This window comes from Flavobacterium sp. LK-23 (genome assembly GCF_058135255.1).
This window is the reverse complement of sequence record NZ_JBYUVT010000005.1, coordinates 115344-230686: the sequence shown is the minus strand read 5'-3', so window position 1 is coordinate 230686 and position 115343 is coordinate 115344. Positions and strand designations below refer to the sequence as shown.

105 protein-coding genes (1 of these 105 only partly in view) are annotated in these 115343 nt (G+C 33.4%); 63 read left to right on the top strand and 42 right to left on the bottom strand.

What is annotated here, in order from left to right:
- The first annotated feature begins 3 nt into the window (after positions 1-3).
- A complete protein-coding gene (locus AC3Y25_RS10340; RefSeq protein ID WP_320493987.1) occupies positions 4-384 on the top strand; it encodes a DUF1573 domain-containing protein in 381 nt (126 codons plus the stop codon).
- A gap of 342 nt (positions 385-726) precedes the next feature.
- On the opposite strand, the gene AC3Y25_RS10335 is transcribed toward AC3Y25_RS10340, so the two are convergent.
- The 5 genes from AC3Y25_RS10335 to AC3Y25_RS10315 all read right to left on the bottom strand — a co-directional run bounded on the left by AC3Y25_RS10335 (position 727) and on the right by AC3Y25_RS10315 (position 8561).
- The gene (locus tag AC3Y25_RS10335) at positions 727-1212 is read right to left on the bottom strand and encodes a hypothetical protein (protein ID WP_489902685.1); all 486 of its coding nucleotides are present in this window, start codon (positions 1210-1212) and stop codon (positions 727-729) included.
- Between the two features lie 137 nt (positions 1213-1349).
- Entirely contained in the window at positions 1350-3479 is a 2130-nt protein-coding gene (locus AC3Y25_RS10330) for an OmpA family protein (protein ID WP_489902684.1), read from the bottom strand.
- Between the two features lie 10 nt (positions 3480-3489).
- Complete coding sequence (locus AC3Y25_RS10325) at positions 3490-4416, bottom strand: PorP/SprF family type IX secretion system membrane protein (RefSeq protein WP_427872653.1); 927 nt, start codon at positions 4414-4416, stop codon at positions 3490-3492.
- Between the two features lie 30 nt (positions 4417-4446).
- Entirely contained in the window at positions 4447-7083 is a 2637-nt protein-coding gene (locus AC3Y25_RS10320; RefSeq protein WP_489902683.1) for a T9SS type B sorting domain-containing protein, read from the bottom strand.
- 152 nt (positions 7084-7235) lie between these two features.
- Complete coding sequence (locus AC3Y25_RS10315; RefSeq protein ID WP_427872650.1) at positions 7236-8561, bottom strand: PDZ domain-containing protein; 1326 nt, start codon at positions 8559-8561, stop codon at positions 7236-7238.
- A 123-nt stretch (positions 8562-8684) separates the two neighbouring features.
- Between AC3Y25_RS10315 and AC3Y25_RS10310 the strand changes: the two genes are divergently transcribed.
- The 6 genes from AC3Y25_RS10310 to lgt all read left to right on the top strand — a co-directional run bounded on the left by AC3Y25_RS10310 (position 8685) and on the right by lgt (position 14098).
- A complete protein-coding gene (locus AC3Y25_RS10310; protein ID WP_320493979.1) occupies positions 8685-9881 on the top strand; it encodes a pyridoxal phosphate-dependent aminotransferase in 1197 nt (398 codons plus the stop codon).
- 201 nt (positions 9882-10082) lie between these two features.
- Positions 10083-10754 carry a GTP cyclohydrolase I FolE gene (folE, locus tag AC3Y25_RS10305; RefSeq protein WP_095929803.1) on the top strand — a complete coding sequence of 224 codons (672 nt, stop codon included), beginning with the start codon at positions 10083-10085 and terminating at the stop codon, positions 10752-10754.
- Between the two features lie 88 nt (positions 10755-10842).
- On the top strand, positions 10843-11208 hold the full coding sequence (locus AC3Y25_RS10300) for a four helix bundle protein (protein WP_320493978.1): 366 nt from the start codon (positions 10843-10845) through the stop codon (positions 11206-11208).
- Between the two features lie 53 nt (positions 11209-11261).
- Positions 11262-12743 carry a cysteine--tRNA ligase gene (gene cysS, locus AC3Y25_RS10295; RefSeq protein ID WP_489902682.1) on the top strand — a complete coding sequence of 494 codons (1482 nt, stop codon included), beginning with the start codon at positions 11262-11264 and terminating at the stop codon, positions 12741-12743.
- 109 nt (positions 12744-12852) lie between these two features.
- Positions 12853-13101 (top strand): membrane protein insertion efficiency factor YidD, encoded by a 249-nt coding sequence (gene yidD, locus AC3Y25_RS10290; RefSeq protein WP_095929800.1) that lies wholly within the window; start codon positions 12853-12855, stop codon positions 13099-13101.
- Between the two features lie 64 nt (positions 13102-13165).
- Entirely contained in the window at positions 13166-14098 is a 933-nt protein-coding gene (gene lgt / locus AC3Y25_RS10285) for a prolipoprotein diacylglyceryl transferase (protein WP_489902681.1), read from the top strand.
- A gap of 55 nt (positions 14099-14153) precedes the next feature.
- Here lgt and AC3Y25_RS10280 read toward each other — a convergent pair whose 3' ends face one another.
- The 10 genes from AC3Y25_RS10280 to AC3Y25_RS10235 form a co-directional block, all read right to left on the bottom strand.
- Positions 14154-14765: an acyloxyacyl hydrolase gene (locus tag AC3Y25_RS10280; RefSeq protein WP_489902680.1), complete on the bottom strand. Its 612-nt coding sequence runs from the start codon at positions 14763-14765 to the stop codon at positions 14154-14156.
- A gap of 85 nt (positions 14766-14850) precedes the next feature.
- Complete coding sequence (gene secDF, locus AC3Y25_RS10275) at positions 14851-17841, bottom strand: protein translocase subunit SecDF (RefSeq protein ID WP_489902679.1); 2991 nt, start codon at positions 17839-17841, stop codon at positions 14851-14853.
- Between the two features lie 225 nt (positions 17842-18066).
- On the bottom strand, positions 18067-19002 hold the full coding sequence (mdh, locus tag AC3Y25_RS10270; RefSeq protein ID WP_250835262.1) for a malate dehydrogenase: 936 nt from the start codon (positions 19000-19002) through the stop codon (positions 18067-18069).
- 110 nt (positions 19003-19112) lie between these two features.
- A complete protein-coding gene (gyrB, locus tag AC3Y25_RS10265) occupies positions 19113-21053 on the bottom strand; it encodes a DNA topoisomerase (ATP-hydrolyzing) subunit B (RefSeq protein ID WP_427872647.1) in 1941 nt (646 codons plus the stop codon).
- A 377-nt stretch (positions 21054-21430) separates the two neighbouring features.
- Complete coding sequence (asnB, locus tag AC3Y25_RS10260; RefSeq protein WP_489902678.1) at positions 21431-23047, bottom strand: asparagine synthase B; 1617 nt, start codon at positions 23045-23047, stop codon at positions 21431-21433.
- A 315-nt stretch (positions 23048-23362) separates the two neighbouring features.
- Positions 23363-25039, bottom strand: a complete 1677-nt coding sequence (asnB, locus tag AC3Y25_RS10255) for an asparagine synthase B (RefSeq protein WP_489902677.1) — start codon at positions 25037-25039, stop codon at positions 23363-23365.
- A gap of 571 nt (positions 25040-25610) precedes the next feature.
- Positions 25611-26060: a hypothetical protein gene (locus tag AC3Y25_RS10250; RefSeq protein ID WP_489902676.1), complete on the bottom strand. Its 450-nt coding sequence runs from the start codon at positions 26058-26060 to the stop codon at positions 25611-25613.
- Positions 26061-26237: 177 nt separating this feature from the next.
- Positions 26238-27989, bottom strand: a complete 1752-nt coding sequence (locus tag AC3Y25_RS10245) for a TonB-dependent receptor (protein ID WP_489902675.1) — start codon at positions 27987-27989, stop codon at positions 26238-26240.
- A 139-nt stretch (positions 27990-28128) separates the two neighbouring features.
- Positions 28129-28992, bottom strand: coding sequence for a PhzF family phenazine biosynthesis protein (locus tag AC3Y25_RS10240; RefSeq protein WP_489902674.1), 864 nt, complete (start codon positions 28990-28992; stop codon positions 28129-28131).
- A gap of 104 nt (positions 28993-29096) precedes the next feature.
- Positions 29097-32111, bottom strand: a complete 3015-nt coding sequence (locus AC3Y25_RS10235; RefSeq protein WP_489902673.1) for a tetratricopeptide repeat protein — start codon at positions 32109-32111, stop codon at positions 29097-29099.
- 309 nt (positions 32112-32420) lie between these two features.
- Between AC3Y25_RS10235 and AC3Y25_RS10230 the strand changes: the two genes are divergently transcribed.
- The 3 genes from AC3Y25_RS10230 to AC3Y25_RS10220 are packed head-to-tail and all read left to right on the top strand — an operon-like array spanning position 32421 to position 34930.
- Positions 32421-33104: a cell division ATP-binding protein FtsE gene (locus tag AC3Y25_RS10230; protein ID WP_248725983.1), complete on the top strand. Its 684-nt coding sequence runs from the start codon at positions 32421-32423 to the stop codon at positions 33102-33104.
- Positions 33104-33988 (top strand): glycosyltransferase family 2 protein, encoded by an 885-nt coding sequence (locus AC3Y25_RS10225; RefSeq protein WP_489902672.1) that lies wholly within the window; start codon positions 33104-33106, stop codon positions 33986-33988. The genes AC3Y25_RS10230 and AC3Y25_RS10225 overlap by 1 nt, the downstream gene beginning before the upstream one ends.
- Before the next feature lie 6 nt (positions 33989-33994).
- The gene (locus AC3Y25_RS10220; RefSeq protein WP_489902671.1) at positions 33995-34930 is read left to right on the top strand and encodes a glycosyltransferase family 2 protein; all 936 of its coding nucleotides are present in this window, start codon (positions 33995-33997) and stop codon (positions 34928-34930) included.
- On the opposite strand, the gene AC3Y25_RS10215 is transcribed toward AC3Y25_RS10220, so the two are convergent.
- Entirely contained in the window at positions 34917-35321 is a 405-nt protein-coding gene (locus tag AC3Y25_RS10215; RefSeq protein WP_427872638.1) for a sugar 3,4-ketoisomerase, read from the bottom strand. The two genes, AC3Y25_RS10220 and AC3Y25_RS10215, sit on opposite strands and share 14 nt — an antisense overlap.
- A gap of 11 nt (positions 35322-35332) precedes the next feature.
- Positions 35333-36151, bottom strand: a complete 819-nt coding sequence (locus AC3Y25_RS10210) for a glycosyltransferase family 2 protein (RefSeq protein ID WP_489902670.1) — start codon at positions 36149-36151, stop codon at positions 35333-35335.
- A 141-nt stretch (positions 36152-36292) separates the two neighbouring features.
- Between AC3Y25_RS10210 and AC3Y25_RS10205 the strand changes: the two genes are divergently transcribed.
- The gene (locus tag AC3Y25_RS10205) at positions 36293-37180 is read left to right on the top strand and encodes a glycosyltransferase family 2 protein (protein WP_489902669.1); all 888 of its coding nucleotides are present in this window, start codon (positions 36293-36295) and stop codon (positions 37178-37180) included.
- Here the strand turns inward: AC3Y25_RS10205 and AC3Y25_RS10200 are convergent.
- The 8 genes from AC3Y25_RS10200 to AC3Y25_RS10165 form a co-directional block, all read right to left on the bottom strand.
- Entirely contained in the window at positions 37160-38098 is a 939-nt protein-coding gene (locus AC3Y25_RS10200) for a hypothetical protein (protein WP_489902668.1), read from the bottom strand. The genes AC3Y25_RS10205 and AC3Y25_RS10200 overlap by 21 nt on opposite strands.
- Positions 38099-39538, bottom strand: a complete 1440-nt coding sequence (locus AC3Y25_RS10195) for an MBOAT family O-acyltransferase (RefSeq protein WP_489902667.1) — start codon at positions 39536-39538, stop codon at positions 38099-38101. It lies immediately after the preceding gene.
- A gap of 6 nt (positions 39539-39544) precedes the next feature.
- The gene (locus AC3Y25_RS10190) at positions 39545-40822 is read right to left on the bottom strand and encodes an O-antigen translocase (protein ID WP_489902666.1); all 1278 of its coding nucleotides are present in this window, start codon (positions 40820-40822) and stop codon (positions 39545-39547) included.
- A gap of 1 nt (position 40823) precedes the next feature.
- On the bottom strand, positions 40824-41924 hold the full coding sequence (locus AC3Y25_RS10185) for a DegT/DnrJ/EryC1/StrS family aminotransferase (RefSeq protein WP_489902665.1): 1101 nt from the start codon (positions 41922-41924) through the stop codon (positions 40824-40826).
- 12 nt (positions 41925-41936) lie between these two features.
- Entirely contained in the window at positions 41937-42914 is a 978-nt protein-coding gene (locus AC3Y25_RS10180) for a GNAT family protein (RefSeq protein ID WP_489902664.1), read from the bottom strand.
- A gap of 6 nt (positions 42915-42920) precedes the next feature.
- Positions 42921-43523, bottom strand: coding sequence for a trimeric intracellular cation channel family protein (locus AC3Y25_RS10175; protein ID WP_379797585.1), 603 nt, complete (start codon positions 43521-43523; stop codon positions 42921-42923).
- Between the two features lie 176 nt (positions 43524-43699).
- Positions 43700-44557 (bottom strand): hypothetical protein, encoded by an 858-nt coding sequence (locus AC3Y25_RS10170; RefSeq protein WP_427872631.1) that lies wholly within the window; start codon positions 44555-44557, stop codon positions 43700-43702.
- A gap of 107 nt (positions 44558-44664) precedes the next feature.
- Complete coding sequence (locus tag AC3Y25_RS10165) at positions 44665-45408, bottom strand: RDD family protein (RefSeq protein WP_427872630.1); 744 nt, start codon at positions 45406-45408, stop codon at positions 44665-44667.
- Between the two features lie 20 nt (positions 45409-45428).
- Between AC3Y25_RS10165 and AC3Y25_RS10160 the strand changes: the two genes are divergently transcribed.
- The 20 genes from AC3Y25_RS10160 (at position 45429) to AC3Y25_RS10065 (ending at position 66699) form a co-directional block, all read left to right on the top strand.
- Positions 45429-46409 (top strand): stage II sporulation protein M, encoded by a 981-nt coding sequence (locus AC3Y25_RS10160; RefSeq protein WP_250835245.1) that lies wholly within the window; start codon positions 45429-45431, stop codon positions 46407-46409.
- 9 nt (positions 46410-46418) lie between these two features.
- Positions 46419-47195: a DUF4129 domain-containing protein gene (locus AC3Y25_RS10155; protein ID WP_427872629.1), complete on the top strand. Its 777-nt coding sequence runs from the start codon at positions 46419-46421 to the stop codon at positions 47193-47195.
- Positions 47188-48390 carry a DUF4350 family protein gene (locus AC3Y25_RS10150; RefSeq protein WP_427872628.1) on the top strand — a complete coding sequence of 401 codons (1203 nt, stop codon included), beginning with the start codon at positions 47188-47190 and terminating at the stop codon, positions 48388-48390. The genes AC3Y25_RS10155 and AC3Y25_RS10150 overlap by 8 nt, the downstream gene beginning before the upstream one ends.
- Before the next feature lie 98 nt (positions 48391-48488).
- Complete coding sequence (locus AC3Y25_RS10145; RefSeq protein WP_489902663.1) at positions 48489-49502, top strand: AAA family ATPase; 1014 nt, start codon at positions 48489-48491, stop codon at positions 49500-49502.
- Positions 49503-49628: 126 nt separating this feature from the next.
- A complete protein-coding gene (locus AC3Y25_RS10140; RefSeq protein ID WP_489902662.1) occupies positions 49629-50960 on the top strand; it encodes a DUF58 domain-containing protein in 1332 nt (443 codons plus the stop codon).
- Positions 50961-51076: 116 nt separating this feature from the next.
- Positions 51077-52162, top strand: a complete 1086-nt coding sequence (locus AC3Y25_RS10135; RefSeq protein ID WP_489902661.1) for a phosphoglyceromutase — start codon at positions 51077-51079, stop codon at positions 52160-52162.
- Positions 52163-52419: 257 nt separating this feature from the next.
- Positions 52420-53208 (top strand): TrmH family RNA methyltransferase, encoded by a 789-nt coding sequence (locus AC3Y25_RS10130; RefSeq protein WP_427872624.1) that lies wholly within the window; start codon positions 52420-52422, stop codon positions 53206-53208.
- 300 nt (positions 53209-53508) lie between these two features.
- Positions 53509-55728 (top strand): RelA/SpoT family protein, encoded by a 2220-nt coding sequence (locus AC3Y25_RS10125; RefSeq protein WP_248725963.1) that lies wholly within the window; start codon positions 53509-53511, stop codon positions 55726-55728.
- A 21-nt stretch (positions 55729-55749) separates the two neighbouring features.
- Positions 55750-56292, top strand: coding sequence for a hypothetical protein (locus AC3Y25_RS10120; RefSeq protein ID WP_250835239.1), 543 nt, complete (start codon positions 55750-55752; stop codon positions 56290-56292).
- Positions 56293-56475: 183 nt separating this feature from the next.
- Entirely contained in the window at positions 56476-56940 is a 465-nt protein-coding gene (locus AC3Y25_RS10115) for a Fur family transcriptional regulator (RefSeq protein ID WP_008462215.1), read from the top strand.
- Between the two features lie 99 nt (positions 56941-57039).
- On the top strand, positions 57040-58311 hold the full coding sequence (locus tag AC3Y25_RS10110) for an adenylosuccinate synthase (RefSeq protein WP_379797567.1): 1272 nt from the start codon (positions 57040-57042) through the stop codon (positions 58309-58311).
- 55 nt (positions 58312-58366) lie between these two features.
- A complete protein-coding gene (locus tag AC3Y25_RS10105; RefSeq protein ID WP_489902660.1) occupies positions 58367-58951 on the top strand; it encodes an NUDIX domain-containing protein in 585 nt (194 codons plus the stop codon).
- Positions 58952-58989: 38 nt separating this feature from the next.
- The gene (locus AC3Y25_RS10100; protein ID WP_489902659.1) at positions 58990-60483 is read left to right on the top strand and encodes a S41 family peptidase; all 1494 of its coding nucleotides are present in this window, start codon (positions 58990-58992) and stop codon (positions 60481-60483) included.
- A 20-nt stretch (positions 60484-60503) separates the two neighbouring features.
- Positions 60504-61292, top strand: coding sequence for a DUF4261 domain-containing protein (locus tag AC3Y25_RS10095; protein ID WP_489902658.1), 789 nt, complete (start codon positions 60504-60506; stop codon positions 61290-61292).
- Between the two features lie 180 nt (positions 61293-61472).
- On the top strand, positions 61473-62411 hold the full coding sequence (locus tag AC3Y25_RS10090) for an alpha/beta hydrolase (protein WP_489902657.1): 939 nt from the start codon (positions 61473-61475) through the stop codon (positions 62409-62411).
- 87 nt (positions 62412-62498) lie between these two features.
- The gene (locus AC3Y25_RS10085; RefSeq protein WP_489902656.1) at positions 62499-63383 is read left to right on the top strand and encodes a L,D-transpeptidase; all 885 of its coding nucleotides are present in this window, start codon (positions 62499-62501) and stop codon (positions 63381-63383) included.
- A 299-nt stretch (positions 63384-63682) separates the two neighbouring features.
- Positions 63683-64273, top strand: a complete 591-nt coding sequence (locus AC3Y25_RS10080; RefSeq protein WP_489902655.1) for a TetR/AcrR family transcriptional regulator — start codon at positions 63683-63685, stop codon at positions 64271-64273.
- Positions 64274-64335: 62 nt separating this feature from the next.
- Positions 64336-65478, top strand: coding sequence for an FAD-dependent oxidoreductase (locus AC3Y25_RS10075; RefSeq protein WP_489902654.1), 1143 nt, complete (start codon positions 64336-64338; stop codon positions 65476-65478).
- Positions 65479-65500: 22 nt separating this feature from the next.
- A complete protein-coding gene (locus AC3Y25_RS10070) occupies positions 65501-65806 on the top strand; it encodes an RNA polymerase alpha subunit C-terminal domain-containing protein (RefSeq protein ID WP_489902653.1) in 306 nt (101 codons plus the stop codon).
- A 59-nt stretch (positions 65807-65865) separates the two neighbouring features.
- A complete protein-coding gene (locus AC3Y25_RS10065; protein WP_489902652.1) occupies positions 65866-66699 on the top strand; it encodes a hypothetical protein in 834 nt (277 codons plus the stop codon).
- Positions 66700-66754: 55 nt separating this feature from the next.
- On the opposite strand, the gene guaB is transcribed toward AC3Y25_RS10065, so the two are convergent.
- From guaB to AC3Y25_RS10045, 4 genes are all read right to left on the bottom strand, one after another.
- Positions 66755-68227: an IMP dehydrogenase gene (gene guaB, locus AC3Y25_RS10060; protein ID WP_489902651.1), complete on the bottom strand. Its 1473-nt coding sequence runs from the start codon at positions 68225-68227 to the stop codon at positions 66755-66757.
- A gap of 266 nt (positions 68228-68493) precedes the next feature.
- Positions 68494-69828 carry a DUF5723 family protein gene (locus AC3Y25_RS10055; protein WP_489902650.1) on the bottom strand — a complete coding sequence of 445 codons (1335 nt, stop codon included), beginning with the start codon at positions 69826-69828 and terminating at the stop codon, positions 68494-68496.
- A 59-nt stretch (positions 69829-69887) separates the two neighbouring features.
- Positions 69888-70439, bottom strand: a complete 552-nt coding sequence (locus AC3Y25_RS10050; protein WP_489902649.1) for a hypothetical protein — start codon at positions 70437-70439, stop codon at positions 69888-69890.
- Positions 70440-70516: 77 nt separating this feature from the next.
- Positions 70517-71383 carry a hydroxymethylglutaryl-CoA lyase gene (locus AC3Y25_RS10045; protein ID WP_095931395.1) on the bottom strand — a complete coding sequence of 289 codons (867 nt, stop codon included), beginning with the start codon at positions 71381-71383 and terminating at the stop codon, positions 70517-70519.
- A gap of 210 nt (positions 71384-71593) precedes the next feature.
- Here AC3Y25_RS10045 and AC3Y25_RS10040 point away from each other — a divergent pair, with 210 nt between their 5' ends.
- Entirely contained in the window at positions 71594-72208 is a 615-nt protein-coding gene (locus AC3Y25_RS10040) for a hypothetical protein (RefSeq protein WP_489902648.1), read from the top strand.
- Entirely contained in the window at positions 72205-72921 is a 717-nt protein-coding gene (locus tag AC3Y25_RS10035) for a DUF3307 domain-containing protein (RefSeq protein ID WP_489902647.1), read from the top strand. Before AC3Y25_RS10040 ends, AC3Y25_RS10035 begins: the two co-directional genes overlap by 4 nt.
- Here AC3Y25_RS10035 and AC3Y25_RS10030 read toward each other — a convergent pair.
- Positions 72907-73941, bottom strand: coding sequence for a quinone-dependent dihydroorotate dehydrogenase (locus tag AC3Y25_RS10030; RefSeq protein WP_320493944.1), 1035 nt, complete (start codon positions 73939-73941; stop codon positions 72907-72909). The two genes, AC3Y25_RS10035 and AC3Y25_RS10030, sit on opposite strands and share 15 nt — an antisense overlap.
- Before the next feature lie 380 nt (positions 73942-74321).
- Here AC3Y25_RS10030 and AC3Y25_RS10025 point away from each other — a divergent pair, with 380 nt between their 5' ends.
- The 7 genes from AC3Y25_RS10025 to AC3Y25_RS09995 all read left to right on the top strand — a co-directional run bounded on the left by AC3Y25_RS10025 (position 74322) and on the right by AC3Y25_RS09995 (position 82980).
- On the top strand, positions 74322-76760 hold the full coding sequence (locus AC3Y25_RS10025; RefSeq protein ID WP_489902646.1) for an arylsulfatase: 2439 nt from the start codon (positions 74322-74324) through the stop codon (positions 76758-76760).
- A gap of 114 nt (positions 76761-76874) precedes the next feature.
- Positions 76875-77465: a hypothetical protein gene (locus AC3Y25_RS10020; RefSeq protein ID WP_489902645.1), complete on the top strand. Its 591-nt coding sequence runs from the start codon at positions 76875-76877 to the stop codon at positions 77463-77465.
- Between the two features lie 21 nt (positions 77466-77486).
- Positions 77487-78707 carry an OprO/OprP family phosphate-selective porin gene (locus AC3Y25_RS10015; protein ID WP_489902644.1) on the top strand — a complete coding sequence of 407 codons (1221 nt, stop codon included), beginning with the start codon at positions 77487-77489 and terminating at the stop codon, positions 78705-78707.
- Between the two features lie 73 nt (positions 78708-78780).
- Positions 78781-79767 carry a DUF6515 family protein gene (locus AC3Y25_RS10010; RefSeq protein WP_489902643.1) on the top strand — a complete coding sequence of 329 codons (987 nt, stop codon included), beginning with the start codon at positions 78781-78783 and terminating at the stop codon, positions 79765-79767.
- A gap of 98 nt (positions 79768-79865) precedes the next feature.
- Complete coding sequence (locus AC3Y25_RS10005; protein ID WP_489902642.1) at positions 79866-80996, top strand: formylglycine-generating enzyme family protein; 1131 nt, start codon at positions 79866-79868, stop codon at positions 80994-80996.
- A gap of 117 nt (positions 80997-81113) precedes the next feature.
- Positions 81114-82391, top strand: a complete 1278-nt coding sequence (gene pepT, locus AC3Y25_RS10000) for a peptidase T (protein WP_489902641.1) — start codon at positions 81114-81116, stop codon at positions 82389-82391.
- Between the two features lies 1 nt (position 82392).
- A complete protein-coding gene (locus tag AC3Y25_RS09995) occupies positions 82393-82980 on the top strand; it encodes a YdeI/OmpD-associated family protein (RefSeq protein ID WP_489902640.1) in 588 nt (195 codons plus the stop codon).
- Positions 82981-83312: 332 nt separating this feature from the next.
- Here the strand turns inward: AC3Y25_RS09995 and yajC are convergent, their stop codons facing one another.
- The 3 genes from yajC to AC3Y25_RS09980 all read right to left on the bottom strand — a co-directional run bounded on the left by yajC (position 83313) and on the right by AC3Y25_RS09980 (position 85975).
- A complete protein-coding gene (gene yajC, locus AC3Y25_RS09990) occupies positions 83313-83588 on the bottom strand; it encodes a preprotein translocase subunit YajC (RefSeq protein ID WP_053471036.1) in 276 nt (91 codons plus the stop codon).
- Positions 83589-83690: 102 nt separating this feature from the next.
- A complete protein-coding gene (gene nusB, locus AC3Y25_RS09985) occupies positions 83691-84602 on the bottom strand; it encodes a transcription antitermination factor NusB (RefSeq protein WP_489902639.1) in 912 nt (303 codons plus the stop codon).
- Positions 84603-84868: 266 nt separating this feature from the next.
- Complete coding sequence (locus AC3Y25_RS09980; protein WP_379797529.1) at positions 84869-85975, bottom strand: Glu/Leu/Phe/Val family dehydrogenase; 1107 nt, start codon at positions 85973-85975, stop codon at positions 84869-84871.
- 203 nt (positions 85976-86178) lie between these two features.
- Between AC3Y25_RS09980 and AC3Y25_RS09975 the strand changes: the two genes are divergently transcribed.
- The 4 genes from AC3Y25_RS09975 (at position 86179) to AC3Y25_RS09960 (ending at position 89940) form a co-directional block, all read left to right on the top strand.
- On the top strand, positions 86179-87957 hold the full coding sequence (locus AC3Y25_RS09975) for an ABC transporter ATP-binding protein (protein WP_489902638.1): 1779 nt from the start codon (positions 86179-86181) through the stop codon (positions 87955-87957).
- Between the two features lie 68 nt (positions 87958-88025).
- Positions 88026-88394, top strand: coding sequence for a PUR family DNA/RNA-binding protein (locus tag AC3Y25_RS09970; RefSeq protein ID WP_095931384.1), 369 nt, complete (start codon positions 88026-88028; stop codon positions 88392-88394).
- A gap of 152 nt (positions 88395-88546) precedes the next feature.
- Positions 88547-89371, top strand: coding sequence for an alpha/beta hydrolase (locus tag AC3Y25_RS09965; protein WP_489902637.1), 825 nt, complete (start codon positions 88547-88549; stop codon positions 89369-89371).
- A 23-nt stretch (positions 89372-89394) separates the two neighbouring features.
- A complete protein-coding gene (locus AC3Y25_RS09960; protein ID WP_489902636.1) occupies positions 89395-89940 on the top strand; it encodes an RBBP9/YdeN family alpha/beta hydrolase in 546 nt (181 codons plus the stop codon).
- 226 nt (positions 89941-90166) lie between these two features.
- Here the strand turns inward: AC3Y25_RS09960 and AC3Y25_RS09955 are convergent, their stop codons facing one another.
- Complete coding sequence (locus tag AC3Y25_RS09955; RefSeq protein WP_202000200.1) at positions 90167-90502, bottom strand: tRNA-binding protein; 336 nt, start codon at positions 90500-90502, stop codon at positions 90167-90169.
- 130 nt (positions 90503-90632) lie between these two features.
- On the opposite strand from AC3Y25_RS09955, the gene AC3Y25_RS09950 reads away from it, so the two are divergent.
- The 3 genes from AC3Y25_RS09950 (at position 90633) to AC3Y25_RS09940 (ending at position 92976) form a co-directional block, all read left to right on the top strand.
- Positions 90633-91526, top strand: a complete 894-nt coding sequence (locus tag AC3Y25_RS09950; RefSeq protein ID WP_489902635.1) for an alpha/beta fold hydrolase — start codon at positions 90633-90635, stop codon at positions 91524-91526.
- A gap of 127 nt (positions 91527-91653) precedes the next feature.
- Positions 91654-92208, top strand: coding sequence for a thioredoxin family protein (locus AC3Y25_RS09945; protein ID WP_489902634.1), 555 nt, complete (start codon positions 91654-91656; stop codon positions 92206-92208).
- 372 nt (positions 92209-92580) lie between these two features.
- Entirely contained in the window at positions 92581-92976 is a 396-nt protein-coding gene (locus AC3Y25_RS09940; RefSeq protein ID WP_095931379.1) for a GreA/GreB family elongation factor, read from the top strand.
- A gap of 105 nt (positions 92977-93081) precedes the next feature.
- On the opposite strand, the gene AC3Y25_RS09935 is transcribed toward AC3Y25_RS09940, so the two are convergent.
- The 8 genes from AC3Y25_RS09935 to AC3Y25_RS09900 all read right to left on the bottom strand — a co-directional run bounded on the left by AC3Y25_RS09935 (position 93082) and on the right by AC3Y25_RS09900 (position 98893).
- Complete coding sequence (locus AC3Y25_RS09935) at positions 93082-93405, bottom strand: c-type cytochrome (RefSeq protein WP_379797516.1); 324 nt, start codon at positions 93403-93405, stop codon at positions 93082-93084.
- Between the two features lie 90 nt (positions 93406-93495).
- Positions 93496-94428, bottom strand: a complete 933-nt coding sequence (locus tag AC3Y25_RS09930) for a peptidylprolyl isomerase (protein ID WP_250835211.1) — start codon at positions 94426-94428, stop codon at positions 93496-93498.
- A gap of 42 nt (positions 94429-94470) precedes the next feature.
- Complete coding sequence (locus AC3Y25_RS09925; RefSeq protein ID WP_489902633.1) at positions 94471-95625, bottom strand: MFS transporter; 1155 nt, start codon at positions 95623-95625, stop codon at positions 94471-94473.
- A gap of 142 nt (positions 95626-95767) precedes the next feature.
- The gene (locus AC3Y25_RS09920) at positions 95768-96118 is read right to left on the bottom strand and encodes a cupin domain-containing protein (RefSeq protein WP_379797646.1); all 351 of its coding nucleotides are present in this window, start codon (positions 96116-96118) and stop codon (positions 95768-95770) included.
- 10 nt (positions 96119-96128) lie between these two features.
- The gene (locus AC3Y25_RS09915; protein WP_489902632.1) at positions 96129-97034 is read right to left on the bottom strand and encodes an archaemetzincin family Zn-dependent metalloprotease; all 906 of its coding nucleotides are present in this window, start codon (positions 97032-97034) and stop codon (positions 96129-96131) included.
- 11 nt (positions 97035-97045) lie between these two features.
- The gene (locus tag AC3Y25_RS09910) at positions 97046-97918 is read right to left on the bottom strand and encodes a sugar phosphate isomerase/epimerase family protein (RefSeq protein WP_489902631.1); all 873 of its coding nucleotides are present in this window, start codon (positions 97916-97918) and stop codon (positions 97046-97048) included.
- 31 nt (positions 97919-97949) lie between these two features.
- The gene (locus AC3Y25_RS09905; RefSeq protein ID WP_427872588.1) at positions 97950-98486 is read right to left on the bottom strand and encodes an NADPH-dependent FMN reductase; all 537 of its coding nucleotides are present in this window, start codon (positions 98484-98486) and stop codon (positions 97950-97952) included.
- A 68-nt stretch (positions 98487-98554) separates the two neighbouring features.
- Entirely contained in the window at positions 98555-98893 is a 339-nt protein-coding gene (locus tag AC3Y25_RS09900) for a hypothetical protein (protein ID WP_489902630.1), read from the bottom strand.
- Between the two features lie 196 nt (positions 98894-99089).
- Here AC3Y25_RS09900 and trmD point away from each other — a divergent pair, with 196 nt between their 5' ends.
- From trmD to AC3Y25_RS09820, 16 genes are all read left to right on the top strand, one after another.
- Entirely contained in the window at positions 99090-99764 is a 675-nt protein-coding gene (trmD, locus tag AC3Y25_RS09895; protein WP_427872586.1) for a tRNA (guanosine(37)-N1)-methyltransferase TrmD, read from the top strand.
- Between the two features lie 174 nt (positions 99765-99938).
- Positions 99939-100289: a 50S ribosomal protein L19 gene (gene rplS / locus AC3Y25_RS09890; RefSeq protein ID WP_144214894.1), complete on the top strand. Its 351-nt coding sequence runs from the start codon at positions 99939-99941 to the stop codon at positions 100287-100289.
- A gap of 268 nt (positions 100290-100557) precedes the next feature.
- Positions 100558-101265 carry a hypothetical protein gene (locus tag AC3Y25_RS09885; RefSeq protein WP_489902629.1) on the top strand — a complete coding sequence of 236 codons (708 nt, stop codon included), beginning with the start codon at positions 100558-100560 and terminating at the stop codon, positions 101263-101265.
- 299 nt (positions 101266-101564) lie between these two features.
- Positions 101565-103784: an NADP-dependent isocitrate dehydrogenase gene (locus AC3Y25_RS09880; RefSeq protein ID WP_489902628.1), complete on the top strand. Its 2220-nt coding sequence runs from the start codon at positions 101565-101567 to the stop codon at positions 103782-103784.
- Between the two features lie 143 nt (positions 103785-103927).
- Complete coding sequence (locus tag AC3Y25_RS09875; RefSeq protein WP_489902627.1) at positions 103928-106309, top strand: TonB-dependent receptor; 2382 nt, start codon at positions 103928-103930, stop codon at positions 106307-106309.
- A 31-nt stretch (positions 106310-106340) separates the two neighbouring features.
- Positions 106341-107162 carry a DUF4249 domain-containing protein gene (locus tag AC3Y25_RS09870; RefSeq protein WP_489902626.1) on the top strand — a complete coding sequence of 274 codons (822 nt, stop codon included), beginning with the start codon at positions 106341-106343 and terminating at the stop codon, positions 107160-107162.
- Between the two features lie 2 nt (positions 107163-107164).
- Entirely contained in the window at positions 107165-107647 is a 483-nt protein-coding gene (locus AC3Y25_RS09865; RefSeq protein WP_489902625.1) for a GyrI-like domain-containing protein, read from the top strand.
- 1 nt (position 107648) lies between these two features.
- The gene (locus AC3Y25_RS09860; RefSeq protein WP_379797497.1) at positions 107649-108095 is read left to right on the top strand and encodes a DinB family protein; all 447 of its coding nucleotides are present in this window, start codon (positions 107649-107651) and stop codon (positions 108093-108095) included.
- Between the two features lie 109 nt (positions 108096-108204).
- Positions 108205-108867: a thiamine diphosphokinase gene (locus AC3Y25_RS09855; protein ID WP_427872582.1), complete on the top strand. Its 663-nt coding sequence runs from the start codon at positions 108205-108207 to the stop codon at positions 108865-108867.
- A gap of 145 nt (positions 108868-109012) precedes the next feature.
- Positions 109013-109963, top strand: a complete 951-nt coding sequence (gene rlmF, locus AC3Y25_RS09850) for a 23S rRNA (adenine(1618)-N(6))-methyltransferase RlmF (protein WP_489902624.1) — start codon at positions 109013-109015, stop codon at positions 109961-109963.
- A 57-nt stretch (positions 109964-110020) separates the two neighbouring features.
- On the top strand, positions 110021-110248 hold the full coding sequence (locus AC3Y25_RS09845) for a hypothetical protein (RefSeq protein WP_489902623.1): 228 nt from the start codon (positions 110021-110023) through the stop codon (positions 110246-110248).
- Positions 110233-110535, top strand: a complete 303-nt coding sequence (locus AC3Y25_RS09840; RefSeq protein ID WP_489902622.1) for a type II toxin-antitoxin system RelE/ParE family toxin — start codon at positions 110233-110235, stop codon at positions 110533-110535. Before AC3Y25_RS09845 ends, AC3Y25_RS09840 begins: the two co-directional genes overlap by 16 nt.
- A gap of 96 nt (positions 110536-110631) precedes the next feature.
- On the top strand, positions 110632-110868 hold the full coding sequence (locus AC3Y25_RS09835) for a uroporphyrinogen decarboxylase (protein WP_111365373.1): 237 nt from the start codon (positions 110632-110634) through the stop codon (positions 110866-110868).
- 82 nt (positions 110869-110950) lie between these two features.
- On the top strand, positions 110951-111892 hold the full coding sequence (locus AC3Y25_RS09830; protein ID WP_489902621.1) for an alpha/beta fold hydrolase: 942 nt from the start codon (positions 110951-110953) through the stop codon (positions 111890-111892).
- A 158-nt stretch (positions 111893-112050) separates the two neighbouring features.
- Positions 112051-114042 (top strand): excinuclease ABC subunit UvrB, encoded by a 1992-nt coding sequence (gene uvrB / locus AC3Y25_RS09825; RefSeq protein ID WP_250835195.1) that lies wholly within the window; start codon positions 112051-112053, stop codon positions 114040-114042.
- Positions 114043-114155: 113 nt separating this feature from the next.
- On the top strand, positions 114156-115343 hold the 5' portion of the coding sequence (locus tag AC3Y25_RS09820) for a hypothetical protein (protein WP_489902620.1). 42 nt of this gene lie beyond the right edge of the window; the window shows 1188 of its 1230 coding nt (coding positions 1-1188); it begins with the start codon at positions 114156-114158; its stop codon lies beyond the right edge, outside the window.

The following is a 115343-nucleotide window of genomic DNA, read 5'->3' as shown; positions in this document are numbered from 1 at the left end:
CATATGAAAAATGCAGCCTCTTTTATTGCAGTCTTATTGTTTAGCGCAGTAAGTTATGCACAAAACGGCCCAAAAATTGAATTTGCAGCCCCAGACAATACAATTGATTATGGAAAAATTTCTAAAGGAGACAATGGACTTCGTTCCTTTGAATTTACAAACACTGGTGATGCTCCTTTATTAATTACAGGCGCAGAATCTACGCTAAGTTCAATCGTTGTTACCAAACCTGCAGCAGCAATTATGCCGGGCAAAAAAGGGAAAATCGATGTAAAATATAACATGGTAGCAGGACCTATTCGTAAAACAATTACTGTTGAAACAAACGCAGTAAACTATCCTGACGGAAGAGTAGCTCTTAAAATTAAGGGTGAAGTTCAATAAGAATTTAAACTTCTAAAAATAACAAAAATAGCTGTCTCAAATGGACGGCTATTTTTTTTAAAAGCTTCAGAGAAGCAAAATATTTATAGAAAAAGAATAAATGATTACAACATAAAGCTCCAGAGGAGCGTCATATATTAAGTCTACAGAAAAAATATGTCGCTCCTCTGGAGCTTTATCCATTTTTGATATTACCACTTCTATAAATATTCCACCCCGCTGGGGTTTTTACAGATCAAAAAAATGTTATAAATATTTGTGTCCAATAAAAAAACTGTCCTTTTGAGACAGCTTCGTTTTATTTTTGAAGAGAAACATCTTGACTCTCAAATCTTTCTTCTTTTATTTCTTCTCAGCGCATTCAACAGAATCAAATTTATATTTTACGCTTTCAAAATCAATTGGCTTATCTTTTACCAAATAAGTAACACCCATTGTAGTTTGCATAACACCATTTCCTAAAATAAGCTGATTGTTACGTTTCAAAAGCGCCATCGGGTTCTTAAACGTTTTATCTCCATTTACATTATCTTTAAAAGTGTAATCTACAAACAAAGTATCGCCATGAAACTCACCTGCAACTTCTCCTGTTCTAACAGTTGAAGGTGCCACCCTCATAATCATGTCTCCGGATAATTTTCCGTTTTTTAAAGTATTCAATTTTAAATCTATTGTATCCTTTTCATAAATTGCTTTATAGCATGCAGTGCTTACCACCGCTTCACCTTCTGCTTTTGCAGCTTCAGTAGCTTTTTGTTTTTCTTCATTTTTACAGCTTTGCAATCCAATAAAGGATAAAAGCAAACAAGACAAGGTTAGATTTCTCATATTTTTTTTTATTTCGTTGATATCACTATAAAATTAAAGAAAAAAGATTTCCGTAAAAAGGTTTCGGCAAAGTTTTTCTGTAAAAATGAAACCCGACAGGTTTTTAAAATCTGTCGGGTTTACTATGTTAAAAAAAATTACAAACTTTTGATTACAAATTCAGATCTTCTGTTCAATTCATGCTCTTCTTCTGAGCAAGATTCGTCTGTTTTACATTTAATAATGGGCACCGATTCTCCATACCCTTTTGCCATAACTCGTTTTGCATCAATACCAGACTGAATTATAAATTCTCTTGTCGAATTGGCTCTCTTTTGAGACAAATCTTCATTAAATTTTGCATTTCCTCTAGAATCGGTATGCGAACCAATTTCGATTTTCATATCTGGATATTTCTTCATCAGCTCTACTACCCTGCCCAAAACTACTTTTGATTCTTTTCGGATATACCACATATTGTAATCAAAGTAAATTGGATCTGTTTTTATGATTAAACGATCTTTATCTTTAACAACATCTTTTTCCTTTGCCAATATCTCTTTTACTTTTTCCTGCTTTTTAACTTCAGCTGCAACGATTGCCGCTTCTTTGGCTTTTTTCTCTTTTTCTTTCAATTCAATTGCCACCAAAGCTTCTTTTTTCTTGTTTTCTTCTTCAATAATAATTTCTTGCTTTCTCTTATTTTCAGCAATTAATTTTTCTTCCTGTTTAATAACTTCCAATGATTTTAAAGCTAAAGAACCGTCATTAACTTTATCTCTTGTTTTGTCTAATGTCAGTATTTTTGAAGCATTTGTATAGTTTTCTTTGGAAGCTGAAATTTTATACGAAGCCTCGCAAGGAACCGTAAAACTGAATTTTCCATCAGCAGAAGTTGTAATGGTATTTAAAGTTTTACTTTCAGAATCTTGTAATAATACCGTTGCATTTTCTAGAGCCAATTGCGTATCAATATCTGTAATTGTTCCCGCGATTAATTGCTTGCAATCTTCAACAATCAAATCTTTTATTTCTTTGAATTGATAAATATCATCGCTCCCTTTTCCTCCTTCTCTATTAGAAGCAAAAAATCCTTCTTTGGTATTAGAATCAATGTTAAAAGCGAAATCATCTAAATTAGAGTTTAACGGAAGTCCTACATTAATAGGTTTTGAATACTCATTTCCGTTAATATCAGAAACAAAAACGTCTAAAGATCCGTAGCCCAAATGTCCGTCAGACGAAAAATAAAGCTTATTATCTGCAGAGGCAAAAGGAAATTGCTCTCTTTTATCTGTATTAATTTCTGGACCCAAATTTTTCGGAGTATCAAATGCTCCTTTATTAATATTAACGGAATAAATATCGAAAGAACCTAGAGATCCTGGCATATCTGAAGCAAAATACAATACTTTTTCATCTGCACTCAAAGCAGGATGCTCCACAGAATAATTCGGACTATTGAATGGAAGCGAAGTAATTTTCGTCCATTTTCCTTCAACCCATTCTGCTTTAAAAATCTGAAGATTAGAGATTTTCTTATCGTCTTTTTTCTTCTTTCCGTTTTTAGAATTGTTTCGGGTAAAATACATCGTTTTGCCATCTTTTGTGAAAACAGCATTCGATTCATGCATTCCGGTTTTTAATTCTTTAGCAAAATAATGAACTATAGAATCTCTTGAATTAATATTCTTTAAAGGAATTGAAACCAAATTCAAATACGTTTCGTTATCCCATTTAAACTTTTTATCAAATAAACCAGGCTTCAATTTCACACCAGCAAAAACTAGGTCTTCTTTATATTTCACAGCTCCAAATTCAGAATTTGGTGTATTTATCGCAAGGTTTTTAATCTCAAAACGTTTACCAATTGCCGTAACATTTTCTAATGTTTTAAAGTCTTTTTCAAAATTGACAAGATCTTCTGCGTTGGCAGATTTAGCATAATATTCTTTTAAATTGGCGTTTGCATCATCATTACTATTTGTTGCTTTTAAAGTCTGCGCATATCTAAAATAATATTCTCGGTCTAAATTATTGCTGTAATTTGAAATCAAAAGACGGTAATAACGCTGTGCTTTTACTAAGTCGTTAGTATAGAAATAAGAATCGGCTAGATTTTTAATCACTTCTTGAGACGGTTTTTCGTCTGCCAATTTTTGGTATAAAATAATAGCTTCGCTGTAATACGTTTTGTCAAAAAAACGTTTTGCTCTAGCTAGTTCTAGATCTTGTGCATTTATAAACTGTATTGAAAATACGAATATAATAACGAGTAATTTTTTCATATTTTTCATTTTAGAAGAATCTTGGAGATTTATCAAATCCTTTTCCTAACAAGTCCAGATCGAACAACAGCATAATTTCATGTGTTCCAGAATTAAATTGTCCGAAGTTCGTAAGCGTATAATCGTAAGCATACCCCACTCTTAAGGTCGGTGTAACATTAATATTGAAAAGCGCACTTACAGAATCATCTATTCTATAAGAAGCTCCAAATTCGAACTTTTCGTTGTAAAGAACATTGGCTGAAACATCTAAAGTTATTGGCGCACCTTTTACAAATTTGGACATAAATGCGGGTTTCAATTTCAATGCGTTGTTGAGCTGAAAAACATAACCAGCAGTCAAAAAAGTATGAATCTCTTCGGAGCCAAAAGCATTCACTCCTGACTTTTCTTCAATGTATTTTGACTTCAATAAGTTTGGGGCAGACAATCCTACATATAGATTATCTCTAAAATAATACGCTCCAACTCCAATATTAGGTTTTGTTGCATTTATATTTTCCGAAAAAGCAATATCTGTTTGAGGGTCTGTAAAACGAAAACCATTAAAATTGCTTTGCATAGACGAAAATCCAGCTTTTAACCCCAGAGACAATTTATTTTTTCCGCCTAGTTTTAAAACATAAGCAAAATCAGCATAAACATTATTCTCTTTTTTAGCTCCATCTCCTATATCATCTGAAACGAATGAGATACCAGCTTCTATTTTATCATTAATAGCTGTGTGCCCAAAAAAGGTAAATGTTTTTGGAGCGCCATAAGCACCAACCCATTGCGTTCTGTACAATCCGCCAAAATTCATCATGGCAGGAACTCCAGTCGCATAAGCCGGATTGACTACACTCATATTATACATATAATGGGTGTATTCTGGATCTTGCTGAGCAGAAACGGATAAATAGAAAAGGAAATTTATAAGAAGTATTATTTTTTTCATTTGAAAATTATATTAAAATGTAAAAAGGATTTATCGATTTAAATAAAGACGACCTTGCTGTGGCGGTTTATTGTCTTTATTGAAATGCAACACATAAAAATAAACTCCGTTGGGTGCAATACCTCCAGCGATACCGCTTTTTTCGTAGTTTTTGCCATCCCAAGCAGGTTTATTATTATCTCCTTTATACATTCCGTTTCCGTATCTATTATAAATTTCAAGTGTATAATTTGGATATAAAAATTCAATATCTTTTATCACAAACGAATCGTTTACACCGTCTCCGTTTGGCGAAAATCCATCTGGAATAAAGAACTCGTACTGTGCGACCTCGCAGTCCTGCAGTGAGACTTTTACTTCTTTATAGCTTTCTGACAAACAGTGGGTTGTTTCATTTAAATCGTATCCATAATAAATTGCATTATGAACTAATAATGTGGTCGATGCCAGTAAATTTCCATCCACCGCATCATACCAAGCTACCGTTGCCGGAACATTTGTTTTATTAGAAAGATCACTTATTTTTGGATTGGCCAGTCCGCAAAAATCTGCCGTTTCATTCATTTCTGGTGCAGCTGTATCATTTATAATTACCGAAACTTTTGCAGGTTCTGAAACGCAGCCTGTAACAGCAGTTTCTCTAACGAAATAATCTTCTGTTTTTAAGACATAATCGACTGCAAGTGGCGTTGTTGCTGTTGCAGAATTGTACCATTTATATTGAGTTCCTTTTGGCTCTAGATTCGCTATTACAGCTTCATCCACTTTACAAAATTGCTGATCTAAAACAGCTGGTGCTGGAGGAATTGGATTTATTACGAAATCATCTGTAATGTTGATTAAACTTACCTCACAATTGGTAACTGTATTCGTTAGATTCAATAATGTAATTTTTGTCTCGCCTGAATTTAAAAGCAATTCGGCAGGAATAACAAAATCTAATTTACCATTTGTTACTGCTTTAGTAATCGTTTGTACCGCAGATATATTAGCTTCTGACAATGCATAAGAAATAATGACATTGGTTAAAGTTTCTAATCCTGAAACGGCAACGGTAACAGGCGCATTCAAACAATAATCTTTTACTGCTGCTTTTACTGTCAATGTATTTGGCAATGGATTTATATACAGATTTCCTGCAACATTTGCTGTATTGGTACACTGCGGCGAAGGATTCGTAATATTTGTTATGCTGTAAATCGTAATTACTGATAATCCGCTTCTTGTACTCAGGTTTCCCGGAATTGTAAATGATGCTTTTCCGCCAACAGACTGCATTTCTGCGGTTTCGCCCAGAGCTAAATTATCTCCATTAATATTATATGAAATACGGTAAAGTCCATCAAGCAATTGGGGTGCAGCAATTTCAATTGTGGCCATATCATTTTGACAAATTGGAAGCGCTGTTAATGTAGCATTGTTTAAACGTGGCAACGGATAAATCTTTAAAACAGTTGAAAACGGATTAAATATGTTTACACATGTACCTTTGCTTGTTGTAGACTTTATACTTGTAACAGTAATAGTATAATCCCCTACTTGTTTAAAATAAGACGATCGTATGGGGAAATTAAATTCGCCATTTACAAAATTTCCCCTTACGTTTTCAGATGATGACACTCCTGGCCCAACAACACTAAAGTTAACATCGTATGTTCCATTAGGGATATTATCTGGTCCTTGCATAATTTTTGCCGAGTAAGTGGCGGTCGAAATCTCAGATTCGCAAATATCTTTGCTAGCTTCTATTTTTGATCCTGTAAAATCAAGTCTTTTTTCGAGAGTTATATTTACTTTAACGTCTTTATTTTTACATATATTATTACCAGGAACTGCTAAAACAGTATAGGTATAAGAATATACGCCAGGTCCATTCGCGTCAAACAATTCTTGAAGATTAATATTATGATCTGTGGCAGATGTTAAGCCTGTACCTGTCCAGTTACCTCCTCTATCTCCTCCAATTAGCTGATCAAATAAATCTAAATTGGTATAACCTGCCAAATCTGTAGTGCCGCATAACTCCAAATCTACTGGCCTTCCTATTTTTGGAGCTATATAAATAGTTACTTGTACATTGGTAGACTTTGAGTTAGGAGAACACGCAAGCACTGGGGGCACGGTATAAATGAAGTCAAGTGTAGTTTTGGTTGTATATTGCCCGATCTCTATTGTAGATTCTACAGGCTGACCTGTAGTAGTGGTAAATTTTCCGTTTACATGCGGCCCCATTACCTTACTATCAAAAGCCGTAAAAAGATTAAATAAGCCATTCTCGTTACAAACTGTTGCTTGAGATCCGACTCCAACGTATGCACCAATCGTAATTGTGACTACTGCTTTATTATCTGTACAACCCGAAGTGGCCGGAGCTGTGTAAGTATAATGATATTCTCCTCCACTAAGGATAAATTGAGCATTTAAAATACCCGTAGAAGGATTTAGCCCTTTTGAATTATTATCATCTGTCCATGTTCCGCCTGGAACTGGAGAACCGCCTAACAAAGAAAATAAATCTACGGATTGATATATTGGATTGGTGACATCGCAAATTAATTCATTTACATTATCATTACCAGCACATTGAGCACTTAGTTTTGAAGGAAGTACAGTAAAAAAAATAAAAAACAATACAAAATGTAGGTAGCTAATGTAGTTTTTTGCCATAGATTAATTTTTTGTTAAACATAAGAAAATATTTAACTAAAAAACTAATTTTTAACAAACTTATTTTCACAAAAAACATACATTCCTTCAATAAAGCAACATGAAACGCGGTTTAAAAAAATAATCAACCAATTAATATAATGCAAATCTTTTTACAGCTCATCTTCAAGTTTAAATCTAAATTTAAGCACCAAACTATTTCGTTCGACTTCAAGATTAATCCATACATCATCTTCTGATTTTAAAAGATTATTTATTTGCTGAAGAGTATACTTGTAGGGTTGCGCTTTATTAATACTGACAATAATATCTCCTTTAAGCAATCCGCATTTTTCAGCAGCAGAATTTTTGCGTACATTCACTATTTCATAAACAGGCTTAAGAGCAAATTTATATTTAAAATTATTGTCGTTTTTGTCCTTTTCCTGCAGTTCTCCCATTGAAGATGCAACTCGCACGGTTTCTAAATGCACTGTTTCCTGTACCCACTGAAGTCCGTTGTGCTGCACCGTGATTCCGCTCTTATTATAGGTAAAAGGCTCTCCAAATTTACTATTCCTTTTTAAGTACAGTTTTTTTCCTCCATAATCTAAAACCAAGGTAAATCGTTTCAAAACTTCGCCTCCAACAGACCCTATACGTCCTGGAACCATCTTAACGTTACGAATTGAAGCAGAATCTGGAAAAGAAACAATTGGTTTTTTAAAATCAAATTCGTCAATAGAAAATTTATCAATTTTAGCACGATGTCCTTCAATGTCTCCGCTAAATCCTTTTCCTAAAAAGTCCGGAAAATTTTTATTTGGGAGTTTTATTTTATCATTTTCAAAAATCCAGAAAGCATCACTATTTCCAATATCAATTAAAAGCTTTGCTGGAACTTGCTCATTATTAACTGTAGCGGTTGTCATGATATATGGTTTCGCTTTTTCTACAGTTATCGGAACCATTTTAAACTTTTTATCTAGTTTTTCTTGATACCTAGCAGTCTTTGCGTGAACTATTATTTTCTTTTTCTGATAATTAACTTCAACAAAATTATCTCTAAAGAATTTATGCCCGATAATTCCGTTTACAGGAATTCCGATATGAGAAGACAAATTAAAACTTTGATCTAGGATAATAAAAACCATATGATCGCTTGATTTTAGACCATGAGTTTCTAGAATATTTTTTGTCGATTTTAGGCCTTCTATTTCCTCTTCGCTTCCTAAACCACGAAGTTTAATTTTTACAACATTGTTAAAACTAACTTCTTGCTGTTCTTCCATACTAAAGAGAATTGTTTCTTCTACGCCAGAATCCAATAGAAAATTTAATTCTACTCCATTTACTTTTATAGGAATAAAAATAAGATTATTAATCAGTTTAAAAGGTATTGTAGCCTTAGTTGCATTGTTTTCCAATATGAAATCGCCTTGTCCAAAAAGCAAAAAAGGTAAGAATAACCCAAAAAACAATACTATATATTTTTTCATTGACAATATTTTATTATAAAATTAGTAAATATATTTATTATTGTTACATTTTTAGAAGTACCCTTATTATTTACGTTAAATACGAAAAAAATATGCAAATTTGCACTTCAATAATTTATACTCATGCCGACAATTTCACTCAAGGGAAGAAACATGCCCGAATCTCCGATACGCAAGCTGGCTCCTTTTGCTGATTTAGCAAAGAAAAAAGGACACAAGGTGTATCACTTAAACATTGGTCAACCGGATATCAAGACACCGGAAGTGGCCATCGAGGCGGTAAAAAATATTGATTTAACTCTTATAGAATACAGTCCGTCTGCCGGATATGAAAGCTATAGAAAAAAATTAGCAGAATTTTACCAGCGCCAAAATGTAAACGTTAACACAGAAGACATCATTGTAACTACTGGTGGTTCTGAAGCCTTACTTTTTGCACTGGCCACAATTACAGACCCTGGAGATGAAATTATTATTCCAGAACCATTTTATGCTAATTATCACGCTTTTGCATCTTCAACAAGTGCAACTGTAGTTCCATTAGTTTCTACTATCGAAACTGCTTTTGCATTACCAAGCATTGAAGAAGTCGAAAAATTAATTACACCAAAAACAAAGGCCATTCTGATTTGCAACCCTGGAAATCCGACTGGATATTTATATTCTGAAACAGAAATCAAACAATTGGCTAGTTTAATTAAAAAACACGATTTATACTTAATCGCAGATGAAGTGTACCGTGAGTTTTTATATGATGGCGACGATGTGCACTTTTCTGTAATGAATTTAGAAGATGTACAGCAAAATGTAATCATGGTTGATTCTGTTTCTAAACGCTACAGTATGTGCGGAGCAAGAATTGGCTGTTTGGTTACTAAAAATAAAGACGTCTTGGCAACCGTAATGAAATTTGCTCAAGCACGTTTGAGTCCGCCAACAATTGAACAAATTGCCTGCGAAGCTGCCATTGACACACCTCAAAGTTATTTTGATGAAGTAATTGCAGAATATAAAGAACGCCGCAACACGCTGATTGCCGAATTAAACAAAATTGACGGTGTTATTGTAACAAAACCAAAAGGTGCTTTTTATTGCATTGCAGAACTTCCAATAAAAGATTCAGACGATTTTGCACAATGGTTGCTTGAAAGTTACAATTTAAATGGCGAAACGGTAATGATTGCTCCTGCCAAAGGCTTCTACTCGACACCTGGAATGGGACTAAATCAGGTTCGTATTGCTTATGTTCTAAACAAAAAAGATTTGATTACAGCCGTAAACATTCTAAAAGAAGCTTTATTGGTTTACAATAACAGATAATCAATTCATTATAATAGATTTAAAAAGACAATAACGTTTTTCGTTGTTGTCTTTTTTGTTTCTAATAACGGTATTTCTCTCCAAAATTTAAATTATATCCAAAAAGGAGTAATTAAATCCTAAAAACGATAGAAAAGGTTTCCTATTTATTAATTATCTTTACCGCCTTAAAAAGGAATACATATACTAATAGTAGTTTTAATGATAAACAACGAAGAATTTTTAGACGAAATAGGAGATAATCACTTTAGCAGTAATGCAAAAAATCCTCTAAGAGAAGATGCTTTTGATATAACTGACGAAGAAAAAATAGAAAAAATTAAAAAAGATGTTGAAAGCATTCTGCAAACTCTTGGAATGGATTTGACAGATGACAGCATCAAAGGAACTCCAAACCGAGTTGCAAAAATGTTTGTAAAGGAAATTTTTGGTGGTCTTAACCCAGCAAAACAGCCAAAAGCTTCTACTTTTGACAACAACTATAAATATGGCGAAATGCTTGTAGAAAAAAACATTACAGTTTATTCTACTTGCGAACACCATTTACTGCCAATTATTGGACGTGCTCACGTGGCTTATATCTCAAGCGGACGTGTGATTGGTTTATCAAAAATGAATCGTATCGTTGAGTATTATGCTAAAAGACCTCAAGTACAGGAGCGTCTTACAATGCAGATTGTTCAAGAATTACAAAAAGCTTTAGGAACAGAAGATGTTGCTTGCGTTATCGATGCAAAACACCTTTGTGTAAACTCTCGCGGTATTAAAGATATCGAAAGTAGCACTGTTACTTCTGAGTTCGGCGGAAAATTCAAAGATCCTCAAACGAAAAGAGAATTCTTAGACTATATTAAACTAGACACTCAGTTCTAAATATTTGGGTTAATCGTTTATTTGTTTAATCGTTAAACTTAATTTTCGGTTAAACAATTAAACAAACTAAACAATTAAACAAAAAAAAATGTACATTTTTTCTTTTGAGAAGCTTGAAGTGTGGCAAAATGCAAGAATGTTAATTTTGGATATTTATAAATTAACTAGTAAATTTCCGTCAAATGAATTATTCGGAATAACATCTCAAATAAAAAGAAGTGCATCTTCGATTGCAACAAATATTGCTGAAGGAACTTCAAGAAATACAAGCAAGGACAAAGCTCATTTTTTGACGATATCGTATTCATCTGCAATGGAAACTTTAAATCATTTAATTATCTCTAAAGATTTAAATTATGTTTCAGAGTTAGAATATACGACATCAAGGGAAAAAATTGAAAAAATTTGCAATCAAATAAATAATCTAAAAAAATATTATCTTTCACAAGACTAATCCGTTCAGTACGATTAAACAAATAAACGATTAAACGGTTAAACATAAATTTTATGCCATTATATACAACGCAACCGCTCAAAATATACAATTCGCTTTCTGGCGAAAAAGAAGATTTCAAACCCATCCATGATGGAAATGTTGGAATGTATGTTTGTGGACCTACCGTATATAGTAATGTCCATTTAGGAAACGTGAGAACTTTTATGTCTTTTGATGTAATTTTTAGATATTTTCTTCATTTGGATTATAAAGTTCGTTATGTTCGAAATATTACCGATGTTGGACATATCGTAGATGATGTGGATGAAGGTGAAGATAAAATTGCTAAAAAGGCACGTTTAGAGCAATTGGAACCAATGGAAGTTGTACAGCGCTATACTGTAGATTTTCATAACATTCTAAAAGCGTTCAACTTTTTACCGCCAAGCATTGAACCTACAGCGACAGGTCATATTATTGAGCAAATCGAAATTATTAAAAAAATCATAGATAAAGGCATTGGTTATGTTGCCAATGGATCTGTATATTTTGATGTTGTAAAATACAACGAAACCAATAATTACGGTATCTTAAGCGGTAGAAATATCGACGATATGTTGGCAAATACGCGTGATCTTGACGGACAATCTGACAAGAGAAACCCACAAGATTTTGCGTTGTGGAAAAAAGCTGAGCCAGAACATATCATGAGATGGCCTTCTCCTTGGAGCGATGGTTTCCCTGGATGGCATTTGGAATGTACTGCAATGAGCACCAAATATCTTGGCAATCATTTTGACATTCACGGAGGTGGAATGGATTTAAAATTCCCACACCACGAATGTGAAATCGCTCAAAACGAAGCTTGCACTGGTCAGGCTCCAGTAAATTATTGGATGCACGCCAACATGCTTACCTTAAACGGAAAGAAAATGGCAAAATCGACTGGAAACAATATTCTTCCAGGCGAAATTCTTAGCGGAGACAACAACATCTTAAGCAAGCCATTTTCTGCTTCAGTGACGCGTTTTTTCATGCTTCAAGCACACTATAGAAGTATTTTAGATTTTTCTGATGACGCAATTGTGGCTGCCGAAAAAGGATATAAAAGATTAATGGAAGCACTTGATGCTTTACCAAACATTACTGCAGGAAGTTCTAGTTCAATAGATTTCGGCGCATGGAAACAACTTTGCTACGATGCAATGAATGATGATTTCAATACGCCAATTTTAATTGCGCAATTATTTGAAGCTGTTCGTTATATCAATCTATTAAAAGATGGCAAAGAAACGATTTCTAGCGAAGATTTAATTGATTTCAAAACAGCGGTAAACGCTTTCGTATATGACGTTTTAGGACTTAACGATGACAAAGCGGCTGATGCTGATAGCGATAAATTGGAAGGTGTAGTAAATATGCTTATTGGCATGAGAAATCAAGCTAGAGCAGATAAAAACTTTGCGCTTTCTGACCAGATTCGCGATCAATTAATTGCTTTAGGTATTCAGCTTAAAGACGGAAAAGAAGGAACTACTTTTAGTATACAATAAAAAAAGTGGTCAGTGTTCAGTATTTTAGTATTCAGATTCAAACTTTGAACTGACTGTACACTAAAATACTGAACACTGACCACTATAAACTAACTTATACAAAAAAAATATGTTTTCAAAAATTCTAATATATCCATTTGTATTGTTAGTCCGTTTTTATCAGACTGCCATTTCACCATTTACACCTGCATCCTGCAGATTTGAGCCAACTTGTTCGACTTATATGATTCAGGCACTACAAATTCACGGACTGTTTTATGGCGGATATTTAGGCATAAAACGTATCTTGAGTTGTCATCCTTGGGGAAGAACCGGTTACGATCCTGTACCAGAAAAGAAATGCAACCACAAACATTAACTTTTTAGAAAGCGGTACTTTACATTAAATATTTATTTTTACAGCTATATAAAAACATTTATACATGACACACGCCTTAAATTTAGTTTGGAATCCTTCTGAGGGAATCAACTTAGGATTTTTTATGATTCGCTATTACAGCTTAATGTTTGTAATTGCTTTTGGATTAGGATGGTTCTTAATGAAAAAGATTTTCGAGAGAGAAAACGAATCAATTGAAAAACTAGATTCTTTATTTGTTTGGACTGTTCTAGCCACCTTGATTGGAGCACGTTTAGGTCATGTTTTCTTTTATGATTGGGAATATTTCAGAAATCATTTACTTGAAATTTTCCTGCCATTTAAATTCGAACCTGAGTTTCAATTCACAGGTTTCCAAGGATTAGCTAGTCACGGAGCTGCAATTGCAATTATTATTGCAATGTACTACTACAGCAAAAAAATACTAAAACGCTCTTTATTATGGATATTAGACCGTGTAGTAATTCCAGTCGCAAGCGGTGCCATTTTTGTGCGTTTAGGAAATTTCTTTAACTCTGAAATTATTGGTCACGAAACTAATTCTGCATTCGGAATTCGATTTCTTCACGATACATTCAGCAAAGCCGAAGCAGTACAAAAAACGGGAATTGCAGCCCCAAAAGAAGCTTATACCGCAATTGCCACAGATCCAAAGTTTGCAACATTATTAGCAGAAGTCCCTTCAAGACACCCAACCCAATTATACGAAGCCTTCTGTTATATATTCGTATTCGCTATTTTATTCTTTTTATACTGGAGAACAAATGCAAGACTTAAATCTGGTCTTTTATTTGGATTATTTTTAGCGCTATTATTTGCTGTTCGTTTCGTTGTAGAATTTGTAAAAGAAAGCCAAGGAGGTTTTGAAAGCGAATTAGGATTATTTTCAACAGGACAATGGCTAAGCATACCATTTATCATTATCGGACTTTTCTTTATCATAAGAGCTCAGAGAAATCCTTTAGCTGAAGCATAAAATCAATTACTCTAAATAAAGAAGCCCAATATCGTACGTATTGGGCTTTTTCTTTTTATAACTGATACGATATACCAAATTCAATATTCTTTGTATTATAGCCCGCATTACTGCTTCCTAATCCAGCATTAGAAACATGTCTTATACTTGGACGAATATCAAACTGAAATTTATCATAACTTGCAGTAAAACCGACAGCCAAAACATCGGCAAAAGCAAAACCTTTAGAAATTCGCTCTGTTTCTGTATCTGTAATCATAGGACCAATACTGCCCAAAACATAAAAAGAACAAACGTCACCTATAGGTTTGCGAATTAAAAAACCACAATTAAGCACATATTCACGAACATCTTTTAAACGCGTATATTCATCTCTTTTTTGCTGAAAGTTTGGCGTTTCAGGCTTTACAAAATAAAAGTTCAATAATTGATGCTCAGCAAAATTAATCTCCGGCTGAACTAAAATCTGATACTGAAAATGCTTTGTTTCCTTTATTTTGTAATACAGCTGAACTTTATAAAAGTGGTTTGTAAACGTATAGTTTCTATTACTAAATTCACTTCCAAAACCATAATTAAAACCTAAAGAAAAATTTGAAACATCTTTCTGGGCAGTGCTTTTTGCAGCCAGAAGAAACAATAAGACTAAAAGTAATTTTCTTATCATAAATCATTTTAAAATTCTATTTAAATATAGCACAAAAAAAGATCCAACTTTCGCTGGATCTTTTTTTATATAATTAAAACAGTAATTATGCTTTATTATGTTTGTCTTCGATTGTGTGTTTCTCATCACTAGAAATCGTATCAACCAATACAGGAGTAGCGATAAATAATGAAGAGTAAGTACCAACGATAATACCGATTAACATTGCGAAGATAAATCCTCTAATAGACTCTCCACCAAAGATAAACATCGTTAATAATACGATAATCATCATTAATGAAGTATTCAATGTTCTTGATAATGTAGTATTAATAGAAGCGTTTACGATATCTTCGAAACTTCCTTTACGGTTTCCGATGATAAACTCTCTCACCCTGTCAAATACAATTACCGTATCGTTCATAGAGTAACCAATTACAGTCAAGATCGCAGCGATAAAGTGCTGATCCATTTCCATGTGGAATGGCATGAATTTGTAGCATAAAGAGTAAATTCCTAATACAAAGATTACGTCGTGCGCAACAGCTGCAATCGCACCTAATGAATACTGCCATTTACGGAAAGACACCATTAAGTATAAGAAAATAACTGCCATCGCACCAAGAACTGCCCAGTATGAGTTCGTTTTAATATCCTCAGAGATAGAAGCACCAACTTTAGAAGCTTGCAAAACCCCTACTCTTTTACCATCAAATGAGTTGATGAATTTCTCGTAAGAAGTATTTGGGAAATATTTCTGTAGAGAAGCATATAATTTTTGATTCACTTCTTCATCAATAGCTACACCATCTTCTTTAATTTTATATTTAGTAGTGATTTTCAATTGATCATCATCACCTAAAATTTTAGCTTCAACCGGAGTACCGAAAGCTGCAGATAATTCATCTGAAACTGCAGTTGCATCAACTGGTTTTTCAAATTTAACTTGGAAAGTTCTACCTCCAACAAAATCAACACCTTCATCTAAACCATTAATAAAGAAAATAGAAGTTAAACTTACTACTGTTACAATAGAAGAGAAGATATAAGTGAATTTCTTAACTTTAATGAAATCAAAGTGGAAATTAGTAAACCAGTTTTTAGTAATATTTGTAGAGAAAGTTAAATCCCCTTTTCCTGCAATGTTTCTATCAATAAAGATTCTAGCAATAAAGATTGATGTAAACAATGAAGTTACGATACCAATTAATAATGTTAATGCGAAACCTTTAATAGGACCTGTTCCAAAAATAAACAAGATAGCTCCAGTTAAAACGTGAGTAACGTTAGCATCGATAATAGAACGCATTGCACCATGCCATCCGTAAGAAGCCGCAACTGCTTCAGAAAGCGATTTACCTTCACGCAATTCCTCTTTCGCTCTTTCGTAGATAATAATGTTCGCATCTACCGCTGTACCTAATGTAAGCACGATACCTGCAATACCTGGCAATGTCAATACAAAACCAAAACTTGCCATAATTCCGAATAAGAATAGTAAGTTCAATAATAAGGCAAGATTTGCATACCAACCTGCTTTACCATAATAGAATACCATCCAAACACAAACTAATAAGAAACCTAATACAGAAGAGATTGTACCTGCATCAATAGCCGCTTGTCCTAAAGATGGACCAACAACAGTTGACTGGATAATATCTGCAGAAGCTGGTAATTTACCTGCATTTAATACGTTTGCTAAATCTTTAGTTTCAGCTACATCAAATGAACCTGTAATCTCAGATCTTCCTCCAGCAATAGGACCGCTTGTTACACCTGGAGCAGAATATACGATATCATCTAATACAATAGCAATATAGCTTTTTTGAGCAAATGCTCTTCCTGTTAACTCTTCCCAAACTTTAGCACCTTGGCTGTTCATCTGCATAGAAACTGCAGGTTTACCCATTTGGTCAAAAGTATCTTTTGCATCAGTAACAACACCACCGCTCATCGCTGGGTTATTGTCTCTGTTTCCTTTTAAAGCATATAATTCAACAACTTCGATATCAGCTGCGCTTTTTACATCTTTAGCTTTAGGGTCTTTTATAGTTGTTGGCTTGCTCCATACAAATTTTGCATAGTGTTGGTCAGCACCCAATAAAACTCTAATTTCTGGTCTTTTAAAATATTCGTTGATAGTAGCAGTATCTTTAGGAGCAAAGTATCCTAAAACTGGTCCACCACCATTACCAATAATTTTATCAAATAAAGGATTGTTTCCTTTTTTAACGTCTGAAGAATCTTTAGCATCTGTTAATAATGCATTCAAAGAATCTTTAACAACTGTTTTAGTTTCAGTCTTTTTAACTTCAGTTTTCTTTAAAGCCTCGTTAGCAGAAACTAAGAAATTACCAATTTCTTCAATTTTATAAGTTTCCCAGAACTCTAATTGAGCTTTTCCACCTAATAATTTTTTAATTCTATCCACATCCTTAGCACCTGGAAGCTCTACTAGGATTCTTCCTGTTTCTCCTAATTTTTGGATGTTTGGCTGTGTAACACCAAATTTGTCGATACGCTCTCTTAATACTTTAAAAGCACTTTCTACAGACTCATCAACTTTTCTTTTGATAACTTTTTGAACTTGCGCATCAGACATTTGAAAGTCTACTCCACCTTCTCCTTGAAGACTTCTGTTAGCGAAAATATCTGGAGATGCCAATTTTACAGTTCCTTTTGAATTTGCTTCAAAAGCTTCAAAAAACTTATTTAAATACGTTTTATTTCCTTCTAAATTTGCAGATGCATCAGCCAATGATTTATTAAAAACTGGATTTTTAGAATTATTAGCCAAACCTTTTAATACATCTTTAATAGAAATTTGAAGAATCACGTTGATTCCTCCTTCTAAGTCAAGACCTTTATTAAGTTGTTTGTTTTTCACTTCGTTGTAAGTGAAATCAGTAAAACCAAGGTTTAATACTTTTTCTTTACCAATAGAATCTAAATATTTCAGCTCTTTATCAGGATTATCTCCTGCAAAAGCTTTAGCTTCACTTTTGACGCCATTTGCCACAAAAGTGAATGATAGTTGGTAAATACTTACCAATGCAAATAGAATTGCGAAAAATTTAATAAGTCCTTTATTCTGCATTATTACTAAAAATTAATTATGTTTTATTTTTGTTTTTGTTTTAAACTCCCATAAAATAAGCCCTGACATGATTTTTTAAAACAAAAAAACGAGATCACGAATTACCAATTTTTTTTTAAACCGAGCAAATATATAATTAACGAAAATATTAACCAATTTATTTATTAATTAATCTCAAAAAAAAAGCTGCAAAAGTGCAGCTTTTTTTCTTTTTTGCCGTTTTTATTATACTAAAATCGTTTTTAGGGCATCATTCATACTACGAACTGCATCTGCACTTTTAGCAAATAAAGCCTTTTCTTGATCGTTTAAGTTTATATCTAGAATTTCTTCGACACCGTTTTTACCAATTATACACGGTACTCCTATGCATATATCATTTTGACCATATTCTCCTTCTACAAAAACAGAACATGCAATCATTTTTTTCTGATCATTCAAAATACTGTCTACCAAATAAGCTACAGAAGCTCCTGGCGCATACCAAGCTGAAGTTCCTAGAAGACCTGTAAGGGTCGCTCCTCCTACCATTGTATCTGCAGCAACTTTTTGCAACACTTCTTCTGAAAGAAACTCCGACACCGGAATTCCGTTATAAGATGCTAAACGTGTTAACGGAATCATAGTTGTATCTCCATGACCTCCAATTACCATTGCCGAAATATCATTTGCTGGCTTATCTAGAGCTAAAGAAAGATACGTTCTAAAACGAGAACTATCTAAAGCACCTCCCATACCTATAATTCTATTTTTCGGAAGACCTGTAGCTTTTAAAGCCAAATACGTCATCGTATCCATCGGATTGGAAACTACAACAATTATAGTGTTTGGAGAATATTTCAGTACATTCTCAGCAACTGTTTTTACAATGCCTGCATTTATACCTATCAATTCTTCTCTTGTCATTCCTGGTTTTCTCGGAATTCCTGATGTAATTACTACTACATCGCTTCCTGCAGTTTTAGAATAATCGTTGGTAACGCCAGATACTTTAGTATTAAAACCAGTATTTGTCGCACATTGTGTAATATCCAATGCTTTACCTTCGGCAAAACCTTCTTTAATATCCAACAATACTACTTCGCTAGCAATTCCTCTATAAGAAATAACATCTGCACATGTAGCTCCAACATTTCCTGCTCCTACAATGGTAACTTTCATATTTTTTACTTTATCGGTTATTAATTTTGTCTATTCTTTAAAAAGACAATTCGTTTAATTGTCTAGTAAATTTAAACAATTAAACGAATTGGAATTATTAAATTTTCATTTTATGCATCAATATTTGCATAAACTGCATTTTTCTCGATAAATTCTCTACGAGGCGGTACCTCATCCCCCATTAACATAGAGAAAACTTGATCAGCTTCTGCAAGACTATCAATATTTACTTGGCGTAGAGTTCTGAAATTCGGATCCATTGTAGTTTCCCATAATTGCTCCGCGTTCATCTCTCCAAGACCTTTATAACGCTGAATATTGGCACTTCCTCCCATTCTTTCGTTGGCCTGATCACGCTGAACATCATTCCATGCATATTCTTTCTTATTTCCTTTCTTAACTAAGTACAAAGGAGGTGCTGCAATGTAAACGTGACCTTCTTCAATAAGCTCTTTCATGAAACGGAAGAAGAACGTTAATATTAAGGTAGAAATGTGGCTACCATCGACATCGGCATCACACATGATGATTACTTTGTGATATCTTAGTTTTTCAAGATTTAATGCTTTACTGTCTTCTGCAGTTCCCACCGTAACCCCTAAAGCGGTAAAGATATTTCTAATCTCTTCGTTTTCGAATACTTTATGATGCATCGCTTTTTCAACGTTCAAGATTTTACCACGTAATGGCAGAATCGCTTGAAAGTTACGATCGCGTCCTTGTTTTGCTGTTCCACCAGCCGAATCTCCCTCGACAAGATAAACCTCACATCTTGCTGGATCTTGCTCCGAACAGTCAGATAATTTTCCTGGCAATCCGCCGCCGCCCATTACGGTTTTACGCTGCACCATTTCACGCGCTTTTTTCGCTGCGTGACGCGCCTGAGCTGCTAAGATTACTTTTTGGATAATCAATTTTGCATCATTTGGATTTTCTTCCAAATAATTCTCCAACATTTCTCCAACCGCTTGAGAAACCGGAGAAACAACCTCTCTATTTCCAAGCTTAGTTTTCGTCTGTCCTTCAAACTGAGGCTCAGATACTTTTACCGAAATAATAGCCGTTAATCCTTCACGGAAGTCATCTCCAGCAATTTCGAATTTTAATTTATCTAATAAACCAGAAGCATCTGCATATTTTTTAAGCGTTCTTGTCAAACCACTTCTAAAACCTTGTAAATGCGTTCCTCCTTCGTGCGTATTGATATTATTTACGTAAGAGAAAATATTTTCTGTATAACTTGTATTGTAAATTAAGGCAACCTCAACAGGAATTTCGCCTTTATCATTATCCATACTGATAACATGAGAAACAATTGGCTCACGGTTACCATCTAAATAACGAATATATTCTTTAAGCCCTTCATCAGAATGGAATACTTCACTTTTAAATTCGCCTTTTTCATCAACTTCTCTCTTGTCTGTAAAAGTAATTGTGATTCCTTTATTTAAGAAAGAAAGCTCACGCATACGAGCTGAAAGCGTATCGTATGAAAACTCGGTAGTTTGAGTAAAGATGGTATCATCTGGATAAAAAGTCTGGCGTGTACCTCTTTTATCTGTTTCTCCGATTTGTTTTACTGGATATAAAGATTTTCCTCTTTCGTATTCTTGCTCATAAATCTTACCTTCTCTAAATACAGTAGATTTCATGTGAACAGAAAGGGCATTTACAACCGAAACCCCAACCCCGTGTAAACCTCCAGAAACTTTATATGAATCTTTGTCGAATTTACCTCCGGCTCCAATTTTTGTCATTACAACCTCAAGAGCAGAAACTCCTTCTTTTTTATGTAAATCTACTGGAATACCACGTCCGTTATCTTCAACTGTAACAGAACCATCTTCGTTTATTGAGACACTAATAGTATCACAATGCCCTCCCATGGCCTCATCAATAGAGTTATCAACAACCTCATAAACTAAATGATGCAGTCCTCGAACTCCTACATCTCCAATATACATTGATGGACGCATTCTTACGTGCTCCATTCCTTCTAATGCCTGAATACTATCTGCTGAATAATTGTTCTTCTTGATTTCTTCGCTCATATAATTTATTCTAAAATGTATTTATTGTCTAACACGCAAATATATGAAATCGCAAGCTATATACCCATTAAAATACGACTTAAAGCACTTAAGTTATTAACACAATTGTCTGAAAAACCAAAAAATAAATCCAAAAATGAGTTTAAATTCCAAATTTTTGAAAATCCCACAATTTTAAATATCAAATTCCAATTTTGAAAATCCAAATTCCAAATCTCGAACTCCAAATCTCAAATCTGAAATACCGAATCAAATTTTTAAAATCAGTCTAATATGTTAAAATTAAAAAAACCGAAATGACATTAAAATGCATTTCGGTTTTCTTATATCAGTTCCAACTTGGAATTTGGAATTTAAGAAAATTGGAATTTCACTTTTTAAGCAATAACACTCGTTTTCACAGGTTCAAAATTACCATTTAAATGGGCTGCATTTGCTCTTCCACTTGGATCAAGGTTTTCTTGCCATTTTGGAATCCATTTACGAACAGTTTGCGCTGCACTGACCTGTGGATAGAATTTATGAAAAATAGATCTGTACAAGTACGCTTCTTTAGTCGTTGGCGAGTTATATGGAAATTCTGCACTTGCTCCAAATAATTGCTCATCTGTAACCTGCGACGCACAATACTCAATTAATTCATCAACCCAATTGTAGCCTACCCCGTCAGAAAACTGTTCTTTTTGTCTCCATAAAACTTCTGAAGGCAAATAAGGATCTTCTGGAGTATCAAACGCTTTTCTTAAAATATACTTTTCAACGCCATCATATGATTTAGGCTGTTTTTCTTCTGTTTTAATTCGAATAGCAACATCTAAAAATTCTGTATCCAAAAACGGAATTCGAACCTCTAAACCATTTGCCATTGTCGTTTTATCTGCGCGAAGTAAATCGGCCGTAAACAGCTTCTGAACTCTTTCTATTGTTTCATCTTGAAATTCTTCTTCTGAAGGTGCATTTCTAAAATACAAATGTCCTCCAAAAACTTCATCTGCTCCTTCTCCTGACAAGATTACTTTTATGCCTTTTTCAGCAATGGCTTTAGAAAGCAGATACATTGGAACGCCTGAACGCACCGAAATAATATCATACGTTTCAATATGATAGATTACTTTTTCTAAAACTTTAACTCCTTCTTCTACAGAAAAATGTATTTCGTGATGTTCTGTTCCTAAAAATTCCGCTGCCTTTCTAGCCGAAATATTATCTGGCGCATCAGCATCTAACCCAATAGAAAACGAATGCAATTTCTGTCCTTTTTCCTTTAATAATCTTGAAGTAATAGCCGAAATCAAAGAAGTATCCAAACCTCCTGACAGCACAACCCCTAGAGGAACTTCTGCCAATAAGCGTTTGCGTGTTGCTTGAATAAGACTTTCACGAATTAACCCTAAATCTAATGCCTGATTTGCATTTTTATGATCTTCGTATTCTGGATGATAGTATTTTACGAAACCTGTTTTTGCAGTGTAATAATGCCCTGGAGGAAAAGTAGAAAACGATTTGCACTGATCAGCAATAGCTTTCATTTCTGATGAAAAATAGATTCGTCCTCTTTCATCTAAACCATAATATAGCGGTTTTACCCCTATTGGATCACGACCTGCAATATATTTATCGCCATCCACAACCACAAAAGCAAAATCTCCGTCTAGTTTATTACAGAAATCATATCCAAATTCCTCATAAAGATGTACAATCACTTCTGAATCTGATTCTGTTCTAAAAGTATGATGCTGCAAAACTGTATTTTTCAGTTCCTGATAATTATAAATTTCGCCATCATGTACCATCCAAGCTTTATCAGTTCCTTGAATAGGCTGTCTACCCGAATTAAGATCGATAATCGATAAACTCTCATGACAAAGTATACTACCATTTTCCATAATGCGAACATCACTTTCATCAGGACCACGATGTAACATTCTTTCAGAAAGTTCTTTTACAAGTTTCGGGTCTTTTCCTTTACCAATTACGGCCAACAATCCAGACATAATATTCTATTTTTTTATTTTATTTTTCATTATTGCTCAACTGTGAAGCGAACATTAAAAAATCATTAAAATTTTCGACTGAAAGCAAAACTAAATATTAATTTTCGCTTTCCATTATTAAATTCGTTAAAATATCAAGTGTTTAACAATAATACTGCAGACACCAAATATATCAAAAGAAAATCAATTAATAGCTCGCCGCTTTGGAGTCAACGAGAAATTCAGGGCAGTAAATTATTTTAGACAAGAAAAACGCTCTCGACAGAGAACGTTTTTCCTAAAAAATATATACTAATTCTAAAAATTAAACTCGTATTATGCTTTAACGTAGGCATCATCGTGAACGCTTGAAACCGCTCTTCCAGATGGATCGTTCATGTTTTTGAAAGCTTCATCCCATTCCAAAGCAATTTTTGTACTACAAGCCACACTTGCCTCCTGAGGCACACATAATGCCGCTGCATCACTTGGGAAATGTTCTGTAAAAATAGAACGATAGTAATATTCTTCTTTTGAAGTTGGAGTTTGTAACGGAAATTTAAACCTAGCATTTGCTAATTGCTCATCTGAAACTTCTCTGGCCACTACTTCTTTCAAAGTATCAATCCAGCTGTATCCTACTCCATCAGAAAATTGCTCTTTTTGTCTCCATGCCACACTTTCTGGAAGCATGTCTTCAAAAGCTTTACGAACAACCCATTTTTCCATCGGATGTTCTTTGTTGATCATTTTATCTTGTGGGTTGATGCGCATGGCAACATCCATAAATTCTTTATCTAAGAATGGCACACGTCCTTCGATTCCCCAAGCCGCTAAACTTTTGTTGGCACGCAAACAATCGTACATATGAAGTTTTCCTAATTTACGAACGTTTTCTTCGTGAAATTCTCTAGCATTTGGCGCTTTGTGGAAATATAAATATCCTCCAAATAACTCATCTGCCCCTTCACCTGAAAGAACCATTTTGATTCCCATCGATTTGATCACTCTTGCCATTAACCACATTGGAGTTGAAGCTCTAACGGTAGTTACATCATATGTTTCTAAGTTGTAAATTACATCACGAACTGCATCTAAACCTTCTTGAATAGTGAATTTAATTTCGTGGTGAATAGTCCCAATATGATCTGCCACTTTTCTCGCTGCAGCTAAATCTGGCGAACCTTCTAAACCAACTGAGAAAGAGTGCAATTGTGGATACCAAGCATCTGTAGTATCATCTGACTCAATTCTTTTTTGAGCAAATTTCTTAGCTACAGCGGAAGTAATAGAAGAATCCAAACCTCCAGAAAGTAAAACTCCGTAAGGAACGTCACTCATTAATTGTCTGTGAACCGCAGCTTCCAATGCTTTTCTAATTTCTGGAATGCTAGTTTCGTTGTCTTTTACTGCATCATATTCTGTCCAGTCTCTTTTGTACCATTGTACAAATTCTCCGTCTTTACTTGATAAATAATGTCCTGGAGGGAATAATTCGATTTTTGTACAATATCCTTCAAGAGCTTTTAACTCAGAGGCAACATAAAAAGTTCCGTGTTGATCCCAACCAATATACAATGGAATAATTCCCATGTGATCACGAGCTACGAAATACTCGTCTTTATCAACATCATAAATTGCAAAACCGAAGATTCCGTTTAGTTCATCTACAAAGCTTACTCCTTTTTCTTTATATAAAGCTAAAATAACCTCGCAGTCACTTTCTGTTTGAAAGTTATATTTTCCATCAAATTGTTTACGCAAATCTCTGTGGTTGTAAATCTCACCATTTGCAGCTAAAACTAGTTTTTTGTCTTCTGTAAATAAAGGTTGTTTTCCTGAAGCTGGATCTACAATAGCCAAACGCTCGTGAGAAAGAATCGCCTTATCATTGCTGTAAATTCCGCTCCAGTCTGGTCCGCGGTGACGAATGATTTTTGACATTTCTAATACTTGAGGTCTTAACGCTTCGGCTTTTTGTTTAAGATCAAAGGCACATACAATTCCACACATAATTTTATATTTTAATTCTTTAAATTTTAATTTGATAGGGCAAAGATGGAATATTAGTTACAATTGAAAAACACAAACATTGATTTCAGTTACAATTTGTAACCATAATTTTATTTTTACATATAAAATGTAAAATTTAGAAGTAAAAATAAGCTCAAAACTTGAAAATTTTAATTCTGACTAGAAAAACGGTTGAAAATTGAAAGTTTAAATCGTTTTTTGAATTATTTTTTGAGTTATTCTGTTACAGATGAAAGATTCGTAAAGAAGAGAGTAAAAGTTGTTTTGCAATTATAATTTGCACAATATAATTGTATCTCCCAAAAAATATTAGCGACAATTAAACGCACTGTTTGTCATTTCGAGGAACGAGACCCGAGCGATAGCGAATAGGCAAAGCAAATCTCCGCGAGAAGCTCTACAAAGATTGACGATTTACGTTGCGGAGTTACTTGTGGAGATTTCTCGTTCCTCGAAATGACAAACTGTGTGGAGTTACTTTATATCTAATCTTTAGAGAACTTTGTCAAAGTTTGAAACTTTGACAAAGTTGCCCGTAGTCAACTTTAGATTACTCAACGCTTTGAATAGTATAATGCGTCTTATTTATTTCAAACTGAAATCCTACTTTATTTCCCATTAAATGATTTCCTAAAGGAGATTGCGGAGAAAGCGCAATCACATTAATTCCGTCAATTGTTATTTTAGGAAGCGCAACACTCACATACAAATAGATTTCGTTTGCTTTTACCAAACTTCCTACAACTATATTTTCAGTAGTTTTAAGTGGGTCTATTTTGTCTAAAATTGCTTTTTGTTCAATTGCTTCTTTTAGTTTAGTAGTCAATTTTTCCTGTTCGATATGCATCATTGATAAGGCCGTTTCGTGTTTGTCTCCGGCTGAACCTTTAGCATCGTTTTTTGAATCTTCGGTTAGATTTGAAATCATGTCTCTAAAAACATCAATTCGGTCCTGAACCATCTGAGTGTAATGGGAATATATTTTTTCTTTGAAAGTCATTTTTTTTTAGGTACTGAGGTTCTAAGTTACAAAGATGCAAAGGTTTTTCTTTTATTAAAAAAAACAGCCACGAATTCACGAATCTACTCCAAAAAATTCATGAGTTCATGGCTGAAAAAAAAAGGCACATTCATTTAAAATGTTTTTGTGCCTAGGTATCTTTATGGCAAAGATCTCTTAAAAATCAAATTTATAATTTGCACCTCCTAAAATCTGGAATCCTTGTACAGGATAATTCAGCCATTTTTGGTACGCTTGATTTCCAATATTGTTCGCTTTTAAGAAAAACGTTAAACGCTCGCTGAATTTATACCCAACATGAGCATTGGCGTCAAAATAGCTTTTTAAAGTAATCGGTGTAGTATCAATTCCTAAAGAAGTATTTGCCTGCATATCTTTTCTTTCACCCACATAAAACACATTCAATCCTGCATACCACTGCTTAGTAATAGTAACGTCTAAAGTTGAACTTAATTTCATTGTTGGCAAATTCCATGCTTCAACAACGTTATCTGTATTGTAACTATTAAAAGTTCCGTTGATCCCGAAAGTTACATTTTGAGAGAAATCAGCTTTTAATTCTGCATAAAAACGTAACGTTCTAATGTCTTCATAAACCACTCCAAAAGAGTTTCCAAAAGCATAATCTTCATTCGTAATCACTTCTGTATAATCATTAGCTTTAAATAATGCTTTGTCTTTTTCATTTAAGTACGAACCTGTCAAATTATAATTTACGTTGTTTGCCAACTTCCCTTTTAAACCAGCAAAAACATTATATTGTGTACTTGACGGACGCATATTTAAAGTCGGTGATAGAAACGGATTTTCGGTTACAAAATCGGCGTAAGAATTCTGCTTTAAACCTCCATCAACTCCTGTATAGAAAATCATTAAATCTCCAACCAGTTTGTACGAGGCGTTTACCTTTGGATAGAAATAAAATTTATTCCCACTATTTTCTGTATCTCCACTGTAGAAAACTCCTGCTCCTAATTCTAAAGTCCAATCGTTTTCATGAATCACAAAACTTGGCTCGATTCCTACATTCGTAAAACCATATTTTACAGCTTCTGTATTGTTTTGCAAATAATTATTCTTAAAAGAACCGCTTACGTGATCTACAATTACATTTGTTTTAATTTCCTGATCCATTACATCAACTGTAAAAGTTGGCTTTACAAAAAATCTGTTTTCTGATGAAGAATAACTGTCTGAAAAGTGCGTGAATTTTGCAGCAAGATTACTAAAAATGCTTTCTGTAAATTCGGCATTTCCGCCCAACCAAATCGTATTATAAGAATGATCCGGATTGATGCTATTTACTAAATCATAGCGCTGATCTGGAATTGTAGAACCAAAGTCAGCTGGAAGTCCGTACCAATTGTAAATCTGGTTTTGATATCCTAAATCTACATTCCAGTTGTTATCTCTATTATTCTGACCATAACCTACATTAATTGCCGTATCGTAAAATTCATCATTCAATTCTACATCTTTGATGCCTCCTTGAGAAGAATGATGACGAAACATTCCTGCTACATAATCGTTATTTCCTAAATCCTGATTTACAAATAATTCTGCATTTAAAGTGCTGTAATTTCCAACACCTAAAGTTGCGTAGTTATTAAACAATCTTTCTTTTTTAGCTTTCTCAACCCCTTCTGCCTTTCCTTTTGAAGGCGTAAAAGTCGATGCTACAGGAACAGACAGAATACTGTATTTAATAACTTCTTTCGGCTGATTGCCGCTATCGTCAAGCGAAGGCGTTTCTTTTACTTTAAAAGCATCTGAAATAGTTGGCGAATACGGCTTTACAACGTTTACAGTTTCCGTTCCTATACTTTCATTTTTCTTCTGCGCAAACGAAAATTGACCTACAAACAATACGAGTAAAACGATAATTTTATACTGGCAATTTAATTTCATATTTCTTCTTTTTAAGAGTATAGAGAAAAGAGTATAGAAAGTAGACTGACGCCATTTCTTAATTCTTATGCTAAAAACTCTTTGTTCTCTTTCTATATTCTAAAATCTTTTTTCTTTGTTCTATTTTCTATATTCTCACTTAAGCTTCCCAATCACCTTTAGCCACAAACTGAGCTTTACCTCCTATTCTAATATCAAACAAATCTCCACTTAGTTTTCCGTTAAAATAAATTTCAGATGGGCGGCCTATGTAATCTCCCTGATGATTGGTCAATTCCAATTCAGGTTTATGATATTTTAGCAAAAAAGCTTGCAAACAAGTACTGGCACTTCCGGTAGCAGCATCTTCGACCAACTGATTATGCTCTACACACAACATTCGGCTAAACAGTTTTTCTCCTTCTAAATAATAAAAGTATAAACCTCTATGATCTGTTTTGCAGTGCTGTTTCATCCATTCATCAGCTTTATCTTTATCCAGAACCAAATTTTCTAAAGCCCTTTTACTACTTAATCCAACCATAACAAAAGCGCTTCCAGTTGTAACTTCCTGAATTGGAAATTGATTTTCGAAATCACTCACTTGCAGATTACTGAAAAAGGTAAAATCTATTTTAGAAAAAGTATCCCAAAACTTTGGCTGCGCCGCTTTTAACCAGATCAAATCATCTGATTTAGAAATTGCAATTGGCCCGATCGGAACTTCCAGTTTAATTTCATTAGGCAAATTATCAAAAATCTTATTCATCAGAACCCAAGATGTACCAATGATTGGATGTCCTGCAAACTGCATTTCGTGAGCAGGAGTAAAAATTCTAATCTCTGCTTTATTATTTTCTCTATCTAGTTTGGTTACAAATGTGCTTTCCGCAAAATTAATCTCGCGAGCCATCTGCTGCATTTGTGCTGTACTTAAATTTTCTGCATCCATAAAAACCGCCAACTGATTTCCAGCATATTTTTTATCAGCAAAAACATCAACTATGTAAAAAGGTAAACTCATTGTTTTATTTTTTTAGAGAATAGAATAAAGAAAATAGAGAATAGATTTTCTTCTCTTTGCTTTAAATCTTTTTTCTATTTTCTTTATTCTATACTCTTGTATTCTTATTTATTAATCGACGAATTTGTTTTTGATTCTTCCGATTTAATTGCTGCTAATTCTTTTTTAGCTTCTTCAACAACATCTGGATAATCTGTAAAATTGTTGATTACATTATCTAAAATATATGTTGCTTGATAACTATCTTTTAATCCGTAGAAATTTTTCGCCATTAAAACCAAACCTTTTGCTCCGTAATATTTATAGGCAGAATAGCTTTTTGCTAATTTTTGAACAGCAACATTAGAAGCGTCATATTTTCCTTCTTTTGTTTTGAAATACGCATCATAATACAAAGCTTCTGCAGCCAATTCTCCTTTTGATGAAGCTGAAAGTTTCGCGTAAGCCGTTTTAGCTTTATCTTCATTTCCTGTCTGCATTGCTGCACGCGCTACAATAATCTGAGCATCTGCTTTTACACCTGCGTCTGATTTCGGATTTTCTAATACTTTCTCAGCCGCAACTACAGAATGGTCGTAATCTTTTTTATCATAATAACACTTCATCAAGTTCGCTTGAGCAAAAGTTTTATTCTGAGGATAATCGGCTTCGCTTTCTAATCTTGTTAGAACTGGAATCGCCTTATCGCAATCTTTTGCTTTCAAATAAATCTGAGCCAATCTGTTTAAAGCTTGTTCTGTAAACTCGTTTCTAGGCTGATCAATTACAAACTGATAATTTGCAATAGATTTTGTTTCAGAACCTTCTGCATAAGTAAGCTGTCCTAAATAGAAATTAGCTTCCAATGCATGCAATCCGTTTGGAAATTTAGAAATATAACCTGCAAAACCCGTAATAGCTTGCTTAGAATTGTTTTGGCTGTATTGTTTGAAGGCCGCATCGTAAGTATCATTATCCAATTCTGCATCTGTAACCGCTACGAAATCCAATGTACGAACCCAAGTTGCATATTCATCAACTTTTCCAGAGTCTACATAAATTAATCTTGCTGTTGCAACCGCTTCTAAAGCTTCTGGCGTTTTTGGGAATTCAGCAGCTACTTTTTTAAATTTCGTCAAAGCCAGCTGATCACGATCTGAATTGTAATAAATCAAACCTTGTTTTAAAATTGCTTTTGAAGTGAATGATCCATCTTTAAATTCAGAGATCAATTGATCATACGTTTTTATTGCCTGATCGTTTTTCTTTTCTGCAACATAGGTATTTCCTAACTCAAATAAAGCATCATCACGGTAAGATGACTTTTTGTACATCTGAAGAAAATTATTCAGCTCCTCTATTTTCTTAGCATTATTTGACATAAATCCGTAAGAAAGTGCTTTTTGGAATTGAGCATAATCTGCATCTACGCCTTTTGCAGCAATTGCTTTTGCATAAGCTTCATTTGCCGCGCTGTATTTTGAAGTTACAAAACGACAATCTCCCAAACGCAAATAAGAATCGTTTAAACGAACTTTATCTGAAGGAGCATTGTCAATTTGAGCTTGAAAAGAATTTGCTGCCTGATCGTATTCTTTCAATTTAAAATACGTGTAACCAATATTATAGTTGATATTTTTATATTCGTCTGTAGATTTTGCCGCAACCATTCCTGCAAACTGTTTGTAAGTCAGAAGAGCATTTTGCATATCATCATTCAAATATTCAGTTTCCGCTTTCCAGAAAGTGGCACGCGCTGTAAATTCAGGAGTTTTTTGCTCGCTGATCGCGCTTTTAAACATTTTACCCGCTTCTTGATAATTAGATTCATTGTACAATTCTAGTCCGCGGTAAAAAAGCACTTTTTGGTAAGCCGCTTTGTTTTCAGCAGTTCTATTTTTTTCTAATAAAGCCAAAGCTTCTTTGTAGTTTTTAGAAGAAATATAAGAATCAACCAAAAGTTTTTCTACTTCTGCACGGCTTGAATTATTTGGATATTTTTTAAGGAAATCCAACAAAATACCTGGAACAGCTTGGTAAGCGTTTCCAATATCATAACTCAATTTAGCGTAATTTAAAGCAGCATCTTCTTGAATCTGCGCATTAAAATCCATTTCAGAAGCATTCTTAAAAGCGTTTAAAGCTTCTTGCTTTTTGCCTGTATTTAAATAGCTTAAACCTAAATGATAATAGGCATTCTGAGCCACAAAATCTTTTCCTTCAATAATTTTGTTGAACTGAGAAATCGCTTTTTCATACTCTTTCTGCTCGTAATACGCATAACCTAATTGATAGAAATCGGTATTGTTCCATTTTCCTTTTTTACCCGCATATTGTTCTAAATACGGAATTGCTTTTCCGTATTGCTTCAAGTTGAAATAACTTTCTCCAATAATTTTATTCAGTTCTGATTTTTCAATGTCGTTCGATTTGTTCATGGCTACCAATCCTAAATCAATCGCTTTTTGGAAATTCCCTAACTTGAAATTCATATCCGCTTGATAATAAGAAAGCTTTTCTTTGTATTTTTCTTCACCCGAAACCTCATCAAAATACTTCGTTGCTTCTTTGTAATCGTCACCCTCATAAGCCATAAATCCTAGATAATATTTGGCTTGAGAACCATATTCTTTAGAATTTACCACTTTATTAAAATAGTTAGTTGCTTCTTTTTTCTTTTTAGCATTAAAATAGCTGTAACCTTTCATGAAGTTAAACTTATCCGATTCTGTTTTACTCATGTAGCTTTCGTCTACTTTATCAAACCATTGCAAAGCTTTTGGATAATTTCCTTGTTCGAAGAAAAATTGCGCGGCGTCAATATAAGCCTGATTTTGTTTGGTGCTTGTTGGATAATCATTCACAAATTGTTCTACCAGAGCATCGGCATTTGCTTTATTGGTTCTTATGGCAGAATTTGCAATATAGTAAGCACAGTCAGACTGTACTTCTTCATTTGTAGTATTGTTTTTTACTTTTTCAAAAATCAATTGTGCCGAAGCATATTGTTTGTCGTTATATAAAGCCAGTGCTTTGTCAAAATCCTTTAACTCATACGTATAAATCGCCGATTTTTGTGCCGAAGCTATAGTCGAAGCAAGGAAAATTTGGAATAAAAAGAACCTGGAAAGTTTACGCATTTTAATAATATTTAGTATTCAAATGTATCATTTTATAAGGGTTATAACGAAACGTTTTGAGGTTTTATTATGAACAAATTATGAAACTGCTACTATTTTACGCTCTGTAAAACTTCAAATTATTGGTTCTCAAACTTTCTTAAACAAATAATTTTAAACCATATAAGCTCTCTTAAGTTATTATAAGCAGGAACCGTTATAGAGATGCTGTTAAAATGCACTTCTATAGCAATTTTATTCAGAATTCAGCGAAATTTATTTTGAATACAACCGTTATCTTATTACTTTTACCATTCAAACCAATTTATTATGTCACAAACCGTACTATCTCTTAAAGAAGTCACTATATATCAAGAAGGAAGAAAAATTATATCTCATATTAACCTAGACGTTAATCATGGTGAGTTCATTTACATTATCGGAAAAACTGGTTCCGGAAAAAGTAGCTTTCTAAAAACTTTATATGCTGATTTACCGTTAATTGAAGGGGAAGGACATATTGTTGAATTTGATTTGGCAACATTAAAAGAAAACGACATTCCGTATTTAAGACGTAAAATTGGAATTGTATTTCAAGACTTTAAACTACTTCCAGACCGTTCCATAAAAGACAATATGCTTTTTGTTTTAAGAGCTACAGGATGGGTAGAAAAAGAAGCCATGCAACACAAAATTGATGAAGTTTTGGATAAAGTAGGCATGAAAGATTTTGTAAACAAAATGCCCCATCAGCTTTCTGGAGGAGAACAGCAACGTGTTGCGATTGCAAGAGCACTTTTAAACGATCCAGAATTTATCTTGGCTGACGAACCAACAGGAAATCTTGACCCTCAGACTAGTTCTGAAGTTTTAGAAGTTTTAAAAGCAATTAATGCTGCAGGCAAAACTATCATTATGGCCACTCATGATTATGCTTTATTGATGAAATTCCCATCTAAAACCTTAAAATGCGAAGATGAAAGAATCTTCGAAGTGGTACAAAGAAGCGTATAATGCTTTCCATTTTAATTCCGGTTTATAATTACAATGTTTTACCGCTTGCTAGCGAACTCGTAAAGCAGTGCAATTCTAGTGGAATTAATTTTGAGATTATTTTTTTAGATGATGCTTCTCAAAAGTTTGTAATTGAAAATGAAAGAATTAATCTATTTGAAAACGCCTCTTATTCTATTTTAGAAAAAAATATCGGACGAAGCTCTATTAGGAATTTATTGGCTGAAAAAGCAGTTTACGAAAATTTACTTTTCCTAGATGCAGATACTTTTCCTGCCAATGCAGATTTTCTTTCTGCTTATATTTCTCAGATCAGCAATACTGAAAAGATCGTTTATGGAGGGATTTTATATGAAAATTCTAAACCTGCAAAAAAGGAACTTTTAAGATGGATTTATGGAAAGGAAAGAGAAGCTTTATCAGTTTCCCAACGCATCAAAAATCCGCATCTTTCTTTTCTAACTTTAAACTTTCTCCTAAAAAAAGCTATTTTTTCTAAAGTCAGATTTAACGAAAATATTCCAAATCTAAGACATGAAGACACCTTGTTTTCGTTTGAGTTAAAACAAAATCAAATTGAGGTTCTTCATATTGACAATCCTGTTTTTCATCTTGGTTTAGAAGACAGCAAAACATTTTTGCAAAAATCTGAAGAAGCTGTTTTAGGTTTGAAAAATTTAATCGATTCGAATTTAATTTCTCCGGATTACGTTAAACTGGCACATTATTTTCAACTCCTTAAAAAATATCATCTTGTCTCTTTAACCGCTTTTGGTTTTAAGATTTTTAAACCTTTATTTAAAAAACAGTTATTAAGCGCAAAACCTTCGCTTTTTCTTTTTGATATTTATAGATTGGGTTATTATTGCATTATAAAAAAATAATCAATTATGGTCTTTTTTTCGGTTGTTATTCCGTTATACAATAAAGCTGAATATATTGAAAATACTATAAATAGTATTCTCGATCAGACTTTTGCGGATTATGAAATCATTGTAGTGAATGATGGATCTACTGACGAAAGTGAAGTTATTGTACACAGGTTTAATGATGAGAAAATTCAAATCTTTAATCAAAAAAATCAAGGCGTTTCTGCTGCCCGAAATTTTGGAATAGAAAAATCGAAAGGAAAACTCATTGCGTTTATGGATGCAGATGATTTTTGGCTCCCAAATCATCTACAAGAGTTGTCAGATTTGTATCGTGATTATCCAAATTGTGGCCTATATTGCTCACGCCATAAAATAAGAATTTCTAAAAACCGCTTTCAAATTCCTTATTATGATGCAATAGACAATTCTTTTAGAGGAATTGTAAAAGATTATTTTCTTTCAAACAAGCCTTTTAGAATTACTTGGACTTCTTCTTTAGCTATTCCACGAGAAATATTAGAAAACATTGGAGGATTTACGCCAGAAGTCACCAATGGTCAAGATTTAGAATTATGGACTAAAATAGGAATAAAATATCCTGTTGCCTTAACAAACAAGACAACAGCTGTCTATAATTTTAATATTGAAAATAGTTTAGCTAAAAACAAAATAAACTCAAAGGTTTTGATGAATTTTGAACAATTCAAAATCTTCGAAAAAGACAATCCATCTCTTAAAAAGTTTCTGGATCTATATCGAATTGAATATGGGTTACATTATTATATTTCTGGAAATAAAGCCCAAAAAAACTTTTATTTTCAAGATGTTGACCCAGAAAATATCCCTCTAAATGTGAGGATTTTATTAAACGTTCTTCCTTTCATTTTACAATCTCTTTTAAAATTAAAAAGAAAACTAAAACAAAGCGGAATTGACTTTTCTATTTACGATTAGAATAGGCAATAAATTCATCAAATTCTCTGATGTAATCCTCTTCTATATAAACTTCTGAAGCAATTACAAGACAAACCGAACCAGAAGAGAAATTCTGCAATTCTCTCCAAATTCCTGGATTAATTAATAATCCTTCATAAGGTTTGTTTAAGGTAATAATCTGTTCCTTTTTTCCATCTTTCAAAACTACATCAAAACTACCGCTTAAAGCCACTAGAAACTGTCGTAGATTTTTATGAGCATGTCCTCCTCGTTCGGCTCCGGCTGGCACATCATACAGATAATAAACCCTTTTAATATCGAAGGGAACAGTAGTATTCTCAATTACAGAAAGATTACCTCTTCTCTCTTCTATTTTAGGAATGGCTATTATTTGTATTTTATCATTCATTAGTACAATACTTATATTTTCTGAAACGTTTTGTGTCCTTTTATAGCACTGCTAAAAATCGCTTTCAGATTATTCATTTTTATTTTCTTCTGCTTTAAATCAAAAAAGATCTTTATAAGAATCCAAAAGATATATTTCTTTCTAAAAACCCTGGTAAACATTGCTCCACTAATAAAGTATCTCTCTAAAACATCTTTCTTATCTGACGAAGTCAATGTATTATGTGCCACAATTATTTGAGGTTCAAAAACAAGTTGTTTCCCGTCTTTTTTTAAATTGGATAAAAAAACAGCTTCTTCTCCCATTTCGAATATTCCTCCTAATCCAAAATTTTCATCAAATTTATGTTTTCCAAAGTCAACATGAAATTTATTCAGTGTTATTTCGATAGAACTTGTATTCAAAATATCAAAATTGCTTAAACTGCTTTTAGAATGGGCTACATATTTATTTAAAGGCTTGCTATTGGGTTTTAAAGCGCTAAACTTTATAACCGCAGCATTCGGATATTTATGATAAGCATCGATTATTTTTGTGATAAATCCTTGCTGAAATATCACATCATCATCTGAAATTAAAAGAATTTTTCCTGTGGAATTTTCCAACGCTAGGTTTCGGCTTTTAGAAAGTCCTTTTTCAAATGAATTTATAACTTTTATATTGGGATTAGTCGAGCTAAGTTTTGTTTCATTTTGAACCTGATTGATTACTAATATCGAAATTTTCGAATAATCAAAAGATGGAAACATAGGAACTAAAAAGTTCAATGAATCTCTATTCATTGTTGAAATTAGTATTTCCACATCTTTTTCTTCAAACAAAATATTCATTTTCAATTTTATTAAACAATCATAAAAGGCTAAAATCTGATTTTAAGATCAGTTCCTTTTTTAAATACAATTTACAATCTTAAGCATTATAATATTCTTATTTTTGAATTTTATAAATTCATTTTAAAATCTTTAATTTTCATGCACAACCTGCCTTTAGTAACTGTTATTTGTTTGTGCTATAACCACGAAAAATTCGTAATAGAGGCTTTGACTTCTATTACAAATCAAACTTACAAAAATATTGAAATTATAGTGGCAGATGATGGCAGTAATGATTCGTCTGTACAGAAAATTAAAGAATGGCACAAGAATTATCCTCACACTCCACTTATAATTAACGAAACCAATTTAGGCAATACCAAAACCTTTAACAAGGCATTAAAATTATCAAATGGTGATTTTATTATTGATCTAGCTGCAGATGATGTATTATTGCCGAATTGTGTCGAAAAACAAATAAGCACTTTCTTAAACTCTAAAATGGAACGTTTGGCAATAGTTTATGGAAATGCTGAAATTATCTCTGAAGACAGCACGCATTTAGATTATTATTACAAAGTTGATACTGATAAAAAAGCAATTATAAAACCCGCTTCAGGAGACATTTATAAAGCAATTTTAAGCCAAAGCAGTATGATTTGCTCTATTAGTTCAATGATTAAAAAAGAAGTCTTAATAGAGTTAAATGGGTACGATGAAAATTTGTCCTATGAAGATTTAGACATTTGGATTAGAACTTCAAGGAAATACAGTTTTGAATTTATTGATTCTGTGTTGATTCAAAAGAGAGAACTTGCCAACTCTTTGGGCAATATGTTTTACAAAAAGCTTAATGCGAGAACAAAAAAAATAAATCGATCCACTTATTTAGTTATTAGAAAAGCAATTGCCTTAAACCAAACAAAAGAAGAAAATAAAGCGCTTGTAAAAAGACTGCATTTTGAAATGGAGAAAGCATGTAGAACTTTAGATCTTTTGCTTTTTATAAGATATATTCCTTTAGAATTAAAATTGCGTTTTAGCTGATTTCTGATTTATAAAATCGTTTACCATCTTAGAACATTTCTTGGCTCCCAAATTATGCAAATGATCTGCATCGTAAAAATCATCATTAGAAAAACGAGGATCACTGAATAGATTAAGATAAAAAACATTCGAATTTGTTTTTTGCAATAGCAAAGCAATTTCAAAAATCTTATTCAATTTCTCTTTATTCACTTTTTCTGCATAATTTTTTGTGACAGGCATTGTCACTATAATCACTTGAATTCCTTTGTTTTTACATTTTTCAATAATAGACTCTATGGCTGTAATATTTTCTGCAAAATCTGTTAAATTATCTTCGTGTCTTTTGATTGTAGTTGCTGCACTTTTTTCCATATCTGCAACTCTTTTGTGATGTGTATAGTTTGTACCAAACCCGTTTTTATTGCAATCAACAATGGTTTTCTCAGAAAAATAGCGCGATATTAATTTAAGATTTGAACTAAAACTCTTTGTTCCAGAGACGAACCAATTATTAAGATCGAAACTTTGTATTATAGGAACTTCTAAATCCATGTAATGTCTATAATAATATTTTCGCCATCTATCTTCGTCGGTATTTTTGAGCTGACTCAAACTGGTATATTCTACGTTTAAAACTAGAAATTTGACCTTCTTAAAATTATCAATATGTTTATCAAATAAAAGTTTATCGAAATACATGGATTGGCTAATGTTGGACAAATTAAATGTTTGCTTATCGAAACAAACTGGATTTAATCCATAAAAAGAATGAGAATTTCCTAAGATTAAAACCTCTGCATTTTGATAGTTTGCTGCACAATTTTCATTTTTTACAGTGTAATTATTGGGTGCTATTTGGTAAAAAATTTCAATAGCCAAAAGCACCAATACTATTGGAAATAGAAAGAGGAAAGTATATCGAATAAAATTTCTCATTTAAAATTGAAAATAAATAAATTGCAATTCTTTACCCGAAAAAAGCAGAATCAATAATACCAAAGTATAATAAAAAGCAATTCTAAATGGTTTTGCCCATTGAAAACCTAATTTTTCAATAGCAAAAAGATTTTTTCTTCCAATCCATTCTATCCACATAAATACAGCCAAAATTAAAATTATCATTTTGGGAAATATTTCGGGAAATTCAAATAAGCTTAGTGAGAACATTTTAGAGATGTACGTGAATGCGCTTTCAACATTTTCTGATCTAAAAAAAATGCGGGCAAATGAAACCAATCCAAAAGTAAAAATCATGCTTGAAAAAATCTTTAAGCCAGATTTAAAACCAGTGACCGATATAACATCGATATTTCTTCGATTTTTATTAAACAAAACTAAAGGAAGGATGTATAGAAAATTTATAAATCCGTAAATGATAAAAGTCCAATTAGCGCCATGCCAAAATCCTATTAGCATAAAAACTATAAAAACATTGCGAACTTGTATCCATTTCGAGCTTTTTGAACCGCCCAGTGGAATGTAAACATAATCTCTAAACCAGCTCGATAAAGAAATATGCCATTTTCTCCAAAATTCTGCAATATCGCGTGCAAAATACGGATAGGAAAAATTCTGTAACAATTCGATTCCTAAGAGTCTAGAAACTCCTAAAGCAATATCTGTATATCCTGAAAAATCTCCATAAATTTGAAATGAAAACAATATTGTCCCCATAACTAGTGTACTTCCCGAATAATGAGATGGATTGTCAAAAATTAAATCAACATACTCTGCACAACTATCTGCAATTACAACTTTCTTAAATAATCCCCACAAAATTTGTCTTAATCCGCAAATAGCTGTTTCATAATTAAAAGTTCTCTTTTTTTGAATCTGGGGCAAAAGATGTGTCGCTCGCTCTATTGGACCAGCAACCAACAAAGGAAAAAAGCTCACAAATAATGCATATTCAATTATGCTGTCAACTGGTTTTATTTTTTCTTTATAAACATCAATTACATATGAAAGTCCGTGAAAAGTATAGAAAGAAATTCCTATTGGTAAAATTAAATTTAAAGTCCAAAGATGCGCTTTAAACCCTAATGCCGTAATTATTTCTATGAAATTATCAATAAAGAAATTATAGTATTTAAAGGCTCCTAAAACGCTTAAATTAATAATTATACTTAGCCAAAGCCATCTCTTTTTTGCCGCAATATTTTTTGTATTGATGTAAATTTTCTTTCCAACATAAAAATCTAAACCGATAGAAAAAAGTAAAAGAAAAGTGAATTTAAAATTCCAACAGCTATAAAAAAACAAACTTGCCAGTAATAAAAAAAGATTCTGTTTTTTTAGATCTCTATCGAATACAAACCAGTAAAGTATAAAAACTATTAAAAAGAAAACCGCAAAACTTAGTGTATTGAAAAGCATAACTGGTTAATTAAACAAAGTCTTCTTAAAATAAACACATAACACGAACAAATAAATAAAATTATCCAACGCGTATCCAATTACAACTCCCTCAATTCCATAAATTTTAATAAAATACAAACAGAAAAAGTACAGAACTGTGAGTGAAAACAACTCACTTACAATAAATGCTGAAGTGTTCTTTTTTGCAAAAAACTGATACCCTAAAATAAGGGCGCAAACTTTAAAAAAATCTCCTAAAAGCTGCCAGAAAAACAAATCGGTTACGGGTAAAAAATCTTTTGTAAAAAGCAATCGGACAATAAAGAATCTCATAAAATAAATGAGAGTAATGGCTAAAATAAAGATCGGTAGAATGAATTTATAATACCGCAAAAAGATATTTTTTGTTTCCAAATCATTTTCTGCTTTAGACAATTTTGGCAGAAAATAAACACTTAAAATAGTACTTACAAACATCAAACAATAGGACGAAATTCTGGTCATTGATTCCCAATATCCTGCTTGTTCGATTCCTAAATTATGAATAATATGATTTCGAATTGAAAGCAATACAAAAGGTCCAAAAACAGATGAAACCACCGTCATTAACGTATAAGAAGAGAGATTTTTTAGAACTTGAAAATCAAATAAATGAAATCTAATCATTTGAAAAAACTGAATTTCTTTCTGAATCATATAAAAGGTAACCAAAAACAATAACGCTGGTGCAATTACAATCGACATTAGAGCTCCAATGGTTTTAAACTGCATAATTAGAAAAACCGAAGTCAGCAAACCAATAATGTTTCCTATGATATTAATCCAAATTACTTTTTTAAATTTGCCCAAACCATTGATTACAGCAATAAAAAAAATAGAAAATCCGTAGGTTGGCAAAACAAACGCTAAGACTTTAAAAACAGTTAAATATTCTGTATTATTTCCAAAGATATTCTGATTCCAATAAGAAGCTGTAAAAAATAAAATTCCGCTTAACAGAAGCGCAATAAACAATAAACTGATAAAAACTGTAGAAACTATTTTTTGAAGTTCGCTTTTAGATTTCTCATTTTCAGACGCATATTTTACGATTCCGTTTTGAAATCCTAAAGTGGAAATATTTTCTAATGAAGTTAAAAAATTACGAAGATTTCCAACCAAAGCCATTCCGCTTGGACCAACGAAAATGGCTAATATTTTCGAAGTAATTAATCCGATTCCAATTTTTAAAGCAACGCTCAAGCTGTTTAAAGACGTAATCTTAAACAAATTGGTTTTAATTATTTTTCTATAGAAATTCAAATTAATATTGATTTAGAATTTCTATAATAAAATCAACCTCAACTTCGGTTAAAACTGGACTCATTGGCAGACTCAGAACTTCATTATGGATTTTCTCTGTAATTGGAAATGACAGATTATTCCATTCTGGAAAAGCTTTTTGCTGATGTGGCGGAATTGGATAATGAATAACCGTTTGAATATTATTTTGAGTTAAATATTCTTGTAAGTCGTTTCTATTTTCTGTTCGAATAACAAACAAATGAAATACATTGTTGTTTGAAAAATCCCAAAATGGCAATGTTATTTTTTTGTTTTTAATTCCAGTTAAATATCGTTTTGCAACTGTTCTTCTTTTATCATTATCTGAATCCAAATGGGGTAATTTCAGATTTAAAAAACCAGCCTGCAATTCGTCTAATCGCGAATTCAAACCAATGTATTCGTTATAATATTTTTTCTCTGAACCATAATTTCGAAGCGAAAAAAGCACCTTTGCCAAATCCGAATCATTTGTAGTAATCGCTCCGCCATCGCCCAAACATCCTAAATTTTTTCCTGGATAAAAACTATAGGCGATTGCTGATTTTAGATTGTAGATTGTAGATTTTAGATTTTTTTCTACGCCGTGAGATTGTGCTGCATCTTCAACGACAATTAAATTGTATTTTTCTGCAATTTCATTTATTCTCTCCATTTCGGCTATTTGTCCGTATAAATGAACAGCTAAAATAGCTTTGGTTTTTGAAGTTATTTTCTCCTGAATTAAATCTGGATTTATATTGTATGTTTCTAATCTTGGCTCAACCAAAACAGGAACTAAATCGGCTTGTAGAATAGCCAAAATACTCGCAATGTAGGTGTTTGCTGGAACAATAACCTCATCTCCTTTTTTAAGTTTTCCGAGTTCGATATACCCTTTAAAAATAAGAACTAAAGCATCCAATCCGTTTCCAACCCCAATACAATATTTAGATTGACAATATTCAGCAAAAGCCTTTTCAAAGGCTTCCACTTCTTTCCCTAAAACATACCAACCATTTTCTAAAACCAATTTCAGTTTTTGCTGAAATGCAGTTTCATACGGTTCGTTTATTTTTTTAAGGTTAAGAAAAGATATCATCTCTGTTTTGTTTTAAATAAGAATGCCTTCTAATTTAGTATAATTGGCCGTATCAACTTCATAAAAATCATGGACCAAAGTGCTGGATCCAAAGCTTTCTTTCCAATAGGCTAATCCTTCGTTTAGATTTTTTCCTTGACTTTCATTTGAAATTCCGAAATCAAAAAAACGTTTTTCAGCAAAACGTTCATTAATGAGGTAATGAAAAAGATAATCTAAACTTCCTAAATCTTCTTTGTCCGGATCTTTTGAAATATACTGGCAATGTGCCACATTTTTTGTTTCAAAAATCGTCGTTCCGCCTACAATTTCGTCATTTTTATAAATATTGAACTGATGAATATTTTCAGAAAAAAGCGATTTTAATCTGTTTATTTCATCAATCGAATGAACTGGCGCTGCGTGGTGTGTTTTTTCTAAATTCGGAATTAGAATTTTGCTCCAAAACAATTCAAACTGATTCTCTTCTTTAATAATCAATTCGTTGGAAATTGCCTTTTTTAGTCCTCTTTTTCTAATTTTAGAAATTGTTTTTTCTTGCTGTAAATCAATTACAGAAAGAGAATCTCTTCTCACAAGCTTTGCTTCTGCCAGAAATAAACTGTATAAAATTTCTTCTGCAGGTTTCAAATGATAAATGGAAGGAAGAGTTTTAAAGTATAATTTATCCAAATTATTTTTGTTCAGAAAAAACAACACCTCTCTAAAAATGTCGATAACCACTTTTTGTTTGGTTTGTTCTTTATAAACCAGTCCTCCATAAGTTAAACCTTGATGAGAATGTAGCGCATTTTCTTTTTTATTGGCAGGAAGAATAGCAAGTAACTTTTTATCTTCAAAAACCAAAAGCGAAAAATCTTCAAAGCTATCTTTGTGGTATTCCATAAAATCGCGATGAAACAAAAAAGTTGCATTTTTAGCCTGAGCAACAAAATCGTTCCAAACCGAATAATCTTTCTGATTGTATTTTTTAATGATAAATTTCGCCATACTCAATTACATGTGATCAAATGCTTTTAAATGCCATTTGTATTTAACTGCCATTAATCGAACCACAATAATCACCAGAGAAGTAACTAAATATAAGATATCGTCATTTAAATTTAATTTTCGCAATCCAAAAAAAACAATTCCACCCAAAATACAGATGGTTGCATATATTTCTTCTCGAAAAACGTTTGGAATTTCATTACATAAAATATCACGAATTACACCGCCAAAACAAGCAGTCATTGTTCCTAATGCAATACAAATTGCTGGATGAAGTCCGGTTATAAGTCCTCTTTCGAGACCTATTAAAGTAAAAACCCCAAGCCCAATGGTATCAAATAGAAACAATGAGGTTCGAAGTTTATCAAATCTTTTTCTAAAAATAATGGCTAGAAAAAATCCTAAAATAATCACATACACATATTGCATGTCACGCATCCAGCCAACAGGAGTTCTGCCAATTAAGACATCGCGAAGCGTTCCGCCACCAACTGCAGTAACAAATGCAATGATAAAAACACCAAACGGATCTAGTTTTTTGTGCATTGCTGTTAAAGCGCCAGACATAGCAAACGCCATTGTCCCAATAATATCAAGTAAGTGAAACATTTTTTCTGAGTTACAAAGATGCAAAGCGTCAAAGTTACAAAGTTGTAAGGAATAATCTTAGTAAATCTGACTCAGAAAAATAACTGTCCTTTTTTCTAAGCTACAAAAAAGCAAAGTATCAAAGCTACAAAGTTGTAAAGAACGGTCTTAGCCAATCCAACGCATAGAAATACTTATTATTTTTTTACATAAATCGGACTTCTTTTTAATAAATACGAAATAGAATCCATCCATCCGTCTTTTAATGCTAGCAAGGGTTTACGGGTTTGAGAATAGATTTTATCTGTGTTTCTGTACATATCAAAATAAACCGTATAATAGTAATAGGTTTGGTTGTTTGCTGTTGTAGTCGAAATATCGCTGGTAGTTACTTTTTTATTGTTGTTGCTCACTTTAGCATTTCCACTATCATAAGTCGTAGCTGTAGTGCCCGTGCCTATTGTGTATGAAACTTTTGCAGCAACAATATTATCTACTCCTAATATTTTTTCCAGATCTTCTATTGGCGTTTCGTCAATGTTATTATGATCAATTCCAGCCTTGTGCAATAAACTGTTTGTTGTTCTTAAATCCTGAACCGTCAACGGAAAAATATTAGCTGATTTATCCAATAACTTGTTGTACAAATCGTTTTGAGCAAATTTTGCCATATCCTCAGAACCTTGCTGATTATCTGCATTTACATAAGGAACTGGCAATACAGCAATTGTATTGTGCTGTTTATCCGCACTTATTATGGGTTGTGATGATGATGTGCTTTGAGCACTGTTTGTTGCGTTTGGAGAAATATCAAAGGTTTGAGATCTTCCGCTTGCAAAATCGATCTTCGCAATTTGAGAAATGTCTAGCGAAATCTGAACCGTCTCACCTGGAAGTGAATATTCTACTGTTTTATCAGACATTTTTAAAACCGTACATTCAATAATCTGATAATCTCTTTTTATAATTTTATCTAATTTTTTTCCGCTTTGAGCAAAACTTACGCAAGCAGATAACAGTATTAGTAATACGAGAAAAGGCTTTGTAATTTTCATTTGTTTGGAAATTTATGAATTAATTATCTATATATAAATTTACGAAGAAAAAATAAAAAATTATCAGTAAAAATTAGAAAAATCAAATAATTCTTCAAAGAAAAAAATTACATGTTTTGGGTATAAAAATTATAATCTTTTAAAATTATTCGAATAAAATCGCTGTTGTTTCCAGATTGATTTTTAATACCTGTTACACTTTCAATTTTTGCCACTAATTTGTAAATAATCTCGTGATCATTTTTAGCTACTGCTTTTTGATACGTTTCTTTAATAATTCGCATATCATTGTCTGAAAGCTTGATAACCAAAGGATAAGTTGGCACATAGGCTTCACCGATTTCTTCTAAAATAGTATGGCTGATATTAATTTTATTCTTTAAAGTAATTACTGCTGTTCCTGCTGCCATGTCTCCCAATCGTTGCGATTTCTGACTCGTAATAACCGTAATAAGTCCTGGAAGTCCGAAAAAAGTAAAAAAGTCAATTACCCTAAAAAACCATCGAATTAAATAATCACCAAAACCCGCTTGATAACCGTCAATTTTAACGACTTTAATCTTCAATAATTTTTTACCCAATGACTGTCCTTCAAAAACACTTTCTAAAACCAGCGAGTACACTATAACCGGCGAATAGAGCAGTAAAAAAATCGCGCCTCGCGACCAACCATCCAAATTAACCATCAATCTATCTAGTTGTAACCAATCAAAAAGTATTATCGAAAGCGCTGTTATATAACAGATTATAATGAACAAATCAATAAAAAAAGCTCCTAGTCTTTCACCAACAGAAGCGGCAATAAAATTTATTTTGACATTTTGTGTCGTATTAATAGATAATTCTGACATATTTCATATTTTAGCCTACAATGAGAGAAATCGCCTTTATAAAACAAAACAGAGAAAAATGGCTCGAGTTTGAGCTGGCAATTTTTGGTAAAGCTAAAAAAAATCCTGATGAATTAGCTAATTTGTACATTCAAATGATGAATGATTTATCGTATGCGCAAACGTATTATCCTAAAAGTAAAACGGTTGTATATCTAAATCATCTTGCTTCTCAGATTTATCAAAAGATTTATAAAACCAAACGCACAGACCAGAATCGTGTTATAGATTTCTTTAAAATCGAAGTTCCTTTATTGGTCTACGAATACAGAAGATATTTGGTATATGCTTTTGTTTTGTTTTTTGTTACCGTTTCAATCGGAGTTCTTTCGGCTCGCTACGATCGTGATTTTGTACGTCTGATATTAGGTGACGAATATGTCAATATGACTTTAGAAAATATTAAAAAGGGCAATCCGATGGCCGTATATGGTTCGGGCAGTAATTGGGGAAGTTTTATTGGCATTACTGTAAACAACCTATTTGTTGGCGCCAAATGTTATTTCTACGGTATTTTTGCAGGAATCGGAACTTTTAATGTTTTTCTTCAAAACTGTATCATGCTGGGTTCTTTTCAATATTTTTTCTACGAACAGGGCGTTTTCTGGAAAAGTGTTCGAGGAATTTGGATTCATGGTTCTATGGAAATTTTCGCGATTGTAATCGAAACAACCGCTGGATTTATTTTAGGGGCTTCTATCCTATTTCCTAAAACTTTTTCGAGAATGAATTCTTTTAAAATTGGTTTCAAAAATAGCTTCAAAATATTCTTAAGTACTTTTCCTTTTACGATAAGCGCAGGATTTTTAGAAGGTTTTATTACCAGATATTCTATCGATATGCCCAATTGGCTAAGCAGTTTTATTATCTTGTTTACGCTTGCAATAATTTCATTTTATTACTTGATATACCCTTTCATTGTACACAAAAAAATTCATTCTTTAACCGCCGAAAAACTTTAAGACTAAGTAATGACAAGATTATTCTTTATTTTATCTTTTCTTTTGTGCTGTGGTATTTCTCAGGCTCAGGATTCTATTCCTGTTACTGAAGATCCTCCAAAAATTACTGCAATTAAATATACCGAAAAGGACATTCAAGTAGATTCTGGCACTGTAGAAGCCAAACATTTTGAAAAGAATTTCAAGAAAAAATATACCGATAAAGAGTTTATTTACGAATACAAAGCTCCCGAAAAAAGCTGGTGGGATCACTTTAAGCATTGGCTGGCAAGACAAATTTTTAATTTGTTTAATTTCAGCAGCGTAAAAACATCACTAAATTTTGTTGTTATTTTATTCAGAATAATTGCTGTTTTGGTCGTAATTGTTTTGATTTATTTTATTGCAAAAGCCTTAACCAAACAAGAAGGAAGATGGATTTTTGGAAAAAATGCCAATAAAAAAACATTATTTTATTCTGATGCCGAGAAAAACATTCATCTTTTAGATTTCGAAAAACTTATTAAAGAAAGTATTGAGGCGGGCGAAAGAAGAATTGCAATTCGATATTATTATTTATGGCTTTTAAAGGTAATGGCGCAGAATAATTACATTGAATGGGATATCGAAAAAACCAATTCTGATTATTTGTACGAACTATACAACCCTGCGCATAAAGAAGAGTTCACCTATCTTTCTTATTTGTACAATTATATTTGGTACGGCGAATTTGAAATTGACGACGTAACATTTAGAAAGACTGAAAACAGATTTAAAAAAGCATTAAAAACCTTTGGTAATGGATAATAAAGTTAAAATATACATTGCTATTCTGGTTTTAATTTTCGGAATAACATTATTAGTAGATAAAGGACAGCCAAAACCTATTGACTGGACGCCTACGTACTCTGTTGATGATAAAATTCCGTTTGGTTTATACATTTTTGATCATGAAGCAGACGTCCTTTTTAAACAGAAAGTAGAAAGAATTTCGACACAAACTCCATACGAGTACCTAGATTCTCAATATGATGCAAGAGAGAATGTAGAAACGTATAAAATAAAAGGAACGTTTGTTAACATTTCTGAAGTTAATAATATTGACGAGCAGTCAATGAAAGAAATTTTATATTTTGTTTCTCACGGAAATAATGCTTTTCTAAGCATGAAAGTATTTCCGAAAGTATTGCTGGATTCTTTAAAAATCGAATTAAAAACCGATTTTATGCCCGTTGACAGCGTTTCGGTTTGGATGGCAAATAAAAAAGTAAACTCTAAAAAATATACTCTTAATACAGGATTAAGCGATTACTTTTCAAAAATAGACACTTTAAACACTAAAGTTTTAGGCTACCAAAACAGTACTAAAAACAAAAGACAAATCAATTTTATTGAAGTGCCTTATAAAAATGGTTATCTCTATCTGCACACGCAGCCAGTAGCTTTTACCAATTATAATCTGCTGAAAAAAAATTATTATCAGTACACCGAAAATCTGGTGTCCTATATTCCGAAAGGAAATATTTTTTGGTACAATAAAAGCTTTAACGACCAACGAATTTCAAGTTCTCCGTTGCGATATATATGGAGTCAGCCCGCTTTAAAATCGGCTTGGTATTTAGGTTTAATCGGAATTCTTATTTTTATGATTTTCAATGCAAAACGAAAACAGCGCATTGTTCCAATTATAAAACCGTTACAGAATTTAACCGTTGACTTTACCAAAACAGTTGGAAATTTATATTATCAGGAAGGTGATCACACGAATATCATTGATAAAAAGATTATTTACTTTTTAGAAAAAATTAGAACCGATTATTTGCTTGATACGACCAAACTCGATGACGATTTTATAACCAAATTGCATTATAAAACAGGAAAAGACGAAAAAGATATTCGAGACTTGGTGCAATTAATTAATGATCACCGAAATAGTTATCACGGAAGTCTGGAAGAAGATCTCCTTAGACTAAACAAAGCGATAGAAAAGATTTTACATTAACCAGAATAGTTTGCCACAGATTAAAATGATTTTATAAAAAATAATCTACTTTAATCATTTTAATCTGTGCAAAAAAACATAAAATAACAGACCAAATTATGGACGACATCAATACAACATCAAGCGAAATCACAAACGAAAATGTGAATTTTGAAACGAGAATTAACTTAACGCCTCTTTTAGAACACGTAAACACGATTAAGAAAGAAATAGAAACAGTAATTGTGGGTCAGCACAAAATGGTTGATCAGCTTTTGGTGGCTATTTTATCAAACGGTCACGTTCTTTTAGAAGGTGTTCCTGGAGTTGCCAAAACAATTACTGCTAAATTATTGGCTAAAACTTTAAATATTGATTTTAGCAGAATCCAGTTTACTCCCGATTTAATGCCTTCTGATATTTTAGGGACATCAATTTTCAATCTGAAAAACTCAGAATTTGAATTCAAAAAAGGGCCAATTTTTTCTAATTTGATTTTAATTGACGAGATCAATCGTGCTCCTGCCAAAACACAGGCTGCACTTTTTGAAGTTATGGAAGAACGCCAAATTACAATTGACGGTTCTGCTTATCAATTAGAAGCTCCTTTTTTGGTAATTGCGACTCAGAATCCTGTAGAGCAAGAAGGAACGTATCGTTTGCCTGAAGCGCAATTGGACCGTTTTCTTTTTAAAATTACGATTGACTATCCAAAATTGAATGAGGAGATTTTAATTATCCAAAGAGAACATTCTTTACAAGATCACGGAAAACTAGATGCCATCAAGACGATTCTTTCTGGAGAGGAAATCAAAGGATATCAAGCATTGGTAAAACAAATTAGAGTAGAACAAAATTTACTGGAATACATTGCCCGAATTGTAGTAAATACGCGCGAAAATGCCTTTTTATATTTAGGAGCGTCGCCTCGTGCTTCGATCGCTATTTTGAATGCCTCAAAAGGTTTCGCAGCCATCCGCGGACGCGATTTTGTTACGCCTGAGGATATTAAAGAAGCGGCTATTCCAGTTTTACAACATCGTGTGATCGTAGCGCCAGAACGTGAAATGGAAGGAATTACAAGCTCTGAAATCATTAAACAGATTATTGAAACAGTAGAAATTCCAAGATAATTATCAATTGTTAATTGTTAATTATTAATTATTCGTCTCCCTGAGCAAAGTCAAAGGGCGCATAAGGCTTCGACTTCGCTCAGCCTGACAAAGCGAAACTTGAAACCTGAAACTTGAAACAAAAAAATGAAATTCATAAAAAGTCTATATCTAAATAATTTCTTTTTCTATGTGCTAATAGGCATTATAGGATTGTTTATCTGTGCCTTTATTTTTCCAAATATGTATAATGCAGTTTGGTTGTTGGTTTTAGGTTTGGTTACTTTTTTAGGACTTGACATTTTACTTTTATATTTATCCCGAACAGGACTTGAAGCAGAAAGAATTACGCCCGAAAAATTATCAAACGGAGATTTAAATTCCATTACAATCAATCTTAAAAATCATTATACTTTTCCTATTTCGGTGAAGATTATTGATGAAATTCCGTTTCAATTTCAGATTCGCGACTTCAAAATAAAAAAAACAGTAAAAGCTGCCACGCAAAAAGAAATTGGTTACGATCTTCGTCCAACAGAACGCGGAGAATACCATTTCGGTTCTTTAAACATTTACGTTTCTTCGCCTTTAAGACTTATTTCTAGAAGATTTTCTTTTGATAACAATCAAATGGTTCCGACCTATCCTTCTTATATTCAATTAAGAAAATATGATTTGATTGCTTTTTCAAACAATTTATTTCAATACGGAATCAAAAAAATACGCCGAATTGGCCACACAATGGAGTTTGAGCAGATTAAAGAATATGTTCAAGGCGACGATTTAAGAACCCTGAACTGGAAAGCTACAGCCAAAAGAAATTCGCTGATGGTCAATCAGTTTCAAGATGAAAAATCGCAATCGGTTTATATGGCAATCGATAAAGGCCGCGTCATGCAAATGCCTTTTGACGGATTAAGTTTATTGGATTATGCTATTAATTCGGCTTTGGTTTTGTCTAATGTCATTCTGAAAAAACAAGACAAAGCAGGTCTTTTTTCTTTTTCTAAAAAAGTAGAAAATCGAGTTTTTGCCGAAAGAAGAGGCTCACAAATGCAGAAAATTCTTGAAACTTTATACAATGTAAAAACCGATTTCTTTGAAAGTGATTACAGCCGATTGTATGTTGACATTAAAAAAAACATCAATCAAAGAAGTTTGATCATTCTATATACCAATTTTGAAACAATGGATGGTCTAAATCGTCAATTGCCTTATTTAAAAGGAATTGCAAAAAGCCATTTATTGGTTGTGGTTTTCTTTCAAAATACAGAATTGAATTCCATCATCAATAAAAAAACAGTAACCATTCAGGAAGTCTACGACAAAGTTATCGCTGAGAAATTCATGTTCGAAAAACGACTGATCGTAAATGAATTGAAGAAATACGGAATACATTCTGTTTTAACACAACCAGAAAATCTTACGCTTGACGCGATCAATAAATATTTGGAGATTAAGTCGAGAGGGATTTTGTAGCCATGTTTATCTGTTAACTTATGGTTATTTTAAAGATTGAATTTACTATTATCTCTTTTATTAAATTAGTTTTGAAAGAAAATAATCTGAATATAACAACATAAAACAGATAAAAAATGAAAAAAGCAATCCTAGTTCTATTCGTTTTATTAAGCATTCAATCTCAAGCCCAAAAAACAGAAAACATCATTATTATCACTACAGATGGTTTTAGGTGGCAGGAAGTTTTTAAAGGCATTGATCCTGCAATTGCCAACGATAAAAAATTCAATCAAGGAGACAGCGCTTACATTTATAAAAAATATAGTGATGCTGATGTCAAAGAAGCTCGTAAAAAGCTAATGCCTTTTTTCTGGTCTGAAATTGCTTCGAAAGGTCAGATTTATGGAAATAGAGATTTAGGAAATAAAGTTGATGTAGCCAATCCTTACTGGTTTAGTTATCCTGGTTATAGCGAAATTATGACTGGAAATGTAGATTTAAAAGTCAATTCAAACAGCTATAAAGCCAATCCGAATGTGAATGTTTTGGAATTTTTAAATCAGCAGTCTAAATTGAAAGGAAAAGTTGCCGCTTTTGGTGCATGGGATGCTTTTGACCGAATTTTAAATGAAGAAAGAAGCGGATTTCCTGTAATTTCAGCCTTTGACAAAGTGGGCGGAAACAAACCAACAGCAGCTCAGCATTTGTTAAATGAAATGCGTGACAATTCATATAAACCATTTCACATGGATGAATGCCTAGATGTCTTTACGCATTATCAAGCTTTAGATGAATTGAAAACTAAAAAACCAAAAGTACTTTACATTGCGTATGGAGAAACCGATGAATGGGCACATCATGCACAATATCGTTCGTATTTGGATGCCGCCAATCAAGTCGATAAATGGATTCAGGAAATCTGGAATTTTGTGCAAAATGATCCGCAATACAAAAACAAAACAACTCTTTTCATAACAGTCGATCACGGACGCGGTGACAAAGTAAAAGCACAATGGACCGATCACGGTTCTGACATTCCAGGTGCCTCAGAAATTTGGTTTGCCGCAATGGGACCAGAAATTGCTCCAAAAGGCGAAATCAAAACAAACTCGCAATTATATCAAAAACAGTTTGCTCAAACTTTGGCAAAAATTATGGGATATAATTTCAAAACGGATCATCCTGTAGAAACTGAGATTAAAGAAGTTTTCGATAAATAATTTTTCCAGCAACGACCCGAGCGATAGTGAATAGGCAAAGTAATTGCATTAATTTTTACGAATTTCTATTTTGTTTTGCCACAGATTAAGGGATTAAAAATGATTTAATCTGTGAGAATCTCTTTAATCTGTGGCGAAAAATTATTGCAATTCGTGGCAAAAGAAACTTTATTGCTATACCTACAAGGTTTTAAAAACCTTGCAGGAAGAAAAAAACTCTGTACCTTTGCCCCTCTGCAACTTTGAGCCTTAAAAAAATGAAACAAATCACTTCAATTCAAAATCCGTTTATCAAATCTTTGGTTTTACTTCAAGAAAAATCCAAAGCCAGAAAACAAACCGGAACATTTTTGATTGAAGGGCAACGCGAAATTTCTTTAGCCATAAAAGGCGGTTACGAAATCGAAACGGTTTTGTTTTTACCCGAATTAGTTTCTGAATCAGAAATCAACAAACTAATTCAAAATACTTTTCAAATTATAGAAATCAATAAAGAGGTTTATCAAAAATTGGCCTATCGTGATACAACGGAAGGAATTTTAGCGATAGCGAAAACCAAATCATTAAAATTATCAGATTTGAAGTTATCAGATAATCCATTGATTTTGGTGGTAGAATCTTTAGAAAAACCAGGAAATATTGGTGCCGTTTTACGAACTGCAGATGCAGCCAATTTAGACGCTGTTTTAATCGCCAATCCGAAAAGTGATTTGTACAATCCGAATATTGTACGTTCGAGTGTTGGATGTCTTTTTACCAACCAAATCGCAACAGGAACTTCAGAAGAAATTATTGCTTTTTTGAAAGAAAATAAAATCAATTTCTACAGCGCAACTTTACAAAATTCGACTTCATATCATACTCAAAATTTTACTACTCCAACCGCTTTAGTCGTTGGTACAGAAGCAATAGGTTTAACTCAGCAATGGCGTGACGAAGCAACTCAAAACATTATTATCCCAATGCAAGGAGAAATCGACAGCATGAATGTTTCTGTTGCTGCTGCAATTTTAATTTTCGAAGCGAAAAGACAAAGAGGGTTTTGATTTTTGATTTTTGATTTTTGATTTTTGATTTTTGATTTTTGATTTTTGATTTTTGATTTTTGATTTTTGATTTTCTAAAAGTCGCTTTGCTCCTTTTTGGAATTTGGGATTTAAAAATTGTAATTTATTTTTAATCCCCTTTCGGCTGTCAGGCTGAGCGAAGTCGAAGCCCTTTTTTACAGACAAAAAACCAAAAATTGCACCTTCAAAAATCTAAAATCTTCACTCTAAAATCTACAATTATATGGCCTTGCGTATGTTCAAACTAATTCTTATTTTTAGTACTTGAACTATGCCGTTATGACAGAAATAGATATTGAAAAAGAAAACAAAGCTATTGCGCAGGAATACAAAGAATTACTCCGAATAAGTTACCAAACTTTAAGCCCAACAGACAAAAAATTAATTCGAAAAGCTTTTGATGTTGCCGTTGATGCCCACAAAGAACAGAGACGTAAATCGGGCGAAGCGTATATCTTTCATCCTATTGCAGTTGCAAAAATTGTTGCCTCAGAAATTGGTCTGGGAGCGACCTCTATCGCCGCGGCTTTATTACACGATGTTGTTGAAGACACTCCTGTAACTGTTGATGAAATAGAACGCCTATTTAATCCGAAAGTAGCACAGCTAGTTGAAGGTTTAACAAAGATTTCATTAGTCCAAAAAGATTTGAATGCTTCCATGCAGGCTGAGAATTTCAGAAAAATGATTCTGACCTTAAACGATGATGTTCGTGTAATTTTGATCAAATTGGCCGATCGTTTGCATAATATGCAAACCATGGATTCGATGGCGGAATACAAACAAACCAAAATTGCTTCTGAAACTCTATATATTTATGCTCCTCTAGCCCACCGTTTGGGGCTTTACAACATTAAAACCAAACTCGAAGATTTAGGATTAAAATACACAGAACCGGCAGTTTACAATGACATTGTAAGCAAAATTCGTGAAACAAAAGAAGAACAAGATGCTTATATCAAAGATATTTCAGATGTTTTAAAGAAATCTTTAGATAGCGAAGGTGTAGACTATATCATCAAAGGAAGACCAAAATCTATTTATTCTATTCGTCGAAAAATGCGTGCGCAAAACGTAACTTTTGACGAAGTTTATGATAAGTTCGCTCTTAGAATTGTATACAAAGCAGATCCGCATGAAGAGAAATTCATTGCCTGGAAAATATATTCTATCGTAACAGATCATTATCGCCCAAGCCCTAGCCGTTTACGCGACTGGATTTCATCACCAAAATCAACTGGCTATGAAGCGCTTCACATTACTGTAATGGGACCAAAAGGGCGTTGGGTCGAAGTTCAGGTTCGAAGCGAACGTATGGACGAAATCGCTGAAAAAGGTTACGCAGCACATTACAAATACAAAAACGGCGCAACAGAAGAAAGCGGTCTGGATACTTGGCTGAATCTTCTTCGCGAAGCGTTGGAAAATCCAGAAACCAATGCGGTTGATTTTGTGGAAGATTTTAAAATGAATCTGTATTCTAAAGAAATCTTCGTCTTTACTCCAAAAGGAGAAATCAAATCGTTGCCAAAAGGCGCGACTTCTCTTGATTTTGCTTTCAGCATTCACTCTGAAATTGGAATTAAAACTCGTGGAACCCGCGTAAATGGGCGATTAGTTCCGCTAAACTACGAATTAAAAAGCGGTGACCAAGTTGAAGTGATTACTTCGCCAAACCAAAAACCAACGGTAAACTGGCTAGAATATGTAACAACTTCTAGAGCCAAAAATAAAATTAAAAACGTTCTTAACGAAAACACTAAAAAGATTGCAGAAGAAGGAAAAGAATTACTTGTTAGAAAATTAAAACACCTAAAAGTTACATTCAACGAACAGGTAACAAACGAGTTAGTTAACTTCTTTAAACTAAAAACAAGTTTAGATTTATTTTATAGAGTTGGAATTGGTGCAATCGAAAATCAGCAGTTAAAAGATTATGCGGCGCAGAAAAGCAATTCGTTTATCAATTTCTTTAAAAATAAAATTAAACGAACGAAAGATACCGCAGATGAAGATATTCACAAACCAGTCATTAGCAGTAACTATGACATGCTGGTTTTTGGAACCGAACATGATAAATTAGACTATAAACTTTCGCAATGCTGTAATCCAATTCCTGGTGATGATGTTTTTGGTTTTGTTACGATTAACGAGGGAATAAAAGTGCATAAAAAAGACTGTCCGAACGCGATTGGAATGCAGTCGAATTACGCTTACAGAATTATGAGTGCCAAATGGATTGATTCTTCGCAAGAGGAATTCAAAGCCATTATCAATATTACAGGAATGGATGTTTTAGGACTTACCAACCAATTGACAAAAGTAATTTCAAACAATATGAGCGTAAATATTCAAAGTATTTCGCTTAGTACCGATGCTGGAATTTTCCACGGACAAGTTGCCGTAATTGTTAAAAACAATACTATTTTGAAAAAAATGATTAGCGCCATCAAGAAAATTGACGGAGTTGATAAGGTTACTAGAGAGTATAGAACTTAAACTAATTCATAAACATTAATCATGGAAAATAAATCCTTAGAAATTCCTAAAATAGAATTTGATGAAAATGGAGAGCTTTTAATTACGGCATCTGAATCTTCATCAAAAGACGATTTTGATTTTTTTCAAGGAAAATCTGTTATTCGCAACAGAAAATTAAAATCCAGATTGACGAATTGCGATGAGTGGATTGAATTTCCTTCAACACAGGAAATGTACAAGATTTTAAATGGAATTGGAAACATTGATAATTTTCTAGCCACTTTTGATGGAGAGCCTTTTGAAGGCATGACAGTAAGATTATTTAATCCGATAACAAAATTGTGGAGCATATACTGGTCAGATTCTACTACGGGAACATTAGACAAACCTGTAGTTGGTTCTTTTGAAAATAAAGTTGGGCATTTTTTTTCTAAAGATGTTTTTGATGAAAAACCAGTGATTCAAGTATTCCGATGGGATGCTCGAGACGAAAAGAATCCTGTCTGGAGCCAAGCAATGTCTGATGATAAAGGAAAAACTTGGGAATGGAATTGGTATATGTATATGTCGAAATCAAGTTAACCATTGTTAGTTTTTTCATAAATTAAAAAAATTATGTTAATTAAGCTAAATTAACCTTTGAAAATATTTTTAACGTAAAAGCCTGTATTTAGTGCATTATAACTAATCAAAAACATGTTTAAACGTTAAACTTTAAACCCGAAACTTTTATTCATTAAAAATAAAAAATTATCTTTGCCGGATATGACACTTATTTCAACTGACAACACTAAGAATCAAGAAATTGTAAAAAATGTTTTTACACTATATCTTGAACAAAAAGGGCATCGCAAAACTCCTGAGCGTTATGCTATACTTCAGGAAATTTACGATAGCGAGGAGCATTTTGATATAGAGAACCTTTATATTAAAATGAAAAACAAAAACTATCGTGTAAGTAGAGCTACTTTATACAACACGATCGAGTTATTGTTGGACTGCGCTTTGGTTAGAAAACATCAATTTGGACAAAATCAGGCTTACTACGAAAAATCATATTTTGATAAACAGCATGATCATATCATTATGACAGATTCTGGTGAGGTAATAGAATTTTGTGATCCAAGAATTCAAACCATCAAAAAGACTATCGAAGAAATTTTTGATATTGAAATTACAAATCACTCGCTTTATTTCTACGGAAACAAAAAGCAAAACTCAAACTCATAGTCTTTTCAAATTAGACTTTTCGAAAAAAAATAAAAAAAAGAAAATTAACTACATAATCAGTAGGGCAACTTAGATTGTCTCAACGCAAATTAAAACAGAATGACCGTAGATTTATTACTAGGATTACAATGGGGAGATGAAGGTAAAGGAAAAATTGTTGACGTACTTACCTCAAATTACGATATTATTGCACGTTTCCAAGGAGGACCAAATGCAGGACATACTCTAGAATTTGACGGAATTAAACACGTACTAAGAACAATTCCTTCTGGAATTTTTCATAAAAACTCGGTAAATATCATCGGAAATGGTGTTGTAATTGATCCAGTAGTTTTTCAAAAAGAAATTGAAGGTTTAGAAAAATTCAACCTTGACATCAAGAAGAAATTAATCATTTCTAGAAAAGCACACTTAATATTACCAACTCACCGTTTGCTTGACGCTGCTTCTGAAGCTTCTAAAGGAAAAGCAAAAATTGGTTCTACTCTTAAAGGAATTGGACCAACTTACATGGACAAGACTGGTAGAAATGGTTTACGTGTTGGAGATATCGAACTAGAAGATTTCAAAGAGCGTTACAGAGCTTTAGCTGACAAACATGAAGCAATGATTGCTTTTTATGATGTTGCTATTCAATATAATTTAGCTGAATTAGAAAAAGAATTCTTTGAAGCTATTGAAGAATTAAAAAAATTAGATTTCATTGATAGTGAAGAATACATGCACCAAGCTCAAAAAGCTGGAAAATCTATTCTTTGCGAAGGTGCTCAAGGATCTTTATTAGATGTTGATTTCGGAACTTATCCTTTCGTAACTTCATCAAACACTACTGCTGCTGGAGCTTGTACTGGTTTAGGAATTGCTCCTAACAAAATCAAAGAAGTATACGGAATTTTCAAAGCTTATGTTACACGTGTAGGTAGCGGACCTTTCCCAACTGAACTTTTTGACGAAGTTGGTGCTACAATGGCAAAAGTGGGTAATGAATTTGGTTCTGTAACAGGAAGACAAAGACGTTGCGGATGGTTAGATCTTGTTGCTTTAAAATATGCCGTTCAAGTTAACGGAGTTACTCAGTTAATGATGATGAAAGGTGATGTACTTTCTGGTTTCGAAACTTTAAAAGTTTGTACAGAATACAACTACAAAGGACAAAACATTTCTCACTTTCCTTACAACATTGAACCAGAAAACGTTACTCCGATTTACAAAGAGTTTAAAGGATGGAAACAAGATTTAACTGGATTGACAACTTACGATCAATTACCTATTGAGCTAAAAGAATATATTGAGTTTATTGAAAAAGAAATCGAAGTGCCAATCAAAATTGTATCGGTTGGACCAGACAGAAAGCAAACAATAACAAAATAATACATTTAAACGCTCTGATAATCAGGGCGTTTTTTTTATGAAATAATTTTTCCAAATGAGAAAGAATCCAGAAATCGAAATAACAGATACCAAATTACTCTCAGACAATTGGTACATATTAAACAAAGTAACTTTTAACTACAAAAAGGAAAACGAAAAAACAGAATCACATATTCGTGAAGTTTATGATCGCGGAAATGGTGCTGGGATATTATTATACAATACTGCCAAGAAAACAGTTGTACTAACAAGACAATTTCGTTTACCAACTTACCTTAACGGAAACAAAACGGGAATGATGATTGAGGTTTGCGCAGGACTTTTGGATAAAGACAATGCCGAACAAGCTATTATTCGCGAAACGGAAGAAGAAACAGGATATCGTTTAACAAAAGTTCAAAAAGTAATCGAAACCTATATGTCTCCAGGATCTGTAACAGAGATTTTATATCTTTTCGTGGGAGAATATGACGAAAATATGAAGGTAAGTTCTGGTGGAGGATTGGATGCTGAACAGGAAAACATAGAAGTTTTAGAATTTACTTTTGATGAAGCTTATGCCATGATCGAATCTGGGGAAATTTCAGATGCTAAAACGATTATGCTATTGCAACACGCTAAAATAAAAGGATTGATTTAATTTTTTTTGAGTATTTTAGATTAATCAAACCATCTAAAATGCCCAAACTTAGAATAGTATTTATTTTTCTTTTGCCATTATTTGTTCTCTCGCAAAACAAAAAATGGCCAGCTGAAAAACTCAAACAAGATTTAACCTTGTTTAAGGAAATAAGAGAAAAAGCTAATTCAGGACTTTATAAATACAGAACAAAACAGCAGATTGACAGTATTTATTCTTGGGCTTTTTCGAAGATCAAAGAGCCAAAAGAACTTATCGAATTCTACAAAATACTTTTGCAGATTACCGATTTTGAAGGAAGTCTGCACAATGACACAACACTTCCTGATGATTTTGAGAAAAAATATTCATCAGGAAATGTTTTCTTTCCATATCCCGTAAAATTAATCCAAAATCAGTTACTTCTTAATTTTGAAAATGCTGAAATTCCGCTAGGCTCTCAAATTTACAGCATTAATGGCATTGAGACCAAAAAACTGCTTACCTCTTTCTTTAAGTATTACACAACAGACGGTTACAACACTACAGGAAAATCAATCGGAATTGGAAGTTCTTTCGCTAAATATTTCCAAATGGAATATGGTGCTCAAAAAAGCTTTTTAGTTGAATATTCAATTCCAAATCAAACGCAAAAACTGACCCAAACCATTTATCCTGTTTCGAATGAAATTCGAAAAGAAAACTTCAAAAACCGATTTTCTTTACCAATTGATAGTCTTCAATATAACCGTGCAAAAGACAAATATTCATTTAAAGTAATTTCAAGAAAAACAGCCTTACTTTCTGTTCATACTTTTGTAATTGGTCGAAATGCAAAAGACAAACAGCATATAGCCTATAAAAAATATTTGGACAGCTGTTTTCAATATCTTTCTACACATTCTGAAATTCAGAACTTAATTGTCGATGTTAGAAACAATGGCGGCGGCACCGATCCAAATGATATTGTGACATTTTCTTATTTGGCACAAAAGGCTTATCGCGAAAATGCTTCAGCTTATGTAAATTTTCAAAAAATACCTTTCCAAAATTATTTTGTTTACGAAGAAACAAATGCTAAAAAACAGCAAGAAGAACGGAAGGATTTTGAAGAGGAATTAAAAGAAGAGTTTCCGAAAGTCGAAAACGGAAAATATTTTCAAGACGAAAAATTCAATCCTTTATTACAGCCTGATCAAAACAGTTTTAAAGGGCAAATCTATATGCTCATCAGTCCGAGAATCGCTTCTGCCGGATCTCTATTTGCTTCTCTTGTTGCAGGAAACACAAATGCCATAACAATTGGCGAAGAAACCATGGGCGGTTATTACGGACATAACGGCCACACTCCTATCGAATACGAATTACCTAATACAAAAATCAAAACGCAGTTTTCTATTGTAAATCTAGAACAAGACGTTCCTGAAAAAGCAAATCAAATTTTTGGAAGAGGAATAATTCCGGATCATGAAATTTTACAGACTTTTGAGGATTTTATGAAAAATAGAGATACTCAATTGGAATATACTTTGAAACAAATCGAACAAAAATAACTTAACCTAAAACCTAAATCATGGGATTATTTGATCTATTCAGGAAAAAAGAAACTCCGCAGAAAGACGAAAAAGGGGTATTACTTGCAATGCCTTTGTTTAATAACAACGAAAGTTACAGTATAGACCGCGTAATTGATAACCTGAAAAATTTCTGGGGATTATCTATTGTTAATTTTTCAGGAAATGATACTTCTGCTGTTTTTAAATTGGATAATGAATTAGTAGCTATAGCTTATGTGCCGGCACAAATTCCTGGCGAAGAACTTTCAACAACTATTCAATATGCATACAATTGGCATACTGCAGGAGAAGATTTAAAAAACTACACGGGACATGCAATCGTTTCTGTTATGTCTTCTCAGGGAAGTCAAGTAGAAAGATATACCCTTTTAAGTAAATTATTATGTTCTATTCTTGCTACTTCAAATTCAATAGGCGTTTATCAAGGAAAACAAACCCTTTTAATACCTAGAGATCAATATTTAGAAAACATTCCTGATTTACAGCAAGGAAAATCTCCTGTCCAAGTATGGATTTATATTGGCATCAAAACCTCCGAGCAAGGAAATTACATGTATACTTACGGATTGCCTGAATTTGAAAAACAAGAAATGGAAGTCTTACAGTCACCTATGGAACTGCCAGAACTTTTTAATTTCTTTACTAGCATTATTTCATACGTTATTAATAGCGATGTTATATTGAGAAACGGAGAAACTTTAGGATATACTGAAGACCAGAAAATAAAAATTACAGCTTCGAAAGGATTTTTTGTCGAAGGGGAAACGTTAAGATTAGAAATATAGTTTCTTCAACTACAAAATCTAAAAGACAATTTTTCTTTAAAACTGAGCAAGTTTATTTTCAACTTAGCAAAATTTTTAGGTATAAAAAATTATTCAGAATCCGAAAACAAAAGGAATTTCGGTAGATTTTTCACAAAATAGCAATAGATAATTAGAGCATCCTTTTTGAAATCAATTCAAATGAAATTATTCAACAATAAATATTTTAAAATAATCGCATTCCTTTTTATATGCTTAAATATAATAGCATTTATTCATGCCTATAAATTCACTCATTTTACAGAATCTCATTCAAAAAAAACGGAGAGCCCAGAAAAGCTCTCTGCATTTCAAAAAGTAAAAACATTATTTTTTGGAGTCAATAATCCTAAACCTCAAAGTAAAAAAGTTCCAACTCAGAAATATCAAACAATAAAATTAAAAAGCAATAAAGAAATTGAGTGCTGGCTGATTAATAATCCAAAATCTAAAGGAACGGCAATTCTATTTCACGGCTATGGCGGAGAGAAATCCTCGATGATAGATAAATCAAATGAGTTTTTGAAATTAGGATACAGCGTTATGCTAGTTGATTTTATGGGAAGTGGAAACTCCGAAGGAAATCAAACAACAATTGGTTTCAAAGAATCTGAAGAGGTAAAAACTTGTTTTGATTATGTCTCATCTACAGGAGAAAAAAACATTTATCTATTTGGAACCTCTATGGGAGCTGTAGCAATAATGAAATGTATTAATGATAATAAAACAAGCCCAAAAGGAATAATTATAGAATGCCCATTTGGCTCTATGTATGAGACTGTTTGCGCCAGATTTAAAAAAATGAATGCGCTAACTTTTCCGATGGCAGGAATTTTACTTTTTTGGGGCGGCATACAAAATGGTTTTTGGGGATTTAATCATAATCCATCAGAATATGCACAAAAAATAAACTGCCCAACATTATTACTTTATGGAGAAAAAGATAAAAGTGTGAGCAGATCAGAAATAGATGAGATTTACAAAAATCTAGCGGGAATTAAAAAAATTAGTATCTACAAAAACACTGGACATGAAAATTATCTTCTAAACAATAAAATTCAATGGAGCCAAGATGTGAGTTCTTTTCTTTCATCAATTTAAAATGAAAATCCCGAAACCTATTCCAAAAATTATGTAACCCTTTTCAGCTATCATAATCATAACTTTATATTCATAAAAATACGACCTATGAAAAAGTTATATTACACAGCAAACGCCCTACTTTTATTAATGTTAGTCTTATTAGGTTCTTGCAAAAAAACCGATACGATAACATTGACTGAAAACAAAAAAGAGAAAAAGAAAGTAATTGAATATAAAAAACCAGAAACCGTTTCTTACCAAGTTGAAAAAACAAAAGAATGGCTCAAGCTTAATGAAGCTGATAGTTCAAAAATGGATATTGTTTATGCTTTAAACCGAACTGATAAAGCTAATTTCAAAAAACTGGATTCTGTTGTTATTCCAGCAGATTTCAGCGGTGATTTGGTTTATTATCTTCCCTTCCCAATTCATGTTTCGGCTTTAGAGGAAGTTTCAAAAATTATTCTTTTTTCTTATCCAACCCAAACTTTTGCGGCTTATGAAAATGGTGAATTAGTTAGAACAGGACCAACAAATATGGGAAGAAAAAAAGATCCTACTCCAACAGGATTATTTTTCACGAATTGGAAAGCAGAAAAAACAACCAGCACTTTTAATGACGAATGGGATTTAAAATGGAATTTTAATATCGAAAACAAATTAGGAGTTGGCTTTCACGAATATGATTTGCCTGGTTATCCTGCTTCTCATTCTTGTTTGAGATTATTAGAAAAAGATGCTAAATACCTTTACAAATTTGCTGACGAATGGATTCTGAAAGACAAAGAAAATGTAAAAGTAAAAGGTACGCCTGTAATCGTTTTTGGAAGTTATGATTTTGATGGACCAAAACCGTGGCTTCAATTGGCTTCAGATCCAGAAGCTTTAAATATCTCTCAAGGCGATATTGAAAATACTGTAAAACCCTATTTAAAAGAAATCTTAGAAAATCAAAACCTAAGAGAAGCCGATCCCTCAAAAACTTTATAAAATATACTATAAATAAAAGAATCAGCTGAAATGATATACTATCGTTTCAGCTTTTTTTTGTTTGCTTTTAAACCTAAAATTTGGCTAAAGTGCTTCTCTTTGTACTTTCTTAAATCCTACAGCTAAAGCTGGACGCAATTCATACTTTCAAGTCTTTGAGCCTCTGCCTCTTTGCACCTTTGAACCTAATAAAAAAACTTAGAACCTCAGCATCTTAGAAGCTTAACATCTTAAAAAAAACATAAATAAGCGATCGTTCATTTATTATTTATATCTTTGCATCATAATTAGTTAGAATTATGAGAACTAGAGATACAAATAAAGAAGAAATTGTCAAGCAAAAAGCAATAGAAATGATCGTTGCACAAGGTGTAGAAGGCTTTGGAATGAATCGTCTGGCTAAAGAATGCGGCGTTTCTGTAGCAACACTTTACATCTATTATTCGGATAAAGAAGATTTGATTCGCAAAATTGGAATAGAAATCGGTCAAAATTTCTTTGAAAAGATGTTTGATGGTTTCGCTACAAATATGTCTTTTAGAGAAGGATTACGAAATCAATGGGAAAATCGTATTTATTTCAATCTCAATTTTCCACTACAAACTACCTGTTTTGAACTTTTAAGACATTCTACTCACGGCGATGCAATCCTACAAGAAGTAACAGGAAAGTACAAGCAAATGATGACTGAATTTATGGTTTTGGCAATTGAGCGAAAAGAGCTCATTTCTGTCCCTTATGAAGTATTTTGGAGTATTGCTTACGGCTCACTTTATTCTCTTTTAGAATTTCATAGAGATGGAAAATCAATGTCTGGAAAATCTTTCGTTCTTAATGACAAGATTAAAAATGAAGCTTTTAACCTTGTTCTAAAAGCATTAACTCCTTGATTAAAAACTCAATAGCAATAACAATTTCAATAACAGATTAAATACAATATAATTTCAATAAAATGGAAACTTCAATTATAGAAAATAAAAAAATTGCCATTATTGGTGGAGGACCTGTTGGGCTAACCACTGCAAGAATTTTACAAATTAATGGTGTAGATGTTACGGTTTATGAAAGAGACATTAATGCACAAGCGCGAACATCTGGAGGAACTTTGGACATTCATTCTGATTCTGGTCAATATGCGATTCAGAAAGCGGGTTTAATGGAGGAATTTAAAAAATACGCACGACCAACTGGAGAAAAAATGGCTGACATGAACGGAAATATTACTTCTGACGAAATGCCTGATGAAACTAATGCTTTTTCGCGTCCAGAAATTGACCGTAACGATCTTCGAAAAATTATGCTGGAGAATCTAACCGAAAATACAGTAGTTTGGGATAGCCAACTAATTAATATTGAAAAACTTGAAGACCAATATGTTTTAGAATTCAAAAATGGCACAACAGCAACTGCCGATTTTGTAATCGTTGCAAATGGCGGAAGATCGAATGCTAGAAAATTTGTGAGCGATCAAGAACCTCAGCTTTCTGGAACTTACATTATTCAAGGAGAAATTGTGAATCCTGATCAAGATTACCCGGAATTTAAACCAAAATACGGAAACGGAAATGTGATGGCAATGGGAGAACACAAAATGTTTTACACCCATACCATGCGCGACGGTTCTGTTCATTTTGGAGTTTCTTTTAAAGCCGATGAAGATTGGGTTTCGAACCACGGGATTAATTTTGAAGATGATCAATCTGTGATTTCTTTTTTGAATGAAACTTTTGAAAATTGGGGAGATGATTACAAAAAATTCTTTGCCGCTTCTACGGAGTTTTCCGGTTTGCCTTTAAGATTGTTTTCTTTGGAGGAATCTTGGAAAGAACATTCAAACCTTACACTTGTTGGCGACGCAGCACATTTAATGCCTCCATTTGCAGGCGAAGGTGTAAATATGGGCTTGTTTGATGCTTTCCATTTAACCCAAAATTTAACCAACGGAAAATTTAAAACAATTGACGAAGCAATCGCTGATTACGAAAAAAAAATGTTCGGTTATGCATTAGAAGCACAGCGCATGACAAAGAAAATGGAAGATTTACTGCATTCGGATATTGTGGCTGAAGATATTCTAAACAGCCGTTACGAATAAATTTCATAGCTTTATAGTTATAATGAACCTTCCAAAAAATAATAGAACTTGCAAAAAAGGGCATCACTATTTTAAAACTAGTGACTGCCCTACTTGTCCTATTTGCGAAGCTGAAAAAAAGCCCAAATCTGGGATTTTATCTATTTTATCTGCACCTGCAAGAAGAGCTTTAGAAAGTAAAAGCATTAAAACTGTAGAAGATTTATCACAATATACTCAAGCTGAAATTATGTCTTTGCACGGAATTGGCCCAAGCAGTTTGCCAAAACTTTTGGAAGAGTTAAGAAAGAATGGTCTTGCGTTTAAAGAAAATAATTCTAACCTATAAAGTAGTTTTTATTTCTTACTTTCGTTTTCTAAGCGAAAAAAAAGTGCTTTGAACTACTTATGAAAAGACTATTTTTATTTCTTCTTTCTTTTGTTACATTTTTAAACCATGCCCAATCTAACCAAATTTTAGATTTTAAAGCTGGGTATGCTCCAGAAACCAATTATCTTCAAACCACGATTAATTCATCCGATTATGAAGTTATGTATTCTGGCAGCGAAACGTTCTTAGAAAACTTAAAGAATAATAAAGTACAAAACCCTTCTAAAATAAAGACTGTCTTTAATTTAGAAACGGTTTCTAAAACTGGTAAAAGTGATAAAAGCGGCAATTTCCCAATAACAATCGAATACCTGAAATCGGTAGATTTAGATGGAAAAACGATAATTCCAAATGGCACCCTGATTTATGGAAAAGCTTCATTGTCTACCATGCCAGAAATAGATTCTATTGTTTCTAAAGACATGGAAGAGGATTTTAAAAATACTGTTTTTCAAATGGTTAAAAACACTTTTTCACAATTGGCTCTTCCGCATAAAAAGCTAAAAATTGGCGAATCTTTTACTCAAGAAAGCCCATTAACATTGCCTATCGCAGGCATAAATATTGAAATGCAAATTACTACGGTGTACAATTTAAAAAGCATAAATGCTAAAAATGCTTTCTTTGATATTACGCAGACTTACACAATGAAAATGTCTGACAACAGATTTGAAACCAACGGATCTGGAATTGGAAAAGGCAATTTGATTTATGATATATCCAATCATTTTATAAGTGAGAACAATTTGGAAATGGATTTTACTCTCGGCTTAAAACACACTGATTTTGCCTTAGATTTAAAATCTAAAAGTGATTTCAAACAAACATCAACCATATCAAAAGGCAAATAAAAAAAGGCGTAAGAAAAAAATCTTACGCCCTTTTGTTTTATATCAAAACTTAAAATTATCTAGAATAATTTGGAGCTTCTTTTGTAATCGTCACGTTATGTGGATGGCTTTCAGTGATTCCGCTAGAAGTGATTCTAACAAAACGTCCAGATTCTTGTAAAGTTGGAATATCTTTTGAACCACAGTATCCCATTCCTGCACGAAGACCTCCAATAAACTGAAGCATGCTTTCGTTTAATTCTCCTTTGTAAGGAACACGTCCTACGATTCCTTCTGGAACTAATTTTTTAACGTCGTCTTCAACATCTTGGAAATAACGGTCTTTAGATCCTGTTTGCATTGCTTCAACAGAACCCATTCCGCGGTAAGATTTGAATTTTCTTCCTTCAAAAATGATAGTTTCTCCTGGAGATTCTTTTGTTCCTGCAAGTAATGAACCCAACATTACACAGTCGGCACCCGCAGCGATTGCTTTAGGAATATCTCCTGTATAACGAATTCCACCATCAGCAATAACTGGAACTCCAGTTCCTTTAATTGCCGCAGCAACTTCTAAAACTGCTGAGAATTGAGGAAAACCAACACCTGCAACGATACGAGTTGTACAGATAGAACCAGGTCCGATTCCAACTTTTACTCCATCAGCACCATTTTCTACTAAATATTTAGCAGCTTCTGGAGTTGCAATGTTTCCAACAATTACATCGATTTGAGGGAATTTTGATTTTACTTCTTTCAGCACATTCACCACACCTTCTGTATGTCCGTGAGCTGTATCGATAATGATTGCATCTACACCAGCAGCAACCAAAGCTTCTGCTCTTAAAACAGCATCTCCAGTAACTCCAATTGCAGCAGCAACTCTTAAACGACCAAAGCTATCTTTATTAGCAATTGGTTTTTGAGTCAGTTTTGTAATATCTCTAAAAGTAATTAAACCAACTAATTCATTTTGAGCATTTACAACTGGTAATTTTTCGATTTTATGGCCTTGCAAAACTACTTCAGCTTGCTCAAGTGAAGTTCCTTCTGCTACAGTTACTAAGTTTTGGCTTGTCATAACCTCAGCGATTGGTCTCGCACCGTTTTTCTCAAAACGTAAGTCACGATTAGTAACAATTCCTTTAAGGATTTTATTTTCGTCAACGATTGGAATACCACCGATTCCGAATTCTTTCATGGCATTTTTTGCATCAGCAATTGTAGAGTTAGTTGGTAATGTTACCGGATCGATAATCATACCTGCTTCTGCACGTTTTACTTTTCGAACTTTTCCTGCTTGTTGTTCGATAGTCATATTTTTATGTAAAACACCAATTCCACCTTCTTGTGCCATAGCAATTGCCATTGCGCTTTCAGTTACTGTATCCATAGCAGCAGATACAATTGGAACGTTTAATGTAATGTTTCTTGAAAATTTTGATTTAATGCTCACTTCGCGAGGAAGCACATTCGAGTAGTTAGGTACTAATAATACATCGTCGTAAGTTAAACCTTCGCCGATAATCTTGGAGTTGTGTGCTATCATGGTGCAATTTCTAGTTGAATTGCGTGCAAATATAGTGAATAAATTGGAAACTTGAATACTAACTTATTCATAAAATTGACTTTACACGAATCGTCTTACAAAACTACATATTCTAGCCCAGATGGAAATGGAAAGCCACGAAAAGCTAAAATGCATTTTTTTCTGGCTTAAAAAAGCGACCAACGGAAGCTCTTTTTATGCCTTGAAAAAAAGTATTTTGGCTCGAGTGCTTGAAATGTACAGCTGGATAAAGCTTCTAATTAGAATTAATCGTCCTTATCTTGAAAAACAAAATTGATTCCGAGTTGGAAGGCGGCACTGCTGGCTTTAGAAATATCTTTATATTCTAAAACATTATTGACCAGAGCATAAATATTTACTGGACCAATTGTTCCGGCAAGTCCTAATCCGACGTTTTTATTTGAAAAAGTATCTAAGGTATAGGTTGCTTTAAAATCTAATTTTTTAAAAATATTTCTTCTATAAAAAGCGGTTATCGCAAACAAAGGTGTTCGAGGGGCAGACATTGCAAAAACTTGTATTCCTGTCGCATTTTTATAATATTTATTGACTTTTCCATGACAATTGCATTCGTCATCTGGACGCGCTTCTCCAAATGAATATTCGATAGAAGAATAAAGTTTTGTAGGACGCCAAGTGGTGTATTTATTATAAAGTGTGTCTCTTGGTATTGCTTTGTCAAATTCGTCAAAAACATTTTCAGGGTCATCTGTACCCATAAAATCAGGATTTGCACCATTGTAACGGTAAATTCCTTTATAGGTAAGTGTTTCGATATCTTTGGTCTGTCTCACAAAACCCAAATCTATAACACTTGCGGTAAATTGTAAATTGTCTTTTATATAATAGGTAATTCCAGCATCTATTCCAAAACCTAGACTTCCGTTAAAAAATGTATTATTGGCAATATCACGAACTACATTTCCTTCGTATTCATCTTTTGTAAAACGAGAAAGACCAGATGTTTTTAATTCTAAATTGGAAGAAATAACCTGACTGTATAAATTTGGTGTTCCTGGCTCCTCGCCTGTATAGACGTAACCTGAGTTTTTTGTAGAAGTTGCATTTGCACCGCTTGAATAGATTTTAGCGCGACCTCCGTAAACAAATTTGTCATTGAGTTTTTTATGAAAACCAACATGAAAAACAGAAAGCACTTCGGCTTTCATGCTTAAATCGCCTAGATTAAACGATTTTCCGATATAATCTCGATTTCCGTTTAAAGCTAGTAAAGCAAGATCTTTGGGAACAAACATAAAGAAGTCGAATTCTTGATACAATCCAAATGAAATATAAGAACGGCTTTCTCTGCCTCCAATTCTAAATCCGCCAGAAAATATTTCCAATTGCTGATTGGTTACTACTTTATCTTTGCTGGAAGATTTATTTACAACATCTCTAACCTTTTGATTAAAATCGACTCCATCGTCTGAAAACAGATCATAGGCTGAGAAACTGCTAGATCCGACATTAGCTGAAATTCCAGACAAAACGGGAAATCCAAAATAGTATTTATACGAAACATCTGCTCCTGGATTTACAAGCGAAGACTGCGGAATTGAAGTAAAGTTATACAGCAATTCTCTGTTTTGGGCAAAACAGAAAAGATGAAAAAACAAGCAAAATATTAGCGCCTTTCTCATTCGATTACTAAATAAGCCGTTGCACTTGATCTTAATTTTAAGCTTCCTTCACTCTGGCCATTTAAAGGAGGTCCCGAGGCAATTACTACCACAAAACCAATTTTTTGAGTTTGTTTTAAAAGATCCAATCGAGCATTTTCAAAAACTTCTGTAGGATATTTTATAACATTTGGTGTTCCTTTATAAGATGGAACGGTAAAAGATATAGTTTGCAAAACCTCATTTTGATCATTCAGCAAAAGCATATTTAGAACGAAAGCACGATTTATGTTATTTTCGACTTCAAAATCAAACTCCGCTTTTTTAAGACGTTCGGTAAAGAATTTCTCTTTAAAAACATCAAAGTCTCTAACATCTGGATAAACATTAGTTCCTCCATCGTCTATAAGTCTATTGGCCGGAATATTAAAATACGCAAGATTGGCTACAAAAACAGGCTCTATCTTAAAATCGTTTACCTGATCAAAATTCAAATCGCTTGAACAGGAAAATAATAAAAAGGTACAAAATAATAGGCTCGAAATTTTATTTAATGGGCTTGACCTCATGACAATAGTTATAGCTATAATAAATGTAACGCATTATGCAAACAATCATTATCTAAGGTAAGAAAAATAACTATTTTTTAATGAAACTTTCCAAACAATTTTGAAGCTTCATTATATGCACTTTCAAAACTAAGAGAATTAAGTCCGGTTATTTTTTTATTGGCAGTAAAATAGGAAACCAGTTTTTCTGTTGGCATATTTCCTGTTAGTTTATCGGTTGCCATTGGGCAGCCCCCGAAACCTTGAATAGCTCCGTCAAAACGAATACAGCCTGCTTTTGCCGCAGCGTCTATTTTTTCGAACCAGCTTTCTGGCGTGGTATGAAGATGCGCTCCAAACTCAATTTCAGGATATTTCGGAATTAAATCTGAAAACAAATACGTAATTACTTCTGGCGTAGAAGTTCCAACAGTATCAGAAAGTGATAAAATTTTCACACCCATTGCTGCCAGTTTTTCGGTCCATTCTGCAACAATTTCAACATTCCACGGATCTCCATATGGATTTCCGAAGCCCATGGAAAGATAGGTCACGACTTCTTTATTTTTCTTATCGGCAACTTCCAGAATTTCTTCTAAGGTAACTAAAGATTCTGCAATAGTTTTATGCGTATTACGCATCTGAAAGTTCTCAGAAATAGAAAAAGGAAAGCCCAAATATTGAATCTGCTCATAATTTGCAGCTGTTATAGCGCCTTGTGTATTGGCAATAATAGAAAGCAATTTACTTGTTGTTTGAGACAAATCTAACTGCTCTAGAACCTCAGCAGTATCTTGCATTTGTGGAATAGCTTTTGGAGAAACAAAACTCCCAAAATCGATTGTATCAAAGCCAACTCGTAACAAAGCTTGTATGTAAGTAACTTTATTTTTTGTCGGAATAAAAGCCTTAATGCCTTGCATGGCATCTCTAGGGCATTCGATAATTTTGATTTCTTTACTCAAAGCGTATTCTTTTGTAAAGGCTAAGTTAGTTTCTTTTTTGATGATATAAAAGAGATTTTTATTTGAAGTCTATTATTACAAAATAGCACCATACTATTAAATATTACCAAAAAAAGTAATATTTTAAATTATTACCAAAAAACGTAATAATAAATCTTATTACGTATATTTGTAATAGAAAATTTATAATTTTTTACTTATATTTGAGTTATGACTAGTGTAATTACAGGGGACATAATTGGTTCAAGACAACAGGAATCTCAACATTGGGTTGAGGATTTAAAGAAGATCTTGTCTCCATTTGGCAAAACTCCAAATCAGTGGGAAGTATATCGAGGCGACGAATTTCAAATTGAAGTCAGCAATCCCGAAGACGCTTTGTTAACCGCTATTTTGGTAAAAGCACATTTAAGAGCCATAAAATCTGATGCCCGAATGAGTATTGGTTTTGGAGATAAAACACACAATGCCGAAAGAATATCTGAAAGCAACGGTTCTGCGTTTATTAATTCCGGAGAACTTTTTGAAACCTTAAAAAAGCAGAAAGTAAATCTAGCCCTGCGAACAGGTGATTTAGATTTTGATGGAAATTTGAATTTAATGCTGCAGCTGGCTTTGACTTTTATGGACAGCTGGCTGGTACAATCGGCAGAATTTGTTGCCGCTGCTATTGAAAACCCAACTTTATCACAAGAAGAATTAGGACAAAAATTAGGCATCAACCAAGCAGCTGTAAGCCGTAGACAAAAACGTGCGCAGTTTGATTTGTTAATGAATTTAGACCGTTATTTTAGAAAACAAATAAAACAAATTTCAGCCTCATGATTTTATTTATAAAACTGTTTCTTGCTCATTTATTAGGAGATTTTATCTGGCAGCCCAATTCTTGGGTAGCCGACAAAGAAATAAAAAAACATAAAAGTGTTTATTTGTATATTCATATTTTACTGCACGGAGTTTTAGCAGCAGTTTTAGTGGGCGAAATCAGTTTTATACCTTATGCTGTTTTAATTGCTGTGACGCACGGAATTGTAGATTTAATCAAATTAAATTTTCAGAAAAAGAAAACCAAACGAACTTGGTTTGTGGTTGATCAAATGGCGCATATTCTCATTTTAATTGGTGTTGCTCTTTTGTATGAAAACAAAACGATAATCCATTTTTGGCAGAATAATGAATTCTGGATTCTGCTTACAGGAATTTTATTGCTAACCAAACCCTCCTCTATTTTTATAAAAACTATAATTTCAATATGGGCTCCAGAAAGCAGAAACAGCCATCAGGATAATTCTCTGATAGCTGCTGGAAATTATATTGGTATTTTAGAACGCTTATTTGTTTTCGGATTTATCTTAACCGGACATTTTGAAGCGATCGGTTTTCTGCTTGCTGCTAAATCTATTTTTAGGTTCGGAGATTTAAAAGAAGCCAAAGACCGAAAACTTACAGAATACGTAATGATCGGAACTTTAATCAGTTTTGGTATTGCAATAATAGCTGGTCTTTTGGTTCAAGCGCTTCTTTTACAACTGCCCTAAAACCTTTTTGTTGATTGCTTTTATCAAAGCTGGACCTTCGTAAATAAAGCCAGTGTACAACTGCACTAAACTTGCGCCTGCATTTAGTTTTTCGATTGCATCATCTGCAGAATGAATTCCCCCTACTCCAATAATTGGGAATGCTTTATTGCTTTTTTCAGATAGAAAACGAATCACTTCTGTTGAACGTTTCGTTAATGGTTTTCCAGATAAGCCTCCCGTTTCTGTTTGGTTTCCAGATTGTAAACCTTCTCTAGAAATGGTTGTGTTTGTTGCAATAACACCAGCAATTTGCGTTGTTTTTACAATATCAATAATATCTAATAATTGCTCATCTGTTAAGTCTGGAGCTATTTTTAAAAGAATTGGCTTTACTTTTTGAGTACTTGTTTTTTGCTTTTCTACATTTCTATTTTGTAAAGTCTGCAATAAAGCTGTCAAAGGCTCTTTGTCTTGTAAAGCTCTTAGGTTTGGTGTGTTTGGAGAACTTACATTCACCACAAAATAATCTACATGATTAAAAAGCGCATCAAAACAAATGATATAATCCTTAACGGCATCTTCATTATCGGTTACTTTATTTTTTCCAATATTTCCACCAATTAAAACACCAGTATTCTTTTTCAAGCGTTCTACCGCTTCTAGAACACCGCCGTTATTAAATCCCATTCGGTTAATAATCGCTTGGTCTTCTTTTAAACGGAACAAACGTTTCTTCGGATTTCCTTCTTGTCCAACTGGAGTTACAGTTCCGATTTCGATAAAACCAAAACCAAAATCACCAAGTTCTTTGTATAGTTTTGCGTCTTTATCAAAACCTGCCGCAAGTCCAACCGGATTTTTGAATTTAATTCCGAAAACTTCTCTTTCTAATCGAGCATCTTTTACCTCATAAATTGATCTTATAATCGCCGAAACACCTGGGATTTTTGAAATGAATTTTACAAATGAGAAAGTAAAATAATGCACTTTTTCAGGATCAAAACAAAAAAGTATCGGACGAATGATCAATTTATACATAAGAGTTGTGTTGTTGTTATTTTGGCTGCAAATTTAGATATTATAGTTTAAAAAGGTATGTTTTTATAAAAACAAATGCTTTTCTTTTTGTTTAATTATTATACAAACAAATCCTTCCTTAAAAGTTCATAACCGCTATCACTCCCAAAAAAACAGCATTTTTTATGTTGCAAATTATAAAATGAAACAAGTTTGCTGCTTTCAAAAACTCCTTTTGGGTCAAGAATATCTAATTTTGAGATATTCGTTCTTAATCTTAAAACCTGCACACCCGTAAAATGTCTAAATCAGGAAAAAATTAAACACATTTTTTTCAGATTACTATCTATATCCAATTTTTATGTATTTGTTCAAACGATCATTAATTAATAACTAAAATCATGAAAGTCAGTAAACCATTACTTCTGAAAAGTGTTTTCACTCTCTTATTTTGCCTCTCATTGGGTATAACTTCGAAAATACTTGCTCAAGCCGACCCTCAACAAGTAACCAAAGAAACTTTTAAAGGAAAAATGGCCTTAGATATTAGAGACTCTAAAAGCGACTGGAGTCCTTATTTACCTAAAAAAGCTCCCGCAGGCGCTCCAAATATTTTATTTATTTTATATGATGATACTGGTATGGCAGCATGGTCTCCATACGGAGGAGGAATCAATATGCCAACGATGCAGAAATTAGCCGATAACGGAATTACTTATTCGCAATGGCATACAACAGCTTTATGCTCTCCAACACGTTCTACGCTATTAACAGGCCGCAACCATCATCTTAACGGAATGGCCGCTATTACAGAAACAGCAGACGGATTTCCAGGAGCAAGCGGAAGAATCCCAAAACAGGCAGCAACTATCGGACAGATTCTTCAGGATAACGGATGGAGCACTTTTTGGGTAGGAAAAAACCATAATGTTCCAGAACAAGACATTGCTTCAGGTGGACCTAGAGCTACTTGGCCACTTCAAATGGGATTTGATCGCTTTTATGGTTTCCTTGGAGGAGAAACGAATCAATGGTATCCTGACTTAGTTGAAGACAATCACTTTATTGAACCGCCTGCAACTCCAGAAGAAGGCTATCATTTATCTAAAGACTTAGCAGATCACGCTTTAGAATTCATCAAAGATCAGCAAGCAACAAACCCATCAAAACCTTGGTATATGTGGTATTGTCCAGGAGCAAACCACGCACCGCATCACGCTCCTGAAGAATATATTGCAAAATATAAAGGTAAATTTGACGACGGATATGACGCTTACCGCAAATGGGTTCTTCCTAGAATGATCGCAAAAGGCGTAATTCCTGCAGGAACAAACTTTGATAAATTTAACCCAATGCCTCCAGGAGTTGCCAATCCTGCAGATAATGTACTAGATTGGAATAAATTGAAACCAGAAGAAAAGAAATTATTTTCAAGATTGGCCGAAGTATATGCAGGTTTCTCAGAATATACAGATACGCAGGTTGGAAGAATTATTGATTATCTAGAAAAAACAGGACAGCTTGAAAATACACTTGTAATTTATGCTGCTGATAATGGTGCTTCAGGCGAAGGTTCTGAATCAGGTTCTGTTAACGAAAACAAATTCTTTAACGGCTATCCTGACGAATTAAAAGAAAACCTAAAATATATTGATAAATTAGGAAGCCCTGACACTTACGAACACTACCCAACAGGCTGGGCTGCTGCATTTTCTACACCATTTAAAATGTTTAAAAGATATAGCCAATATGCAGGAGGAACTTGTGATCCGTTGGTAATGTCATGGCCTAAAGGAATAAAAGCAAAAGGTGTTGTTCGTGATCAATTCCATCATTCTACAGATATTGTTCCGACAATATTAGATGTATGCGGATTAGAAATGCCTAAAGAATACCGAGGCGTTCCACAATATCCATTATCTGGAGTTTCAATGCGCTATACTTTTGACGCTGCTCCAAATACTAAAACTCAAAAACACATTCAGTATTTTGCCATGTTAGGAAGCCGCGCCTTATGGAAAGACGGATGGAAAGCTGTAGCATTACATTCTCCATTGTCTGGAAAAGGAAATTTTGACAAAGATGTATGGGAATTATACAACACCGATGTAGATAGATCTGAATCTAAAAATTTAGCTGCAAAATATCCAGACAAATTAAAAGAATTGATTAAAGACTGGAACGATGAAGCTGCCAAAAACTTGGTATTGCCACTTGACGACCGCTCTGCAATTGAAATTCTAGGAACCGAAAGACCTTCTTCTGAAGCCCCTCGCGATCTTTACAAATACTACCCTGGAACTTCAGCAGTACCAGAAGGTGTAGCAGTTAATGTACGTGGACGCTCTTATAAAATTGTTGCCGATGTTGATGTGAAAGATGCAAATGCTTCGGGTGTAATTTTTGCACATGGATCACGTTTTGGAGGACATACTTTATTTCTAAAAGACAAAAAATTAAATTATGTATACAACTTCTTAGGGATTGCACCAGAGCAAAGATTTACTTCGAATGTTGCTATAACTCCAGGAAAACACGTTTTTGGAATGGAATTTAATCGTGAAAAAGCAGGTCCAAATGGTGAATCTATTGGAACAATGAAATTGTACATAGACGGTAAAGAGGTAGCATCTGGACCTATGAGAACACAATCTGGTAAATTTACACTTTCTGGAGACGGGCTTTGTGTTGGTTTTGACAGCGGTGATGCCGTTAGCCAAGAATACAAAACGCCTGGAACTTTTAAAGGCGGTGAAATTTATGGTGTTGGTGTAAATGTTGGAAAAATCGAATATAGCGACTTAAACAGCGAAGCAAAAAGAGCTATGAAAAGAGATTAATTAAAACATTTAATTCTAAGAGGTATTTGACATTAGCAGGTAACTGTGCAGCAAATACCTCTTTTTTTCTTCAAAATAACTATCATTCATTTTGAAAATTAAAAAGTTAATAAAATGTTGTACTTAAAACGTTATTTCAAAAAATCATCTTTAATTTCACTCCTTTTTTGTTTAACATGTATTTATTCAAGCCAAATTACAGCTCAAGAAAACGAGGAAAAAGAAACATTTAGTACCCATCATCAAATTGGAATTTCAATTAATCATGTTCATGTTTTTGAAGGTCGTGATGAAGAAGGAAACCGCGAAGTTTTAAGTCTTCCGGCTTGGGGAGTTGATTATACTTTTCAATTCCATGAAAAATGGGCTATTGGACTTCACACTGATTTTATTATTGAGAAATTTAAAGTAGAAAAAGTTTACGGAAGCCAAAAAGATAAAGAAACCATAGAAAGAAGCTACCCTATAGCTCCTGCTTTAATAGGAATTTATAAACCTAATGAGCATTGGAGTTTTCTCTTAGGCTTTGGAGGTGAATTTGCCAAAGAAGAAGATTTTTTCCTGACCCGTGCCGGAGTTGAATATGGATATGAACTTCCTAAGGGATGGGAAATTTTTGGCACTGTGAGTTATGACTTTAAATGGAATGCTTATGACAGCTGGGGAATTGGTTTAGGAATTGCAAAAAACTTTGGAGGAAAATAATCATACAAACCCATTGATCTTATGTATAGCGCAAATAAATTCAATCTTATCTCTAAAAATAGATTCTTAGTTTTCCTTTTAATAATTGGTTTTAAAGGACTTTCGCAACAAGAAAAAGATACCACAAAGCTGATGAATGTTCGGTATGGCAGTAAAGGAATTGAATTGGAAACTCGAGACAAAAAGTTCCTTTTTCAACTACAAAGCCGATTTCAATTTCGTTTCTCCACTCCTTACGATACAGATCCTTTAACTTATGACGATTACAGCCAAGATGCTAAAACGACTTTTAAAATAAATCGTGCGAGGCTAAAAATTGGCGGTCATGCTTTTGAACCTTGGCTGAAATATTATTGGGAATATGAATTGAGTCAGTCCAACTTACTTGATTTCAGGATTATGATTGAAAAATGGGATTGGCTGAGCTTTAAAGTTGGACAATGGAAAACTGAATTTACGCGCGAACGTTTCATAAGCAGTGGCGAGCAGCAAATGGTTGAGCGATCTTTGATTAATCGTCCCTTTACGGTAGACAGGCAATTGGGAGTTGAAGTCTACGGACACTTAAAAGGAGCTGGAATTGCCGATTTTAATTATTGGGCCGCAGCTTTGACAGGAACAGGACGCGGAAGCACCTCTAATGACGATAATCATTTAATGTATTTTGGTAGAGCACAATGGAATTTTTTAGGAAGATTTCTAGATTTTGAAGGCTGTGATTTAGAATTTCACGAAAAACTCACTCCGATTATAGCCTTTTCAGCCATAACCAACCGAAGCCCTTATACCCGTTTCTCTCAAGCGGGAGGAGGTTCTCTAGACGGATTTGAAAATGGTTTACCGGGTCAATACAGAGTCAATCAATGGAATTTTGAAACTGCTTTTATGTATCGTGGTTTTTCTTGGCAAAGCGAATTACATACCAAAGAAATTATTGATAAAATAAATAATGATGACACAACCATAATGAAAGGCTATTACGTTCAGGCAGGGTATTTTTTTCATAATGTTTTCGAATGGTGGCCAAAACACTTAGAAATGGCTGGTCGTCATGCCGCTTACAGACCCGATAATTCGATAAGAGAAAATAGACAAGACGAATCTACATTGGCTTTTAACTGGTTTTTTAAAGGACACAAAAACAAGCTGACCTCAGAGGTGAGTTATTTTACTTTTCAAGACAAAACGCTTTCCCTACAGCAAGGATGGCGATTTAGAATACAATGGGATATCTCATTATAAATCAAACTTTTAATCCATTAATTCAAAACGGACATTTTTTTTTCATAACTTTAAATCACATAAATTACTGAATATGAAAAGTATATCGAAAACAGTAAAAAAACTGGCACTTTTAATGTGTTTGACCGGAGCTTTTTTGCTTATTTCTGTTGACAGTTTAGCACAGCGTCACCGTGGTGGCGGTGGTGGATTCAATAGAGGCGGCAGTGCAATACAAAGTCGTCCGGCAAGACCTGCTACGCAGTCTAGGCCAAATGTCACAAGACCTAGCACAACAAGGCCAGCGGCAACAACTAGACCAGCAACGACTAGACCTGGGGCAAATAACTCAGGAACTCAAATAACCAGACCGTCAAACAATTCTAATAGAAACAACACTATAAACAGAAATAACACTGTAAACAGAAACAATGTCGGTAACAGAAACACCAACATAAGTGGCAATACAGTCAATAGAAACAGAAATAACGTCAATATTAATGTTAACAATAGCGTTCATGTTCGCAATAATCGAAATACAGTAGTTCGTCCAGGATATAGACCATATACACGCCCGCCTTATGTGTATGGCGGTTATAGATACAACTGTTATCATCCTTATTATCCGCGTCCCTATGTGCCTTTTTATTGGGGACCTGTTTGGCATCCGTGGGGTTTTTTTGTTGCAACTCTGGCAACTACTGCTATTATTGTCAGTGTTGAAAACAATAAATACCATTACGACCAAGGAGTTTGGTATACCTCAACAAATGGCGGTTACACTGCTGTACCTGCACCAGTCGGCGGTACTGTAAACAACATTCCAAGCGGAGCAGAAACGGTTAATACTGGAACGGTAAATAATTACTATTATGGCGGAACGTATTATGAAAAAGATGGAGAAAAATATACTGTCGTTGCCCCTACTGCCGGGACAATAGTAGAGAAACTGCCAGAAGGCGGAGAAGAAGTGACTATAGGCGATGTAAAATATGTAAAATTTGGAGAAACCTACTATCAACCCGTACAAGTTGATGGTAAAGACAAATATGAAGTGGTTCAAGTTGAAAAAGATAGTTAATTTTATTAATTCTATAAAATTACTATACTATAAAAGTAATTTTGCCTAATTTTATGCCCACTATTGATAACCATTATAAGCTCAAAAATAAATAAACCATGAAAAACAAAACCTTTTGGATTTTTGCGTTACTCACATTGTCCATTATTTCAATCGCTTACAGTTATACCAGATTTACAACAAAAGCTGAAACAGCAGCAGCAGAATGTCATGAAATTCCAAGTAATGTTGAATCTGAATTTAAACCAACTGTCGAAAATAAATTTAAACCTGCAGAAAAAGCACCAAAAGGTATGGTTTGGATTCCTGGTGGCGAATTTTCTATGGGAACTAATGTTGAAGACGAAAGTCTGTGCAGCATTAAAGGCGTAACGAAAGATGCAGCCCCGATTCACAGAGTTTATCTTGATGGGTATTATATGGATGAAACTGAAGTAACCAATGAAGAATTCGAAAAATTTGTAAAAGCCACAGGATATGTAACTGTTGCTGAACAAAAACCAACAAAAGAAGAATTTCCATCAGCAAGCGAAGAAGATTTAGTGACAGGTTCTGTGGTCTTCACTCCTACACCATCTGCAGTTAATTTGAATAATTTCTTGCAATGGTGGCGTTATGAACCAGGTGCAGATTGGAGACACCCTGAAGGCCCGCAAAGCAACATTATAGGAAAAGAAAAATATCCTGTTGTTCATGTGGTTTATGAAGATGCTCAAGCTTACGCAAAATGGGCCGGAAAAAGACTTCCAACAGAGGCTGAATGGGAATTTGCGGCAAGAGGCGGTAAAACTGGAAATTTATATGCGTGGGGAAATGATTTAAAACCTAAAGGAAAATTTCAAGCTAATATTTATCAAGGACATTTTCCAATAAAAGATGGCGATACAGGAGAAGATGGTTTCAAAGGAATTGCTCCAACAAAACAATATGCTCCAAATGCATATGGTTTGTATGATATTGCTGGAAATGTTTGGGAATGGGTACACGATTGGTATAGTGTAGATTATTACAAATCATTAGCCGAAAGCGGGAAAGTAACAAAAAATCCGCAAGGTCCAGACGCTTATTATGATCCAAACGACCCTACTGAAATAAAACGTGTTCACCGTGGCGGTTCGTTCTTATGTACAGATCAATATTGCACGCGATACATGGTTGGAACAAGAGGAAAAGGCGAAATCAGATCTGCTGCAAACCACGTTGGTTTTAGATGCGTAAAAAGCAAATAACAAACTCAAAATACCAAAAAGGGATTCAATTTAGAATCCCTTTTTTAATAATTCAGATATTGAAAGCTAAATTTCTTAGCAGAAAAATTTTTCTATATTTGCTAAAAATTCAAAAAAATGCAACATATCATAGATCGCTTTATCAGTTATGTAACGATTGATACGGAATCAGATCCAAATTCACAAACAACACCAAGTACGCAAAAACAATGGAATCTTGCTAATAAATTAGTTGACGAACTAAAAGCAATCGGCCTTGAAGACGTAACAATTGATGACAAAGCGTATATCATGGCAACGCTTCCAAGTAATGTCGATCATGAAGTACCAACAATTGGTTTTGTTTCTCATTTTGACACTTCTCCAGATTTTAGCGGAGCAAATGTAAAACCTCAGATTGTTGAAAATTACGACGGAAAAGATATCGTATTGAATGCGGAAAAAAACATTATTTTATCTCCAGACTACTTTAAAGATTTATTATTATATAAAGGACAAACGATCATTACAACTGACGGAACAACTTTATTAGGAGCTGATGATAAAGCCGGAATTACAGAAATTGTTTCGGCAATGGAATATCTTATTCAGCATCCAGAAATTAAACACGGAAAAATCAGAATCGGTTTTACTCCCGATGAAGAAATTGGCCGTGGCGCACATCATTTTGATGTAGAAAAATTCGGAGCACAATGGGCTTACACAATGGACGGAAGTCAGATTGGAGAATTAGAATATGAGAATTTCAACGCTGCTGGAGCTAAAATCACTTTTAAAGGAAAAAGCGTTCACCCAGGTTACGCTAAAGGAAAAATGATCAATTCTATGCTTTTAGCAAATGATTTCATTAACGAACTTCCAAAAGGTGAAACGCCGCAGGAAACTAGAGGTTATGAAGGTTTTTTCCACGTTCATCACATCAAAGGAAACATTGAAGAGACAGTTTTAGAATTGATTATTCGTGATCACAACAGAAAGAAATTCGAAAAAAGAAAAGAATTGATTCATAAATTGGCGAAACAATTCAATAAAAAATTCGCGAAGAAATTTGGCGAAGATATTGTAATTGCCGAAGTAAAAGATCAATATTATAATATGAAAGAAAAGGTGCTTCCTGTAAAACATATTGTAGATATTGCTGAAAAGGCAATGAGAGAATTAAACATCAAGCCGATCATCAAACCTATTCGTGGCGGAACTGACGGTTCTCAATTGTCTTTTATGGGATTACCTTGTCCAAACATCTTTGCTGGTGGACATAACTTTCACGGAAAATACGAATATGTGCCTGCAGAAAGCATTCAGAAAGCTACTGATGTAATTGTGAAAATTGCCGAGCTAACAGCTATTCCAGGAATTTTTGACACAACAGAAAAATCTAAAAGAAAAAGATAAAGTGGAACCGAATTCTGATAAAAAACACGTTTGGGATAAAGTCAATCAATGGGAAGAAGAACTTCTTTTTCTAAAATCGATTATTGATAAAACTGAGCTAGTTGAAACCATAAAATGGGGAGGACCTATTTATGTTTACAACAAAAAAAATGTTATCGGAATTGGAGGTTTTAAAAATTATTTTGCAATTTGGTTTTTAAATGGCGTATTTCTGAAAGATGAGAAAAAGAGATTAATCAACGCTCAGGAAGACAAAACAAAATCAATGCGCCAATGGCGTTTTACTTCTAAAGATGAAGTAAACGAAAAAGAAGTCTTAGAATACATTCAAGAAGCAATTGAAAACGAAAAGCAAGGAAAAGTAATAAAACCTTCTAAAAAAGAAGCTATAATCTCTGAACTTTTAGAAAACGAAATGACTCAAAATCCAGCTTTAAAGGAGGCATTTGCAAAATTTTCTCTATACAAACAATATGAGTTTTTAGAATATATTGAAACGGCAAAACAGGAAAAAACAAAGCTTTCGAGAATTGAAAAAGTGGTTCCGATGATTTTGGCGAATGTTGGATTGAATGATAAATATCGATAAATAAATTTCAATTTAGAAAATTCCAAATTCCAAACTATACGAGACTAAACCTTTGTCAAAGTTTAAAACTTTGACAAAGGTTTTTTCATAATAGAAAACACATCATCTTGCAAACATAGCCCGTGGTTTTAACCACGGGACGCAATCATTATCACAATACGTTTCCCGTGGTTAAAACCACGGGCTATGTTTGCATACAATCAATTAAAATCTTTGCGGAGCTACTTGCGAAGATTTCTCCCTTCGGTCGAAATGACAAAAATGGGTTCAAAAAAATCCCAAACTCCATATTTGGAATTTGGGATTTTAAATATTGTAATTTTTTAAAAAAATTAAGCTTTTTTATTCAAAGCAGCGCTCAATTCAAGAGAAATTGCAGAACGCTCTAATTTTAATTTTCCCGACATAGTTTCGATTACAACAGTAGTTTCTGCTAATTCAGCGATTTTACCGTGGAAACCACTTTTTGTTACTATTTTGTCACCTACTTTTAGGCTGCTTTCAAATTCTTTTTCGTTTTTAGCTCTTTTTTGTTGTGGTCTGATCATGAAGAAATAGATTACCACGAACATCAAAAGGAATGGCGCAAATTGAGTTAATTGTCCCATAATTTAAATTTGTTTTTGATTTATATTTAATATTTTTTTTAGCTCTTCGACTTCGCTCAGAGAGACAAAGCAGTTGGAATTTCAAAATTGATTATTCAGATTTTACATCAAGCCTCTTCCCGCTTTTATCATCTTTTTATTGGCAGTTAGCTCTTTAACAAGATTATCTAAAATTCCGTTGATAAAAATACTACTTTTTGGTGTAGAATACTCTTTCGCAATTTCTAAATATTCGTTAAGAGTTACTTTTACTGGAATTGAAGGGAATTTAATAAACTCGCAAATTGCCATTTTCAAGATAATAGTATCGATTTCAGCAATACGATCACTGTCCCAATTTGGCGTTTTATCTTCATATTCTTTTGCAAATGCCGTTTCGTTTAAAATTGTTCTTCTAAATAAATCTTTTGCAAAATCCTTATCTTCAACATCTTTATACAATTTTGGCACTCTAAAATCGTCTGGATCTTCTGTTTTAATTGCCTTCAATTGTTTCACAATATGAGTATTTACAACAGGAATATCATCAACCCAAGTCAATTTATCGTCTTCTAAGTACTCGTATAATTTTTCATTCGGAACAATAACATTTTCAAACAAATCAATAATAAACTGTCTGTCTTCTTCAAACGTATTTACTTTATTGCTCATATATTTTTGGTAGATATCGCTTGCTTTAACATCATTTAAAAGCAAAATAATATAATCATCGTTTAATGACCAGTTATTGATTTTACGATTTTCTAAAGCGATACTAAGAGAATTGCTTTCAGCAAGAAGTTGAAAAATTTTATTCTTTACAAATTTTTCATTCGGATTACGTTCTGCGGCAGTTGCCAGGTGTTTTTTGCTTGACAGATGCAAATAGACAGCTTCTTTTTTGCAAATTTCTATCAATGAAGAAAGCATTATAAGATATAAGTCCTGAATATTATCAATACTGTAGAAAAGAAATTTCTCTTCTTTTTCCATGTTATCAGAACCGCTTTGGTGCATTGCATAAATGGATTGCATTACTTTAACGCGTATGTGTCTTCTATTTACCACCTTGTAAGAACATTTAAAAATTAGTCTGCAAAAGTATAACTTTTGATACGTATTTTAAAATTAATTCGTAAAAAAGTGGTCTTTTTAGTGGTCAGTTTTCAGGATTTAGTGGTCAGTGATCAGTTTTTAGTGAACAGTGCCAAACATTCGCAAAAAAAATCTCAGTTACAGATTAAACTGTAAACTGAGACTTTAAGACTGAACACTTAAAAAAGTAAACACTGAACACTTAATTACTTCTTAGCGTTCTCGATTCTTCTTTGATCGATACGATTTTGAGCAATAGTAAGAGCCGCTTTATGCGTTGTGATTCCGTTTTTAGCAGCGAAATCAATAATTTCTAAAGTTGTATTGTAGATATTCTCTGTTTTAGTCATGATTTCAGCTTTACCGTAGTTAGCCAATTCAGCATAAACATTGATAATTCCACCCGCATTGATTAAGAAATCTGGAGCATATAAAATTCCTCTTTCTTGTAATCTCGCACCGTGAACATTCTCATCAGCTAATTGGTTGTTGGCAGCACCAGCAATCACTTTTGCTTTAATTTTATCTACCGTATTATCGTTGATTGTTGCTCCCATCGCACATGGCGCGTAGATATCAACATCTGCAGTATATAAATCTTCACCAGTATAAATTGTTGCATTGTATTTTGAAGCAACTTGGAATAATTTCTCTTCGTTGATATCAGAAATAGTTACCTGCGCTCCTTCTTTAGTTAAATACTCAACCAAAGTTTCACCAACGTGCCCGATTCCTTGTACCAAAACTTTTTTACCCTCTAAAACATCACTTCCAAACTGACTTTTAGCAGCAGCTTTCATACCTAAATAAACACCATAAGCTGTAATAGGAGAAGGATTTCCAGAACCGCCTCTTTCTTCAGAAATACCAGTAACGTAAGGCGTTACATCTCTTACAGTATCCATGTCTTTCGTTTCCATTCCGACATCTTCTGCTGTAATATATCTTCCGCTCAATGAGTGAACAAACTCTCCAAACTTACGCATTAACTCAGGAGTTTTTTGCGTTTTAGCATCACCAATAATAACTGCTTTACCACCACCAATATTCAGTCCAGTAATAGCCGATTTAAACGTCATACCTCTCGAAAGGCGTAAAACGTCATTTAAAGCTTCCCATTCTGTGTTGTAATTCCACATTCTGGTTCCTCCCAAAGCTGGTCCCATAACCGAATTATGAATACCAATAATTGCTTTTAAACCTGTATCTTTGTCATTGCAAAATACAATTTGTTCGTGATCGTCAAAAGATAACTGTCCAAAAACAGGATCCATTTTTTGAAGTTCCTTTCCAGTTGCGAAAGTTGCATCCATAGCGCTAGTATAAATTAGTTAAAATTATGAATTCGTCAAAAAGACTTCTCAAACATAATTAAAAAATACACATGTGCTAATTTTTTATCTTTAAAATAACAATATTACAATATTATTGTTTTGATTAAATCGCAAATTATTATAATTTTCTTTAATAATAATTCTTAAAAACAAATCAATTCAATATTAGATTTCTTAAAAAAATGAAAGAATTAAGCTATTTAAATAAATATTTCATTAAATATAAATACAGTTTCTCTGCAGGTATTTTAATAACCATAATCGCACAAATATTTTCTTTATTTACACCAAAACTTATTAGTAAGTCTTTAAATGCTATTGAAAATTTTGATAAACTTTCTGTTGCCGAGCAAAACTCCGAAGCTGTAATCGCCAGTTTTCGTCAGGATCTCATTCATAATGTGCTACTTATCATCGGGACTACGATTGTCGCAGGTTTTCTGACATTTCTAATGCGCCAGACTTTGATCGTAATGTCACGACATATTGAATTTGATTTAAAAAATGAAGTTTTCAGACAGTACGAGAATCTTTCTCAGAATTTCTACAAACAAAATAGAACGGGAGATTTAATGAACCGTATTAGCGAAGACGTTTCCAAAGTTCGTATGTATGTTGGGCCCGCAGTAATGTATACTATTAATACATTTATTCGTTTTGCGATCGTTATAATATATATGTATAATGTATCGCCACTTCTTACTTTATATACTATATTGCCTTTGCCAATTCTTTCATATTGCATTTTCAAGTTAAGCTCTGAAATCAATAAAAGAAGTACCACTTTCCAACAATACCTTTCTAAAGTTTCCAGTTTTACTCAGGAAATTTTTTCAGGAATTCGCGTAATAAAAGCCTATTCGTTAGAAAATCAGCATCAAAACAATATGGTTGATTTGGCTGAAGAAAGCAAACGTAAAAGTTTAAGTCTTGCAAGAGTACAATCTTTATTTGGACCTTTAATGATTGCGCTTATCGGAATCAGCAATTTGGTTGTAATCTATTTTGGAGGTGTAATGTATATTAATGGAAGCATTTCTAATATTGGGACAATTGCAGAATTTATCTTATATGTAAATATGCTGACTTGGCCTGTTGCCTCTTTAGGATGGGTTTCTTCTATGGTTCAGGAAGCAGAAGCCTCTCAAAAACGTTTGAATGAATTTTTGAAAATTGAACCAGAAATCAAAAACAACAACGAAAACGAATCAGAAATTCACGGAAATATTACTTTCGAAAATGTTTCTTTTACTTATGATGACACTAACATTGAAGCATTGAAAAATGTTTCTTTTACAGTAAAAAAAGGAGAAACATTGGCAATCCTCGGAAAAACAGGTTCTGGAAAATCGACTATTCTTTCTTTGATTTCGAGACTATATGATGTAACTGAAGGTGAAGTTAAAATTGATGAAAACGAAATCAGCACTTTAAACTTAAATGATCTTCGCAACAACATCGGAATCGTGCCTCAAGATGCTTTCTTATTTTCGGATACGATTAAAAACAATATCAAATTCGGAAATCAAAATGCAACTGATGAGGAGGTAATTGAAGCTGCTAAAAATGCTGTCGTTCATGACAACATTATCGCCTTTAACAAACAGTACGACACCGTTTTAGGCGAAAGAGGAATCACGCTTTCGGGCGGACAAAAACAGCGTGTTTCTATTGCTAGAGCGATTATTAAAAACCCTGCAATCTTACTTTTTGACGATTGTTTGTCTGCTGTCGATACCGAAACCGAAGAAATGATTTTGAACAATTTATTTGAAATTTCTAAAGATAAAACCACTATAATTGTAAGTCATCGAGTTTCATCTGCAAAGAATGCAGACAAAATTATCATATTAGAAAATGGTAGGATAATTCAACAAGGCTCTCATAATCAATTAATAAATCAAGAAGGATATTATTCGGCGTTATATTTAAAACAACTTTCGGAAAAAGAATTACTTTAATTGTTGCGTAATAGATAAATTTTTATGATTTTTGAGTACTATTAATTCCAAAAATGATAGAACGTATTATGAGAGAAAATGACATGTTAGAAAAAGAAGAGATTTTTTCTAAAGTATTACGAGCAGGAAGAAGAACTTATTTCTTTGATGTGAGAGCTACCAAAGCTGATGATTATTACATTACTATTACCGAAAGCAAAAAATTTACTGAGGAAGATGGTTCTTTTCACTTCAAAAAACACAAAATTTACTTATACAAAGAAGATTTTAGTGCTTTTGCCGAAATATTAGAGGAAATGACTTCTTATGTTTTGAACCACAAAGGCGAAGAGGTAATTTCTGAAAGACACCAAAAAGACTTTAAAAAAGAATACAGTTCTGAAAAAACTGAAAGTCAAAGATCTAGTTTTACAGATATCGATTTTGACGATATTTAATCAAAATCATCTACATAAAGTAGAAGTCCAATTTGTTCTGCATTTTGGACTTTTTTTATATATTTAGTTTTCGTATAAAGTTAAAAGTTATAGGTTAGAGTTAAACGTCATAACTTACACCTCATAACTCATAACATTCAACTTCCATAAAAATGAAAAAATTAATTCTTCTTTTAAGTTTCATCTTCTTCGGAATTTCTCTTTCTGCACAGAATATAGAATATGAAACGAAAAACAACATTCAATATTATAATGCATCGGTAAATAAATCAGACAAATATATCAACGAAAGATGTGTGCTAGATATTTACTATCCAAAAAATAAAACCGGATTTGCTACAATCGTTTGGTTTCACGGCGGCGGATTAACTGGCGGAAACAAAGAAATTCCTGAAGCTTTAAAAAATAAAGGCTTTGCTATTATTGGAGTTAATTATAGGCTTTCTCCAAAAGCAAAAGCTGCAAAAGCCATTGAAGATGCAGCTGCAGCAGTTGCATGGGCTTTTAACAATATTGCTAATTATGGAGGCGACAAAACAAAGATTTTTGTCTCTGGACATTCTGCTGGAGCTTATCTCGGTTTGATGATTGGGTTAGATAAAAAATGGCTTGAAAAGGAAAAAACTGATGCCAATCAAATCGCTGGTCTTATTCCGTTTAGCAGTCAATGTATTACTCATTTCGAAATAAGAAGAGAAAAAGGAATTCCAGAAAAACAACCAACAATTGATGAATTTGCTCCTTTATATCATGTTCGTGCAGATGCGCCACCATTATTATTAATTACTGGAGATCGTGAATTAGAAATGCTTGGCCGCTATGAAGAAAACGCCTACTTGGCAAGAATGATGAAATTGGTCGGACATACACAAACTAAACTTTACGAATTAGACGGTTACAACCACGGCATGACAGAACCTGCTTTTCCTCTTTTGGTAAATGAAGTAAACCGAATTTTGAAAGAAACTAAAAAATAATCACTAAATAAAATTCCACGGCAATGGAGACACAACTATTAATTATACCAGGACTTGGAGATTCTGGAGAGAAACACTGGCAAACCTTTTGGCATGAAAAATTCCAAAACTCAATTCGTATTGTACAAGATAATTGGGATGAACCTATTCTAGAAGAATGGCTTGACCGATTAAACGAGAATATCTCTAAACTTAATAAACCAACTATTTTAGTGGCGCATAGTTTAGCCGTATCATTGGTTTTGCATTGGGCAGAAAAATACAATAATCAGAATATTATCGGTGCTTTTTTAGTCGCTCCTGCAGATGTCGATTCGCCAGAACACACGCCTGAATGCACAAGAAATTTTTCGCCGATTCCGCTTTATAAATTGCCTTTTCCTTCGGTAGTTGTGGCAAGCGAAAATGACCCTTATGCTTCTTTCGAAAGAAAAAAATATCTTGCAGAAAAATGGGGAAGTGATTTTGTAAATGTTGGCCAGCAAGGTCACATTAATTCTGATTCTGATTTAAAATATTGGGAAGAAGGACAGGTTATTTTGCAGAACTTGATTGAGAAAATTTCTTAGTTTCAAGTCTCAGTCTCAGTTTTCAGTTTGATCGTAAAACGCAGGCTTCATCATAGCGTAAAATTTAACTGCAAAGATCACAAAGATTTACGCAAAGATCGCAACGCTTTATGGAAAGTTTTTTCCGGTTAAAGTTCGCAAACCTTTGCGAACTTTAACTTTTTCTAAAAATATCACTTGCAAAAAAACTTTGCCTGCTTTGCGGTAAAATTTATTGATTAGAAAACTATCCGATACGCAAACCATTTTCAATTTTAAAATCGGGAGCCAATAAAATTACGTCTCCCTCCTCGCCTACGGCACCAAGAACAAGACATTCACTCATAAATTTTCCGATTTGCTTTCTTGGGAAATTGACAACCGCCACAATCTGACGATTTACTAAATCTTCCTTTTGGTATCGTTTGGTAATTTGTGCAGATGATTTCCTAATTCCGATTTCCGAGCCAAAATCGATCGTTAATTGATAGGCAGGTTTTCTTGCTTCAGGAAAATCATTGACTTCAATAATAGTTCCTACACGCATATCTGTGCGCTCAAATTCATTCCAGGTTAAATCCATTTTTAAATTGTATTATTTACAAACCTATAAATTTTGTAATTAATGCGCCTAATTCTATAACCTATTTCTTTTACTTACGAGCTAATTTTACTTGAAGAAAAACGAAAATACTCACGCAAAAAGATATAACATGGAACATACTGAACCAAATGCATGCATGTCAATTAAGGATTTTGAATCTAATTTAAAACAGATTCATACCGATAAATATATAGAAACTGCTCAAAATGTAAGACTTTATGTAAAGGATTACGGTCAAGGAAAACCTGTTATCCTAATTCATGGCTGGCCTCTTTCTAATGAAATGTGGGAATATCAAATTGATCATTTAGTACAAAATAATTATCGTGTAATTGCCTACGACCGACGCGGATTTGGAAAATCTTCTCAACCGTGGGATGGATACGATTACGATACTTTGACTGATGATCTAAAGGAAATTATTGAGCAACTAGAATTAGAAAACGTAACTCTTGTTGGTTTCTCTATGGGCGGTGGCGAAGTGGTTCGTTATTTCAGCCGTCATGGCGGAAAAGGAGTTACAAAAGCAGCTTTGATTTCGTCAATCATTCCGTTTCTGTTAAAAACGCATGATAATCCAGACGGACATCCAAAAGAAAAAAGCGAAAATACGGCAGCAGCAATAAAAGAAGATAGAATTGCTTTTATTGATAATTTCGGAAAAACATTTTTCGGTGTCAATATTATCAACAAACCTTTAAGCACGCCTTTATTAGAATATTACAGAGCTTTATGTTCAGCGGCTTCTCCACGAGCTACTTTAAAATGCGCTGAATCTTTTTCATTCACTGATTTTAGAGATGAAGTAGACTTCATAAAAGTTCCTACTTTAATTATTCACGGAGACGACGATAAAATTGTGCCGATTGACCTAACATCCAGAAAAGCAGCAAAATCTATAGCAAACAATACTTATATCGAATATGAAGGCGCACCTCACGGACTTTTTTATACCGATAGAGAAAAGCTAAATGAAGATTTAGTGGCTTTTTTGAATTCATAAAAACTTAAAAAAGTATCCAAAGAAGCAAGCTAGATCAGCTAACTGCTTTCTTTGGGTATTTTTTATTATTGTGCTCTTTTATTTACAGATTTTTAAAGCTACTTTTGAAAATCAAATTTCGAATAAAATGGCACGAACTGAATCAACAATGCTTCCATTAGGAACAGTTGCACCTGATTTTTACTTAAAAGACACCAACTCGAACAATACTTTTTCTTTTGAAGATTTAAAAGGTTCGAAAGGTACTTTGGTAATGTTCATTTGTAACCATTGCCCATTTGTGCATCATGTAATAACCGAAATTGTAATGATTGCAAATGATTATCGCGTTCAAGGACTTGGAGTAATTGCCATTTCTAGTAATGATGTTGTCCAGTATCCTGAAGACAGTCCAGAATTAATGACGGACTTTGCCATGGAAAACAAAATTGATTTTCCTTATTTGTACGATGAAAGTCAGGAAACAGCAAAAGCTTATCAAGCGGCTTGCACCCCAGACTTCTATTTATTTGATAATCAAGACAAATTATTCTATCGCGGACAACTTGACGATTCAAGACCTGGCAACGGAATTCCTCTTAGCGGAAGTGACCTTAGAGGGGCGATCGATGCATTAATTTACAACAGAAGTTTGAAAGAACCACAGAAACCTAGTTTGGGCTGTGGCATTAAATGGAAGTAAAACCTCACTAAATTCAAAAAGATTAACTATCTTTGCAAATCAATTTAATCCTCCTTATGGGAAATAAAACACCATTTACAGCTTCTATAAAGTCGTTTTGCTTAGCAAAACCGCTACCTGCTGTAATTATTTCACATAATAAGGCCTTTATTTTTTAGGCCTCCGTCTACTTCACTTTTCTTCTTTTTGACGGAGGATTTACATCAGCTTAAACATTTTATTATTTGACAAAAATCAATTTTTGATCAGATATTTTTTTGTTTTTCAGATTAAACATTTCGATTCTGTTAAAGTCAGAGAAATTTTTACTTGTAGATTATTCTAAGAAGAAAACATTATTTAAAATTTTATAACAATAAATTCAATATAGATATGAAACCAACACCCACTTTCTGTAAATCAGATTATCAATTTTTAAGAGAATTGATTTTAAAAAGTAAAAACTCGACAAATACTAAAGAAGCCAATCAGCTTTCGCAAGAATTAGATCGCGCTGTAATTAGTAAAGAAAGCGAATTGGATAGTTCGGTAATCCGAATCAATTCATTCGTAACGATAGAAGATGTAAAAGCCAAGAAACAAATGAAAATTCAAATCGTTTTACCTTCAGCAGCAGACGTAAAACAATCTAAAATATCAATTCTAGCGCCTTTAAGTGTTGCTATTATTGGTTTTAAAGAAAATGATGAAGTTGATTGGGAATTACCAGCTGGCATCAAAACTTTAAAAGTAATAGCTGTAGATAACTCTGCAGTACATCATTCTTAAATTTAAAAACACCTCATTTTGTGACGGTGTTTTTTTTATATCTATTTGAAAACAAAAAACCGATTCAATAATGAATCGGTTTTTTTGTTTTTTATATAACAAGTGCTACAATTGAGAATCTATAAAATTGGTTATCGATGCCATCTTTATATCATCAAGTTTAGCCTTTTTCTGCATTCTTACCAAAATTGGTTTCCACTCTTCTTTACTAAATTGTTTTGGCTCATACCATTTATGGCATTTCGCACAATTATTATCATACAATTGTTTTCCTTCCGCTAACGCTGGATCACCAAATATAAGATCCTTAGCAGATACGTCTTTTGATGGTGGAGGTGGCGGTGGCGGAGGTGTCTCTCCTTTGGATTGTTTGGCACCGCAAGCAGCAAGAATCAAGACTGCTCCCACTAGAATTATAGTTTTTTTCATTCCTTATGTTTTTAGTAAATATAAAAAAATCCCATAAGCTACAGCCTATGGGATATTTATTTAAAACAATACTAAATTGCTTTTAAAGTCTTATTTTACGTCCATTAATTCAACGTCGAAAATCAAAGTTGCGTTTGGTGGAATAACTCCTCCAGCACCAGCTGGTCCGTATCCTAAATCAGATGGAATAACAAAACGAGCTTTGTCTCCAACTTGCAATAAAGCAATACCTTCGTCCCATCCTTCAATAACTTGTCCAATTCCTAATTTGAATTCGATTGGTTTTTTACGTGGGTAAGAAGAATCAAATACTTTTCCGTTTTCTAGAGATCCTTCGTAGTGAACAGAAACTGTTTTTCCTGCTTCAGCTCTTTTTCCTTCTCCTTTTTGAATCATTTTATAACGTAAACCGCTTTCTGTTCTATCAAAACCAGCAGCTAATTGTTCCATTTTTGCTTCAGATTCTGCTTTTAAAGCTGCTTCTCTTTTTAGACGAGCACCTTTTAAACCAATGAAAGCTTCAATCGCATTCCATTTTTGAGCTTCTTCTCCAACTCTGATAATCTCAACTGACTCTAAATTGTCTCCTTGAGCAACAGCATCAACAACATCTTGTCCTTCAACAACGTTTCCAAAAACAGTATGTTTATTATCTAACCAAGGAGTTGCAACGTGCGTAATGAAAAATTGAGAACCATTACTTCCAGGTCCTGAATTTGCCATAGATAAAACTCCTGGACGATCGTGTTTTAAACTTGGATGAAATTCATCATCAAATTTATAACCTGGATCTCCAGTTCCAGTTCCTTTTGGACAACCACCTTGAATCATGAAATCTGCAATTACTCTATGAAAAGTTAATCCGTCATAGAATTTTTGTCCTTGAGGCTTCACTTTATTTTCCATATTTCCTTCTGCAAGAGCAACAAAGTTACCTACAGTTCCCGGTGTCAAATCGTGTGTCAATTTTACTAAAATTGAACCTTTGCTAGTATTGAATTTAGCGTATATTCCGTTTTCCATGTTGTTATTTTTAATTTGAACGCAAATTTACAAATTAATTTTTTAATCAATTTGTGCTTTTGCCTTTTTAGATTTTGATTTATAAGTAAGTCCATAGACTATTAATGACAAAGTAGATAAAATCATACAGCCAATGGTGACAGCGTGCCATCCGCCCCATTTCCATAGCATTAAACCATAAGCAGATCCTGCAGCGGTACCTAGAAAAGTAAGCGACATAAACACCGTATTTAATCTGTTTCTAGCTTCTGGCAATAACGAATACACTCGTGTTTGGTTTGAAATGTGAACGCCTTGAATTCCAATATCAATAAACACAATTCCGATTGCAATACCGATTACACTTTCAATAGCAAAATAGAAAACTATAAAGCTTATTAAAACTAATAAACAACCGTAACCAACTGCAATTCTAGAGTTTCCCTTATCTCCCAATTTACCAACCAAAGGCGCAGCCAAAGCTCCAGAAGCTCCAACAATTCCGAACAGACCAATTGTAGCACTATTAAAATTAAAAGGTTCGCCAGAAAGCAATAAAACCATTGTAGTCCAAAATGCTCCAAACTGAGCAAAACTGAAAACATTAATTGCCGTTGCTTCGCGCAAAACGGGCTGTGTTTTGATTAGCGTAAATAAAGACTGGATCAATTGGCCGTAAGTTCCTTGAAACTGTGGTTTATTCTGCGGAAATTTACTTTGAATGACAAAAAAGATCAAAAGACAAATTCCGGCAGCGATATAAAACATCGATCTCCAGCCTAAAACTTGGCCGATAAATCCGCTCAACGTTCGCGAAAGCAAAATCCCAACTAAAAGTCCGCTCATAATAGTTCCAACCACTTTCCCTCGTTCTTCGGGCGCGCTTAAAGAAGCGGCAAGAGGAAGAATAAGCTGTGGCACAATCGACGTGATTCCAATTAGCAATGAAGCAATTTGCAAAACAAGAAAACTTTTGGCTGTAGCTGCAATTAATAAAGCAATTACAGTAGCAAAAGTGGTCATTAAAATTTGCCTTTTTCGTTCTATTTTATCGCCAAGCGGAACCATAAAAAACAGTCCGATCGCATAACCTGCTTGAGTTAAATAGGTTATCGTTCCGGCGCTGGCTTCAGGAATTTTAAATTCGTTGGCAATTAAAACAATCAAAGGCTGGCAGTAATAAAGATTTGCAACTATAAGACCAGTGCAAACTGCCATAAAAAGTACATTTGTTTTAGATAAATTCATGCTGCAAAAATACCGATCTAATCTTAATTGAATCTTTAAAAAAGTTATAAAATTTTTAAATTTAAGATTAGATCAGGATTTTAAAGCTAAAAATCAACTGATTTTAAGCCTGTTATGATTTCAAAAAATCTTCTCTCGCAGGGCCAAAAACATCCGTTAGCATTCCTGTTTCCAAACAAACAACTCCATGAATTGCATGAGGCGGAATGTAAAAACTATCGCCTTCCTTTAGCGTTTCGGTCACACCGTTTATCGTAACATCGAATTTTCCGCTTGCTACGTAAGTAACTTGTGTATGATAATGTTCGTGTAAAACACCAATTCCACCCTTCTCAAAATGCACATTTACCAGCATCACTCTTTCGTCAAAAGCTAAAATTTTGCGTTTTATTCCTTCTCCGACTACTTCCCACTCGATTTCATCTCCTTTTATAAATTCTTTGCTTGTTCCTAAACTCATAATCTTTTTATTTTTATTGAATGCTTTTAAGGTCTTTTTCCATTAATTCTAAACCTTCATTTAATTTATTCTCCTTGAAGTACTTTTCTAACTCAAGTAACCTTTTTTTATTATCGTATTTTAATCCCGAATTTAGTTTTCTTTGACAAAGAGAACACAATCTAAGGGAATGTCTATCTGTTTCTACCATGCTATTTGTTCCGTTCATAACACAATTCGCTTCAATGCAATGGTGTAAACCGAACATATGCCCTATTTCGTGCGAACAAATCTTCAATAATCGATCTAAACTCAAATTAAAGTCTGCTTCTTTTTGCATTCTGTAAATCGAACTTACCGCAATTTTATCCCTATAAGATGCTAATCCAAACACATAATTCCATTCTGGCTTTGGGTACAAATCTTTTTCTGTTATGGCCATTAAAGCAACTCCTTTATCGGGCTTTTCTTTTTTTAACACATCGGTTAAAATATAACCTGCTAAAAATTGCTCCTGCCCAACATCTCCAATTCGTCTGGCATGATTTGGAATAATATCATTTGAAACATCTTTTAAAACTTTGGTTTCTAGCTGAAAAAATATTTGCAAATATTGACGAACCAATTCAATTTGTTTGACTTGCAACGAATTAAACTCTCCTATAGGCTGCAGATAAATAACATTTTCTTCTTTAGTCGGAACAACATGTTTTGTTTTAATAAACTGCTCAAAAGTCTGCCCTTTTTCGTTACGAGAATACAGCCAATCGCCAAAAACTGGCTCAGCAAGCTTAACATCATTAGTTTTGATCGCTACGAAATAGGGATCTACCTTTAAATTAAGCTCCTGCTTTGGCTCGTGATTTGATTTTGATTTTTCTTTCTTATTTGATTCACAAGAACAAAGAATAACTAATAACACCAAAAGAAGTTTCTTCATAAATCAATTTACTAGATTAAATTTTTCGAAATAAAATCACAACTCGTTTTAATTGATTCAAAAGAATTGGAAGCAAAATTATTCTCCTGTTCTACAAAAAAATGAACCATTCCCGATTGTTTTGCTTCTTTAAAAATAGGTTTAAAATCGATCGTTCCAGAACCAACTTCGGTATTCAGTTCATTATTTATTTTGTCTTTATCTTTTACGTGCCACATTTTAAAGCGTCCAGGATTTTCTCTAAATAATTTTAAAGGATCATTTCCAGAATGAATTACCCAATACAAATCCAATTCAAAAAATACCAAATCTTTATCCGTTTCGTTCAATAAAATTTCATAACCCGTTACACCATCGTGCTTTTGAAATTCAAAATCATGATTATGATAGGCCAGTTTCAAACCTGCATTTTTACACATTTTTGCAGCTTCATTTACACGAGCGGCTATCTTTTTATAATCTTCAATATTTCTTCTGAAAGGTTCATCAACCCATGGAACAGTTAAAAATTCGCTTTTTAGAATTTTAGCAGCTTCAATTGATGCAATTAATTCCTCGGTGTTTCCATCGTACAAAAAGCTTCCTAAATTGTAATGTCCGCTAACGGCTTTCAATCCATTATCATCTAAAATCTTTTTAAGTTCTTTTGGCGTTAATCCCCAAAACTGATCTTTTATCGAAAAACCGTATGTTTCGACATTGGTAAAACCTGCTTGGGCAACTTTTTCTAAAGTTCCTTTTACATCTTTCGGAAGTTCTTCACGAAGCGTATACAGCTGTAAGCCTATTTCTTTTTTATTCATAGAAAATGCAAATGATGGTGAAGCCAAAACAGCTGTTGTAGCAAGACCTGTGGTTACGATAAAATTTCTTCTGCTAATCATTTTATGATATAAATTTCAGAAAGTAAATATATCACAAAAATTGATTCTTAAAGTTTTCTGCAAAATTTTGAAGTGCTTCTGCGGTTTGTTCTGATGTGATTTCGCCTTCAGCACTAACTTTTCCGCGAACTCCCTGAATTAAAAGCTGTGTTGCATCATCAAATTTAGCTTCGAGTGTTTTCATTACCAGCAAAAGCTGTTCGTGTCCCATTTCTCCAGAAGCTGAAGCTGTAATTAGTCCTGTTTTCTTGTTTGAAAAAATCGTGGTTGAAACACACCATTCTAAAGCATTTTTTAAACTTCCCGGAAGGCTAAACACATATTCGGGCGTGCAAATAATAACGCCATCAGCATCTCTTATTTTATTTCTAAATGAAGTGATTTCTTGCGGAGGATTATCTGTATCTAAATCGGGATTAAAATGAGGAAGGCTTTCTAAATCTTCGAAAATTTCTATTTCAAAATTAGGTTTTAAATAATTTGAAATGTATTTCAGAATTTTGAAATTACTGGAATTACTTCTCGTACTTCCAGATATGGCAAGGATTTTTATTTTTGGTGAAGTCATTAAATAAACAATTCGTATTTCTAAATAAATCTAAAAATACGAATTGTTCAAAAATATTTCGGATAAACTTATTTAGATGTCAATAAATTTAATCCTTCCATTTTTGCAGAATCAATTGCTTGAGGCGGATAATTCTGTTTCTCTTGTCGTGTTGATGTAACTTTACCTTCTTTACTTATGTATACATAATTGTAACGCCAGTAGTTTGATCCCGCCAATGATGTTGTTCCATCTTGAGTAAAAACTTGATCTGCGTAAACAAGAATTTCACCATTTTGATTATTATCTAAAGTTCTTACTGGATTCCCTAAGGTTTTTAGCACTTTCGATTTAGCTTCTCCCACATCGACCGTAGCTGAGCTCGTACTTGCACAAGAGAACACAAAGAGTGCAAGCAGTGGGAACATTAATATTATTTTTTTCATAATAAGCATTTGATTTACGTTTGGATTTGGCCGCTATACCATTGATAATTAAGAATGTAATGATAAATAAAGTTACAACATTAACTTTTACACAATTTAATAAGTATGTTATATAATTATTACCAAAAGACTCCATGCAATATTTGTATCTTTGCCAGCAAGAAATTATCGATTAAAGATGCGAATTGACATTATTACACTTTTACCCGAATTATTAAGAAGTCCGTTTGAGGCTTCAATTATGAAACGCGCCATTGATAAAGGTTTGGTCGAAGTGCATTTTCACAATCTTCGCGATTACAGCACAAATAGACAGAAAAGTGTAGATGATTATCCTTTTGGCGGCGGAGCGGGTATGGTGATGACAATTCAGCCTATTGATGATTGCATTACGCATTTGAAAAGTCAGCGAGAATATGACGAAATAATCTATATGTCTCCTGACGGCGAAACTTTAGACCAAAAAATGGCAAATAAAATGTCAATGTATGAAAACATTATCATTTTGTGCGGACATTACAAAGGTGTTGATCAAAGAGTTAGAGATCATTTTATTACAAAAGAAATCTCAATTGGCGATTATGTTTTATCTGGAGGAGAATTGGGCGCTATAGTTTTATCTGATGCTTTAATTCGATTAATTCCTGGTGTTTTAAGTGACGAAACCTCAGCCTTGACAGATAGTTTTCAGGACAATTTGCTTTCAGGACCAATATATACAAGACCTGCAGATTATAAAGGATGGAAAGTTCCAGAAGTTTTAACCAGCGGACACGCAGCCAAAATCGATAAATGGCGAGAAGACATGGCGTATGAACATACTAAAAATAGACGACCAGATTTGCTTGAGTAAATTCCAAATTTTAAAAATTACAAATCCCAATAACCAAGCAGTTAAGAAATTGGAATTTGTAATTTAATTTATTGGAATTTAATTTTTTTTATCTACATTTGCACCCGAATTTGACCAACCTCTGGCGAGATCCGTGAATGTTGCTCTAATATAAAAACCATAATTTAAATTATCATGGCAGATTTATTAAAATTCGTTCAAGACGAATTCGTTGCTAAAAAAGATTTCCCAGATTTCGGAGCTGGAGACACAATCACTGTTTTCTACGAAATTAAAGAGGGTGAAAAAACAAGAACTCAGTTTTTTAAAGGAGTTGTAATTCAAAGAAGAGGTTCTGGTAACACAGAAACTTTTACTATCCGTAAAATGTCTGGATCTGTTGGTGTTGAGCGTATCTTCCCAGTAAACTTACCAGCTTTACAAAAAATCGAAGTTAACAAGAAAGGTGCTGTACGTAGAGCTAGAATTTTCTACTTCAGACAACTTACTGGTAAAAAAGCTAAGATTAAAGATAAAAGAAGATAATTTATTTTTTCTAAAGTACAAAAGTCCCAAACTGATATTTCAGATTTGGGACTTTTTTTTTATTTAAACTTTTATGAAAATGCTTTATAAAGTTCTCTCTCCCGCTTTATCTCTTAAAACTATTTTTTTTTCATAAATAAATTTAAATCATGAAAATTTACCTACATTTAACTCATTGAGAAAATTTTAATACTAATAACATTCTTACTAACTTCTTCGCAAGTTTTTTCAATTAATGAGTAATACATCTAAAATTCAAAATCCAAAAATGATATTGAGTATTTTTGGATTCATTACATTTTTGTTAATTTCTACATCTTTCTTATCAAAAGATGAAATTAGTAAAACCTATCTACGCTTTAGTTTTCCTCTATTTAAATCTGATACAATTTATACGATACTTGATAGCGTTGCTGTTATTCATTACAAAAATTACGCATTATACGAATTTGAAGATATTCACACTGTTCAAAACGATACAGCAATTATTGAGAGGAAAGTAATTAACCGATACTTTCTGCTTAAAGAAAAAGAAAAATATGGTTACTATTACGAGTCTTTAAATGCCAAAAACGGTAAAAAAGCCAAGACTGATTCTATTCTGGGTGAAAAGGCATATTACAATCAAACCTTTTTCGTTCCATCACTTATGCAATTGGTTAGTTCAAAAAAAGATCAAGATGATTATAAACTAATAGAGAAATATAAGTGCAAATCTAAAGTAGACCACACCTATCCAGATACTATGATCGTATACTATTCTAACAAAATGAAAAGTACAAATTTCACCTTATCTAGATATCTTGATTCTATAAAAAAAATGAAGGCAGTAAAATTAAGAGCCATTTTTAACTCTCAATTCGTTAAAGGCTATCCGAAAAAAATCCCACAATACGAATATAAGTTTGAATTGAAAGAAGATTCAATTTCTAATCTTAAAAAATACAAAGATTTTATCGAAAAAGAAACAAAGTGATCAATTCAATTTTTCATTAAAATCAATGCAAATGTTATAAAAAACTCGTTTCATATTCTTTGAAACGAGTTTTTTTTATGTTCTATTTCCACCACTAACAAAACCGTAATTTTTTAATACCAAAATCATCGATTTAGCAATTTAACGAGCTCGAAATAACAATCTGTTAATTTCGTCTTTTCTCATCAAAACTCAACCGTTTTCGTTGTGATTTTATTATATTTGCTCCGCTCATTTTGAGCCGAATATATCTTTTACATCGTTAACTCCTGACGATACGATTATAAAAAAAAAAGAAAATGAATAAATCAAAAATTTTTTACACCTTAACTGATGAGGCGCCGTTATTGGCAACTTACTCTTTGTTACCAATTGTTCAAGCTTTTACAGCAACAGCTGGAATTGAAATCGAAACCAGAGATATTTCGCTGGCAGGAAGAATTTTATCAAACTTCCCAGATTCTTTGACAGATGCTCAAAAAACTGGAGATGCTTTGGCAGAATTAGGCCAATTAGCAACTCAGCCAGAAGCAAACATTATCAAATTACCAAACATTTCAGCATCTGTACCGCAATTAAAAGCGGCTATTGCTGAATTACAATCGCACGGATACAACGTACCAAATTTCCCTGAAGATCCTCAAAACGATGCTGAAAAGGAAATTAAAGCTAAATATGCAAAAGTTTTAGGTTCTGCTGTAAACCCAGTTTTACGTGAAGGAAACTCTGACCGTAGAGCTCCAAGAGCAGTTAAAAACTTTGCAAAAGCAAACCCGCACTCTATGGGTGCTTGGTCTGCTGACTCAAAAACTAAAGTGGCTTCTATGTCAGGCGGTGATTTTTACGGAAGTGAAAAATCATTGACTGTAAATGAAGCTAATGATGTAAAAATCGAATTTGTTGCTAAAGACGGAACTGCAACTGTTCTTAAAGCAAGTACTCCATTAAAAGCTGGAGAAATTATTGACAGCTCTGTTTTAAGCGTAAGCAAATTAAAAGCTTTTGCTGCTGATGTTATCGCTGAAGCTAAAGCTGCAGGAGTGTTACTTTCTGTACACTTAAAAGCTACAATGATGAAAGTTTCTGATCCAATTATCTTTGGCGCTATCGTTGAAGTATATTTTGCAGATGTTTTCGAAAAATACGCTTCTTTATTCGCTGAATTAAACGTTGACACTAGAAATGGTTTAGGCGATATCTACGCTAAAATTGCTGGAAGACCTGAGCAAGCAGAAGTTGAAGCTGCTATCGATCAGGCAATCGCAAACGGACCAGCTTTAGCAATGGTTAATTCTGATAAAGGAATTACAAACTTACATGTTCCTTCAGACGTAATTGTTGATGCTTCTATGCCAGCAATGATCCGTACTTCTGGACAAATGTGGAACAAAGAAGGTAAAGCACAAGATACATTTGCTGTTATTCCAGATAGATCTTATGCTGGAGTTTATACTGCAACTATCGATTTCTGTAAAAAACATGGTGCTTTTGACCCGAAAACAATGGGAAGTGTTCCTAACGTTGGATTAATGGCTCAAAAAGCTGAAGAATACGGATCTCACGATAAAACTTTCCAGATTAAAGGTGACGGTGTTGTACGTGTGGTTGATGCAAACGGAAATGTTTTAATGGAGCAAAATGTTGAAGCTAATGACATTTTTAGAATGTGTCAGGCAAAAGACGCTCCTATTCAAGACTGGGTTAAACTAGCTGTAAACAGAGCTCGTTTATCTAGTACTCCTGCTGTTTTCTGGTTAGACGAAAACAGAGCACACGATAGAGAATTGATCGTAAAAGTTCAAAAATACCTTAAAGACTACGATACTACAAACTTAGATATTCGTATTTTAAACCCAATTGCTGCTACAGAATTTACTTTAGACAGAATCATCAAAGGTTTAGATACTATTTCTGTAACTGGAAACGTTTTACGTGACTACTTAACAGATTTATTCCCAATCTTAGAGTTAGGAACTTCTGCTAAAATGCTTTCTATCGTTCCTTTAATGAACGGTGGTGGATTGTTTGAAACTGGTGCTGGAGGTTCTGCTCCTAAACACGTTGAACAATTTACAGAAGAAGGATACTTACGTTGGGATTCATTAGGAGAATTTTTAGCTCTTGGCGCTTCTTTAGAGCATTTAGGACAAACTTTAGACAACTCTAAAGCAATTGTTTTATCTGAAACTTTAGATCAAGCTAATGATAAATTCTTAGCAAACGATAAATCTCCAGCTCGTAAAGTAGGTCAAATTGACAACCGTGGTTCTCACTTCTATTTAGCATTCTATTGGGCTCAAGCTTTGGCTGCTCAAACTAAAGATGCTGAATTGCAAGCTATCTTTACTCCAATTGCTGCTGAATTTGAAGCTAACGAAGCTAAAATCGATGCAGAATTAATTGGTGCTCAAGGAAAAGCTCAGAACATTGGAGGTTACTACCAACCAACTCCTGAGTTAATAAGCAAAGCAATGCGTCCTAGTGAAACTTTCAACGCTATTGTTGCTAAAATCAAATAATTCAGAATACATCTGTATTTCGAAATAAACAAAAAGGACAACCCACAAAGGTTGTCCTTTTTTTATCTTAACTTATGTTTAACAAAAGTTCCGTAAGAATATTTAGTAAGAATTCATTATCTATGTAAATCAAAATCAATAGAATGATTACAAAAAATACCTGCACATTTCTTCTTTTCATTTTAACGATCTTCACCTCATTTGCGCAGGAAAAATTTACTTTAAGCGGAACTATCAGCGACAGTAAAAACAACGAAACTTTAATTGGAGTTAATATCTTTATTCCAGCTTTAAAAATTGGAACCACAACCAACGAATACGGCTTTTATTCTATTTCTATACCAAAAGGCGAATATGAAATCGAAATTAGCTACGTGGGCTATCAAACCATTCAAAAAAATATTGTTTTAGATCAGAATATAAAAAGCAATTTCTCGATCAAAGAAGGTGGCGAAGAACTTCAAGAAGTGATCATTACGGAAAACAAAAGCAAGGCCAATATCAAATCGCCAGAAATGAGCGTGAACAAACTCTCTATTTCGACCATAAAAAAAATGCCTGTTGTTTTAGGAGAAGTAGACGTCTTGAAATCTATTTTATTACTTCCAGGCGTTACCAATGCAGGCGAAGGAGCTTCCGGATTTAATGTCCGCGGAGGCGGTGCAGACCAAAATCTTATTCTTTTAGATGAAGCGACTATTTTTAATTCATCTCACGTTTTCGGATTCTTTTCTGTTTTTAATCCCGATGCCATTAAAGATTTAAAACTGTATAAAGGCGGAATTCCAGCACGCTATGGAGGAAGAGCTTCTTCGGTTTTAGAAATTTATCAAAAAGACGGGAGTAGTAAAGATTTTCATATGAATGGCGGAATCGGATTAATTTCGAGCCGTTTACTGGCAGAAGGTCCAATTGTAAAAGACAAAGGTTCTTTCTTAATTGGCGGAAGAGCTTCTTACGCGCATCTTTTTCTTAAACTTTCTGAAGACAACAAAGACAATGCTGCTTATTTTTATGATTTAAATACCAAATTAAACTATAAACTCAACGATAATAACAGTTTGTATTTATCTGGATATTTTGGCCGAGACGTTTTCAGATTAAATAAAAGCTTTACCAATACTTATGGAAATTCAACTTTAAACCTGAGATGGAATCATCTGTATTCTGATAAATTATTCTCCAATCTATCCTTAATTTACAGTGATTACTATTACGGATTGGATCTTGATTTTGTAGGTTTCAATTGGGATTCAGGGATCAAAAACTATAACATCAAATATGATTTCAAACATTATCTTTCAGACAAACTAAAACTGAATTATGGCGTTAACGGAATTTATTACAACTTTAATCCAGGAACCATAAAGCCAACTGGAGAAGATTCTGGTATCAATCCAGACCAATTAGACAGAAAATATGCTTTTGAGCCTTCTATTTATTTAGATGCAGAAAGTCAGATTTCTAAAAGACTTACTGTCGCTTACGGATTGCGTTACAGCTTATTTTACAGATTAGGCGCTTCCACTATTAATTACTACGATAACAATGAAGCCGTAGTTTTTAATACCGACATGCAGATTTACGAAAAAGGCACGCCAACTTCAACACAATATTTTGGTAAAAACAAGGTCATTCAGAGTTACAACAATCTTGAACCCCGTTTTTCTATTTCGTACCAATTAAATGATGAACAAGCTCTAAAAGCGAGTTACAATAGAATGGCGCAATATCTTCAATTAATTTCCAATACCTCATCTCCTACTCCGCTAGATGTCTGGATGCCGAGCGATAATTACATTAAACCTCAACTTGCAGATCAGGTGGCGTTAGGTTATTTTAGAAATATTTATAATGACGCTTATTCGCTAGAAGTAGAAACCTATTACAAAAAAATACAAAACAGACTGGATTATATAGACGGAGCCGATTTAATTGCCAACAATGCCATAGAACAGGTTATTTTAAATGGTCAGATGCGCGCATATGGTTTAGAACTGATGATAAAGAAAAACAAAGGCCGCTTTAATGGCTGGATTTCGTACACACTCTCAAGATCAGAACAACAGACTCCAGGAAGAACTCCAGAAGAAATTGGCATTAACGATGGCAAATGGTATGCATCTGCTTATGACAAAACACATAATTTAGCGATTACATCTGCATACAATTTAAACGAAAAATGGTCATTTGGTGCTAACTTTGCATTGCAGTCAGGACAACCCGTAACGTATCCGAACGGACAGTACCAATATTTAGGCATTATAGTTCCAAGTTACGGTTTACGAAACGAAAATCGACTTCCTTCTTATAATCATTTGGACATTTCTGCAACACTAACGCCGCGCAACAACAAAAATAGAAACTGGAAAGGCGAATGGGTTTTTAGTATTTACAATCTTTATAATCGAATGAATGCAGCCTCAATTAATTTCAGGCAAAATGTTGATACAGGAGCAAATGAAGCCGTGAGATTATCCATTTTCGGAATTGTTCCTGCAGTAAGTTATAATTTCAAATTCTAAAAAAATCAGTTCAAAAACTAAAAATAAGCTTATGAGAAAATTAGTTTTTTTAATCGTATTTTTTACATCATTGTTTTTCACTAGTTGCGAAGAAGTAGTCGATGTTGACTTAGATACCGCTCCTCCAAAACTGGTGATCGAAGCTGCTATAACTTGGGAAAAGGGCACTACTGGAAAACAGCAAGTTATCAGATTAACATCGACAACAGGTTATTTTGAGGATGTAATTCCTGCGGTATCAAATGCGGTGGTTTATGTGACAAATAGCAAAAATCAGAAATTTAATTTTGTTGAATTTAATAATACAGGGCGCTATATCTGCCCTAATTTCAGACCTGAAATTAATGAAGAATATACTTTAACCGTTATCGACAAAGGAAACACTTATACAGCATCTGAAGTTTTAAAATCGGTAGCGCCAATTAATCGAATCGAACAAAAAAATAACAGCGGTTTTACAGGAGAAGATATCGAAATAAAAGCTTATTTTACAGATCCTGCAGAGGAAGACAATTTTTATTTATTTAAATATGTTTATTCGAATAAAGTAACTTCAAATTATTATGTTTCTGAAGATAAATTTTATCAGGGAAATGAAATTTTCAGCAGCGCCATTGATGAAGATTTAAAAGCAGGAGATGAAGTCGAGGTAACGCATTACGGGATTTCTAAGCAATATTATAATTACATGAACATCTTGGTAAGTATAGCGGGTAGTAATGTTGGAGGTCCGTTTCAATCGCCGCCAGCCACCGTAAAAGGAAACATCATCAATACAACAGACAAAAATAATTATCCGCTTGGGTATTTCTCTCTAAGCGAAACCAGTACACAGAAATACAAAATTGAGTAATTATGCTACCCATCATTAAAAACTTAACCGAGAAAAAACTCGTTGGACATTTTATCGAAATGTCATTTATCGAGAATAAAACTTTTCAATTATGGAATGGTTTTATGCCCAATCGAAAAGAAATAAAAAATGCTATTGATGCCAATTTATATTCTTTAGAAGTGTATGCAAAAAACCATTTTGATAATTTTGATCCTAATGACAGTTTCCAGAAATGGGCCGCAGTAGAAGTTTCAGATTATCAAACTATTCCAGAAGGAATGAAAACTTTAATTGTTCCAGATGGTTTATATGCTGTTTTCCTTCATTTAGGTCCAGCAACAGAAGCTCATAAAACGTATCATTACATTTTTGCAGAATGGCTCCCAAATTCGGAATACACGGTAGACGACAGACCGCATTTTGCCGTAATGGATCATAAATACAAAAAAGACGATACTACTTCTGAAGAAGAAATCTGGATACCGATAAAAAACAGAAATTAAAATGGTTATTGAATCACTAAAAATTCTTTTTAATAGAGATCTTAACAAACTAAAATTTGAAATCGAATCTTACGAATTCGAAAAACAAATTTGGGTAATAGATAAAAACATTTCCAATTCAGCTGGAAACTTATGTTTGCATTTAATTGGCAATCTTAATACTTACATTGGCGCTGAAATTGGTAAAACTGGTTACGTTCGAAATCGTCCCTTAGAGTTTTCATTAAAAGATATTCCAAAAGCAGAATTGATTTCTAAAATAGAAGACACGATTGAAGTGATCAATAAAAGTTTAGATTCCTTAACTGAAAAAGATTTAGAACAGATTTATCCGCAGATTGTTTTTGAAAAAGAGATGACAACCGGATTCTTTCTGGTTCATCTTTCAACCCATTTAGCCTATCATTTAGGACAAATCAATTATCACAGAAGACTTCTTGATTTTTAATTTTTACCACAGGTAAGAATTAATCCTTTTAATCTGTGAAATCTGTGGCAAAAAACCAGAAATCTAAAATTCTAAGCTGTACTTTTACATCACATTCAAAAAAACGCTTATGTCATCACACCATATAGTTCGCGACGATCAAGAACCCGCTTTAATAATTGCAAATGGCGCAGCCTGCGATCCCGAATTATTAGGTCAATTATTAGAATGGTCGCCACTGGTTATCGTGTTAGATTCGGCTATAGAAAGAGTGATTGAATTAGGTATAAAAGTCGATGTGCTTTTGGGTGATTTTGACCGCGGTTTTGATCCTGAAATTTATAAAACTTCGCAATTTCCAATCGAAATTGTTCATACGCCAGATCAAGATAAAACAGATCTAGAAAAGGCTTTTGATTATCTTATCGAAAGAAAAATTCCTGCCGTAAATGTCGTTTGGGCAACCGGAAAACGCGCCGATCATACGATTACAAACCTTACACAGATTGTTCGTTACAGAAATTCACTCAAAATTGTAATTCTCGACGATCATTCAAAAATATTTTTACTTCCAACAAAATTTGAGAAATGGTATACCGCTAAAACACCAATTTCACTTATTCCAATTGGTGTTGTAAACGGAATTTCTTCAGCCAATTTAAAGTACGAATTAAACAACGATACCCTTACAATGGGCTATAGAACCGGAAGCAGTAATTCTGTCGAAAAAGATGGCATTGTAACCATTACACATCGAGAAGGGGATTTGCTTTTAATGGAGTGTTTTGATTAGAAGCTAATTCCTGCTGTCCGCTATATCTTTTGTGGTGAACCCCACCACAAAAGGATGCCGCTCCCATCAGGGCTAGGCACTCATTTTCAAAACAACTCTTTCTACAAAAAAGGAATACCTATCTTTGCACTCGAAATCAATGAAAATGAAAACAAACGACAATTCCGAAAAAAGCAATTTACACCCAAGAAATCTTCATCGAAACCGATATGATTTTGAAAAACTGATTTCAAATTGCCCAGAATTGAAAGCTTTTATTTCTGTAAACAAATACGGAATCGAAACTATTGATTTCAGCAATCCGTCTGCTGTAAAAGCATTAAACAAGGCTTTACTGAAAACCTATTACGGCATTCAAAACTGGGATATTCCTAAAAATTATCTTTGCCCGCCAATTCCAGGACGCGCGGATTACATTCATTATATTGCCGATCTATTGGCAGAAAGCAACAATAATCAAATTCCAGAAACATCACATGTTTTAGGATTAGATATCGGTACCGGTTCAAATTTAATCTATCCGATATTAGGGAATTCGATTTATAACTGGAGTTTTGTCGGAACAGATATTGACCAAAAAGCAATCGAAAATTGCAGTAAAATTATCGAAGCCAATCCAGAATTAATCGATTCTATCAGTTTGCAACAACAGACTGAACCGCGATTTATTTTTAAAAATATTATCACGCCCGAAGACCGTTTTACATTCACGATGTGTAATCCGCCTTTTCATGCCTCTGCTGAGGAAGCGAATAAAAGTACTTCTAGAAAAGTTTCTAATTTAAATCCGAAAGAAAAAAGAAATACAAATCCCATTTTGAATTTTGGCGGACAAAATGCCGAATTATGGTGCAACGGCGGAGAAATCGGATTCATCACGCAAATGATTTACGAAAGCGCTAAATATCCTTCGCAAGTTTTATGGTTTACCACTCTGGTTTCTAAAAAAGAAAATCTTTCTTCGATTTACAAAATCTTGAAAAAAGTAAACGCCGTTTCTGTCCAAACAATCGAAATGTCGCAAGGACAAAAAAATAGCCGAATTGTGGCTTGGAGCTTCCTAAATGATACTGAGCATAACTCTTGGAAATTTTAAGATTTTCAAAACCAATAGTATCGTTTTGTTTTGTAACTTCGATAAAATTATGCAATCATGAACACTCTCGAGCTTAAAAATATTTTAATTTCTGAAATTGGAAAAATTGATGACGAGCAATTTTTATCTGCACTAAAAACAATTTTAGATAGTCGTAAAACTCCTGTCAATTATTCTGAAAGATACAATGAAGATTTAAAAGTTGCCGAAGAAGATATTCAAAGTGGCAATTTCTACTCTCATAATGAAATTAAGGATCAAATTGAGCAATGGAAAAAGAAATAATTTGGTCTAAAGCTGCTAAAAATCAGCTTGAAAAGATATACTTTCATATATTTAAAGAATCTAAAAATAAGAATATCCCAAACAAAGTAATTGATACTATTTACAACTCCGTAACAATCTTAAAAACAAACTGGGAAATTTACGAATTGGATGAAATGAAAATTCCAAACAATGGAGATTATCGCGCATATGAAATCTACAGTTATAGGATATCATACAAAATAACTTTCAATGAAATTCATATTTTAAGAATTCGCCATACAAGTCGTAATCCCAAGAAATTATAATCCTTTTTCTAACTAAAGAATTCATTTCCAAAACAAAACCTTGATTTTATAATTAGCTTTTGCTACATTTATTGTAAACTATTTAAAATCAAGATCATGGCAGAATATATTGGTTATCTCGCGTCTGTGTTTATCGTTGGAGGCTTTTTGCTAAAAAACCTCAGAGCAATCCGATTTATTAATATGTTTGGCTGTATCTGTTTTGTCATTTACGGCATTTTTTTAAATGATTATAGAGATTTCAATCAATGGCTTTGGCCAGTAATTATTCCGAACGCGATTTTAGCTTTTGTACAGATTTATTATTTGACCTCCAAAAACGATAAATCTTAAAATTATGATATTTTAAAATAAAATTCTGATACCCTTTTCACCTACTCTAATCGTAACTTTAAGCTGAAAATTGAATTTTATTATGATATTAAAAATATATTCCCGCTTAGCAATTGTACTTTTTTTAGTGACAAGTTGTGCTTCAAAAAAAGCAAAATTTGACGATTATGTTTTTAAAACCAAAGCCGAAGAGACAAAATATCAAACTGCTTACGACAAAGCTTTAAAACTTTGGAACATTCCATACACCGAAGAAGACGTAAAAACCAGTTTTGGAACGGCGCACATTGTAATCGCAGGGCCACGGAACGGGAAAAGCCTAGTCTTACTTCACGGAATGGACGCCAGTTCTACTATGTGGTACCCAAACATTAAAATTCTAGCCAAAAACCATCGCATTTACGCCATCGATTTTATCATGGAGCCTAACAAATCTAATTTAACTGCAAAACCGCTTTCATCTGATGATATTGTTGTTTTTTATAATGAAATTTTCGATCATTATAAATTAAAGAAATTGGATCTAATCGGCGCTTCACGAGGCGGCTGGATTGCTACATTATTAGCAACTCAAAAACCAAATTCAATAGATAAAATTGTTTTATTAAGTCCTGCACAGACTTTTAAATTTCTTGACAAACCTAGAAAAACAACTTCCGCATTAATGCTGAAACTTTTTCCGAGCGAAAAGAAATTCAGTAAAACATTAAACACCTTTTCAACTCATCCAGAAAACATAAGCCGTATTTACAAAAGACAGTTTTATTTGGCTAATAAATATGCAAAATCCAATTCTAGCATGCTTAAAATGATGCCTTTTTCAGATAAAGAATTAGAATCTATTAAAAATCCTGTTTTGGTCTTAATTGGAGATAAAGACGTTATTAATTCTGAAGAAAGTCTAGAAAGGGCGAAGAAACATTTATCAAGAAGCGAAACTAGAATCATCAAAGATGCAGGGCATTTTCTAACTATCGATCAGCCCAAGATTGTAAATGACGCTGTTATTAGTTTTTTAGATTAAACGTTTTTTTTTGTCACACAATTTTACAAATAAGCTTTGCATTTACATTGGTTTCATAAACAAAATTAGTGCAAATTAGTACAATTCGGGACAGACTTTAAACTACTTACTTACACAAACTTCGTATCTTTACAAAACCAAATTTTCAGTATACGCAAATGAAATTTCAAGTTTCTTCAGAATATAGTCCAAAAGGAGATCAGCCACAAGCCATACAAAAGTTGGCACAAGGCGTGGTTGACGGAGATAAATACCAAACATTATTAGGAGTTACTGGTTCCGGAAAAACGTTTACTGTTGCCAATGTTATCCAGGAAGTGCAAAGACCCACTTTGGTTTTGGCGCACAACAAAACTTTAGCAGCGCAATTGTATTCGGAGTTCAAACAGTTTTTTCCAAACAATGCGGTCGAGTACTTCGTTTCTTATTACGACTATTATCAGCCAGAAGCTTTTATGCCCGTAACTGGAGTTTTCATTGAAAAAGATTTATCTATCAATGAAGAATTGGAGAAAATGCGTTTAAGCACCACTTCTTCCCTACTTTCAGGAAGACGTGACGTTTTGGTTGTAGCTTCTGTTTCTTGTTTATATGGTATCGGAAACCCTGTTGAATTTCAGAAAAACGTAATTGAAATTAAACGTGATCAGGTTATTTCGAGAACTAAATTATTGCATAGTTTAGTTCAGAGTTTATATGCCAGAACTGAAGCCGATTTTAATCCTGGAACTTTCAGAATTAAAGGAGATACGGTTGAAGTTTATCCAAGTTATGCCGATGATGCGTATAGAATTCATTTTTTTGGAGATGAAATTGAAGAAATCGAAGCATTTGATGCCAAAACTTCTCAGGTTATAGAAAAATTCCAAAGATTAACGATTTATCCTGCCAACATGTTTGTGACTTCTCCAGAGGTTTTACAGGGTGCAATTTGGCAAATTCAGCAGGATTTGGTAAAACAAGTAGATTATTTTAAAGAAATTGGAAAACATCTTGAAGCGAAACGTTTGGAAGAAAGAACCAATTTCGATTTAGAAATGATTCGCGAATTAGGATATTGTTCTGGAATTGAAAATTACTCGAGATATCTTGATGGACGTGAAGCAGGAACAAGACCTTTCTGCTTGTTAGATTATTTTCCAAGTGATTATTTAATGGTTGTTGATGAGAGTCACGTAACCGTTTCGCAAGTTCATGCCATGTACGGAGGTGACAGAAGCCGAAAAGAAAACTTGGTAGAATATGGTTTCCGTCTTCCTGCAGCAATGGACAACCGACCTTTGAAATTTGAAGAATTTGAAGCGTTGCAAAATCAAGTGATTTATGTTTCTGCAACTCCTGCAGATTACGAATTGCAAAAATCGGATGGTATTTATGTCGAGCAAATTATTCGCCCGACCGGATTATTAGACCCTGAAATTGAAGTTCGTCCAAGCTTAAATCAGATTGATGACTTGATTGAAGAAATTCAGGTTCGTTGTGAATTAGACGAAAGAGTTCTCGTTACGACTTTAACCAAAAGAATGGCCGAAGAATTGGCCAAATACCTAACAAAAGTAAGCATTCGATGCCGCTACATACATTCTGAAGTTGATACTTTAGAACGTATCGAAATCATGCAAGACTTGCGAAAAGGTATTTTTGATGTTCTTATTGGAGTAAACTTACTTCGTGAAGGTTTAGATTTACCAGAGGTTTCTCTCGTTGCCATTTTAGATGCCGACAAAGAAGGTTTCTTGCGTAATCATAGATCTTTGACGCAAACTATTGGTCGTGCAGCGAGAAACTTAAATGGTAAAGCCATTATGTATGCTGATAAAATTACAGCGAGTATGCAGCGAACAATTGACGAGACCAATTATAGAAGAACCAAACAGATTAATTACAACGTAGAAAATAATATAACTCCTCAAGCTCTAAACAAGAAAATCGAAAGCGCTTTCACCAAAAACCCATTGGTAGAATATGAATTAGGTCATCCAATTCCTGTTGCTGCTGAGCCAGAAACGGCCTATTTATCTAAAGCTGAACTGGAAAAAATGATTCGGGAAAAGCGTAAAACAATGGAAAAAGCGGCAAAAGAACTTGACTTTTTACAAGCTGCTAAACTTCGTGACGAAATTAAAAAATTACAGGAACAGTTGCCATAAAGAACTTTATTTCAAAACAATAAAGCCATAATAACGAAATTCATTTTTTAAAAATTAATCAATCTAATCTTTTTAAAATTCATTAGATTTATCAAAAATTTTTAAATTCTAGAATGAAATATTATATACTCTTTTTTGTTTTTTTAATTTTTAGCCGCGTATTAACAGCACAATCAAATAAAAGTGATTTTTGGAATGAAGAATTAGAAAATTCATCCGACCTTATAAAACCTAATACTCTTTCAACTCATCCTTTTGGGATATTTATATCAAGATTAAACCACAATTTCAACGTTCGCTCGACTGATAAATATTCATTTGCATTTGAAGTTTCAAGCGGAAATGTGGTTCTTCCTTATGTAAAGTCATATGAACTGACTGATCCTAATGACCGCGAAATTTCTAAAAACCAACCATGGCATACGCGCGAATTTGGATTTGATTTGGATAAAGTGCCATCAAAAATTAAAGAATTTGAAGCCGATGGCGTTATTCGATCCTATCGCTTTAATTTTACGTTACCGCTTACAGTTAATCACGAATTGAGTTTCAGCCTTCGAGCTAACTCGCTTGATCGGGGTAAATATCCGTATTCTATTTTTACTTCAGATGAATCAATCGAATGGTTTCATCGCAATATTGCAGGCGGAAAAGATCCTTTTTCAAGATACCATTATGGTATAAACCAAGCTGGAATAGCTTATAAAGATGAGAATAATAGAGTACTAACAATGGAAAACAACGATTTTCTAATTTCCGGACTTGATATAAATTACACGTATTATCCTAAATTAGAGATGAATGAAAAACATCATATTTACTTAAATTTTGGCGCTCAGCTAGGTATTAATACTTCAAAATATAATCCTGCTTCAGATTTCGGAATTTCTTCTTCTATCTTAAAAAAAATGATCATTAAGGATAAAAATATTCTAAGTTTCGGATTAAGTTTAGGTGTTTTACGTCAGCACATTTTTGAATATGGAGATGGCGTAAATCTTAGCAATCAAGATTTTTTATGCAGTTTTGAAGGTCTTATTAATTACAAAGTAAAACTCAAAAACAACAATCGAATTTCATATGGCATCAATTATAATTTCCAGAATTCTTACAACAAGAAAAAAGATATGGATTATATTGTTTTAACGGGCCAAAGAATAAATACGCACTGGCAAAAGACCATATCTCATTTGTATGAAGATTTAGAAGGATGGAGTGCAATTTGTACTTATTCTACGAAGCGATTTTCTTATTTTGTGTATCTTCGGGAAGATTTAAATCTAGATAATGCACCAGATTTA

Bases quoted from the DNA above. Each gene is read 5' to 3' on its own strand.
- AC3Y25_RS10020 (WP_489902645.1), top strand. From the start codon at position 76,875: ATGTTGTACTTAAAACGTTATTTCAAAAAATCATCTTTAATTTCACTC.
- AC3Y25_RS10125 (WP_248725963.1), top strand. From the start codon at position 53,509: ATGACAGAAATAGATATTGAAAAAGAAAACAAAGCTATTGCGCAGGAA.
- AC3Y25_RS10280 (WP_489902680.1), bottom strand. From the start codon at position 14,765: ATGATAAGAAAATTACTTTTAGTCTTATTGTTTCTTCTGGCTGCAAAA.
- AC3Y25_RS10245 (WP_489902675.1), bottom strand. From the start codon at position 27,989: ATGAAATTAAATTGCCAGTATAAAATTATCGTTTTACTCGTATTGTTT.
- AC3Y25_RS10215 (WP_427872638.1), bottom strand. From the start codon at position 35,321: ATGAATGATAAAATACAAATAATAGCCATTCCTAAAATAGAAGAGAGA.
- AC3Y25_RS10095 (WP_489902658.1), top strand. From the start codon at position 60,504: ATGGGATTATTTGATCTATTCAGGAAAAAAGAAACTCCGCAGAAAGAC.
- AC3Y25_RS09900 (WP_489902630.1), bottom strand. From the start codon at position 98,893: ATGTTCCCACTGCTTGCACTCTTTGTGTTCTCTTGTGCAAGTACGAGC.
- AC3Y25_RS10240 (WP_489902674.1), bottom strand. From the start codon at position 28,992: ATGAGTTTACCTTTTTACATAGTTGATGTTTTTGCTGATAAAAAATAT.
- AC3Y25_RS09860 (WP_379797497.1), top strand. From the start codon at position 107,649: ATGGTTATTGAATCACTAAAAATTCTTTTTAATAGAGATCTTAACAAA.
- AC3Y25_RS09880 (WP_489902628.1), top strand. From the start codon at position 101,565: ATGAATAAATCAAAAATTTTTTACACCTTAACTGATGAGGCGCCGTTA.
- AC3Y25_RS09875 (WP_489902627.1), top strand. From the start codon at position 103,928: ATGATTACAAAAAATACCTGCACATTTCTTCTTTTCATTTTAACGATC.
- AC3Y25_RS10310 (WP_320493979.1), top strand. From the start codon at position 8,685: ATGCCGACAATTTCACTCAAGGGAAGAAACATGCCCGAATCTCCGATA.
- AC3Y25_RS10030 (WP_320493944.1), bottom strand. From the start codon at position 73,941: ATGTATAAATTGATCATTCGTCCGATACTTTTTTGTTTTGATCCTGAA.
- AC3Y25_RS10155 (WP_427872629.1), top strand. From the start codon at position 46,419: ATGACAAGATTATTCTTTATTTTATCTTTTCTTTTGTGCTGTGGTATT.
- AC3Y25_RS09915 (WP_489902632.1), bottom strand. From the start codon at position 97,034: ATGAAGAAACTTCTTTTGGTGTTATTAGTTATTCTTTGTTCTTGTGAA.
- AC3Y25_RS09845 (WP_489902623.1), top strand. From the start codon at position 110,021: ATGAACACTCTCGAGCTTAAAAATATTTTAATTTCTGAAATTGGAAAA.
- AC3Y25_RS10100 (WP_489902659.1), top strand. From the start codon at position 58,990: ATGCCCAAACTTAGAATAGTATTTATTTTTCTTTTGCCATTATTTGTT.
- AC3Y25_RS10300 (WP_320493978.1), top strand. From the start codon at position 10,843: ATGTACATTTTTTCTTTTGAGAAGCTTGAAGTGTGGCAAAATGCAAGA.
- AC3Y25_RS09945 (WP_489902634.1), top strand. From the start codon at position 91,654: ATGGCACGAACTGAATCAACAATGCTTCCATTAGGAACAGTTGCACCT.
- rlmF (WP_489902624.1), top strand. From the start codon at position 109,013: ATGAAAACAAACGACAATTCCGAAAAAAGCAATTTACACCCAAGAAAT.
- AC3Y25_RS10015 (WP_489902644.1), top strand. From the start codon at position 77,487: ATGTATAGCGCAAATAAATTCAATCTTATCTCTAAAAATAGATTCTTA.
- AC3Y25_RS10105 (WP_489902660.1), top strand. From the start codon at position 58,367: ATGAGAAAGAATCCAGAAATCGAAATAACAGATACCAAATTACTCTCA.
- lgt (WP_489902681.1), top strand. From the start codon at position 13,166: ATGACACACGCCTTAAATTTAGTTTGGAATCCTTCTGAGGGAATCAAC.
- AC3Y25_RS10220 (WP_489902671.1), top strand. From the start codon at position 33,995: ATGGTCTTTTTTTCGGTTGTTATTCCGTTATACAATAAAGCTGAATAT.
- AC3Y25_RS10210 (WP_489902670.1), bottom strand. From the start codon at position 36,151: ATGAATATTTTGTTTGAAGAAAAAGATGTGGAAATACTAATTTCAACA.
- AC3Y25_RS10065 (WP_489902652.1), top strand. From the start codon at position 65,866: ATGAAAAGACTATTTTTATTTCTTCTTTCTTTTGTTACATTTTTAAAC.
- rplS (WP_144214894.1), top strand. From the start codon at position 99,939: ATGGCAGATTTATTAAAATTCGTTCAAGACGAATTCGTTGCTAAAAAA.
- AC3Y25_RS10135 (WP_489902661.1), top strand. From the start codon at position 51,077: ATGAAAAAAGCAATCCTAGTTCTATTCGTTTTATTAAGCATTCAATCT.
- yidD (WP_095929800.1), top strand. From the start codon at position 12,853: ATGTTTTCAAAAATTCTAATATATCCATTTGTATTGTTAGTCCGTTTT.
- guaB (WP_489902651.1), bottom strand. From the start codon at position 68,227: ATGATAGCACACAACTCCAAGATTATCGGCGAAGGTTTAACTTACGAC.
- AC3Y25_RS09830 (WP_489902621.1), top strand. From the start codon at position 110,951: ATGATATTAAAAATATATTCCCGCTTAGCAATTGTACTTTTTTTAGTG.
- AC3Y25_RS10140 (WP_489902662.1), top strand. From the start codon at position 49,629: ATGAAATTCATAAAAAGTCTATATCTAAATAATTTCTTTTTCTATGTG.
- AC3Y25_RS10115 (WP_008462215.1), top strand. From the start codon at position 56,476: ATGACACTTATTTCAACTGACAACACTAAGAATCAAGAAATTGTAAAA.
- AC3Y25_RS10035 (WP_489902647.1), top strand. From the start codon at position 72,205: ATGATTTTATTTATAAAACTGTTTCTTGCTCATTTATTAGGAGATTTT.
- AC3Y25_RS10005 (WP_489902642.1), top strand. From the start codon at position 79,866: ATGAAAAACAAAACCTTTTGGATTTTTGCGTTACTCACATTGTCCATT.
- AC3Y25_RS09975 (WP_489902638.1), top strand. From the start codon at position 86,179: ATGAAAGAATTAAGCTATTTAAATAAATATTTCATTAAATATAAATAC.
- AC3Y25_RS10200 (WP_489902668.1), bottom strand. From the start codon at position 38,098: ATGAGAAATTTTATTCGATATACTTTCCTCTTTCTATTTCCAATAGTA.
- AC3Y25_RS10185 (WP_489902665.1), bottom strand. From the start codon at position 41,924: ATGATATCTTTTCTTAACCTTAAAAAAATAAACGAACCGTATGAAACT.
- nusB (WP_489902639.1), bottom strand. From the start codon at position 84,602: ATGCAATCCATTTATGCAATGCACCAAAGCGGTTCTGATAACATGGAA.
- AC3Y25_RS10195 (WP_489902667.1), bottom strand. From the start codon at position 39,538: ATGCTTTTCAATACACTAAGTTTTGCGGTTTTCTTTTTAATAGTTTTT.
- AC3Y25_RS10110 (WP_379797567.1), top strand. From the start codon at position 57,040: ATGACCGTAGATTTATTACTAGGATTACAATGGGGAGATGAAGGTAAA.
- cysS (WP_489902682.1), top strand. From the start codon at position 11,262: ATGCCATTATATACAACGCAACCGCTCAAAATATACAATTCGCTTTCT.
- AC3Y25_RS09970 (WP_095931384.1), top strand. From the start codon at position 88,026: ATGAGAGAAAATGACATGTTAGAAAAAGAAGAGATTTTTTCTAAAGTA.
- yajC (WP_053471036.1), bottom strand. From the start codon at position 83,588: ATGGGACAATTAACTCAATTTGCGCCATTCCTTTTGATGTTCGTGGTA.
- mdh (WP_250835262.1), bottom strand. From the start codon at position 19,002: ATGAAAGTTACCATTGTAGGAGCAGGAAATGTTGGAGCTACATGTGCA.
- secDF (WP_489902679.1), bottom strand. From the start codon at position 17,841: ATGCAGAATAAAGGACTTATTAAATTTTTCGCAATTCTATTTGCATTG.
- AC3Y25_RS10230 (WP_248725983.1), top strand. From the start codon at position 32,421: ATGTCACAAACCGTACTATCTCTTAAAGAAGTCACTATATATCAAGAA.
- AC3Y25_RS10330 (WP_489902684.1), bottom strand. From the start codon at position 3,479: ATGAAAAAATTACTCGTTATTATATTCGTATTTTCAATACAGTTTATA.
- AC3Y25_RS10335 (WP_489902685.1), bottom strand. From the start codon at position 1,212: ATGAGAAATCTAACCTTGTCTTGTTTGCTTTTATCCTTTATTGGATTG.
- trmD (WP_427872586.1), top strand. From the start codon at position 99,090: ATGCGAATTGACATTATTACACTTTTACCCGAATTATTAAGAAGTCCG.
- AC3Y25_RS09910 (WP_489902631.1), bottom strand. From the start codon at position 97,918: ATGATTAGCAGAAGAAATTTTATCGTAACCACAGGTCTTGCTACAACA.
- AC3Y25_RS10160 (WP_250835245.1), top strand. From the start codon at position 45,429: ATGAGAGAAATCGCCTTTATAAAACAAAACAGAGAAAAATGGCTCGAG.
- gyrB (WP_427872647.1), bottom strand. From the start codon at position 21,053: ATGAGCGAAGAAATCAAGAAGAACAATTATTCAGCAGATAGTATTCAG.
- asnB (WP_489902678.1), bottom strand. From the start codon at position 23,047: ATGTCTGGATTGTTGGCCGTAATTGGTAAAGGAAAAGACCCGAAACTT.
- folE (WP_095929803.1), top strand. From the start codon at position 10,083: ATGATAAACAACGAAGAATTTTTAGACGAAATAGGAGATAATCACTTT.
- AC3Y25_RS10010 (WP_489902643.1), top strand. From the start codon at position 78,781: ATGAAAAGTATATCGAAAACAGTAAAAAAACTGGCACTTTTAATGTGT.
- AC3Y25_RS09840 (WP_489902622.1), top strand. From the start codon at position 110,233: ATGGAAAAAGAAATAATTTGGTCTAAAGCTGCTAAAAATCAGCTTGAA.
- AC3Y25_RS10050 (WP_489902649.1), bottom strand. From the start codon at position 70,439: ATGAGGTCAAGCCCATTAAATAAAATTTCGAGCCTATTATTTTGTACC.
- AC3Y25_RS09965 (WP_489902637.1), top strand. From the start codon at position 88,547: ATGAAAAAATTAATTCTTCTTTTAAGTTTCATCTTCTTCGGAATTTCT.
- AC3Y25_RS09925 (WP_489902633.1), bottom strand. From the start codon at position 95,625: ATGGCAGTTTGCACTGGTCTTATAGTTGCAAATCTTTATTACTGCCAG.
- uvrB (WP_250835195.1), top strand. From the start codon at position 112,051: ATGAAATTTCAAGTTTCTTCAGAATATAGTCCAAAAGGAGATCAGCCA.
- AC3Y25_RS09980 (WP_379797529.1), bottom strand. From the start codon at position 85,975: ATGGATGCAACTTTCGCAACTGGAAAGGAACTTCAAAAAATGGATCCT.
- AC3Y25_RS09865 (WP_489902625.1), top strand. From the start codon at position 107,165: ATGCTACCCATCATTAAAAACTTAACCGAGAAAAAACTCGTTGGACAT.
- AC3Y25_RS10150 (WP_427872628.1), top strand. From the start codon at position 47,188: ATGGATAATAAAGTTAAAATATACATTGCTATTCTGGTTTTAATTTTC.
- AC3Y25_RS09835 (WP_111365373.1), top strand. From the start codon at position 110,632: ATGGCAGAATATATTGGTTATCTCGCGTCTGTGTTTATCGTTGGAGGC.
- AC3Y25_RS10225 (WP_489902672.1), top strand. From the start codon at position 33,104: ATGCTTTCCATTTTAATTCCGGTTTATAATTACAATGTTTTACCGCTT.
- AC3Y25_RS10320 (WP_489902683.1), bottom strand. From the start codon at position 7,083: ATGGCAAAAAACTACATTAGCTACCTACATTTTGTATTGTTTTTTATT.
- AC3Y25_RS10325 (WP_427872653.1), bottom strand. From the start codon at position 4,416: ATGAAAAAAATAATACTTCTTATAAATTTCCTTTTCTATTTATCCGTT.
- AC3Y25_RS09930 (WP_250835211.1), bottom strand. From the start codon at position 94,428: ATGGAAAACGGAATATACGCTAAATTCAATACTAGCAAAGGTTCAATT.
- AC3Y25_RS10070 (WP_489902653.1), top strand. From the start codon at position 65,501: ATGAACCTTCCAAAAAATAATAGAACTTGCAAAAAAGGGCATCACTAT.
- AC3Y25_RS10180 (WP_489902664.1), bottom strand. From the start codon at position 42,914: ATGGCGAAATTTATCATTAAAAAATACAATCAGAAAGATTATTCGGTT.
- AC3Y25_RS10235 (WP_489902673.1), bottom strand. From the start codon at position 32,111: ATGCGTAAACTTTCCAGGTTCTTTTTATTCCAAATTTTCCTTGCTTCG.
- pepT (WP_489902641.1), top strand. From the start codon at position 81,114: ATGCAACATATCATAGATCGCTTTATCAGTTATGTAACGATTGATACG.
- AC3Y25_RS10170 (WP_427872631.1), bottom strand. From the start codon at position 44,557: ATGAAAATTACAAAGCCTTTTCTCGTATTACTAATACTGTTATCTGCT.
- AC3Y25_RS10340 (WP_320493987.1), top strand. From the start codon at position 4: ATGAAAAATGCAGCCTCTTTTATTGCAGTCTTATTGTTTAGCGCAGTA.
- AC3Y25_RS09905 (WP_427872588.1), bottom strand. From the start codon at position 98,486: ATGACTTCACCAAAAATAAAAATCCTTGCCATATCTGGAAGTACGAGA.
- AC3Y25_RS09960 (WP_489902636.1), top strand. From the start codon at position 89,395: ATGGAGACACAACTATTAATTATACCAGGACTTGGAGATTCTGGAGAG.
- AC3Y25_RS10080 (WP_489902655.1), top strand. From the start codon at position 63,683: ATGAGAACTAGAGATACAAATAAAGAAGAAATTGTCAAGCAAAAAGCA.
- AC3Y25_RS10090 (WP_489902657.1), top strand. From the start codon at position 61,473: ATGAAATTATTCAACAATAAATATTTTAAAATAATCGCATTCCTTTTT.
- AC3Y25_RS10165 (WP_427872630.1), bottom strand. From the start codon at position 45,408: ATGTCAGAATTATCTATTAATACGACACAAAATGTCAAAATAAATTTT.
- AC3Y25_RS10250 (WP_489902676.1), bottom strand. From the start codon at position 26,060: ATGACTTTCAAAGAAAAAATATATTCCCATTACACTCAGATGGTTCAG.
- AC3Y25_RS10040 (WP_489902648.1), top strand. From the start codon at position 71,594: ATGACTAGTGTAATTACAGGGGACATAATTGGTTCAAGACAACAGGAA.
- AC3Y25_RS10145 (WP_489902663.1), top strand. From the start codon at position 48,489: ATGGACGACATCAATACAACATCAAGCGAAATCACAAACGAAAATGTG.
- AC3Y25_RS09940 (WP_095931379.1), top strand. From the start codon at position 92,581: ATGAAACCAACACCCACTTTCTGTAAATCAGATTATCAATTTTTAAGA.
- AC3Y25_RS10075 (WP_489902654.1), top strand. From the start codon at position 64,336: ATGGAAACTTCAATTATAGAAAATAAAAAAATTGCCATTATTGGTGGA.
- AC3Y25_RS09950 (WP_489902635.1), top strand. From the start codon at position 90,633: ATGGAACATACTGAACCAAATGCATGCATGTCAATTAAGGATTTTGAA.
- AC3Y25_RS09935 (WP_379797516.1), bottom strand. From the start codon at position 93,405: ATGAAAAAAACTATAATTCTAGTGGGAGCAGTCTTGATTCTTGCTGCT.
- AC3Y25_RS09885 (WP_489902629.1), top strand. From the start codon at position 100,558: ATGATATTGAGTATTTTTGGATTCATTACATTTTTGTTAATTTCTACA.
- AC3Y25_RS09955 (WP_202000200.1), bottom strand. From the start codon at position 90,502: ATGGATTTAACCTGGAATGAATTTGAGCGCACAGATATGCGTGTAGGA.
- AC3Y25_RS09855 (WP_427872582.1), top strand. From the start codon at position 108,205: ATGTCATCACACCATATAGTTCGCGACGATCAAGAACCCGCTTTAATA.
- AC3Y25_RS09870 (WP_489902626.1), top strand. From the start codon at position 106,341: ATGAGAAAATTAGTTTTTTTAATCGTATTTTTTACATCATTGTTTTTC.
- AC3Y25_RS10130 (WP_427872624.1), top strand. From the start codon at position 52,420: ATGAAACAAATCACTTCAATTCAAAATCCGTTTATCAAATCTTTGGTT.
- AC3Y25_RS10085 (WP_489902656.1), top strand. From the start codon at position 62,499: ATGAAAAAGTTATATTACACAGCAAACGCCCTACTTTTATTAATGTTA.
- AC3Y25_RS10120 (WP_250835239.1), top strand. From the start codon at position 55,750: ATGGAAAATAAATCCTTAGAAATTCCTAAAATAGAATTTGATGAAAAT.
- asnB (WP_489902677.1), bottom strand. From the start codon at position 25,039: ATGTGTGGAATTGTATGTGCCTTTGATCTTAAACAAAAAGCCGAAGCG.
- AC3Y25_RS10175 (WP_379797585.1), bottom strand. From the start codon at position 43,523: ATGTTTCACTTACTTGATATTATTGGGACAATGGCGTTTGCTATGTCT.
- AC3Y25_RS10205 (WP_489902669.1), top strand. From the start codon at position 36,293: ATGCACAACCTGCCTTTAGTAACTGTTATTTGTTTGTGCTATAACCAC.
- AC3Y25_RS10315 (WP_427872650.1), bottom strand. From the start codon at position 8,561: ATGAAAAAATATATAGTATTGTTTTTTGGGTTATTCTTACCTTTTTTG.
- AC3Y25_RS10025 (WP_489902646.1), top strand. From the start codon at position 74,322: ATGAAAGTCAGTAAACCATTACTTCTGAAAAGTGTTTTCACTCTCTTA.